The 115,343-nt window shown below is 71.6% G+C and carries 91 protein-coding genes, 1 tRNA gene, 2 pseudogenes and 2 riboswitches (2 of these 96 only partly in view); of the genes and pseudogenes, 44 read left to right on the plus strand and 50 right to left on the minus strand.

The window, feature by feature from the left end; all coding sequences use genetic code 11:
* Window positions 1–3,403, minus strand: the 5' end (the start) of a protein-coding gene (locus ACZ4AA_RS22140) for an SDR family NAD(P)-dependent oxidoreductase (RefSeq protein ID WP_467604883.1). 11,078 nt of this gene lie to the left of the window's left edge; 3,403 of the gene's 14,481 nt are visible here — the first part of the coding sequence; its start codon is at window positions 3,401–3,403; its stop codon lies beyond the left edge, outside the window.
* A gap of 400 nt (window positions 3,404–3,803) precedes the next feature.
* Entirely contained in the window at window positions 3,804–5,579 is a 1,776-nt protein-coding gene (locus ACZ4AA_RS22145; protein ID WP_467604886.1) for a fatty acyl-AMP ligase, read from the minus strand.
* Between the two features lie 656 nt (window positions 5,580–6,235).
* Here ACZ4AA_RS22145 and ACZ4AA_RS22150 point away from each other — a divergent pair.
* Both ACZ4AA_RS22150 and ACZ4AA_RS22155 read left to right on the plus strand, forming a co-directional pair.
* Window positions 6,236–8,848, plus strand: coding sequence for a glutaminase domain-containing protein (locus tag ACZ4AA_RS22150; RefSeq protein WP_467604890.1), 2,613 nt, complete (start codon window positions 6,236–6,238; stop codon window positions 8,846–8,848).
* A 118-nt stretch (window positions 8,849–8,966) separates the two neighbouring features.
* Window positions 8,967–10,838, plus strand: a complete 1,872-nt coding sequence (locus ACZ4AA_RS22155; RefSeq protein WP_467604896.1) for a glycoside hydrolase family 76 protein — start codon at window positions 8,967–8,969, stop codon at window positions 10,836–10,838.
* Between the two features lie 75 nt (window positions 10,839–10,913).
* Here the strand turns inward: ACZ4AA_RS22155 and ACZ4AA_RS22160 are convergent, their stop codons facing one another.
* Window positions 10,914–11,348 carry a hypothetical protein gene (locus ACZ4AA_RS22160; RefSeq protein WP_467604900.1) on the minus strand — a complete coding sequence of 145 codons (435 nt, stop codon included), beginning with the start codon at window positions 11,346–11,348 and terminating at the stop codon, window positions 10,914–10,916.
* 96 nt (window positions 11,349–11,444) lie between these two features.
* Here ACZ4AA_RS22160 and ACZ4AA_RS22165 point away from each other — a divergent pair, with 96 nt between their 5' ends.
* Complete coding sequence (locus ACZ4AA_RS22165; protein ID WP_467604905.1) at window positions 11,445–12,272, plus strand: class I SAM-dependent methyltransferase; 828 nt, start codon at window positions 11,445–11,447, stop codon at window positions 12,270–12,272.
* Between the two features lie 86 nt (window positions 12,273–12,358).
* Here the strand turns inward: ACZ4AA_RS22165 and ACZ4AA_RS22170 are convergent, their stop codons facing one another.
* A complete protein-coding gene (locus ACZ4AA_RS22170) occupies window positions 12,359–13,606 on the minus strand; it encodes a MalY/PatB family protein (RefSeq protein ID WP_467604910.1) in 1,248 nt (415 codons plus the stop codon).
* Between the two features lie 341 nt (window positions 13,607–13,947).
* On the opposite strand from ACZ4AA_RS22170, the gene ACZ4AA_RS22175 reads away from it, so the two are divergent.
* Window positions 13,948–14,022, plus strand: a tRNA-Met gene (locus tag ACZ4AA_RS22175).
* An 84-nt stretch (window positions 14,023–14,106) separates the two neighbouring features.
* On the opposite strand, the gene ACZ4AA_RS22180 is transcribed toward ACZ4AA_RS22175, so the two are convergent.
* Entirely contained in the window at window positions 14,107–15,357 is a 1,251-nt protein-coding gene (locus tag ACZ4AA_RS22180; RefSeq protein WP_467604914.1) for an MFS transporter, read from the minus strand.
* A gap of 90 nt (window positions 15,358–15,447) precedes the next feature.
* Here ACZ4AA_RS22180 and ACZ4AA_RS22185 point away from each other — a divergent pair, with 90 nt between their 5' ends.
* The gene (locus ACZ4AA_RS22185) at window positions 15,448–16,209 is read left to right on the plus strand and encodes a DeoR/GlpR family DNA-binding transcription regulator (protein ID WP_467604919.1); all 762 of its coding nucleotides are present in this window, start codon (window positions 15,448–15,450) and stop codon (window positions 16,207–16,209) included.
* A 78-nt stretch (window positions 16,210–16,287) separates the two neighbouring features.
* Here ACZ4AA_RS22185 and ACZ4AA_RS22190 read toward each other — a convergent pair whose 3' ends face one another.
* From ACZ4AA_RS22190 to ACZ4AA_RS22215, 6 genes and pseudogenes are all read right to left on the minus strand, one after another.
* Window positions 16,288–17,445, minus strand: a complete 1,158-nt coding sequence (locus ACZ4AA_RS22190) for a vWA domain-containing protein (protein ID WP_467604923.1) — start codon at window positions 17,443–17,445, stop codon at window positions 16,288–16,290.
* Window positions 17,446–17,486: 41 nt separating this feature from the next.
* Window positions 17,487–18,701 carry an AAA family ATPase gene (locus tag ACZ4AA_RS22195; RefSeq protein ID WP_467604926.1) on the minus strand — a complete coding sequence of 405 codons (1,215 nt, stop codon included), beginning with the start codon at window positions 18,699–18,701 and terminating at the stop codon, window positions 17,487–17,489.
* 170 nt (window positions 18,702–18,871) lie between these two features.
* Entirely contained in the window at window positions 18,872–20,662 is a 1,791-nt protein-coding gene (locus ACZ4AA_RS22200; RefSeq protein ID WP_467604928.1) for an ankyrin repeat domain-containing protein, read from the minus strand.
* Entirely contained in the window at window positions 20,659–21,792 is a 1,134-nt protein-coding gene (locus ACZ4AA_RS22205; protein WP_467604932.1) for a leucine-rich repeat domain-containing protein, read from the minus strand. The genes ACZ4AA_RS22200 and ACZ4AA_RS22205 overlap by 4 nt, the downstream gene beginning before the upstream one ends.
* Before the next feature lie 106 nt (window positions 21,793–21,898).
* Window positions 21,899–21,974: pseudogene (locus ACZ4AA_RS22210) on the minus strand.
* Between the two features lie 352 nt (window positions 21,975–22,326).
* The gene (locus tag ACZ4AA_RS22215) at window positions 22,327–22,782 is read right to left on the minus strand and encodes a VOC family protein (RefSeq protein ID WP_467604935.1); all 456 of its coding nucleotides are present in this window, start codon (window positions 22,780–22,782) and stop codon (window positions 22,327–22,329) included.
* Window positions 22,783–22,919: 137 nt separating this feature from the next.
* On the opposite strand from ACZ4AA_RS22215, the gene ACZ4AA_RS22220 reads away from it, so the two are divergent.
* The gene (locus ACZ4AA_RS22220; RefSeq protein WP_467604940.1) at window positions 22,920–23,945 is read left to right on the plus strand and encodes an AraC-like ligand-binding domain-containing protein; all 1,026 of its coding nucleotides are present in this window, start codon (window positions 22,920–22,922) and stop codon (window positions 23,943–23,945) included.
* Between the two features lie 2 nt (window positions 23,946–23,947).
* Here the strand turns inward: ACZ4AA_RS22220 and ACZ4AA_RS22225 are convergent, their stop codons facing one another.
* Both ACZ4AA_RS22225 and ACZ4AA_RS22230 read right to left on the minus strand, forming a co-directional pair.
* Window positions 23,948–24,385 (minus strand): hypothetical protein, encoded by a 438-nt coding sequence (locus ACZ4AA_RS22225; protein ID WP_467604945.1) that lies wholly within the window; start codon window positions 24,383–24,385, stop codon window positions 23,948–23,950.
* A 276-nt stretch (window positions 24,386–24,661) separates the two neighbouring features.
* On the minus strand, window positions 24,662–25,180 hold the full coding sequence (locus ACZ4AA_RS22230) for a P-loop NTPase family protein (protein ID WP_467604948.1): 519 nt from the start codon (window positions 25,178–25,180) through the stop codon (window positions 24,662–24,664).
* A gap of 63 nt (window positions 25,181–25,243) precedes the next feature.
* Here ACZ4AA_RS22230 and ACZ4AA_RS22235 point away from each other — a divergent pair, with 63 nt between their 5' ends.
* On the plus strand, window positions 25,244–25,711 hold the full coding sequence (locus ACZ4AA_RS22235) for an HIT family protein (RefSeq protein WP_467604952.1): 468 nt from the start codon (window positions 25,244–25,246) through the stop codon (window positions 25,709–25,711).
* 6 nt (window positions 25,712–25,717) lie between these two features.
* Here the strand turns inward: ACZ4AA_RS22235 and ACZ4AA_RS22240 are convergent, their stop codons facing one another.
* The 3 genes from ACZ4AA_RS22240 to ACZ4AA_RS22250 form a co-directional block, all read right to left on the minus strand.
* The gene (locus tag ACZ4AA_RS22240) at window positions 25,718–26,248 is read right to left on the minus strand and encodes a hypothetical protein (protein WP_467604956.1); all 531 of its coding nucleotides are present in this window, start codon (window positions 26,246–26,248) and stop codon (window positions 25,718–25,720) included.
* Window positions 26,249–26,388: 140 nt separating this feature from the next.
* On the minus strand, window positions 26,389–26,775 hold the full coding sequence (locus ACZ4AA_RS22245; RefSeq protein WP_467605247.1) for a (2Fe-2S) ferredoxin domain-containing protein: 387 nt from the start codon (window positions 26,773–26,775) through the stop codon (window positions 26,389–26,391).
* Between the two features lie 203 nt (window positions 26,776–26,978).
* Window positions 26,979–27,154: riboswitch (cobalamin riboswitch) on the minus strand.
* A 114-nt stretch (window positions 27,155–27,268) separates the two neighbouring features.
* Window positions 27,269–27,412, plus strand: a riboswitch (cobalamin riboswitch).
* Window positions 27,404–28,636, minus strand: coding sequence for an RNA-guided endonuclease InsQ/TnpB family protein (locus tag ACZ4AA_RS22250; protein ID WP_467604958.1), 1,233 nt, complete (start codon window positions 28,634–28,636; stop codon window positions 27,404–27,406). (Overlaps the previous riboswitch by 9 nt.)
* 10 nt (window positions 28,637–28,646) lie before the next feature.
* Here ACZ4AA_RS22250 and ACZ4AA_RS22255 point away from each other — a divergent pair.
* Both ACZ4AA_RS22255 and ACZ4AA_RS22260 read left to right on the plus strand, forming a co-directional pair.
* Window positions 28,647–28,902, plus strand: a pseudogene (locus ACZ4AA_RS22255) (IS200/IS605 family transposase); the annotation flags it as partial.
* Window positions 28,903–28,936: 34 nt separating this feature from the next.
* Window positions 28,937–29,542 (plus strand): 5-methyltetrahydropteroyltriglutamate--homocysteine methyltransferase, encoded by a 606-nt coding sequence (locus tag ACZ4AA_RS22260; protein ID WP_467605250.1) that lies wholly within the window; start codon window positions 28,937–28,939, stop codon window positions 29,540–29,542.
* Between the two features lie 131 nt (window positions 29,543–29,673).
* On the opposite strand, the gene ACZ4AA_RS22265 is transcribed toward ACZ4AA_RS22260, so the two are convergent.
* Window positions 29,674–29,970, minus strand: a complete 297-nt coding sequence (locus ACZ4AA_RS22265) for a hypothetical protein (RefSeq protein WP_467604961.1) — start codon at window positions 29,968–29,970, stop codon at window positions 29,674–29,676.
* Between the two features lie 148 nt (window positions 29,971–30,118).
* Between ACZ4AA_RS22265 and ACZ4AA_RS22270 the strand changes: the two genes are divergently transcribed.
* Window positions 30,119–31,228, plus strand: a complete 1,110-nt coding sequence (locus ACZ4AA_RS22270) for a S8 family peptidase (RefSeq protein ID WP_467604964.1) — start codon at window positions 30,119–30,121, stop codon at window positions 31,226–31,228.
* 74 nt (window positions 31,229–31,302) lie between these two features.
* Here ACZ4AA_RS22270 and ACZ4AA_RS22275 read toward each other — a convergent pair whose 3' ends face one another.
* The 4 genes from ACZ4AA_RS22275 to ACZ4AA_RS22290 all read right to left on the minus strand — a co-directional run bounded on the left by ACZ4AA_RS22275 (window position 31,303) and on the right by ACZ4AA_RS22290 (window position 33,864).
* Window positions 31,303–32,130: an SAM-dependent methyltransferase gene (locus tag ACZ4AA_RS22275; RefSeq protein WP_467604970.1), complete on the minus strand. Its 828-nt coding sequence runs from the start codon at window positions 32,128–32,130 to the stop codon at window positions 31,303–31,305.
* A gap of 140 nt (window positions 32,131–32,270) precedes the next feature.
* On the minus strand, window positions 32,271–32,714 hold the full coding sequence (locus tag ACZ4AA_RS22280) for a MarR family winged helix-turn-helix transcriptional regulator (RefSeq protein ID WP_467604974.1): 444 nt from the start codon (window positions 32,712–32,714) through the stop codon (window positions 32,271–32,273).
* A gap of 124 nt (window positions 32,715–32,838) precedes the next feature.
* Window positions 32,839–33,510 (minus strand): transcriptional repressor LexA, encoded by a 672-nt coding sequence (lexA, locus tag ACZ4AA_RS22285; RefSeq protein ID WP_467604978.1) that lies wholly within the window; start codon window positions 33,508–33,510, stop codon window positions 32,839–32,841.
* A 165-nt stretch (window positions 33,511–33,675) separates the two neighbouring features.
* The gene (locus ACZ4AA_RS22290; RefSeq protein ID WP_467604982.1) at window positions 33,676–33,864 is read right to left on the minus strand and encodes a hypothetical protein; all 189 of its coding nucleotides are present in this window, start codon (window positions 33,862–33,864) and stop codon (window positions 33,676–33,678) included.
* A 98-nt stretch (window positions 33,865–33,962) separates the two neighbouring features.
* Here ACZ4AA_RS22290 and ACZ4AA_RS22295 point away from each other — a divergent pair, with 98 nt between their 5' ends.
* A complete protein-coding gene (locus ACZ4AA_RS22295) occupies window positions 33,963–35,024 on the plus strand; it encodes a helix-turn-helix transcriptional regulator (RefSeq protein WP_467604986.1) in 1,062 nt (353 codons plus the stop codon).
* Window positions 35,025–35,138: 114 nt separating this feature from the next.
* Here ACZ4AA_RS22295 and ACZ4AA_RS22300 read toward each other — a convergent pair whose 3' ends face one another.
* Window positions 35,139–37,034 (minus strand): AfsR/SARP family transcriptional regulator, encoded by a 1,896-nt coding sequence (locus ACZ4AA_RS22300; protein WP_467604992.1) that lies wholly within the window; start codon window positions 37,032–37,034, stop codon window positions 35,139–35,141.
* A gap of 400 nt (window positions 37,035–37,434) precedes the next feature.
* Here ACZ4AA_RS22300 and ACZ4AA_RS22305 point away from each other — a divergent pair, with 400 nt between their 5' ends.
* From ACZ4AA_RS22305 to ACZ4AA_RS22330, 6 genes are all read left to right on the plus strand, one after another.
* Entirely contained in the window at window positions 37,435–38,502 is a 1,068-nt protein-coding gene (locus ACZ4AA_RS22305; RefSeq protein ID WP_467604996.1) for a radical SAM/SPASM domain-containing protein, read from the plus strand.
* A complete protein-coding gene (locus tag ACZ4AA_RS22310; protein WP_467604999.1) occupies window positions 38,499–39,191 on the plus strand; it encodes an iron-containing redox enzyme family protein in 693 nt (230 codons plus the stop codon). Before ACZ4AA_RS22305 ends, ACZ4AA_RS22310 begins: the two co-directional genes overlap by 4 nt.
* Entirely contained in the window at window positions 39,184–39,393 is a 210-nt protein-coding gene (locus ACZ4AA_RS22315; RefSeq protein WP_467605002.1) for an aroma-sacti cluster domain-containing protein, read from the plus strand. Before ACZ4AA_RS22310 ends, ACZ4AA_RS22315 begins: the two co-directional genes overlap by 8 nt.
* Before the next feature lie 89 nt (window positions 39,394–39,482).
* The gene (locus tag ACZ4AA_RS22320) at window positions 39,483–42,557 is read left to right on the plus strand and encodes an AAA family ATPase (RefSeq protein ID WP_467605005.1); all 3,075 of its coding nucleotides are present in this window, start codon (window positions 39,483–39,485) and stop codon (window positions 42,555–42,557) included.
* Entirely contained in the window at window positions 42,554–43,414 is an 861-nt protein-coding gene (locus ACZ4AA_RS22325; protein ID WP_467605008.1) for a S8 family peptidase, read from the plus strand. Before ACZ4AA_RS22320 ends, ACZ4AA_RS22325 begins: the two co-directional genes overlap by 4 nt.
* Window positions 43,411–44,022, plus strand: a complete 612-nt coding sequence (locus ACZ4AA_RS22330; protein ID WP_467605013.1) for a GAF domain-containing protein — start codon at window positions 43,411–43,413, stop codon at window positions 44,020–44,022. The genes ACZ4AA_RS22325 and ACZ4AA_RS22330 overlap by 4 nt, the downstream gene beginning before the upstream one ends.
* Before the next feature lie 118 nt (window positions 44,023–44,140).
* On the opposite strand, the gene ACZ4AA_RS22335 is transcribed toward ACZ4AA_RS22330, so the two are convergent.
* The 5 genes from ACZ4AA_RS22335 to ACZ4AA_RS22355 form a co-directional block, all read right to left on the minus strand.
* A complete protein-coding gene (locus ACZ4AA_RS22335) occupies window positions 44,141–45,325 on the minus strand; it encodes a glycosyltransferase (RefSeq protein WP_467605016.1) in 1,185 nt (394 codons plus the stop codon).
* Window positions 45,322–47,454 (minus strand): prolyl oligopeptidase family serine peptidase, encoded by a 2,133-nt coding sequence (locus ACZ4AA_RS22340; protein ID WP_467605023.1) that lies wholly within the window; start codon window positions 47,452–47,454, stop codon window positions 45,322–45,324. The genes ACZ4AA_RS22335 and ACZ4AA_RS22340 overlap by 4 nt, the downstream gene beginning before the upstream one ends.
* 52 nt (window positions 47,455–47,506) lie before the next feature.
* Window positions 47,507–49,111 (minus strand): MFS transporter, encoded by a 1,605-nt coding sequence (locus ACZ4AA_RS22345; RefSeq protein WP_467605028.1) that lies wholly within the window; start codon window positions 49,109–49,111, stop codon window positions 47,507–47,509.
* On the minus strand, window positions 49,108–50,304 hold the full coding sequence (locus ACZ4AA_RS22350) for a radical SAM protein (protein WP_467605034.1): 1,197 nt from the start codon (window positions 50,302–50,304) through the stop codon (window positions 49,108–49,110). Before ACZ4AA_RS22350 ends, ACZ4AA_RS22345 begins: the two co-directional genes overlap by 4 nt.
* Window positions 50,305–50,407: 103 nt before the next feature.
* A complete protein-coding gene (locus ACZ4AA_RS22355) occupies window positions 50,408–50,611 on the minus strand; it encodes a hypothetical protein (protein WP_467605039.1) in 204 nt (67 codons plus the stop codon).
* 275 nt (window positions 50,612–50,886) lie between these two features.
* On the opposite strand from ACZ4AA_RS22355, the gene ACZ4AA_RS22360 reads away from it, so the two are divergent.
* Both ACZ4AA_RS22360 and ACZ4AA_RS22365 read left to right on the plus strand, forming a co-directional pair.
* Window positions 50,887–52,134 carry a cytochrome P450 gene (locus ACZ4AA_RS22360; RefSeq protein ID WP_467605043.1) on the plus strand — a complete coding sequence of 416 codons (1,248 nt, stop codon included), beginning with the start codon at window positions 50,887–50,889 and terminating at the stop codon, window positions 52,132–52,134.
* Between the two features lie 160 nt (window positions 52,135–52,294).
* Window positions 52,295–53,731 (plus strand): HEAT repeat domain-containing protein, encoded by a 1,437-nt coding sequence (locus tag ACZ4AA_RS22365; protein ID WP_467605046.1) that lies wholly within the window; start codon window positions 52,295–52,297, stop codon window positions 53,729–53,731.
* A gap of 54 nt (window positions 53,732–53,785) precedes the next feature.
* On the opposite strand, the gene ACZ4AA_RS22370 is transcribed toward ACZ4AA_RS22365, so the two are convergent.
* The 3 genes from ACZ4AA_RS22370 to ACZ4AA_RS22380 all read right to left on the minus strand — a co-directional run bounded on the left by ACZ4AA_RS22370 (window position 53,786) and on the right by ACZ4AA_RS22380 (window position 55,361).
* Window positions 53,786–54,454 carry a methyltransferase domain-containing protein gene (locus ACZ4AA_RS22370; RefSeq protein ID WP_467605050.1) on the minus strand — a complete coding sequence of 223 codons (669 nt, stop codon included), beginning with the start codon at window positions 54,452–54,454 and terminating at the stop codon, window positions 53,786–53,788.
* 118 nt (window positions 54,455–54,572) lie between these two features.
* Window positions 54,573–55,022 (minus strand): hypothetical protein, encoded by a 450-nt coding sequence (locus tag ACZ4AA_RS22375; protein ID WP_467605053.1) that lies wholly within the window; start codon window positions 55,020–55,022, stop codon window positions 54,573–54,575.
* A 33-nt stretch (window positions 55,023–55,055) separates the two neighbouring features.
* The gene (locus tag ACZ4AA_RS22380) at window positions 55,056–55,361 is read right to left on the minus strand and encodes a hypothetical protein (protein ID WP_467605057.1); all 306 of its coding nucleotides are present in this window, start codon (window positions 55,359–55,361) and stop codon (window positions 55,056–55,058) included.
* A 757-nt stretch (window positions 55,362–56,118) separates the two neighbouring features.
* Here ACZ4AA_RS22380 and ACZ4AA_RS22385 point away from each other — a divergent pair.
* The 13 genes from ACZ4AA_RS22385 to ACZ4AA_RS22445 all read left to right on the plus strand — a co-directional run bounded on the left by ACZ4AA_RS22385 (window position 56,119) and on the right by ACZ4AA_RS22445 (window position 69,756).
* Window positions 56,119–56,289 (plus strand): hypothetical protein, encoded by a 171-nt coding sequence (locus tag ACZ4AA_RS22385; RefSeq protein ID WP_467605060.1) that lies wholly within the window; start codon window positions 56,119–56,121, stop codon window positions 56,287–56,289.
* 500 nt (window positions 56,290–56,789) lie between these two features.
* Window positions 56,790–58,127, plus strand: coding sequence for an acyl-CoA dehydrogenase family protein (locus ACZ4AA_RS22390; RefSeq protein WP_467605063.1), 1,338 nt, complete (start codon window positions 56,790–56,792; stop codon window positions 58,125–58,127).
* Window positions 58,128–58,173: 46 nt separating this feature from the next.
* Window positions 58,174–58,632: an RrF2 family transcriptional regulator gene (locus tag ACZ4AA_RS22395; protein ID WP_467605066.1), complete on the plus strand. Its 459-nt coding sequence runs from the start codon at window positions 58,174–58,176 to the stop codon at window positions 58,630–58,632.
* Between the two features lie 388 nt (window positions 58,633–59,020).
* Window positions 59,021–60,004, plus strand: coding sequence for an ABC transporter permease (locus ACZ4AA_RS22400; RefSeq protein WP_467605069.1), 984 nt, complete (start codon window positions 59,021–59,023; stop codon window positions 60,002–60,004).
* Between the two features lie 28 nt (window positions 60,005–60,032).
* Window positions 60,033–60,944, plus strand: coding sequence for an ABC transporter permease (locus ACZ4AA_RS22405; RefSeq protein WP_467605253.1), 912 nt, complete (start codon window positions 60,033–60,035; stop codon window positions 60,942–60,944).
* The gene (locus ACZ4AA_RS22410) at window positions 60,941–63,025 is read left to right on the plus strand and encodes a dipeptide ABC transporter ATP-binding protein (protein WP_467605074.1); all 2,085 of its coding nucleotides are present in this window, start codon (window positions 60,941–60,943) and stop codon (window positions 63,023–63,025) included. Before ACZ4AA_RS22405 ends, ACZ4AA_RS22410 begins: the two co-directional genes overlap by 4 nt.
* 110 nt (window positions 63,026–63,135) lie before the next feature.
* The gene (locus tag ACZ4AA_RS22415; protein ID WP_467605080.1) at window positions 63,136–64,818 is read left to right on the plus strand and encodes an ABC transporter family substrate-binding protein; all 1,683 of its coding nucleotides are present in this window, start codon (window positions 63,136–63,138) and stop codon (window positions 64,816–64,818) included.
* Between the two features lie 183 nt (window positions 64,819–65,001).
* Window positions 65,002–65,478 (plus strand): Asp23/Gls24 family envelope stress response protein, encoded by a 477-nt coding sequence (locus ACZ4AA_RS22420; protein ID WP_467605083.1) that lies wholly within the window; start codon window positions 65,002–65,004, stop codon window positions 65,476–65,478.
* A 133-nt stretch (window positions 65,479–65,611) separates the two neighbouring features.
* Window positions 65,612–65,929: a DUF3040 domain-containing protein gene (locus tag ACZ4AA_RS22425; protein ID WP_467605087.1), complete on the plus strand. Its 318-nt coding sequence runs from the start codon at window positions 65,612–65,614 to the stop codon at window positions 65,927–65,929.
* Window positions 65,930–66,068: 139 nt separating this feature from the next.
* Window positions 66,069–66,314 carry a hypothetical protein gene (locus ACZ4AA_RS22430; RefSeq protein ID WP_467605092.1) on the plus strand — a complete coding sequence of 82 codons (246 nt, stop codon included), beginning with the start codon at window positions 66,069–66,071 and terminating at the stop codon, window positions 66,312–66,314.
* Between the two features lie 63 nt (window positions 66,315–66,377).
* On the plus strand, window positions 66,378–67,004 hold the full coding sequence (locus ACZ4AA_RS22435) for a PadR family transcriptional regulator (RefSeq protein WP_467605097.1): 627 nt from the start codon (window positions 66,378–66,380) through the stop codon (window positions 67,002–67,004).
* 65 nt (window positions 67,005–67,069) lie between these two features.
* Entirely contained in the window at window positions 67,070–68,788 is a 1,719-nt protein-coding gene (locus ACZ4AA_RS22440; RefSeq protein WP_467605101.1) for an acyl-CoA dehydrogenase family protein, read from the plus strand.
* 137 nt (window positions 68,789–68,925) lie between these two features.
* Complete coding sequence (locus tag ACZ4AA_RS22445) at window positions 68,926–69,756, plus strand: transglutaminase-like domain-containing protein (RefSeq protein ID WP_467605104.1); 831 nt, start codon at window positions 68,926–68,928, stop codon at window positions 69,754–69,756.
* A 201-nt stretch (window positions 69,757–69,957) separates the two neighbouring features.
* Here ACZ4AA_RS22445 and ACZ4AA_RS22450 read toward each other — a convergent pair whose 3' ends face one another.
* Complete coding sequence (locus tag ACZ4AA_RS22450) at window positions 69,958–71,643, minus strand: tannase/feruloyl esterase family alpha/beta hydrolase (RefSeq protein WP_467605108.1); 1,686 nt, start codon at window positions 71,641–71,643, stop codon at window positions 69,958–69,960.
* Between the two features lie 101 nt (window positions 71,644–71,744).
* On the minus strand, window positions 71,745–73,136 hold the full coding sequence (locus tag ACZ4AA_RS22455) for an MFS transporter (protein ID WP_467605111.1): 1,392 nt from the start codon (window positions 73,134–73,136) through the stop codon (window positions 71,745–71,747).
* Between the two features lie 144 nt (window positions 73,137–73,280).
* Between ACZ4AA_RS22455 and ACZ4AA_RS22460 the strand changes: the two genes are divergently transcribed.
* The 3 genes from ACZ4AA_RS22460 to ACZ4AA_RS22470 are packed head-to-tail and all read left to right on the plus strand — an operon-like array spanning window position 73,281 to window position 78,776.
* Complete coding sequence (locus ACZ4AA_RS22460; protein ID WP_467605114.1) at window positions 73,281–75,071, plus strand: helix-turn-helix domain-containing protein; 1,791 nt, start codon at window positions 73,281–73,283, stop codon at window positions 75,069–75,071.
* A gap of 36 nt (window positions 75,072–75,107) precedes the next feature.
* The gene (locus ACZ4AA_RS22465) at window positions 75,108–77,210 is read left to right on the plus strand and encodes a DUF4139 domain-containing protein (protein ID WP_467605117.1); all 2,103 of its coding nucleotides are present in this window, start codon (window positions 75,108–75,110) and stop codon (window positions 77,208–77,210) included.
* Window positions 77,211–77,216: 6 nt separating this feature from the next.
* Window positions 77,217–78,776, plus strand: a complete 1,560-nt coding sequence (locus tag ACZ4AA_RS22470; protein ID WP_467605120.1) for a mucoidy inhibitor MuiA family protein — start codon at window positions 77,217–77,219, stop codon at window positions 78,774–78,776.
* Window positions 78,777–78,880: 104 nt separating this feature from the next.
* Here ACZ4AA_RS22470 and ACZ4AA_RS22475 read toward each other — a convergent pair whose 3' ends face one another.
* The 9 genes from ACZ4AA_RS22475 to ACZ4AA_RS22515 all read right to left on the minus strand — a co-directional run bounded on the left by ACZ4AA_RS22475 (window position 78,881) and on the right by ACZ4AA_RS22515 (window position 93,009).
* Window positions 78,881–83,155 (minus strand): discoidin domain-containing protein, encoded by a 4,275-nt coding sequence (locus ACZ4AA_RS22475; RefSeq protein WP_467605123.1) that lies wholly within the window; start codon window positions 83,153–83,155, stop codon window positions 78,881–78,883.
* Between the two features lie 427 nt (window positions 83,156–83,582).
* Complete coding sequence (locus tag ACZ4AA_RS22480) at window positions 83,583–84,620, minus strand: GNAT family N-acetyltransferase (protein WP_467605126.1); 1,038 nt, start codon at window positions 84,618–84,620, stop codon at window positions 83,583–83,585.
* Between the two features lie 11 nt (window positions 84,621–84,631).
* Window positions 84,632–86,485 carry a DUF4910 domain-containing protein gene (locus tag ACZ4AA_RS22485; RefSeq protein ID WP_467605130.1) on the minus strand — a complete coding sequence of 618 codons (1,854 nt, stop codon included), beginning with the start codon at window positions 86,483–86,485 and terminating at the stop codon, window positions 84,632–84,634.
* Window positions 86,475–88,325 (minus strand): aminotransferase class I/II-fold pyridoxal phosphate-dependent enzyme, encoded by a 1,851-nt coding sequence (locus ACZ4AA_RS22490; RefSeq protein ID WP_467605134.1) that lies wholly within the window; start codon window positions 88,323–88,325, stop codon window positions 86,475–86,477. The genes ACZ4AA_RS22485 and ACZ4AA_RS22490 overlap by 11 nt, the downstream gene beginning before the upstream one ends.
* Window positions 88,322–89,542 (minus strand): tRNA lysidine(34) synthetase, encoded by a 1,221-nt coding sequence (locus tag ACZ4AA_RS22495; RefSeq protein ID WP_467605137.1) that lies wholly within the window; start codon window positions 89,540–89,542, stop codon window positions 88,322–88,324. The genes ACZ4AA_RS22490 and ACZ4AA_RS22495 overlap by 4 nt, the downstream gene beginning before the upstream one ends.
* 36 nt (window positions 89,543–89,578) lie before the next feature.
* A complete protein-coding gene (locus tag ACZ4AA_RS22500; protein ID WP_467605141.1) occupies window positions 89,579–90,574 on the minus strand; it encodes an alkaline phosphatase family protein in 996 nt (331 codons plus the stop codon).
* Window positions 90,575–90,708: 134 nt separating this feature from the next.
* Entirely contained in the window at window positions 90,709–90,882 is a 174-nt protein-coding gene (locus ACZ4AA_RS22505; protein WP_467605144.1) for a hypothetical protein, read from the minus strand.
* 233 nt (window positions 90,883–91,115) lie between these two features.
* Window positions 91,116–91,928 carry a metallophosphoesterase family protein gene (locus ACZ4AA_RS22510; protein ID WP_467605146.1) on the minus strand — a complete coding sequence of 271 codons (813 nt, stop codon included), beginning with the start codon at window positions 91,926–91,928 and terminating at the stop codon, window positions 91,116–91,118.
* 94 nt (window positions 91,929–92,022) lie between these two features.
* A complete protein-coding gene (locus ACZ4AA_RS22515; protein ID WP_467605148.1) occupies window positions 92,023–93,009 on the minus strand; it encodes a nucleoside-diphosphate kinase in 987 nt (328 codons plus the stop codon).
* 348 nt (window positions 93,010–93,357) lie between these two features.
* Between ACZ4AA_RS22515 and ACZ4AA_RS22520 the strand changes: the two genes are divergently transcribed.
* From ACZ4AA_RS22520 to ACZ4AA_RS22540, 5 genes are all read left to right on the plus strand, one after another.
* Window positions 93,358–94,554 (plus strand): hypothetical protein, encoded by a 1,197-nt coding sequence (locus ACZ4AA_RS22520; RefSeq protein WP_467605151.1) that lies wholly within the window; start codon window positions 93,358–93,360, stop codon window positions 94,552–94,554.
* Window positions 94,555–94,639: 85 nt separating this feature from the next.
* Window positions 94,640–95,770: an ABC transporter ATP-binding protein gene (locus ACZ4AA_RS22525; RefSeq protein WP_467605155.1), complete on the plus strand. Its 1,131-nt coding sequence runs from the start codon at window positions 94,640–94,642 to the stop codon at window positions 95,768–95,770.
* Complete coding sequence (locus tag ACZ4AA_RS22530; protein WP_467605159.1) at window positions 95,767–96,534, plus strand: ABC transporter permease; 768 nt, start codon at window positions 95,767–95,769, stop codon at window positions 96,532–96,534. Before ACZ4AA_RS22525 ends, ACZ4AA_RS22530 begins: the two co-directional genes overlap by 4 nt.
* A complete protein-coding gene (locus ACZ4AA_RS22535) occupies window positions 96,531–97,349 on the plus strand; it encodes an ABC transporter permease (protein ID WP_467605162.1) in 819 nt (272 codons plus the stop codon). Before ACZ4AA_RS22530 ends, ACZ4AA_RS22535 begins: the two co-directional genes overlap by 4 nt.
* A gap of 115 nt (window positions 97,350–97,464) precedes the next feature.
* Window positions 97,465–98,961: an MFS transporter gene (locus ACZ4AA_RS22540; protein WP_467605167.1), complete on the plus strand. Its 1,497-nt coding sequence runs from the start codon at window positions 97,465–97,467 to the stop codon at window positions 98,959–98,961.
* Window positions 98,962–99,076: 115 nt separating this feature from the next.
* On the opposite strand, the gene ACZ4AA_RS22545 is transcribed toward ACZ4AA_RS22540, so the two are convergent.
* From ACZ4AA_RS22545 to ACZ4AA_RS22585, 9 genes are all read right to left on the minus strand, one after another.
* Window positions 99,077–101,677, minus strand: coding sequence for a type 1 periplasmic-binding domain-containing protein (locus ACZ4AA_RS22545; protein WP_467605170.1), 2,601 nt, complete (start codon window positions 101,675–101,677; stop codon window positions 99,077–99,079).
* Window positions 101,678–102,009: 332 nt separating this feature from the next.
* The gene (locus ACZ4AA_RS22550; RefSeq protein WP_467605173.1) at window positions 102,010–102,396 is read right to left on the minus strand and encodes a GntR family transcriptional regulator; all 387 of its coding nucleotides are present in this window, start codon (window positions 102,394–102,396) and stop codon (window positions 102,010–102,012) included.
* On the minus strand, window positions 102,389–103,180 hold the full coding sequence (locus ACZ4AA_RS22555) for a hypothetical protein (protein ID WP_467605176.1): 792 nt from the start codon (window positions 103,178–103,180) through the stop codon (window positions 102,389–102,391). Before ACZ4AA_RS22555 ends, ACZ4AA_RS22550 begins: the two co-directional genes overlap by 8 nt.
* A 223-nt stretch (window positions 103,181–103,403) precedes the next feature.
* Window positions 103,404–104,132: a response regulator transcription factor gene (locus ACZ4AA_RS22560; RefSeq protein WP_467605179.1), complete on the minus strand. Its 729-nt coding sequence runs from the start codon at window positions 104,130–104,132 to the stop codon at window positions 103,404–103,406.
* Between the two features lie 60 nt (window positions 104,133–104,192).
* Window positions 104,193–104,558, minus strand: a complete 366-nt coding sequence (locus ACZ4AA_RS22565; RefSeq protein ID WP_467605182.1) for an FtsX-like permease family protein — start codon at window positions 104,556–104,558, stop codon at window positions 104,193–104,195.
* Window positions 104,559–104,699: 141 nt separating this feature from the next.
* Entirely contained in the window at window positions 104,700–106,838 is a 2,139-nt protein-coding gene (locus ACZ4AA_RS22570) for an ABC transporter permease (protein ID WP_467605185.1), read from the minus strand.
* Window positions 106,835–107,497: an ABC transporter ATP-binding protein gene (locus ACZ4AA_RS22575; RefSeq protein ID WP_467605187.1), complete on the minus strand. Its 663-nt coding sequence runs from the start codon at window positions 107,495–107,497 to the stop codon at window positions 106,835–106,837. Before ACZ4AA_RS22575 ends, ACZ4AA_RS22570 begins: the two co-directional genes overlap by 4 nt.
* A complete protein-coding gene (locus ACZ4AA_RS22580) occupies window positions 107,484–108,266 on the minus strand; it encodes an ABC transporter ATP-binding protein (protein ID WP_467605190.1) in 783 nt (260 codons plus the stop codon). Before ACZ4AA_RS22580 ends, ACZ4AA_RS22575 begins: the two co-directional genes overlap by 14 nt.
* Before the next feature lie 5 nt (window positions 108,267–108,271).
* Window positions 108,272–108,901 carry a hypothetical protein gene (locus ACZ4AA_RS22585; RefSeq protein ID WP_467605192.1) on the minus strand — a complete coding sequence of 210 codons (630 nt, stop codon included), beginning with the start codon at window positions 108,899–108,901 and terminating at the stop codon, window positions 108,272–108,274.
* 152 nt (window positions 108,902–109,053) lie between these two features.
* On the opposite strand from ACZ4AA_RS22585, the gene ACZ4AA_RS22590 reads away from it, so the two are divergent.
* From ACZ4AA_RS22590 to ACZ4AA_RS22605, 4 genes are all read left to right on the plus strand, one after another.
* Complete coding sequence (locus tag ACZ4AA_RS22590; RefSeq protein ID WP_467605194.1) at window positions 109,054–110,379, plus strand: HAMP domain-containing sensor histidine kinase; 1,326 nt, start codon at window positions 109,054–109,056, stop codon at window positions 110,377–110,379.
* 175 nt (window positions 110,380–110,554) lie between these two features.
* A complete protein-coding gene (locus ACZ4AA_RS22595) occupies window positions 110,555–111,541 on the plus strand; it encodes a hypothetical protein (protein ID WP_467605198.1) in 987 nt (328 codons plus the stop codon).
* Window positions 111,542–111,638: 97 nt separating this feature from the next.
* Window positions 111,639–113,486 carry an HSP90 family protein gene (locus tag ACZ4AA_RS22600; RefSeq protein ID WP_467605201.1) on the plus strand — a complete coding sequence of 616 codons (1,848 nt, stop codon included), beginning with the start codon at window positions 111,639–111,641 and terminating at the stop codon, window positions 113,484–113,486.
* Between the two features lie 2 nt (window positions 113,487–113,488).
* Window positions 113,489–115,343: the 5' portion of a hypothetical protein gene (locus ACZ4AA_RS22605; protein WP_467605203.1), read on the plus strand. Its footprint extends 1,070 nt past the window's final position; only the first 1,855 of its 2,925 coding nucleotides appear in the window; it begins with the start codon at window positions 113,489–113,491; the stop codon falls past the right edge of the window.

Below are 115,343 nucleotides of genomic sequence, written 5' to 3' on the forward strand. Positions count from 1 at the left end.
TGACCACCTCGACCGACACCTCGACCGTGCCGGTCCGCGGCAGCACGAGGGGCGCGAGCAGGAGCAGTTCGGTCACGTCGCCCGACATGTCCGGACGGGCCACGGCGAGCGCGGCGCGACACAGCTCCATCACGGTCGTGCCCGACACCACGGTCCGCCCGAACACGGCGTGGTCGGACAGCCAGTCGGCGGTGGCCGGGGACCAGTCGTTGCGGAAGGTCCAGCGGGTCTCGTCCGGCGACTGCAACTGGACGCCCAGCAGCGGGTGCGCGGCGCGGTCGAAGGGGCCCAAGGTCACGGCACCGGACCCGGGTTCGGGATCGATCCAGTGGGACCGGGCGTCCCAGGCGTACGTGGGCAGGTCGGCCGTCCGCGTCCCGGGGACGAGGCGGCGCCAGTCGATCCGCCGTCCGTGGACGTGGAGTTCGGCGGCGGCCCGGTCCAGACAGGCGGGCCCGTCCTCGTCGCGGCGCAGCGATCCGACCGCGACCAGGTCCGTGTGACCGTGGTCCTCGGCGACGGTGCGGACGGCGGTGACGAGGGAGGGGTGGGGGCTGAGCTCCACGAAGTGGCGGTAGCCGTCGGCCACCATGCGTTCCACGGCGGGCGCGAAACGCACGGGTTCCCGCAGGTTCGTGTACCAGTAGTCGGCCTCCAACTCCTGCGTCACCGGCTCGCCGGTGACCGTGGAGTACCAGGTGACGGAGGTCAAGGAGGTGGTGACACCGTCGAGTTCGTCGAGGATCACCCCGCGCAACGGCTCGACGCGGGCGCTGTGGGAGGCGTAGTCGACGTCGAGCCGGCGGACGAACACCTGCTCCCGGGCGAGGTCGGCGAGCAGGGCGTCGAGCGGCTCCTCCTCACCGGCGATCACCGTGGAGCGGCCGCTGTTCACGGCCGCGACGGACACCCGGCCGCCGAGTCCGCGCAGGCGCGTCTCGACCTCGGTGTGCGGCAGGGCGACGACGGCCATGGTCCCGGTGCCGGACACCTCGGTCAGGGCCTGGCTGCGCAGGGCGACGACCGCCGCCGCGTCGTTGAGGCTCAGCGCCCCGGCGACGCAGGCCGCCGCCACCTCGCCCTGACTGTGCCCGATGACCGCGTCCGGCCGTACTCCGCGGGCCCGCCACACCGCGGCCAGGGAGACCATCACGGCGAAGAGGACCGGCTGGACGACATCCACCCGGTCCAGGGAAGGAGCGCCCTGGTCGCCGCGCAGCACGGCCGCCACCGACCAGTCGGTGAACGGCCGCAGAGCCGCGTCGCATCTGTCGAGTTCGTCCGCGAACACCGGTGAACTGTTCATGAGTTCACGGGCCATGCCGGGCCACTGAGAACCCTGACCGGGGAAGACGAACGCCAACTTGCCGTGCGGGAGCACCTGTTGCGGGCCGACGACCAGGTCGGGGTCCGGCTTCTCCTCGGTCAGACCGTGGAGCGCGGCGAGCAGTTCGTCGTGGTCGCCCGCACGGAGGACGGCGCGGTGCTCGAAGTGGGTGCGGTGGTGGGCCAGCGTCGCGGCCACGTACGCCAGTTCCGGGCGCGGTCGCGCGGTGAGCGCGTCGATCAGGCGGGCGGCCTGCCCCCGGAGGGCCGGGAGGGTGCGGGCGGACAGCGGGAAGAGGACCGGCTGTTCGGGACGCGGGCCCTCGGCGGGTATCGGGGTGGCGGGTGGAGCCGGAGTGACATCGCGTGCCGGAGTCGCGGCCGCCGCCGCCGACGTCGCGGCAGACTTCGGCGTCGGAGCCGGCTGCACGACCGGGCGTGTCAGGTCCTCCGGCGATTCCTCCAGCACCACATGGGCGTTGGTGCCGCTGATCCCGAACGCGCTCACCCCGGCCCGCCGGACCCGGTCATCGCGCCGTGGCCACGCCTCGGCGTCGCTGTGTACGCGCAGGCCGCCGTCCGCCCAGTCGACGTGCTCGGTCGGGGTCTCGGCGTGCAGGGACGCCGGGAGCCGTTCGTGGCCGAGGGACAGGACCGTCTTGATGACGCCACCGATGCCCGCCGCGGCCTGAGCGTGACCGATGTTGGACTTCAGGGAGCCGACGCCCAGGGGCCGGTCCTCAGGCCGTCCCGGTCCGAAGACCGACGCGAGCGCCCGGCCCTCGATGGGATCGCCGAGCGGCGTACCGGTGCCGTGCGCCTCGACGTAGTCCAGGTCGTCCGGGCACAGCCCGGCGTCGTCGAGGGCGGCGCGCAGCACCCGTTCCTGCGCGGGACCGCTCGGCGCGCTCAGGCCCTGGCTGCGGCCGTCCTGGTTGATCGCCGATCCCTTGACGACCGCGAGGACCCGGTCACCGTCCCGGCGCGCGTCCGCGAGCCGCTTGAGGAGCACGAGACCGCAGCCCTCGGCCCACACCACACCGTCCGCCTCGGTGGAGAACGGGCTGCACCGCCCGGACGGCGACAGCCCGCGCAGTCTGCTGAACTCGACGTGCCCGCGCGGTGTCACGAGGAGCGTCGCGCCGCCGGCCAGCGCCAGGTCGCACTCGCCCGCGGCCAGCGCGCGGGCGGCCAGGTGCAGGGCCACGAGGGAGGAGGAGCAGGCGGTGTCGACCGTGACGGCCGGTCCGTGCAGGCCGAGGGTGTAGGCGATGCGCCCGGACGCCACGCTGGACGCCGAGCCGGTACCCACGTGTCCGTCGAGCCGGTCCAGGGAGGCCGAGGCGAGGTATCCGCTGTCGTACAGGCCGACGTAGACGCCGGTTCGGCTGCCGTTCAGTGCCTCCGGGACGATCCCGGACCGCTCGATCGCCTCCCAGCCGGTCTCCAGCAGCACCCTCTGCTGCGGGTCCATGGCCGCGGCCTCGCGCGGCGAGATGCCGAAGAAGGCGGCGTCGAAGCGGTCGATGCCGGTCAGGAACCCGCCGCGCAGGGTGTACGCCTTGCCGGTGGCCTCCGGGTCGGGGTCGTACAGCCCCTCGGTGTCCCAGCGGCCCGCGGGCACCTCGCCGACGACGTCCTCGCCCTCGTCGAGCAGTCGCCAGAGAGCCTCCGGGTCGTCGGCGCCGCCGGGGAACCGGCAAGCCATGGAGATGATCGCGATGTCGTCCCCCGTCCGCACGGACGGGCCGGCCGGCGCGTCGCGCGAAGCCGGGGCCGGACCGGCCGCGCCCAGAGGTCGTTCATCGAGGACGGCCTCGGAGATCCCCGCGATGGTGGGGTGGTCGAAGACGACGGAGGGTTCGAGCGGCCGCCCGGTCCACGCGGACAGGCCCGCGACCAGCTTCACCAACTGGACCGATCCCAGACCGAATTCGGCGATCGGTCGCTCCGGTGCGACGGCCGAGGGGGCGAGCCCGGTCACCTCGGCGACGGCGGACGTCAACCAGGCCCGCACCCCCTCGGCGGTCGTCGGGGACATCTCGGGGAACTGCTTCGGGGACTCGTTCGCAGGCATCTGGGCTGGTGTCCTCGTGAACTCGGGCTCAGGTGGATTCCGTACGGCCGGTGCGGCGGGTGCACGGGCGTAGGACGGACGCCGCCGACGCCCGGCGGGCGACAGACGACAGACGGCAGACGGCAGACGGCAGACGGCAGGGACAGTGGGAGGGACAGTGGGAGGCAGCGGCGCATTCCGGTGGTGTGCGGTGGACTTCGGCGGATGCGGGCGCGGCACGGCCCCGTGGTGTCGCCCGACGACCGCCCCGCCGAGGGCCGACGGGCCGACCGCCGACCGCCGACCGCCGACCGCTCAACAGACTTCACGGAGGAAGACATTGAGCAGCTGACCGCACAACAGAGCTATCCCAGGCGGGTGTTGAGCCGCCGACGGCGCACGGGCACGCCGTCGGCGGGGCTCATGCCGACGCGGGTGCGCCGACCAGGGAGAGGGTTCCGTCGAGATAGGCCGCCCGGGAGGCACGGCGCTGGATCTTCCCGCTGGACGTCTTGGGGATGGTGCCCGGGTGGACGAGCACGACGTCACGCACCGGCAGGCCGTGTGCCTCACTGATCGCGCCGCGGATCAGATCGATGATCTTCTGGGACTCGCCCACCGCCTCGGGTGCCGTCTCGGCGACGACGACGGGCTGTTCGCCCTCCCCTCCGCCGTCCACGGAGAAGGCGGCGGTACAGCCGGGCCGCAGCGCCCAGTGGGACATCTCGGCGGACAGTTCCAGGTCCTGCGGATAGTGGTTGCGTCCCTCGATGACGATGAGATCCTTCAGACGGCCGGTGACGAAGAGTTCGCCGCCCCGGAGGAATCCGAGGTCGCCGGTGCGCAGGAAACGGCCCTCGCGACCCTCCAAGGTGGCACGGAAGGTCTGGCGGGTGGCCAGCGCGTTGCGCCAGTACCCCCTGGCGACGCTCGCGCCGGAGACCCAGATCTCACCGACCTCGCCCTCGGGCAGCTCTTCCTGCCGTTCCGGGTCGGCGATCACCACGGTGACGCCGCGGCCGGGCCGGCCGGAGCCGACCGCCGCCACGTCCATCGACCTGGCCCCCGCCCGACCGGGATGCGGCCCGGCCCCGTCGGCAGCGTTCAGGGTGACTTCCGCGTCCGTACCCGCGCCCGCGACCAGGGTCGGCGGCACCTCCACCGAACCGCCCGTGACGATCAGCGTTGCCTCGGCCAGGCCGTAGCACGGATAGTGGGCCTCACGGCGGAAACCGGCCGGACCGAAGGTCTCGGCGAAGCGGCGCAGGGTCGCGGCCCGCACCGGTTCGGCGCCGTTGAAGGCGACCTTCCACCGGCTCAGGTCGAGGCTGTCGAGCAGCTCCGGCGTGGCATGCCTCAGGCACAACTCGTAGGCGAAGTTGGGGCCGCCGCTGGTGTGCGGACGGTACCGGCTGATGGCGTTCAGCCAGCGCTCGGGCCGCTGGAGGAAGTGCAGCGGGGAGAAGAGAGTCGCGGTCACGCCGAGGTAGGCGGCGTTCAGGACCGGGCCGATGAGACCCATGTCGTGGTACACGGGCAGCCAGCTGACGAAGAGTTCGTGGTCGTACTCCTCGATCACGTCGGGAGTGTGACCCATCCGCTCCGTGATGACCCGCTCGTTGTCCATCAGGTTTCCGTGGGTCACCATCACCCCGCGCGGGGCGGAGGTGGACCCGGAGGTGTACTGGAGGAAGGCGACCGAGTCGGCGGTCAGGTCGGGTTCGCGCCAGGACGCGGCCGCCGCGTCGGGGATGTCCTCGGTGGCGACGCAGGTGATGTCGGCCAGTTCGGGCAGGTCTTCCGACATGCCGGCCAGGGCCGCGATCACCTCGCGGCCGCCCAGGATCACCTTGGCGTCCGCGTCGGCGATCAGGCGTTTCACCCGGAGCAGGGCGCGGTGGTTCTGCGATCGCCCGTGCGGGGGCAGGCCCGGCACGGCGACGACACCGGCCGAGAGGCAGCCGAGGTAGCCGCAGATGAACTCGAGGCCGGGCGGATACAGGAGCAGGACGCGGGCGCCGGCCAGGCCGCGCTCCTGGAGCCAGGCCGCGACGGCACGGGACCGTTCGGCGAGCCGTCCGTACGAGATGTCCTGGATCTCTCCGTCGACGTCACCCGTGAGGAGATACCGGTAGGCGGTGCGGTCAGGCTGTCTGGAGGCGTGCAGAGTTAAGAGATCGACCAGGGAACGAGCCATGGGAGGAGTCTCACCTGTTCGGATGATTGAGCGAAAAGAACGGAGTTCGAAGGCCGCGTCATGGGTGCGCGCAGATGCCGTGTCCGCCTGGCCCCCTTGCCAGAACGTCCGTCTCGACCAATCCGCCGGGAAGCGACGGCGTTGCTCGCGCCGGCTCCCCGTGGCCCCCTACGGATTGCTACCAACGAGTAACACGATAGCAAGCCAGACCTGCCCCTTCGATGTAACCCCGGGTACTAAATACGGAATTGGTCAGACTGACGATTCGTCAGCAGGCTTGAGCCGGGTGAAGCCGCTGGTACGCGAGGTGAACCGAGAGGGCGTGTGTACCGCGTCACGCACTCCGAACGACGTTCGAGCCACTCGGGCCCGCCCGGCGAAACACGACACCGCCGACTCGGCCGACGATTTCCGCCCCAGGCATGGACACGACGGGTCGCCGGTGGTGTCATGCCGTTCGGAGCACCTTTGCAACGTTAGAAAAGCAGCCCTCGGCACACCGCTCCGGGCTGCCTTCGTCACGCTGCCGTGTGGTGCCGTGGATCCCAGCGCTCACCGCACCTCGCCGCACGTTCACCGCAGATCGAGCGTCGCCCCCGCACCTGAACCTCTCCGAACGGCTGTCCGCCGTCCCCCACGCATCGGAGACCCACCCCATGGTGAATCCCGCAGACTCCAGCACCCCGAGCACCAGCCGCCGCGCGCTCTTACGGTGGACCGGCGCGCTGGCCGCCGCCACGGCCACCGACGGCGTGTTCACGGCGAAAGCCGCACAGGCCGCGGCACCTTCCGCCGCGGGTGAGGGTGCCTCCGCGCAGGCCCTCGCCGCCTCCACGTTCAGTCCGCTGCGCCCGCCCGCCGTTCCGCTGGCCGTACGGTCGCCCTACCTCTCCACCTGGGTGGCCGCGGACAACCTCGCCGGGACCTGGGCCACCTTCTGGAACGGTCACATCACCGCCCTGTGCGGCCTGGCCAGGATCGACGGCGCGGCCTACGTCTTCGCCGGATCACCCGCGCTGCCCGGCGGCCCCACCCTGACCACCATGCGGCAGCTCTCGCTCCAGCTCACGGCGACCCGCTCGATCTACACCCTCAGCGGCGGCGGGGTGACCCTCACCGTCACCTTCTTCTCCCCGGTGGACCTGGAGAACCTCCGACGCCAGTCGGTGCCGCTCAGCTATGTCACCGTCCAGGCGGCCTCCGACGACGGCCGGGCTCACAGCGTCGAGGTCCATGTCGACGTCTCCGGGGAATGGGTCCACGGCGACAACGGCACCCCCATCACCTGGGCGCAGCAGCAGTCCGGCGCGATGACCCTCCTCAGCGCCGAGCCCGCCTCCCCGGCGGTCCTCCAGGAGAACGGTGACCAGGCCGCGTGGGGACGGCTGGTGCTCGCCGCTCCGACGGGTGCGGGGACGAGCTGGCAGATCGGACAGGACACCGTGGTGCGGACCGCGTCGGTGAGCGGCGGCCACCTCGCCGGCACCGTGGACGGCGCGCAGCCGAGGGCCATCGACGACCGCTGGCCGGTACTCGGGTTCAACCGGGACTTCGGCATCGTCGGCCCCGGCGCTCCCTCACCCGCCTTCACCCTCACCCTCGGCCATGTCCGTACGCCCGCTGTGAGTTATCTCGGCACCCAGCTCCAGCCCTGGTGGACGCACTACTGGGATGCCTGGCCCGACATGGTCGTCTGGTTCGACGCCGATCATGCCGCCGCGCTGGACGCCGCGACCGCTCTCGACCAGCGTATCCACGACGACGCGGTCGCGGCCGCGGGCGGGGGCACCACGGGTGAGCACTACGCCGCGGTGTGCGCCCTGGCGTTGCGTCAGTCCGTGGGCAGTGCCGAGCTGGTGGACCGGGGCGGTGTCCCCTGGGCGTTCCAGAAGGAGATCTCCTCCAGCGGCAACATGTCGACCGTGGACGTCGTCTATCCGACGTTCCCCGTGTACCTCCACCTCTCCCCCGGCTATCTGCGGATGCTGCTGGAGCCGCTGCTGGACTACCCGGAGCACGGCGGCTGGCCCAACGCCTTCGCCGAGCACGACCTGGGCCGGCTCTATCCCAACGCGGACGGCCACGACGACGGCAACGAGGAGTCCATGCCGGTCGAGGAGTCGGCCAACATGCTCATCATGGCCGCCGCGGTCATCCAGCGGCTTCCCTCCGCCGACGCCGCCGCCTTCGCCCGTACCCACTACGCGATCCTGCGTCAGTGGGCCGAGTACCTGGCCGCCAACGCCCTGGACCCCGGCTATCAGAACCAGACCGACGACTTCACCGGGTTCATCGCCCACAGCTCCAATCTGGCGCTCAAGGGCATCATCGGCATCGGCGCGATGGGCGTCGTCGCCGGAGCCGTGGGCAACACCGGGGACGCGGCCCGCTACTCCACGCTGGCCCGCAGCTGCGTCAGCCGCTGGACGACCCTCTCCGAGGACTCCTCAGGCCGTCACCTCAAGCTCGCCTACGACCAGGACGGCACCTGGAGCCTGAAATACAACGGCTTCCCGGACCGGCTGCTCGGCCTGGACCTGATGCCGCTCGGCACCGCCGCACGTGAGGCGTCCTGGTACGCGGCGCACGCCGGGACCTACGGAGTGGTCCTCGACCCGCGCAACGACTACACGAAGGCCGACTGGGAGCTGTGGACCGCGGCCTGGCTCGCCGATCACACCGCGACCCGCGACACCCTGGTCGACGGCGTCTACGGCTTCGCCGACAGCACCGCGCAGCGGGCTCCCTTCACCGACTGGTACGTGGTCGCCACCGCCGCCCAGCGGGGCTTCGCCGACCGGGCCGTGGTCGGCGGGACGTTCGCGCTCCTGCTGCCCCCGGCCCCCTCCGCCACCGTCTGGCGCCGCGTCCAGAACCGCAACTCCGGGAAGGTGCTGGCCGTCTCCGGGATGTCCCTGGCCGACACCGCCGACGTCACCCAGTACGCCGACAACGGCAGTGCCGACCATCTGTGGACGCTGATCGACAACGGCGACGGCACCGTACGGATCGTCAACCGCAACAGCGGCAAGGTGCTCGCGGTGCACGACCAGAGCCTCGACAACGGCGCCCATGTGCAGCAGTACCAGGACAACGGCACCCCGGACCACATCTGGCGGACCGTCGACGACGGCGACGGCTGGCTGAAGATCGTGAACGTCCGCTCGGGAAAGCTGCTCGCCGTCGACGGGATGTCCGGCGCGGACGCGGCCCAGGTCACCCAGTGGGAGGACAACGGCACGTCCGACCACCTGTGGCGATTCCTGTAGGCCCTCCGTCCCGCCCTTCTTCATGCCGCCCCGTTCTGCTCCGGCTCGTTCCGCCCTGTTCGGCTCTGCCTCGCTCCGCCCCCCTCGGCCCTGTCCTGCCTCGTGAGGAGGACCAGTCATGTCCCTCCGTCCCCTGCTCCGCATCGTGCTGCCATTCGCCCTGCTTCCGGTGCTCCTCGTGCCCGGCGCGCCTCCTGCGCCGACTGCCGCAGCGCCGCAGCCGCTGGCGTCAGCGCCGGCGTCGGCCCCCGTCTGCTCCCTGTACTGCGACACGCTGGACCCGTCGAAGGCCGCTCAGGAGTCCTTCCCGGTGTCCGACCTGAACCTCAACGGCAGGCTGCTGCGACTGCACGTCGACGATGCCGACGGCATGGTCTGGGCGAGCATCGACCGCGCGATGCCGAACGACGCCGTCTGGCTGGACCGCTCCTGGGACGGCGGTGCGACCTGGGAGGGACTGCTGGGAAAGGCGGCCGTCCCGGCGACGTGGACCGGCACCCGAACCCTGATGTACAACCTCTACGACCCGGGGAATCACCGGCGCGGCCTGCTGCGTGCCTGCGGTGACGCCCAGGGCGTGACCTGTACGGGGTGGACGCACACCGTGGTCTGCGCGGCCGTGTGCGACGGCGGAGGCGGCGCGGCCGGTGACAACCGGCCGGTGGCCCCGACCACCCTCGCCGGACGCACCATCACCCTGCACACGGACAGCACGGGGATGGCCTGGGCGACCCTGGCCGACGGCCGGGCGGGAGACGAGGTGTGGCTGGACCGCTCCTGGAACGGCGGCGTGAGCCTGCCCGACGGATCCTCCCTCGGACGGCTTCCGGTCCCCGCCGGGGCTACCGGAACCGGCACCGCGCGGTACAACACCACCGATCCGCTGGGCCGCCTCTACGGTGGCGCGGTGCGGGCCTGCGGACGCGCGGTGGAGGGCCAGAACGGCTCGTGCACCGCCTGGGCCCGCCCGGTGACCGACAGCGCGTCCGCCGCGGCGGACGCGCTGATGTACGCGTACGACCCCACCACCGCCTACTGGCGGTCCAGTTGGTGGAACTCCGCGGTCGCGCTGACCACCGTCATCGACTATCTGCGGCAGAGCGGCGACACCCGGTACACCTGGATCGTCGAGCAGACCTTCAAGACCGACAAGGTGGCTTTCCCGGCAGGGGCGCGCAGCTCCGATCCCATCGAGGGGGACTTCATCAGCCGCTCCACCGACGACTCCGAATGGTGGGCGCTGGCTTGGATCGACGCCTACGACCTCACCCACGACCGGCGCTACCTCGACGAGGCCGTCACCATCGCGAGCTATGTCAACAGCCTCTGGGACACCGGTAGTTGTGGGGGTGGAGTGTGGTGGGACCGCGAACGGACGTACAAGAACGCCATCACCAGCACGCTGTACGTCCGTCTCACCGCGGCGCTGCACAACCGGCTGCCCGGCGACACCGTCTGGCTGGGCCGGGCCACCACCGCCTGGAGCTGGTTCCTGGGCAGCGGTCTGGTCAACTCCTCGGGCCTGGTCAACGACGGCCTCACCCGCGGCTGCGCGAACAACGGCCAGACCGTGTGGAGTTACAACCAGGGGCTGGCGATCGGTGCCGCGGTGGAGATCTGGCGGGCCACCGGCAGCGCGACCGCGCTGGCCACCGGCCGCCGGCTCGCGGACGCGGCGCTCGCCTCCCCCGTGCTGGTGGACGCGGGCATCCTCACGGAGTCCTGCGACGCGCTCACCTCTGACTGCGACGACAACGCGAAACAGTTCAAGGGGGTCTTCATGCGCTACCTCCAGGACCTGGACTCCGTGACCGGCAACAGCTATCTCGCCTTCGCCACCGCCCAGGCCGACCGTGTCTGGAGCGCCGATCGCGACAGCCTGAACCAACTCGGCCAGCGTTGGTCGGGCGGCGGATCCGCCGCCCATCCCAACGCCCGCGACTGGCGCACCCAGGCCTCGGCCCTGAGCGCGCTCCTGGCGGCAGGCTGACCGGCAGCAACCACGGCACCCGGCCCATGCGCCCGGTGCCCGCCGTCGCCCTCCGGGTCCTCCCGACCCGGGGGCTCACGACTCCGTGTGGTCCGGATGCCCCGCGGTGCGGCGTCGTTCCTTCATCTCGGCCTCGAAGACGTGGTCCACGCCTTCGGTCAGGGCGCCGCGGATCTCGGCCTCGACCTCCTTGAACGGCTCGTAGTAGGTGGAGTTGTACGACTCGACGATCTGGAAGGTCCAGTGCCCCGGGATGACGTTGCGCCCCAGGATCTCCCGCTCGACGCGGTCGGCCCATTCAGGCTGACCGGCATCGCGAAGGAGTCGCACGGCACGGTCCAGTTCGAGATCGGCTCCCCCGGTGAGCTGATGGAAGTCGTAGAGACTGCCCCGGGCGCGTTCCGTCGTCTCCAGAGCCTTCGAGAGGGCTCCGAGCGCCTCCACGGTGGTGTCCGACACTCCGCCGGGGCGCCGCCGTGCCGCAGCGGGGACATCATGGTGATCGTTCATGGACTCATGGGTTTCCCGTCCGGAGGAATCCTCACGCGCGCGCGTCCGATCGAGGGTGTCTCCCCGGGGCGGCCAGGCCTCGTACACTCGGCGTCCGTGGCTGATGACCCGATGACACGGCTGAATCCGCACGCCCTCGGACGGGTGTTCAACGAGGTGCCGGAGCTCTACGACCGGGTCCGTCCGGGATATCCCGACGAACTGTTCGCGGACCTTGTCGCCGTCACCGGTATCGACGCGGACTCGTCGGTGCTGGAGGTGGGCTGCGGCACGGGTCAGGCGACCGGCTCGTTGGCGGCGCCGGGATGCTCGGTGACCGCCGTCGAGCCCGGCCCGGAGATGGCCGCGCTGGCTCGCCGACGGTGCACCAGCTTGCGCAACGTCGGGATCGAGACGTCGACGTTCGAGGAGTGGGACGACCGCGGTCGGCGATTCGATGTTCTCGTGGCCGCCTCGTCGTGGCACTGGGTCGATCCGTCGGTCGGCTGGCGGCGTGCGCACGAGGTCCTGCGTCCCGGAGGCTGGACGGCGCTGCTCGGCAACGTCGTCGTCCGTCGGCCGGGCGAGCCGGAGGTGTACGCGGAAACGGCCGATCTCCATGAGCGGTTCTGTCCCGGAAACCCCGGCTGGGGCCATCCGCCGCTGGAGGCCGACGTGCGCACCACCGACGAGGGGTGGGGCCTGGTCGCCGGTCCCGGAGGGCTGTTCGGCCCGACGATCGTGCGCTGGTACCCGGCCGTTCAGTGGTTCGACGGGGCCGGTTTCGCGGATCTCCTGCGCTCGACGTCGTTGTACCGACGGCTCGCCCCCGAGGTCCGAGAACCCCTGCTCGACGCCGTCGCCGAGCGCATCCGCACACGGATGGGCGACCGGGTCGCACGCCGCTATCTGAGCGTCCTGCGGGTCGGACAGCGCGTGGCGTGAGCCAGGGGGCACGGAACGGACTGCCGGCCCTGTCCTGGAAGCGGCCGCGCGCCTGAAGACGGAGCAGGGGCGGAGCCGACGGGAGTTCACAGGTTCCCGACCGCCGCCAGCAGACGGCCCACGGCCTCGTCGACCGTCGAGCGCGGACAGCCCAGGTTCACCCGCATATAGCCGTGGCCCTCGATCCCGAACTTCTGCCCCTTGTCCAGCCATAGCCGGGCTCTGGTGAGCATGAACTTGTCCAGGGACTCGGCGTCCATTCCCAGTCCCCGGCAGTCCATCCACGCCAGATAGAGGGAGTCGGCCGGCAGGACCCGCACCTTGGAGGTGGCGGAATTGACCGCGTGCGCGAAGTGCGCGTGATTGTCGCGCAGATAGCTGAGCAACTCCTCCAGCCAGGGCTCGCCGTACGTGTAGGCCGCCTCGGCGGCGACCATGCCCAGCACGTTCACCAGGGGGAAGGCGTTGCGATCGTGCTGGCGGGCCAGTTCGGCCCGCAGCCTGGGATCAGGTACGAGGACGTTGGCGCTCTGGAGGCCGGCCAGGTTGAACGTCTTGCTCGGAGAGGTGCACGTGATGCTGTTCCGCGCGAACTCCGCGCCGAGCGAGGCGAAAGGGGTGTGCCTGCGGGCCGGGTTGATGATCAGGTCCTGATGGACCTCGTCGGAGACGACCAGGACGTCGTGCCGGGCGCAGATCTCCCCCATCGTCCGCAGCTCGTCCTCCGTCCAGACGTTCCCGGTCGGGTTGTGCGGGTGGCTGAGGATGAACAGCTTGGTGTCGGGACGGATGGCGGCCTCGAACGTCCGGGCGTCGAACCGGTAGCCGTCCTCGGTCCGTCGAAGCGGTGCGAACGCGAGGTGGCGGCCGTTCAGCAGGACGTCCTCGTGGAAGTGGACATAGACCGGGGGCTGGATCAGGACCGAGTCACCCGGCGCCGAGAACGCCTGAACGACCGTCTTGAGCGTGGTGATGATGCCCGCGGTCTGCATCACCCACTCCCTGGGCACTTCCCAGCCGAAGCGCCTGGCCTGCCATCCGGTCACGGCGTCGAGGTAGCTGTCGCGCGCGCCGGCGGGATACCCGAAGACGCCATGGTCCACCGCTTCGTGGAGCGCGTCCGTCACGGCCTGCGGCGCCTTGAAATCGGTGTCGGCGACCCACATCGGCAGCGGATCGGCCGCGACCTCGTCCGCCGTCAGGAACTCGTGGGCGGCGGCCCACTTCATGGAGTTGCTGTTCCTGCGGTCGACGACGGCGTCGAAGATCGATCCGGCCCCGGCCGCGGAGCCGCTCCGCCGCGCCCGGCCGTGTGGGGTGGTGTCGGTTGCCATGCCCGGATGCTAACCAGGACGGCCCCGGAAGCGGATCATGCTCACCGGACGGCGAAGAAGACCTGGGGGCGCCGCTCGGTCCCTGGGTCACTTCGTCAGCGGGCAGGAGCGGTTCGAAACTGTCGGCGTAGGGCCAGTCCGATGGCCGCCTCATCCAGCCGTACGAACGATAGGGGCGCCATGCCCGGTGCTGCTGCACCAAATAGCCTGCAACTCCCGTTTGTTCTACCGGAGTTCGACGACGTACCTCCGCCGCCCGCCTTCGCGGTCCCCCTTCCCGATCGGCCGACGCGAAATTCCCTGCGCGGCCACCCGGCATCCCGTAACCTCGTGGATGTCGACGCGGGGTGGAGCAGCTCGGTAGCTCGCTGGGCTCATAACCCAGAGGTCGCGTGGTTCGAATCCCGCCCCCGCTACGAAGTTCCGGCCCCATCGCCCCAGCGGCGGAGGGGCCGGAGCTGTTTCCGGCGTACCGGCGGCCGGGATCACCACGAGGCCGGTCAGTGCCCGACGCCTGCCGGCTCGCGGGTGCGGTCGGTGTCGCCGCGCAGGATCCCGGCGGCCGCGGCTGTGGTGACACAGAGCAGGGTCAGCAGGACGAAGGCGTGGTTGAGGGCGACGACGTGGGTCAGCCAGCCGATGACCGCCGGGCCGGCGAGCATGCCGACGTAGCCGAGCCCGGCGACGCGGGAGACGTTGGCACCCGCCGCCGCGGGGTCGGCGTGACCGGCCGCGCTGAACAACTGCGGGACGGTGCCGGACAGGCCCAGGCCGAACAGCGCCCAGCCCACGAAGGCGGCCCAGATCCAGGGGCCGAGTGCCACGAGCGTGATGCCGACGGCGGCCAGCGCCGCGCCGTGACGAAGGACGGCCAGTGAGCCGAACCGGGCGACGAGACGGTCGGCGAGCAGCCGGCCGACGGTCATTGCCGCCGCGAAGGTTCCGTAGGCGAAGGCCGCCGTTCCGGCGGGTGCGCCGAGGACATCCTTCAGATGCAGGGCGCTCCAGTCGTTCGCTGCGCCCTCGCAGAGCATGACCATCAGCGCCAGGACGGCGAGGAGCCAGACGCGGCTTCGGATGCCGGGCGATGCCTCCGGTCCCGCCTCGGAGCTGGAGTCGGCATCGGAGCCCGGGTCGACATGGGAGTCGGAGCCCGGGTCGGAACCGGATCCGGCCGTCTGAGCGGCGGCGGGGGCGGTCGGCAACAGGGCACGTGCCGTCGCCAGGGCGATCACGACGCCGACGGCACCCATGACGGCCATGCCCGCGACCGGGTCGAGGCCGCCGCTCGCCGCACCCGCCGCCACGAGCGCGGCAAGCACCCCGCCGACGGAGAACGTGGCGTGGAATCCCGACATGACAGGTCGCCCGTAGGCCTTCTCCACGTGCACGGCGTGGGCGTTCATGCTCACGTCCAGGCAGCCGTTGCAGAACCCGAAGACCAGCAGTGCGCCCGCCAGCGTCCAGGGGTCACGGGCAAGGCCGGGCAGTATCAGGGCCGCGCCGCACAGCACTCCGCCGGCGGGGACCACGACGCGTGCGCCGAAGCGGTCGGTCAGAGGACCGGCCACCCTCATCCCGAGGAAGGCTCCGAGCCCGAGCAGCACGAGCAGACCGCCCAGGGTCGCGTGGCTGACGCCCACACGTTCCTCGACGGCGGGAATCTGCACCACCCAGGCACCCATGAGGGTGCCGCACAGCACGAAGTAGACATAGGTCGCCACGCGGGCGGCTCGAAGCGATCGTTCCATGCCGACACCGTAACCGAACAGTCTTTATGTTCGAAAGTCCCATCATTGAACATGTTGATTGTTCATTGCGAGGTGGTGTTCAATCCGGGTATGAGCAACGCAGACCGGCACGGGCTGATCGCCAAGGCCGTCAGGGACTCCGGCGGCGCCACGGTCACGGAACTCGCGGAGCTGACCGGCGCCTCGGAGATGACCATCAGGCGCGACCTCGACGCGCTGGCCGCCCAGGGTGTCCTGGAGCGGGTCAGGGGCGGGGCACGCACCCTGCTGCTCAGGGGCGAGGAGCCCCCTTTCGCGCTGCGCACCAACGACTCGGTCGACGCCAAGCGCCGGATCGCCGCCGAAGTCTGCGCGATGATCTCCGACGGCGAGAGCGTCCTGCTGGACAGCGGGACGACCTGTCTGGAGGTCGCCCGCCTGCTGCGTGAACGGCCCGTCACCGTCCTTCCGCTGTCCCTCCAGGCCATCCACCTGCTGGGCGAGACACCGGGCCCGGCCACGCTGGTGGTGCCCGGCGGACAGCCCCGCGCCGCCGAGGGGGCCCTCACCGGCCCCCTGACCCTGGCCTCCCTGGCAGCCCTGCGCTTCGACACCGCGGTCATGGGCTGCTGCGGACTGAGCGCGGCCGACGGGCTGACCGCCTACGACCTGGCCGACGCCGCGGTGAAGAGAGCGGGCATCGCCTCGTCCCGTCGCGTGATCCTCGCGACGGACGGCAGCAAGCTCGGTCACACCGCCTTCGCCCACGTCGGCCCTTCGGCGCTCCTGCACACACTCGTCACCGACACCACCGCGCCGCCCGGGGAGGTGGCCGCGATCGAAGAAGCCGGAACCGTCGTCAGAGCCGTCTGACGGCCGCCCCGCTGTGCGGGGTCACCCCATCACGGCTTCGCGCCGGGTCCGCCGCACCCCGCGGGTTCACGGCCCGGGTCAGGCCGGAATACGTACCGTCTCCACCCAACTCGGCGGCTGCGGTGCGGTGGAGCCGATCAGCGCCGCGATGACGCGGCAGGGCGGACTCTCCTGGGGCCAGGGAGTGAGCCCGTCGGTCAGGACCACGACGATGTTCGGGCGGTCGGGTGTCGCGAGCGCCGCCTCGATGCCGACGCGCATGTCCGTGCCGCCACCGCCGCCCAGGGTGATCTGTTCGGTGGCCGTCACACGGGACACGGCATGCACGTCGGCGTCGCAGGCGAGCACGGTCACGCGGTTGCCCCGGATGCCCACCTCCCGCAGGACACCCGTCACCTCCCCCAGGGCGGCGGCCAGTTCGTCGTCCCCCATGGACCCGGAGGTGTCGATGACGACGGCGACGCGGGGCAACGGGCGGCGCAGGCTCGGCAGGACGACACCGCGCAGTGCGGGGGTCCGGCGCGAGGGACGGCGGTAGGTGTAGTCGACGGCCCCGCCGGCCCAGGCGGCTGCCTCCCGTACCGCGCCGGAGAGCGCCTGCCGCCAGTCCACGGTGGGTTCCAGGGTCTCCTCGGCCCAGCGCTGCCAGCCCCCGGGCAGGGAACCGCGTGAGCGCTGGTGGGCGCGCATCGCCTCCGCTGTCTGCCGGCGCAGGGCCTGCGCCTCGACGTCCCCGATCCGTGCGGGCCCGGCGGTCCCCGGCGACTCCCAGGCCTCGGGGCGGCCGTGAGCGCCCGATCCGCAGTTCGGTGTACGCACCTGCGGCGGCAGCCGGTCCAGGTACACCTCGAAGATCTGGCCCTCGGGCAGGCCGAACCGGCGGGGTTCCATGCGCCCTTCGGGCAGCCGCAGACCGTCGGCGAGCAGATCGTCGTTGATCTCGCAGTCCTGGGCGACGTTCACACGGTGCCAGTCGCGCTGGGCCTCGGCGGGAAGGCGGTCCGCCCGGCCGTGGTGGTCGCGCAGCAGATGCGCCACCTCGTGCACCCAGACACCGGCGAGCTCGGGCACCTCTGTCGCCTCGACGAAGGCAGGTGACACATAGCAGCGCCAGTGCCGGTCCACCCCCATCGTGGGCACGTCCGTACTCGGCACGACGGTCAGGGAGTACAGCGCGGCCGCCAGATACGGGCGGTCGCTCGCCGCCCGGTAGCGGGCGGCGAGCAGCTTGGTCATGTCCAGCGCGCCTCGGGCGTCCCCCGTGGTCCCCGAACGGCTCACCGGCCGCCGCCGGGCAGCGCCCCCGACATCTGGAGCAGATCCAGGAATCCGTCGATGCCGGGCGGTACGGGCCAGTCGAGGTGCCGCATCGCCGCGAGATCGGTGGCGGCCCGGGCGGCCACGTCCGGTACCCCCGCGTCCACGGCCTTCGCCAGGACCGCCCAGCCCGCCTCCCAGCGGGGCCGGGTGAGGTCGCTCTGGATGGCGGCGACCACCGCGATGAGGAAGGCCAGTTGCCGGTCGCCGCGTTCGGGCAGGGCGAAGGCTTCCGGGTCGGCGAGGACACGGTCGGGGTCGGGCAGGTCGAGGTGTTCGAGGTACGAGAGCAGTTCGAGGCCCGCGCCGTCCCCGACCGCTCCGGTCAGCGCGGCGGCCAGCGCCTCGCGGCCCGCGCCGGCCGCGTACGCGGTGGCGAGCAGTTTGAGCGCCATCTCCCAGGTGCGGGGGGACGGCCAGGAGCGGCCCCGGTTCTCGGCGTCCCCGGGAAGGTGGTGGACGAGGCCGGGCCGGGCGGTGAGGAATCCGGAGATCGCGCCCCGGGCCCGTGCGACCGCACCTGGCACCTTCGAGGCGCCGACCAGGGGGACGGTGACCTCCGGCCAGGTACCGGCCAGACCTCGGGCGACGATCCGGGGGTCGTGGGTCCACTGGAGATGGACGAACCGGTTGGCGAGCGGCGGGCTGAGATGCCAGCCGTCGGCCGCGCTGGAGGGCGGGTTGGCCGCGGCGACGATGCGTATCGACTCCGGCAGGACCAGACTGCCCACTCGCCGTTCCAGCACCACGCGCAGCAGGGCCGCCTGCACGGCGGGGGGCGCCGAGGAGAGCTCGTCGAAGAAGAGCAGTCCGTGTCCGGCTCGTGCGAGGCGGACCGCCCAGTCCGGCGGGGCCATCGGGACGCCGGTCGCGGCCGGGTCGTCACCGACGATGGGCAGTCCGGCGAAGTCGGAGGGTTCGTGCACGCTGGCGATGACCGTCTCCAGCGGCAGCCCGAGTCCGGCGGCCAACTGCTCCAGGGCGGCGGACTTGCCGATACCCGGCTCGCCCCACAGCAGCACGGGCTGATTGGCCGTCACCGCTAGTGCGAGTGCCTCCAGTTGCGGGTTGGCGGCCGTCTCCGTACGGCTCGTACGCAGCCGGCGGTTGAGGTCGTCCGCGGCGGCGAGCGGGCCGCCGGACGGCGCGCCGGGGGCGGTCCCGTTGGTGCTCAAAAGGGGAACCTCTCCTCGTCTTCGGGCTGGTCGTCGTCTCGGGGCGGGCCTTCGTGCCCGTGCCGGCTTTCGAGTCCGGGCTAGCCCTCATGTCTGGGCTAGCTCTCGTGTCCGGGCTGACCCTCGTGTCCGGGCTGACCCTCGTGTCCGGGCTGACCCTCGTGTCCGGGCTAGGCCTCGTCCTCGGACTCGTCAGGGTCGTCGGCCCAGTACTCCGCCTGTTCGTCCATCCACTCGTCCCACTCCTCCGAGCCGACGCCCGGGTGCTCCGCCTGGACGCGCTCTCGGAGGAATCCCAGGTCGGGCCGCTTGTAGCGGCGGACGATCTGGGCCAGCGACAGCTCGGACTGGTCGACCACGTCGAGGCGTGCGCCGGCGGCGACCAGCGCCTCCACCAGGGCCTTCGAACCGAGGTCGTTGACCGCCACGAACAGCGGTGTGCGGTCCCGCACGTCGCGCGCCTCGATGTCCAGTCCCTCGGCCAGCAGCCGCGGCAGGAGCGCCTCGTGGTCGAGAAGGTTCAGCGCGTGCAGCAGGCTGCGCCCGGTGGCGTCCCGTACGCGGGGGTCGACGCCCGCGTCGAGGAGTTCGAGCACGCCGGGGGTGTCACCGTGCTGGGCGCGCAGGAACAGTTCGTTGCGCTGGGCCCGCAGCGCCTTCGGCAGGCGGCCGTCCCCTGTGGTCCACGTCTGCTGCACGGCGAAGCATCCGGCGACGGCACCGCCGAAGGCGCGCAGGGCGCGTTCGCGCCGCTGTTCCTCGTCGGTGTGCGGCATGCGCAGCAGGCCGCCGGGGCGGAAGCCCACCTCGTGCCATTCCCCGCGGCATCTGACGCGCACCGGCCGGGGAGGTGTCGGTCCCGGTGGGCCGGCCGGGACCGTGGGGACGGGGAGTTCGGGGAACAGCGCCTCACGGACGAGGGGATGCAGATGCTCGGGCTCGACGCCCCCGAGGCGCATCAGGTCGAGGTCGGGAAGCCTGCGCCACAGTGCCTCGGCGAGGACCGGCTCCCCCTTGACCTCCTCGCGGTCGACGGTTCGAACCAGCAGGCCTCCCGCGTCCGCGGGCTCCAGCAGGATGTACGTCCGCCAGTGCGCGGCGATGACGAAGCGGGGGCCGGCGCCCTCGGCCATCTGCCGGCGGATCTCCGGCTCCAGGCTGGTGTGGGCGAGCGCGATCTGGGCCACGACGTCTGCCGGGTTCGCCTGGTACCGGCCCGTGGTCTGCGAGGCCGTCAGGTCCGCGTCGATGCCGGCGGAATCCAGGGCCGCCTGGATCTCGCCCTTCTGGTGCAGCAGCGTGGCCCACTCGGCCCGGGCCGCCGGGTCACCCGGGCCGGGATCGGCCGTGGGGAGTTCGTCCACGCCGAGCGGGGTGGCGTCGGCGTGGAAGAACGGCGGCCTGTCCGCGCCTCCGCCGGAGCGTTCGAGCAGTTCGGTGGTGTGCCGCGCGTCCCACAGATGCCGTGCGGAGCGCCAGTCGTCGGTGCTCGGTCCGAAGACCCCCGCCGCCCGCTCGTCCTCGACCGGGCCGAACCGCAGGGAGATCCGCTGGGGCCCGGCGAGCATCGCGGGTGTGGTGACGTGCAGGTAGCACGTGGTCAGGCGGTCCTCGTCGGCCGTCTTCGGGCGGTAGCGCGCTAGCACGATCGTCCGGTCCGTGGCGAGCGTGGTCTGGCCGCCCAGCGAGCGCGGCAGGTGCCAACGCAGCAGGTCGGGGACGAAGTGGCGCAGGTCGCGCTCCAGTGCCGTCGCGACATCGTCGCCACAGTGGCCCGCGACCTCGGACAGGTCGAAGGCGATGTCGACGTTCGCCGCCGCGCAGGCCCCGCGCCAGTCACCGGCCAGACGGCAGGCGGTCGCACGGTCGATCATCCAGCGGGGCACCGCGTACCTGCGGATCCGGCGCCGGCTCGACGCCTCGTCCGGGGGGAAGCAGCGGAGTTCGCCACGCGTGCTCAACGGTAGACACTCCTGATCGCGCACAGGTCGGCGTGCGCCCCGCCGGCGGGGCGCAGGCGCTGGGTGAAGGACCTCTTCACCTTCCGGGGCAGGCCAGGACCCAGACCGACGTACTCCAGGGCCGAGGTGTCGGGGACCGCGGCCAGCAGTGTCTTGGCGCCACGGCCGGTCAGGCCGGTGTGGCAGAGCTCCAGCCGCCGCAGCGGGCTGCCCGGCAGGGCCTCGGCCAGCGCGTGGGCCCCTTCGTCGCCGGTGGTGTTGGCGGGCGCGCCGAGGCTGCGTTCCGACAGCGGCCGGCCCAGGTCGAGTGCCTCGATCCCGTGGAGGGAGCGGGCGAGGGCCCTGGCACCGGCGGGGCCGATGCCGTTGCCGCCCAGGCCGAGGCGTACGGGCCGGGCGGGGTCGGCGGCGGTCGCGAGGATCGCCGCGCCCTCGTCTCCGAGGTGATTGGCGGCGAGGTAGAGCTCGCGCACACCCGCCTCACGGATCAGCGTCGCGAGGATCGGGGCCGCTTCCGCGGTCAGGCCGTTGCCGCCGAGGAAGAGGCGTTCCACCGGGCCGGTCCGGTTGACGAGGGTCTCGCACAGGGCGTGCAGACCCTCTGTGGTCAGGCCGGTGTTGACCAGGTCGAGGGTGCGCAGCGTGGTGTTGCGGCGGAGCATGACGGCGAGCGCGCGGGCACCGTGGTCGCCCACCGGGTTCCGCTTGAGCCACAGGGCGTGGACGGTGTCGTCCGTCGTCAGGGCGCCGGCGAGCGCGGTGACGCCCTCGGCTCCGATGCGGTTGCAGCCGAGGTAGAGGGTGCGCAGTCCGTGGTCCTGGGCGAGGGTGTCGGCGACCGTGCGGGCGCCCTCGTCGCCGATGGCGTTGGTGCCGAGCAGGACGTGCGTGGCGTGCGGGGAGGCGGCGGCCACGGGCATGAGCCGGGCGGCGCCGCCCGCGCCGAGGCCCTGCTTGCACAGGTCGACCCGTCCGTCCGCGCGTACGGTCCCGAGCGGGAAGGTCTCGTCGGCCTCGACCGGCGCGGCGGACCGCAGTCGGGCGAGCAACGGGTCCAGAGCGGCGGGTTCACTGATCGGAAGGTCGGGATGCTCGATCGCGGGGCAGCGTACGGGCGTCGGCTGCGTCATCACCACTCCACCGGTCCATCGCCGGTGCCCGACGTGCCCAGGGCGGCATCGCCCTCCGCCCGCCCCGGGTGAACCGACGCCAATCGACATTCCTTCACGACAAAGGTGGCAAGACCGGCCGGATTCGAACCGGCGTCCTCCAGCTCGTTGCTTGGGCGCGACGACCTCTGCGCTACAGCCTTGCCACGGTGATCATAGCGGCTGTCGCACCGGCGTTCGGACCCAGTTGGGCAGATCGGGGCCGGACGAACCCCGGAGCGACGGCGCCCCCTTTCGACGGCATACGTCCTGTCGGTGATCGCGTGGGAGGAGGCGGACAAGGACTGCTGAGTGAAGGTCGCCACACCCGGGCGCCCTCCTGCCCGACGCGGCGCATGCCGATGCCACCGAAGGTGAACTCCGCTCAGCGAAGCGTGTGTTGACCGACAAGGTCGTCCAAGACGGCGTCCGGGCCTGACCTGATGACCGTGTCGCGTCCGCGCGCCGGGTGGACGTGTCCGCGGCCGTCCTTGAGCGTGAGGCCGGACCCGCCTCCTAGACGACGTCGAATTCATTGCCTTCCGGGTCCTCCAGTGCGACGGCGTAGTGCCCCATCTCCGGCCTGTCCGCGATCCGAAGGACGCCGGCCCCGGCTTTGACGAGTCCTTCGACCGTGGCGGTGACCCGCTGCTTGCGGACCTCCAACGGGACGTCGCGCCCGCCGCCGACCTTCAGGTCCAAGTGCAGTCGGTTCTTGGTGACCTTGGACTCCGGCACCTTCTGGAACCACACCCGGGGTCCGTGCCCCGCGGGATCGACGATCGACTCAGGGGTGTCACCCGCACCGACCGGCAACTCCTCCTCGGGCACGCCCATGTCCGCCCAGTAGTCCCGCCAGGTGGCGTGACCGGCTGGCGGCGGTTCGGGCACGTATCCCAGAGCCTCGCTCCAGAACGCCACCATCCTTCGCGGGTCGGCGCAATCGATCGTCAGCTGCCAAGTTTTCTCCATGACCAGAGACTGCCAGACGGGTCTGACAACGGCCGGCGAGCGATCTGTCGGTCCGACCCGCCGGAACACCATGCGTCCGCGGCGATTCCCCTGATGCATCCTGGTTCTCGTCGAAAAGATCCAACGGGGGGCGCTGGATGTGGTCAGTGTTGTCGACGGTCGGGATACCGGCGGGGGAACGGTTCGACTGGTACTCCGACATCGTCTCGCGTGAGGTGATGCCCGCCGCCCTCAGCAGCGAGCGGCCCGCCGAATTCCACGGCGAGGCCGCGGTGCTGGACCTGGGGGAGATCCGTGTGTCGAGGTTCTCCCTGTCGCCGCTGCGCTCTCGGCGCACGGCCGCGATGATCCGGCGTGGCGACCCGGAGCAGTACCAGCTGGCCCTCTTGCGCCAGGGAGCCACATCGCTGTCGCAGTACCGGAACGAGTGCACCATCGGCACCGGTGACCTCATGCTCTGGGACACCTCGCGTCCCTCCGACAACCAGATGCCCGCCCAGGGCGGGCAGGTGCAGGCGACGATCCTGCTGCTGCCCCGGACCGTCGTGCCCCTGCGCACCCAACGCCTCGACCAGGTCCTGGCCCGCCGCATCCCGGGCGACCGGGGCATGGCCGCGGTCCTGTCGTCCTTCATGACCGCACTCGAGGACCACGGCGCCGAATGCGGTCCGGAGGAACTCCGCGGTCTCGGCACGGTCGCCGTCGACCTCGCGACGGCCTGCCTGGCCCAGCACCTGGACAGCGAGGACCAGCTTCCGGCGGAAGTCCGGACGCGGGCGCTCCTCCAGCGGATACGCGCCTTCATCGAGCACAACCTCGGCGACCCGGAGCTGGATCCGTCGGCGGTCGCGGCCCAGCACCACATCTCGGTGCGCACGCTGCACCAGCTCTTTCACGACCAGGGCGAGAGCGTCCGCGCCCGGATACGGCGACGCCGCCTCGAACAGTGCCGCAGCGAGCTCGCGGACCCCGGTCTCCGCGCCCGTCCGGTGGGAGCCATCGCCGCCCGCTGGGGCTTCAGTGGGCCGGTGGTCTTCAGCCGTTCCTTCCGCGAAGCGTACGGACTGAGCCCGACCGAGTTCCGAGCGCTGTGCGTCGCTCCTCCGCCGGCCGGCGCATCCGTCCGCGGGCTTGGGACCGCCCGCGGACGGATGTGCCGATGACGTCAGCAGCCCTTGTTGATGGCCCTGGTGCCGACGTAGAGGACGCCGTTCGCGTTCATGTCGACGGTCGAGCCTCCGCCCCCCTTGGTGTTCGAGGCCCAGACGACGCCGCCGCTGCTGTTGTAGACGACGAAGTTGCCATCGGTCTGGTAGACCGCCCAGTTGTTGTCCCCGGAGCCCCAACTGTTCGTCGCCCAGCACGCGTAGCGACTGCCGTCGTCGAACCGGAGGTACTCGACCAGGTTGCCATCGCTCTGAAGGACGAGCTGGATCTGCCATCCCTGCGGGGAGTACCGATAGATCATCTGCCCGACGTGCAGGGCTTCACCCCGGTACAGAAAGCTTTGGCCCGCGGCCGCCGATGCGGTTCCGGCGGAGCCGATGAAAGCCGATGCGGCCAGACCGGCCGCCGCGGCGGCCGTCGCAAGCCTGCGGGTCATGCTCATACTCACGGTCCTCCATTCGAGACGTTCCCTTGCGGTCCACCTGGGTGCGGACAACCGGCGGACGGACCCGTCCCGCGAGTGAGTCTTCCGGCTGCCGCGACCCCCTCGTAGAAGATGCCAAGGCCCGGGGCGACGGAGTTGACGTGGAGTGCGAGATCTCTTGATCGTGCGCGCATGCGGCCGAATGTGGAAAGCCCCGGCGTGGGCCCGGTGTCCAGGCGCCAGGACGAAGATCTCTCGTCCGGCAACCGACCGACGCGCCCTACGAGTTCAGAGTTCTGCCAGCCACGCCCGCGTGCTCTTGGGACCGCGGAAGCGGTGAACGTCGAGGGGCGCGAAGCGGTCGTCGACGACCCGTTGACCGATTTCGCGCCGACGGTTTCCGTGCTGGGACCAGGCCCACCACGCCGGATGTTCCCGGCTCAGCCAGCCCTTCCAGGTCTCCCTGTTGCCGCCGAAGAGGACTTCGCGGGTCGCTGAGCGTTTCAGTGATCGGCGCAGGACCCGGGGCATGACCACGCGTTGGGGATAGTCCAGCCAGACCACGGTGTCGGCCCGTTCCCACAGCAGTTCACGAACCTGCGGGTAGCCGAGCGAGTCGACGATCCATCGAGGCTCGGCGACGAGCGTTGCCACCTCGTCCGTCAGCTTTTCGTTGACGGACCAGTCGGGGCCGTCGAAGTAGAGCGCGTCCATCTCGTGGTAGGGCAGGCCGAGTCGGGTGCTCAGCGCTCGCGCGAGCGTGGACTTGCCCGCACCGGTAACACCCACCACCAAGATCCGTTCCACGGCCGCACCTTATCCCGGCGCCCTGAGGGCGAGGCGAGAGCGACCGCTGTACGATCCCGTTTCATGACGACGCCCGACTGCTACGCATGTGGCAGGGAAGCGGAGTTCGACGACCTTCCACCGCGTGAGCGCGTGGCATCCGACGAACACTGGCGCGTGGCCCACACGTTCAACACCGCCCTGCCCGGCTGGCTGGTGCTGCTGCCCCGGCGCCACGTGACCGCGGTTCATGAACTCACGGACGCCGAGGCGGCCACCCTGGGGATGTGGCAGGTCCGGCTCTCCCGGGCGCTGCGGAGCACGACGGGCTGCGCCAAGACCTACGTCATCCAGTTCGCGGAAGCGGAAGGCTTCGCGCACGTGCACTTCCACATCGTTCCGCGCGGGGCTGATCTGCGACCCGAGCATCGCGGACCGGGCGTCTTCGAGCTGCTCCGGCGACCCGGCCAGGAACACGTATCGGCCGCCGACGCGGACCGAATGGCCCACTCCCTGCGCGTTCGACTGGGTGAGGCCTCCAGAGCTCGGTGAGTGCCGTCACATGTCCCGACATGCCTTGGCCTTGAACTCCGTCGTGGAGGCGACTGTGGTGGATTCGTCGCCGTTGTCCGACACGGTGTCGTAGAGGATCGTGCCCGGCTTGAGCCGACTCCGGTCGCCCGAGGTGAAGGAAATGTCGCCGGACGACGACGAGTTGTCCTTCGTCCACCCGTAGAGCGTGTACGTGGTCCTGGCGGTGAGCGGTCCGAGGGGTTTGGTCGTGGTCCAGCCGGTGGCGGGGGCGTCGAGGGGCCAGGTGGCGAAGCCGTGTGTGAGGGGGTGCCGGGCGGTCCATGAACCGACCGTCACCGACTTGTCCGCGTCGGCGTCGTCCACGAACAGGGACGCGCCGTCGATCCGATGCCCGCAGACCATCATGACGCCGAGCAGATGGCCGTCCGCGGTCACGGACAGGCCGGCGACGGCGTCCACGGGAACGGAGCACCCGGAGGTCGTGGCCAGGGCCGCACCGACCGCGACGGCACCGACGGAGAGCCGGAACCCCGGACGTGAAGTGGTCGACCGCATGCCGGGCCCCTTCCCGGGGTGCGCGTACGGCCCCCTGTCCCGATGCTAGGGGCGAGCCGGGCCTGAACTGAGGCCCGCCACCCACTCGTTGTGCGGTCGTTGCCGCCTCGTACTCGCGCCGAGGACCACCCTCGAAAAGCTCATCGCGTCCTCCGGGGCGGGGTGAACACGTAGAGGTCGAGAATGTCGGGGCAGGGGGCGACTCCGGGGCCGCCTGCCCGTACCCAGGCGGCGATGTCCGCGGTGGCCTCGGCGTCGTTGACGAGACCGAGCCAGACGGGGCGGGCTCCGGCGGCCCGTGCGGCCGCGGACGGCTGGACGACGATCACGTTGGCGTGTTCGCACACATCGAGGCAGTCCGAGACCCGTACGGGAACCTCTTCGGACAGCCGCGCGAGCTGCCGGTCGTGATCCACGCCGGTGACCTTCGGGGTTCCGCAGCAGCAGTCCCGGCAGACGACGACACGGCACGGGGCGGGTTCGGCAAAGACGTGCTGCTCCGCGTGGCCGCGGTTGCCGGGCGTCACCTGGTCGCCGCCGGTCGCGGCGTCCTCCTCCGGCTTCGCGTCTTCGTGCGGGCGGGCGTCGGCGGCGGTGCGTGGCACGGCGGACGCCCGGACGCGAGCCGGGGTTCGGAGCGGAGCGGGGACATCGACGGGAACAGGGGTACGGAGCACGGGCATGCCTCAGGGGTCGGGGCTCGTACGCGGAGCCTGGCCTACAGGTCCTCCGGGGGCCGGAGGTGCCAGCAGGTCTTCGGACTCGGGTTCGTCCGGACGGGGCGCCTTCCCGGTCTCCCAGTGGCGCTGTGCCCCGCCCGTCCCCCTCACCGCTGCGCGTCAGCTCCGGATTCGCACCGGATTCCCTGACCACGGATGTGGTTCGACTGGCTCGCCGAGGCTATCAAGTCGCTTTCGCCGCCCGGATGACGGACGTTCTGCGCCCCTCGCCCGCGACGAACCCGTAGGCTGGCCGATGCAGCTGGTTCGCCCCGTCCGCCAGGCGGGATGCGTCGCAAGAGGGAACCCGGTGGGAATCCGGGACTGCCCCGCAGCGGTGAGCGGGAACGACCGCCGTCATACGCACTGGGTCCGACGTACAGGACCCAGCCGCGCCCCCGCGCGGGAAGCGACGGCCATTGACATCCTCCCGGGCTTAAGGGCCCGGGATTCCAATCTGCTCCTGCTGCGGTGACGCGGTGGGCAGCTTCTGGTGGGTTCCTGTTTCGCTGCGCTGTGCCGGCAGGGGTGCCGGTCTTACCTGCGCTCCACAGGCTGATGCCGCCAGTCCGGCGGCCTTGGCGACGTTGACCGCCGCGTTGACGTCTCGGTCGAGGACGGTCCCGCACGCCGAGCACGTCCACTCCCGGATGTTCAGCGGTTTGGGGCCGTCCTTGACGTCACATGCGGAGCACACCTGGGAGGTCGGTTCGAACCGGCCGATCTTCACGAGGGTGCGTCCGTACCGGGCGGCTTTGTATTCCAGCATGGCCACGAACGCGGACCATCCGGCGTCGTGGACGGACTTGGCCAGACGCGTGCGAGCGAGTCCTTTGACACACAGGCCCTCGACGGCGATCGCTTGGTTCTCGCGGATCAGCCGGGTGGAGAGCTGGTGGTGGAACTCGTGGCGTGCGTCGGTGACCCGTGCGTGAGCGTGGGCGACCTTCAGCCGGGCCTTGCCCCGGTTGTTGGAGCCCTTCTGTTTGCGGGAAAGGTCCCGCTGCAACTTCTTCAGGCGCTTCTCGGCCCGGCGCAGGAAGCGGGGGCTGTCGATCTTTTGGCCGTCGGACAGGACGGCGAAGTGCCCCAGGCCGAGGTCAATGCCGATCTCCGGTGCCGTCCCGGGCAGTACTGCGCAGGCGTCCGTCTCCACGATGAAGCTCGCGAAGTACCTGTCCGCCGCGTCCTTGACCACGGTCACGGTGGACGGGGCGGACGGCAGTGTCCGGGACCAGCGCACGGGAACGTCGCCGACCTTGGGCAGTCTCAGTTTCCCGCCCGGCGTGATCCGCCACGAGGCGTTGGCGGTGAAGCGGATCGACTGCCGGTTGTCCCGCTTCGACCTGAAACGCGGCGCACCCATCTTCGGGCGCTTGCCCTTGAGCCCGTCGAAGAAGTTCCGGTAAGCGGTGTCCAGGTCGCGCAGGGACTGCTGGAGGATCACCGCCGAGACCTCGCCGAGCCAGGCCCGTTCCGGTGTCTTCTTCGCGGCCGTCAGGTTCCTGGACAGTTGCGCCGAGGTGACGAACCCCAGTCCCGCCGCCCGGGCCTCCTCGCGCACACGCAGCGCGTCGTTGAAGACAACCCGCGCACACCCGAACGCCCTCGCCAACGCTATGCGCTGACCGGCACTCGGATACACGCGGAAGCTATACCGAAGCTGCACGGCAATCACCATACCGTCGGCCTATGTCACCACGACGGGAACCAGACCCCGAAGGGCCGTCCACTACCTGCACGGATATTTGATGTTCGTCACCAAGTATGGGCGTGGAGTCATGAACGACAAAATGCTGACGCGCTGCGAACAGATCATGCGCAAGGTGTGCGAGGACTTCGGCGCGAAACTGAAGGAGTTCAACGGCGAGACGGACCACGTCCACCCCTCGTGCACAACCCTCGAGGGTCACCCTGGCCAGCCTGGTCAACAGCTGGTCTAAAGCCCCACAGGCGTCTCCTGAGCCGCCTGCGCGCGGAGTGGTCCTTCGTCCGCGACGACCAGCCTCTCGCCGACACCGCGCGGCAGGTCGCCCTCGCCCTGCGTGACGAGGTCGACGACCTGGAGAGGAGCGGGACCTCGGTGATCCAGGTCGACGAACCCGGGCTGCGCGAGACACTGCCGTTGCGCGCCGCCGACCGGGCGGCCTACCTGGCCTGGGCCACCGAGGCCTTCCGCCTCACCACCGGCGGCGTACGTCCTGACACCCAGATCCACACGCACATGTGCTACGCCGAGTTCGGCGACATCGTCCAGGCCATCGACGACCTCGACGCCGATGTGATCAGCCTCGAAGCCGCCCGTTCGCGCATGCAGGTCGCCCGCGAACTCGCCGCTCACCGCTATCCGCGCGAAGCCGGACCCGGTGTGTACGACATCCACTCCCCGCGTGTCCCGAGCACCGAGGAGACCGCCGACCTGCTGCGCGTCGGGCTGCGGGCCCTCCCCGCCGAACGGCTCTGGGTCAATCCCGACTGCGGTCTGAAGACGCGCGGCTGGCCCGAGACACGAGCGGCTTTGGAGCACCTGGTCGCCGCGGCCCGCACGCTGCGTACGGAGCTCTCCCCGTCCTGACCGCATGCTCCGCGAGCCGGGGGAGGCCGCGCCTGCCGCCCTCCCCCGGCTCCGGCTCCGGCTCCGGCTCCGGCTCCGGCTCCGGCTCGCAACTGTGCCGTGAGGCCCCGAACCCATGCCAGGACAGACGGTCAGGGGGCATCGCCCGAGTAGTGGAAACGGCAGGTCACGCCGGGGCCAGGTATGCGGGGTTCCTCGGGGTGCGGGTCGTACAGCGCACGGCCGCCCGGCCACCGCGACAGCTCGGTGGGCAGGGCGGCGCCGTTCCCGGCTTCCTCCGGCTGCCGGTCGGTGATGTCCAGGAGCAGTCCGTCCAGCGGTCCACCGACAAGCGCGGCATACGTCCGGTCCGGCAGCGGGCCGGGGTCGGGGTCGTCATGGTCGCGGCCGTAGACCCGTCCGCGCAGCAGCTGCTCGTCACCGTTCATGGAACCAGGGTTCCAGGTGCCACTGACAATGCGGGTCCGTCCATGCGGGGGGCGCGCAGCCGTCGCCTCCCGCCCCCGCCGGAACCGCCCGCCCGCTGTGGTCGTCTTGTGCGCTGACTGTGTACAGGGCGGGGATACGGGGGATGCTGTGACACGGAACGCAACGAAGGCCGGATTCCTGATGGTGACCTTGGCGACGGTGCTCGGGGCCTCGGCCTGCGGCGGGAACGCGGGCGCGGCGGACGGGAAGTCTCCCGCTCACCGAAAGGGCGAGGCCGTGGCGCCCCTCGGGGAACGGGCGTCCGGCTGGACGCCGGCCCGCTCCGGCAGCGCGGGGACGTCGGCGAGGGCGGCGCAGGCCGCGGCGGCGCCCGTCACCCGGCACGTGCCGTGGAACCTCGACATTCTGGACCAGCGATCCCGGCCGCTGAACGGGAAGTTCACCACCACCGCCACCGGCAAGGGCGTGCACGTCTATGTGATCGACACCGGAATGGACATCGCTCACCGTGAGTTCGGTGGACGAGCCCACCTCGGCGCCGACTTCGTGGGCCCGAGGGACTCCGGTGACTGTTTCAACGAGGCGGGCGTGGGCCATGGCACGTTCGTCGCGGGCATCATCGGCGGGACCAAGTACGGGGTGGCGCCCAAGGCGGATCTCGTACGGGTCCAGGGCGTGCTGTGCGAGAGCGACGGCGGCGGTTCCCAGGCGGCGGCCGAGGCGGCCGTGGTGAAGTCGGTCAAATGGGTCACCGCGCACGCGCAGAAGCCCGCGGTGGTGAACATGTCGCTCAACTTCGATCACCGGTCCACGGCCGTGGAGTCCGCCGTGAAGCGGATGGTCGACGCGGGGATCCCGACGGTGGTGTCGGCGGGCAACTTCAACGACGACGCGTGCAAGCACTCACCGGCCGGAGTCCCGGGGACGATCGTCGTGGCGGCCTCCACCCCGGGCGACCGCCCGTGGAGCGACGGCGGCTCCTACGGGTCGGGGTACGGACGGTGCGTGGACCTGTACGCACCGGGCCAGAAGGTGACCGCGGCGCTCGCCGGGGGCGGTACGACCACGGAGACCGACGGTGCGACGTCCTGGGCCGCGCCGCACGCGACCGGCGTGATCGCGCTGTACCTGTCGGCGCACCCGCACGCCACGGCTCACGAGGTCCACGTCTGGCTCGACCACACGGCCACCCGGGGTGTCCTGCACGGCGTCCGCTCGGACACCCCCAACCGGCTGCTCAACACCGGGGGCCTCTGACCCGGCCGGGGCGTCGGCCGGCCGGGCCGCGTCAGGAACGGGCGAGGCCGGCCGCGCGCCGGGCGAACACGCGGTCAGGCCTTGCGGGCCATCCCCGCGGCGATGAGGTGTTCCCAGACGGTGAGTTCGCGCGGGCCGCCGCCGCCCCACGGCTTGCCGACCGGGGTGGGGCGCCACAGGGGGGCCGGGACGACTCCCGGGTCGAGAATGTCCAGACCGTCCATCAGGGACGCGATCTCCTCGTCGGTACGCCAGCGGCCACGGCCGAACGTCTGCTGGAGGACCTTCTCCGCCTCGGCCGTCTCCGGGTTGTTCCCGGAACGGAAGTGGCTGACGAAGAAGTAGCTTCCGGAGGGGACGCGCTCGCGCCAGTAGCGGACGATTCCGGCGGGGTCCTCCTCGTCGTTGACGTGGTGGAGGATGGCGCTGAACACGACGGCCACCGGGCGATCGAAGTCGATCAGTTCGCGGGTCTCGGGGTGGTCGTAGACGGCCTCGGGGTCGCGGACGTCGGCCTCGATGACCCTGGTCCGCTCGTTCTCCTCCAGCAAGGCCCGCCCGTGGACGAGCACTTGGGGGTCTATGTCGACGTACACCACCCGGGATTCCGGGGTATGGCGTTGCGCGACCTGGTGCACGTTGTCGGCGGTGGGCAGACCGCTGCCCAGGTCGATGAACTGCGTCACGTCCGTGGTCGTCGCGATCTCCGCGACCGCCCGGGTCAGCGCGGAGCGGTTGGCGAAAGCGATCGCCACCGAGCCGGGAAGATCGCGTTTGAACACATCGCCGATCTCCCGGTCCACGGCGTAGTTGTCCTTGCCGTTCAGCAGATAGTCGTAAACGCGCGCGATGCTGGGCTTGGTGGCGTCGATCGCGGTGCCTTCGCTCGTCATGGTGCCCATCCTCCCCTGCGGGAGAACCGCTGCCCAGCACTTTGGACCATCGAACTGCCAAGTCCCAGGCGGACGTTCAACCTGAACCCGGCGGCCCTCAAGCTCGCGGACCCGAGGACACGCGTGAGGCCCTTCTACACCAGTCCCTTCTACGCCTTGTGCACCCGGGCCAGCAGTTCCATCAGCTGCCGTGCCTCCGCGGGGCTGAGCGGTGCCAGCAGTTCGGCGTTGGCCCGCTCCGCCAACTCCGCGCAGCGTTCCAGGGTTCGTGTGCCGGACTGTGTCACCGTCACCGCGTTCTTGCGGCGGTCGCGCGGATCGGGCCGGCGCACCGCGAGCCCGGCGTCCTCCAGGTCGTTGAGCAGCAGGACGACGTCCTTGGCGTCGAAGCCCAGTCGGCGCACGAGGTCCGCCTGGGCCACCGGGCCGTGTTCGCAGACCGCGGCGAGGACGGCGTGCTGCGGCAGCCTGAGCCCCTCCTCGGCGATCGCGTCGGCGACCAGACTCCGGCCGTGCGCCGCGACCCGGCCGACCAGCCAGCTCGGCAGTGACTGGATGTGGGCCAGGGCCCCCGCGCCTTCGCTGCGACTCATGGAGGCAGGGTAGCGAGATCATTGGACTCCCCAACGATCTTGCTCTCGACGGCTTCGTGAAGAACGGGGGAACGCACGTCTTCGCCGCGTTCCCGCGTCACGCCTCGCCCCCTGGGGGCAGCCTTCACAGCACCCGCAGGACGCCGACGACCTTCCCGAGAATGCGCGCGTCGTCACCGGGGATCGGAGCGAAGGACGGATTCCGCGGCATCAGCCACACCTGCCCGTCCTGCCGGTGCAGGACCTTGACGGTGGCCTCGTCCTCCAGGAGGGCCGCGACGATGTCACCGTGCTCGGCACTGTCCTGCTTGCGGACGGTCACGATGTCGCCGTCGCAGATCGCCGCCTCGATCATGCTGTCGCCGGAGACGGTCAGGGCGAACAGTTCTCCCTCGCCGACCACCTGGCGGGGCAGGAAGTAGACGTCCTCGACCATCTCCTCGGCCAGCAGAGGCGCACCGGCGGCGATCCGTCCCACGAGGGGCACCTGGGCCGGTTCCGCGCTCCACGCGCCGAGGTCGGGGGCCCAGGAGGGACGTACGCGGTAGGCGCGGGGACGGTGGGGGTCGCGGTAGAGGACGCCCTTGTGCTCCAGTGCGCCGAGCTGGTGCGCGACCGAGCTGGTGCTGGAGAGATTCACGGCCTGGCCGATCTCCCGCATCGAGGGCGGGTAGCCCTGCCGGGCGACCGACTCGGTGATGTAGCGGACGATGGCCGCCTGGCGGGCCGTCAGCTCACCTTCGACGGTCTGTATGCCCGGGGGCCGTCCCCGGCGTACGGGCGCGCTCTGGTCCATCCCCGGACACCTCCGTGCAAGATCCTCGCTGAAGGTGACCTTATCCCGCCCTACCGCACCTACGAAACGCCTGTAGTCGACATCACGGACCTCCGGGGTACGTAACGGACCTCTCGGTACCGCACGCCCGCGTCCCGCTCGTCGCGAGGCCGCATCGTGGGGGCGTCACCAGTGCGGAGTCGGCACGGTCGGTGCGTCGTCGTCGCCGTCGCGTACCGGACGCGGAGGCTGGTCGAGGATCTCGCGGGCCGTGGCTCCGTCGCCGTCCGGTCGGCGCTGCCGGGCACGCGCCCAGTGACCGAGGACGGTGAAACGCTCGAAGAGCAGGACGAATGCGCCTTTGGCCGGTTTCACATCGGTTCCTTCCGGACGGGTCTGGGAAACTCCATCGCACATCTGAACAATGGACACGGCAGCGGCTGCCGGGGTCTTCTGGCTGTTGAGGGGGTCGGGTGGAAGGCATCGGTGAGGACGGCACGGTTCCGGACCTGCGTACGTCGACGGGGTGGCCGTCGCACGAGACGCAGTTGTCCGAGGACGCCGTCCGGGTGTTCCGGTGGGTGAGCGACCGGGGATCGTGCGACGCCGTGACGCTCGGCGCGACCCTGGGACTGGCCGAGAGCCGTACGGATTCGGCCGTGGCGGCGCTGACCGAACTTCTGCTGCTGCGCCGCCTGCCCGGGAACCCCGACCAGTTCGTGGCGGTGGCACCGGACGCGGCCCTCGCCGCACTGGTCGCGCCGAAGGAGGCGGGGCTGCGCCGCCAGCTCGCCGAGATCGACCGGCTGCGCGCAGAGCTTTCCCTCCTGGCGCCCTTCTATGCGGAGGGCCGAAGACAGTGGCAGGGACGGACTCCCCTGACGGAGATCACGGACCTGAAGACCGTCGTCGGCATGATCACCGAGGCGACCATGCGGTGCCGGAAGGAGGTCCGCACCTGCCATCCCGGGGGCGGACGCTCCCCCGCGCTGCTTGAGCAGGCGTTCATCCAGGACCGCGACATGCTGCGCCGCGGCATCCGGATGCGCACGCTGTATCAGCACACGGCCCGCTACCACCTGCCCACCCAGGAGTACGCGCGGCGGATGACCGACGAGGGCGCCGAGATCAGAACGCTCAGCGAACTGTTCGGCCGCATGGTCGCCTTCGACGGGGAGACGGTGTTCATCCCGCACCAGGACGACCTGGACGCCGCCATCGTCATCCAGGACCCGTCCACGGTCTCGTATCTCTGCGCGACCTTCGATCACGCCTGGTCGCTTGCCGAGCCCTATCACCCGGCCTGGACGGAGAGTTCGGCGCGGGACGAGGTCAAGCAGGCCATCGTGCGACTGCTGGCCGAGGGCATGAAGGACGAGATGGTGGCCCGCCGGCTGGGGATGTCGCTGCGCACCTGCCGCAAGCACATCGCCGAGATCATGGAGCAGTTGGGCGCGGCCAGCCGGTTCCAGGCCGGATATCTGGCCCGAGTGCAGTCCTCCGGTCCGGCCTCGGCGAGCGCGGGCGGAGCCTGATTCACCCGCTGCCGGGGTGAGCCTTCCATGACCGGAGGCCCGGCCGTCCGCCGAGCGGGTCATGGGCGGCCCTGCCTCCGCCGATGGCCCCACTGATGCCGTACGCCGCCGCACCTAGCACCGCTCTCCCCGCGAGGCGGCCTGTTCCCGGGCGAACAGCAGAGTCAGCCACGGCAGTTCGTAGCGCATCGCCTCCGGGGCGGTCGCCAGGTGTGCCGTCACCTCGGGCAGGGACGGCGGCGGCAGGACGCCCACGTCGATGAGTTCCTCCAGGGAGCGCTGCGCCTCCCGTCCGTCCTTGCCCAGGCACCGCGCGGCGGCGGGAAGGGTGAAGGAGGTGTCCGGCAGCGCGGCCAGCGCCTGGAGGGAGCCGCGGGCGGGTGCGGGCAGACGGGACCAGGCCGCGGCCAGACGCGTACGGACTCCGAGACCGCCGGACGCGAGCTCGTCCAGTGCCTCCACCGGATGTTCGAGACGGTCCGCGTACTCGCCGAGCGGCATGTGACGCAGCACGGACAGGCGATTTCCGGCCGCTCGCAGGGCGAACGGAAGGTGTCCCGTGGCGGCGACGATCCGCTCGGCGGCGGTGTGCTCGGCGGCCGGCCGGGGCCGCCCGATGATGCCGCCGAGCAGGTCCAAAGCCTCCTCGGCGGACAGCGGCGGGAGTTCCACCCGGTGCGCGGGCTCCAGCCAGGGCAGCCGCCCGCGGGAGGTGACCAGCGCGGCGGCGGTTCCCGACGGCGGGAGCAGCGGGGTGAGGGCGGCCGCGTCGGGGGCGTCGTCCAGGAGCAGCAGGATCCGGCGCCCGGACAGCCACGAGCGCCAGACGGTGGCGGCCTCCTCCCGGTCGGCGGGCAGCCGCTCGGTGCAGCCGAGGGCACGGGCCAGTTCCGCGAGCACGGACGCCCACGGCCGTGCGGAGCCGTCCTCGGCGCACAGCCGGGTGGCGACCACGCCGTCGGGGTAGCGCGCGGCGAGCCGGTGCGCGACATGGACGGCGAAGGCCGTCTTGCCGACGCCGACGGCTCCGGTGACGAGGACCGGTGGACCACCCTCGGACTCCAACCGCGCACGGACGAAGTCGAGTTCCCGGGTGCGCCCGGTGAAGTCGGCGAGGTCCGGCGGGAGCAGCCGTGACCCGGTGGGCGCGCCGCGCGGCCGGAGCGGGGCCAGGGCGTCCAGCAGGGAGCGGTAGGCGTTGTGCAGTGCCGCGCCCGGTTCGAGGCCCAGTTCCCGGGAAAGCCGCTGTCGGCAGTCGTCGTAGGCGGCGAGCGCCTCCGTCCTGCGGCCGACCTGGTGCAGCGCGGTGAGCTGGGCGGCGCGCAGGCGCTCGCGCAGGGGGTGGCGGCCGACCATCTCGTCCACGGTGTCCGCGACCGGTCCCGGATCCCCGATCTCCAACTGGGCTTCCGCCCATGCCTCGTAGACGGCCAGCCGTCGGGCGTGCCGGCGTTCGACGGCGGCGCGCAGCGCCTCGGCGCGCGGGGCCAGGTCGCTGAAGGGGTCGTGCCGCCACAGGTCGAGGGCCTGCCGGTAGGTCCGGGCCGCGCGACTCGGCGCGCCCGCGCGCACCTCGGTGTCGCCGCGTCTGGCCAGTTCCTCGAAGCGCAGGGAGTCGCACTCCTCCGCGGTCAGGCGCAGGACGTAGCCGCCGGGGACGTGGTGCAGCCGCCCGAGGTCGTCGGGGTCGAGCACCCGGCGCAGGGTCGAGACGTAGGCCTGAAGGTTCTTGCGGGCCGTGCGGGGCGGGTCGTCCGGCCAGACGGCGTCGGTCAGTTCCTCCACCGACACCGGTGTGTTCGGGCGGGTGAGCAGGACCGCCAGGACGAGCCGCTGCTTCAGCGGGCCGAGTGCGAGCGGCAGACCGCCTCGGAAGGCACGCAGCGGGCCGAGAAGATTCAGTCGCAGGGGAGTCCCGCTGGGGTTTTCCCTTCCGGTGTCGCCGGCGGACTCCCGCGGAATTCCGTGATCCGACGCCACACCGCGGCTTTCCGTCAGCGAGTCGGTCATCTCGCCCTCAGCCCTTTCCCCAGCCGGTGTCGTCGGAATTCTGACAGAGGGAAGGGATTCTGTACACGAAAGCCTCCGGGGAGCGGCGGGGTGAGGGAATCCGCGAGGAGCCGTGGACTTCGGGAATTCGGTGGAATTCCTTCGGTGTTCACAGCATGCGCACGGGCCGGTTCCGGGGCCATGGACTCAAGGATGGCTCAAGGTGCATGCAGCAACGCACCCGCCGGGATAAAGAGCGAACAAGCACATAAACCGTTGCCAATCGACCATCCCTGTCCCTTTTCGTCCGCAGGCTGGTCGGGTCCCCGCCGCGTACCGGCCTCGAACCGCCCGCCAACCGCAACCGAACCCGTGCCCCGCACGCTGAGGCCGCACGTCCTGGTGCTACGGAGGTGACGAGATGCGGCTGGCGGAGATCATCGAGCTACGTCCGGTGTCGGCGGCCGGGCTCCTCGCCACCCTCACCAGACGCTGTCCGCTGAGCTGTGCCCACTGCTCCACCTCGTCGGGACCGCGCGGCGAGGACACACCGGCCGAGGCGCTGCGCCGCTTCGTCGGCGGCTTCACCCCCGAGGACCGGCCCGAGGTCCTCATGCTCACCGGGGGTGAACCGCTGCTGCGGCCCGCGCTCGTGGCGGACCTCGCGGCCCTCGCCGAGGTGGCCGGAACGCGGACGTCGGTACTGAGCGGCATGTTCTTCGCGGCCGACGGCCGGGTGCCCGCCCGCATCATGGGCGCGCTGCGGCACGTCGCCCACTTCTCGGCGAGCCTCGACGTGTTCCACGAGCGAGAGATACCGCGCGCCGCGGTCTTTCGCGCGATGCACCGCATCCAGGAAAGCGGAATATCGGTGAGTTTCCACGTGACGGGCACCGCGGCGGACGACCCCTATCTCGCGGACACCACCGCCTCCATTCGTACCGAATTCCAGGACCAGGCGGCCGTCCTCGTCAATCACATCCGGCCCGTGGGACGCGCCGCGGGCTGGGCGTCCGCGCGGACCGTGCCCCTCCGGGACGCCGTGGACGAAGGTCTCGCCTCCGGGCTCGCGGCGCCGTGCGCGATGGCGGCCTGGCCGACGGTGGCGTTCGACGGCACCGTCACGGCCTGCTGCAACCAACGGGTGGTGGACGCCCGGCCCGTTCCCGAGCACCTGCGCCTGGGTCATGTCGCGGACGACGACTGGGCCGCGATACGCCGCCGGTGCCAGGAGTCACCCGTCCTGCGCGCCATCCGCACCGCAGGCGTCGGATCGTGCACGGACTGCCGCGCCCTGGCCCGGCGGCCCGCGGCCCTGGACGCGGCCCGGCGGTCCGGTGCACGGCCGGCCGCCGGCGCGATGGACGCGCTCGGCGCCCGGCTCCAGCGCGACGCGGGGGCCGCCACGCTGCTGCGACGGTACGGAAGCGGCCGGTACGCGCCCCTCGTGCTGCTCGGCGGTCCCGAGAACGGAGAGGTGCCCGAGTGAGCCCGTCGGCCGTCGTGCGTCTTCGGCTCCAACTGTCCCTCGTACAGCCTCTGTTACGGGCTTCCACCGCCCGCATGTGGCAGTCGGGGCCCGGACTTCCCGACCGCTACCGGAGCTATCTGCGCGCCATGCACCAGGTGATCCGTGCCTCCGTTCCCCTGATGGAGCGGGCCGCCGCGCATTGCGAGGCGCTGCCCCGGGACCCGGTGGCGGAGCCCCTCGCGCGCTACCTGCGGGCGCACGCCGAGGAGGAACGGGGCCACGACGCCTGGCTGCTCGCCGACGCGGCGGCGACCGGGACGGCACCGGGCGAGCTGACCGACGCCGTGCCCCCTGCGCACGTGGCCGCCCTGGTGGGGGCGCAGTACTACTGGCTCGATCACAGTCACCCGGCGGCCCTGCTCGGCTACATCGCCGTACTGGAGGGCAACGCCCCCGCGCCGGGCCTGGCCGGCCGGCTGGCCCGGGAGACCGGACTGCCGCCGGCCGCCTTCGAGACCGTACGCCTCCACGCCGACCTCGACGAGGGGCACAGCGCGGACCTGGACCTGCTGATCGACCGCCTGCCCCTGGACGCCGCGCAGCGCTCCCTGGTCGCCGTGAGCGCGCTGCACACGGTCGCCTCCCTCGCCGAGCTGTTCGACCGCATCACCCTGGCACCGACCACAAGGGAGAGCTTCCATGAATGACCCCGTGCCCGATCGCGACCGGCTCCGCGCGCTGGAGGACGCCGGGTTCCCGCTGCACAGCCTCTCCCCCGAGCAGCGAGAGGTGCTCCAGGACCTCAGCGCGCAGGAGTTGACCCTGCTGCTCGACCTCAAGGGCCGGCTGGACGCGGCCGAGCCGGAGGTGCAGGCGCACAGCGAGATCGCCGGCGGAGCGCTGTTCTGATGACCGGAGGCGCGCGCGTGAAGTGCCCTCGGTGCCCCGAACCCCCGCCGGACGGCGCGGCGTTCTGCCCCCGGTGCGGAACCGCCTGCGTGGCCGCGGGCGAGAGCGCCGCGGCCGAGGAACGCCGGGTGGTGACCGTCCTGTTCTGCGACCTCGTCGGCTCGACGGCCCTGTCCGTGCGGCTCGACCCGGAGACGCTGCGCACGGTCACCCTGCGGTACTTCGCGCTGATGCGGGCACGGATCGAGGAACACGGGGGAACGGTCGAGAAGTTCATCGGCGACGCCGTGATGGCGGTGTTCGGGGTGCCGGTGCGGCACGAGGACGACGCCCACCGGGCGCTGGCCGCCGCGCGCGGCATGGTCACCGGCCTCGACGGGCTCAACGCCGAACTGGACCGGGAGCACGGGGTACGGCTCGCCGTCCGCATCGGGGTGAACACCGGCGAGGTGGTCGTGAGCGTCGACCCCGCCGCCCGGCAGGCCCTGGTCTCCGGCGAGGTCGTCAACATCGGGGCCCGGCTCGAACAGCACGCCGGTGCGGGCGAGATCCTGATCGGCCCCGCCACCCTGCGCGCCGCCGGCGCCTCCGCGGTCACCGAATCCGCCGGATCGCTGTCCCTCAAGGGCGTCGGCGTCCCTGTACCCGCGCACCGGCTGACAGCCCTGCACGAGGACGAGCCGGAGCGCGTACGCCGCTTCGACACCCCCTTCATCGGCCGCGAGCACGAGCTCGCCGAACTCCGGCTGCTGCTGCGCAGGTTGGAGACGGATCCGCGTTCGCATCTGGTGACCGTCTACGGCGAGGCGGGCCTCGGCAAGACGCGTCTGCTGCGCGAATGGCTGCGGGACTGCCCGGCGTACGGCGAGGGCCGGTGCCGGCCCTACGGCGAGACCGGATCCCTGTCACCGCTCGCCGAGGCCGTACGCCAGGTGCTCGCCTCCGCCGGCGAGGACGCGGCGCTCGCCGAACTGCCGGACCCCGAGCGGACGGAGACACGGCAGGCGCTGAGCCTGCTGCGGGCCGGACTGCTCGCGGACGGCACCCCCAGCCCGTCCACGGACGACACGCTCATGGCACTGGCCTGCCTCCTGGACGCGCTGTCCCGGGAGCGGCCCGTCGTCCTCGTCCTCGACGACTGTCACTGGGCATCCGAGCCGCTGCTCGACCTGGCGGACCGGTTGCTCGACGAGCTCGACCGCTCCCCCGTGGCCCTGGTGTGCGTGGCCCGTCCGGAGCTCCTTGAGACGCGTCCCGGCTGGGGCAGCGGGCGGATGCGGTCCGCGTCGCTGCTGCTCACCCCGCTCACCCGGGAGGAGGCCGCCGCGCTCGCCGGCGAACTGGTCGAGGTGGCGGCCCATCGGCACGGAGTGCTGGAGGACGCGCTCGACCGCGCCGAGGGCAATCCGTTGTACCTGGAGCATCTGACGGCCGTGGCCGCCGAGTGCGACGACCTGCCGCTGACCGTCCACGCCCTGCTCGGCGCCCGCATCGACGCGCTCCCGCCCGAGGAACGGACCCTGCTCCAGGTGGCCGCCGTCCTGGGGCGCGAGTTCCGGCGCGCCGACCTGACGGAACTCGCCGGTACCGAGGAGCCCACGGACGCGGCGGACTCCCCCGGCGGCCTTCTGAGCGGCCTCGTCCGAAGGCGTCTCATCGAAACCGGTGGCCGCTCCCGCTCCACCGGATCGGTCCTCCGCTTCGGCAGCGCCCTGGTGCAGGAGACCGCGTACCGCGGCATGGCGAAGAAGGTGCGCGCCCGGCGTCACGAGCACGCCGCCGATGTCCTCGTCCGCCGTGCGGCCGGGGACGCGGCTGTCGGCTCCCACCTGGCCCGCGCCCACCGTCTGCTCACCGAACTGGGCATCCACGACGGCGACACCGACGCGCTGCGGGCGCGCGCCGCCGAGATGCTCACCCGCGCCGGAGCGGCAGCCCTGGCGCGCTCCGATCTGCCGTGGGCCGACGACCTGCTCACTCAGGCGCTCGACCTGGCCACGCCCGGCGAGCCCGTCGCCGGGGAGGCGGCGCGGCGGCTCGGCGAGACGAAGGTGGCCCGCGGGGAGCCCGAACGCGGCCGGGAACTGCTGGCGACCGCGCTCGACACGGCCGAACGGGCTGGCGATCCGCTGGGCGCCGCCCATGCCCGTCTCGCCCTCACCGCGCTCGACCCACGGCACGGGTCCGCCGCCGAGGTGGCCGAGTCCGCGCTCCCCCTGTTCACGCGGGCGGGCGACGACCAGGGCATCGCCCGTGCCTGTGTCCGGATCGCCCAGGACCGTCAGCGGCGCGGACGGCACGCCGAGGCCGAGGAACTGCTGCGCCGGGCGCTGGAGCACGCCGACCGGGCCGACGCCGAACCCGAGCGGGCACGGGCGCTCGGCGCCGTCGGCATCTCCCTGTGGCGCGGCCCCACTCCGGTCGCCGACGCCGTATCACGCTGCGAGGAACTGCTGACGGCCCACGGCGCCGGCCGGCCCACCGTCCGGGCCACCCTGGGATGCCCGCTGGCCGTTCTCCTGGCCCTTCAGGGCAGGCACGAGGAGGCTCAGGAGCGGCTGGCCGAGGCGGCACGCCTGGCCCGTGGCCTCGGCTACGCGGAGAGCGCGCTGTTCGTCCCGCTCTTCGCCGCCGAGGTCGAGGCCCTGACCGGGACGCCGGCCCGGGGTCTCCTGCTGCTGGAGGAGGCGGCCCGCGCGGGCCGCGAACTCGGCGCCCCGGGTGCCCTGCCGGGCATCGCCCGGGAGCGGGCACGGATCCTGCTGGACGGCGGCGAGCCCGCGGAGGCACTGGCGCTGCCGGACCCCGAGGGGTCCGCGCTGCCTCCGGCCGAGTCCGCCGACGCGTACGGGCTGCGGGCCCGCGCCCTCGCGCTCACCGGGGAGCCGGATCTCGCGCGCGCCTGTGCGGGCCGGGCCGTCATCGCGGCGGCCGAGACGGACTCCCCGCTCGTCCGGGGCACCGCGGCGCTCGACCTCGCGCACACGCTGCGCGCGCTCGGCGAGACGGCGGACGCGGCGCGCCAGGCGCGCATCGCACACGGTCATTTCGCCGCCAAGGGGCACCGGCCGGGCACGGACCGCGCGTCCGCGTTCACCGACGGGACGCCGGCGACGGCACGGGGCGAGCAACGCCCGGACGCAAGGGAAGGCAGGAGCGCATGACGACAGGAACGACGGGAGGGCTCACCTGGAGCCTGCGTGACCGCTCCCCCGAAGAGCTCACGATGCTCGCCGACACGGTGCCGGACCTGCCCGCCGACCCCTCGGCGTGGTCGGACGGCGGCGGGGTGCGCGTGTGCGTGGTCGACACCGGTGTGGAGTGCGGGCATCCCTCGGTGGGTGCCGTGCAGGGCTCGTACGAGGTGAAGCCCGGCCCCGACGGAACGCTGGGCGTCGTCGACAGCGGCGTACTGCCGGACGGCGCCGGCGATGCCTGTGGGCACGGAACAGCATGCGCCGGCATCGTCCGACGGGTGGCCCCGGACTGCGAGTTGTACAGCGTGCGGGTGCTGGGCGAGGGCTTCACCGGCAGCGGAGAGGCCCTGCTCACCGGGCTGCGGTGGGCCGTGGACCAGGGATTCGACGTGGTCAACCTCAGTCTGTCGACGACCCGTCCGAAGTTCCTTGAGACGCTGCGGGCCCTGGCCGACCAGGCCTTCTTCACCGGGACCACCCTGGTGGCGTCCGCCCACAACACGCCCGTGGAGAGCTTCCCTTGGCGCTTCTCCTCGGTCATCTCGGTCGGCACCCATCGCGAGGACGACTCCGGACTCTTCCTCTACAACCCGGCGCCCCCCGTGGAGTTCTTCGCACCGGGCCAGAACGTGCAGGTGGCCTGGACCGGCGGCAAGACCATCCGCACCACGGGCAACAGCTTCGCCACTCCCTTCATCAGCGGGACGTGCGCGCGACTGCTCGGCACCCGGCCGAAGTTGACACCGTTTCAGATCAAGAACGCGCTCTACCTCTCCGCCGCGAACGTGCGCATCGGCGAACCAGGAACCCGAGGTGAACTATGACCCAGCCCCCCGGCCTCGTCCCCGCCACCGGCGTGGACCCCGCCACACGCGCCGGCAGTGCGGAGCACGACCTGCTCCAGTCCGTCGTCGACACCGCGCGGGCCATCTTCGGCGCCGCGGCCAGCTCCGTCCTGCTGCACGACCGCGAGACCGACGAACTGGTCTTCCAGGCCGTGGCCGGAGAGGGGGAGGAGTCCCTCGTGGGCTCGCGGTTCCCCGCCGGCCGGGGGCTCGCGGGCTGGGTGCTCGTCTCGGGTGAACCGATGATCGCGGACGACCTCCGGGAACAGGGCATGTTCGCCAAGGACGTGGCCAAGGCGACGGGGTACGTGCCGGACGCGCTGATGGCGGCGCCCCTCGCCCATCACGACCGTGTGCTCGGCGTCCTCGAAGTGCTCGACCCCGCCGAGCAGTCCCGCTCCAGCCTCTCCGAACTCGACCTCCTCGCGCTCTTCGCCCGCCAGGCCGCTGCGGCCCTCGCGGTCATCGCGGACCGGCGCCACGAGGAGACTCCGTCGGCGGTCCGTGCGCGGGGTCTGGAACTGGTGGCCGCGCTGCGGGACATCCTGCTCGACGGTGTGCCACCGCAGGCGTCGCAGGAAGGGTGAAGCAGGGGTCAGGAGGGGTGAAACAGAGGTGAGGCCAGGGGGCTGCCGCAGCATTCGGGCAGCCCCCGCCGCTTTGCCGTGAGTTGCCGTCCTGATGTCGCGGGACAGCCGCCGGGATCTAGCGGGTCGCCGCTTCCACCGCGTCGGCGGCACGGCTCTCGCTCTTGCCGTCCGCGAGCAGGTCGCCGATCTCCTGCGCTCGGGACCGCAGTTGGGGGTCGCGCGCCGTGCGCTCGACGGCGGCGCGCAGGTCCGCGGCGGGAGCCCCGGGCTCCGGCAGTCTGCGGGCGACTCCGGCGCGCAGGCAGGCGGCGGCCAGGATCTGCTGTTCCGACCCGTTCGGGGCGACCAGGAGCGGTTTGCCGTGCAGGAGCGCGCCGAGCACGGGGGCGGATGTGGCGTTGGTCAGGACGAGTTCCGACCGGTCGACGAGCGGTCCCATCCAAGGACGGCGGCCGACGATCAGGTCGGCGTCCGGGGCGGCCTCGGGCGCGCCCGAGCGCCCCAGTTCCACGACCGCCCGGTGCGTACCGGCGGTGAAGGCCGCGTTGAGTCGCGGCCAGAGCGAGGTGCCGCCGAAGGTCCGGCCGAGGTGGACGTACGCCAGGGGCTTGGAGTCCGCCGAGGGCCCGGAGGTCGGCAGGGGTTCGGACGAGTGGAGGTCGGGCAACCGCGCCTCGGGTGAGGCGAGTTCGGACGACAAGGGTTCGGGCTCCCACCAGCAGGGGCCGACATGGCGTACGGCCGGGGGCAGTTCGGCGTCGGCCGGCTCCAGCAGGGGGTGACCGCGCAGCAGGAACGCGGTGCCGAGCAACGGGGCGTCGGGGAAACGGTCATGCCGTGGCGTCAGGCCGGCCGCCTCGCGTACCGCCTCGTAGTGCTTCAGGGTCTCCGTCAGCCGCCATGCGCGGTCGTGCGTGTCCGCGGGGCCGGCGCCCCCCTCGCGGTAGGGCCACAGGTGGGCGGTCAGTCCGAGCACCACGACCGGCAGGTCCGCGGCTTCGGCGGCCACGAGGGCGCCGTGACAGAGCACGGAGGTGACCAGGACGTCGGGCCGCAGCCGGCGGACGGCCCGTGCCACCGCGGTGTACTGCCCGGGTCCGCTGACCGCCCAGTGGGTCACCGACAGCGCGCGGGTGTCCGTGACGGCGGACGGGTCCAGGCCCGCCCCACTCGCCGTCGCGGCGGCTTCCGGTCCGGCGAGGACGTGCACCGTGTGGGCACGGCGGCGCAGTTCGCGGCCCACGGCGAGGGCGGGGTACAGATAGCCCGGGTCGTTGAGGGGGCACAGGAGCACGTTCATGTCGGCGTCTCCCCCGGCGGAAGAAGGCCCAGGTGGTGGGCGAGGAAGGCCATGACGTCGGCGTAGAGGCGGACGCTGCGCGAGGCGGCGCGCGCCGCGTGTCCGACGCCGCGCTCGGTACGCAGCACGACCGGCGCGTCACCCGTGCCCGCCCATTGCAGGGCGGCGCACATCTTGCGGGCGTGGGCGGGGTCGACGCGGGTGTCGCCGTCGAAGACGGCCAGCAGCACCGCCGGGTAGCGCGTGCCCTCGCGCACCTGGTGGTACGGCGAGTACGAGAGGAGGTGGGCGAACTGGGCGGGGTCCTCGGCGCTCCCGTACTCGTCGCGCCAGCTCGCGCCCATCCCCGACCGTTCGTAGCGCACCATGTCGAGCAGGGGTGCCACGGACACGACGGCCGCGTAGGTCTCGGGGCGGCGGGTGAGGGCGGCGGCGGCCAGCAGGCCCCCGTTGGAGCTGCCGAGGACGCCGAGCCGGCCCGGCGCTGCCCATCCGGCCCGCAGAAGGTGGTCCGCCACCGCGTCGAAGTCGTCGAAGGAGTTGTGCTTGCGCTCGCGTCGGCCGGCCCTGTGCCAGTCCTCGCCCTCCTCTCGCCCGCCCCGTACGCAGGCCACCGCGTACACCCCGCCCGCGCGCACCCAGGGCAGTGCCTGCGGGGTGAAGCCGGGGGTCATGGAGGCTCCGAAGCCGCCGTAACCGGTGATGACGGCGGGGCGGGGCCGGTCGGGGCGGCCCGTGGGCGACATGACGAACATCCGGACCTCGGTGCCGTCGCGGGAGCGGGCGACCTCCTGGGTGACGGTCACGCCCTCGACGGGAGCGGCCGTCGGCGGACCGGCGAGCCAGGGCCGCAGGTGTCCGGTGACGGCGTCGTAGTGCAGGACGACGGTGGGGGTGATGTGGTCGGTGTACGCGAACCAGATTTCGTGACCCGGCTCGTGACGTGTGGTCAGCTGTGTCACCGTTCCCCGTCCGGGCAGCGGTACGGTCCGGGTGTGGGCGCCGGTTCGGGCGTCGTGCAGGGTCAACTCACCGACGGCGTGCCGGGTTCGTACGACCGCCAGCAGCGGCCGGTCCAGTTTCGGGCCGTCCAGGACGGCGAAGTCCGCCAGCACGGTGCCGGGTTGCTCGGCGACGAGCGTGCGCCACCGGCCGGGTTCCGTGGCATCGCGAGGAGCCGCGGCGATCCGGCCGCGCGGGGCGCCGACGGTGGTTCTCAGCGGCAGGGGGCCCGCACCGGGCCTGAGGCGGACGACGGTGTGGCCGTCGGTGCCGTGCTGGAGGCGGCGCAGGTCGGGGCGGTCCGGTGCGCTGGTGGTGAGGTCGGCGGTCCACAGGTCGGTGTCCGGGGAGGTGCCTTCGCTCGCGCCGATGACCAGCGTCCGCCCGTCGGGGGCGGTGGCCACGGTGTAGTACTGGGTGTCCGACCGTCCGGCTCCGAAGATCTCCACGTCCTGGTCGGCGGGTGTGCCGAGGCGGTGCAGGCGGACGCGGCGGGGGCCCGCCCCGCCACCCTCGTGCGCGGGCCTGAGCCGGCGCACGTAGTAGAAGGCACGGCCACCGGGCAGCCAGGCCACGGGGGAACGGCGGACCCGGTCCACGGGCCCGTCGACCGTCTCGCCCGTCTCCGCGTCGATCACGCTCAGGACCGACTGCTCCGTACCGCCGGACGACAGCTGGACGGCCACGAGGCCGCCCTCCCAGGAAGGTTCCCAGGCGTCGAGGACCGTCCTGCCGGACGGGTCGGCGTGCAGCGGGTCAAGAAGGATCCGCGTCCGGCCGGCCTCGCGTACGGCCAGTGCGGCGAGTTCACGCCCCGGTTCCCTGCGCAGATGGAACTCCCGGTCACCGCGCGGCACCGGCGCCCGGGCACCGGCTCCGGAGAGCAGAGCGGTCATCCTCGCGAGGAACTTTTCCCGGGCGGGCCAACAGGCCTCTTCCTCGGCGTAGAGCACCTCCTGACCGGCGCACCACGCGGCGGTCGCGGGGTCCCCCGCGTCTTCCAGCCAGCGGTAGGGGTCGGCCACCCGCCGTCCGTGGAGGACCTCCTCCGGTCCGCTGCGCGGGGCCGGCGGGTAGGAGTACCGGGCGGGCGCCGGCCCGGCGTCGCGGGGCGGGGACTGGGTCATCGCGGCGCTCCAGGGGTGAACGGATCACGTCGGTCGTGTGCCGGGGCGGGGCTCAGACGCCCCCACCCGCGCCGGGACGCCGTACGGGAGGCTCCGGACGCGGCTCCGCCGTGGACACGGAATCATCCGGGGGCGCCGGATTCAGTTCCATGGAAAGGGAGTTGTCCGCAGGCGCCGGATGCGGATCCGTCGCGTGGGTCGGATACGGGTCCATGGTCCCGGAGTTGTCCGCGGGCGCCGGGTACGGGTCCGTCGCGCGGGTCGGATACGCATCCACGGTCCCGGAGTCGTCCGTGCGAACCGGCTCGCCGTGGGCCTCGACCGCCGGTCGGTCCTGGGCATGGCTCGCACCCGCTGGGGCCGGGACATCGGCGAGGCCGGCGGGAGCCGGGGTGTCCACGGGCCGGGGCTTGTCCGGTACGGCGGCGGGACCGGCCTTCTTCACGTCGTCGGTGACGGCGTCGAGGCTGGTCTCGCGCAGCAGCGGCACCGACGAGACCACCGTGACGACGGCCGCGGTTCCGGCGAGCGCGAGCCAGGTGCGGCCGGCCCCGAGGGAGTCCACGAAGGAACCCGCCAGGACCGGTCCGAGGGAGGCGAGACCGGCCATCACCAGACCGGTCGCGGTGCTGACCCTGCCGAGCAGGTCCCGGGGGGCGAGCACCAGCATCGCGCGGCCGACGACGATCCCGGCCGGCGGGGAGAAGAAGACGACCACGACCAGTACGGGCCCGATCGTCCAGGGCTGTGTGCTCGTGGAGAAGACGGCGAGGCCGATCGCCCAGACGGCGCCGATGAGCAGGAACAGGCGGGCGGCGGGGATGCGTTTGATCAGTCGCGGGGCCGCGGCGGCGCCCAGCATCCCGCCGATGCCCGCGCAGGCCATGACCGCTCCGATCGCGGTCCCGCCGGTGCCGCTCTGCCGCAGCGAGACGACCATGGTCGTCTGTGCCGCCGCCGAGACGACGTTGATGCCCGCGGCGAACAACAGCGCGGCCAGCAGGGCCCGTTGATGTGTCAGCCAGCGCAGCCCGGCCGTGAGCCGGTCGTCGCGCCCGGCTCCGGCGGCCCGGCGGCGGGGCCGGGTGGCGATCCGCAGCAGCAGTACGGCGGACACCCCGTAGGAAAGGGCGTCGGCGGCGAAGGGCAGGATCGGGTCCAGGGTGTAGAGCCAGCCGCCGAGGAAGGGGCCGATGAGTGAACTCGTCGCCATGGCGGCCTGGCTGCGGCTCAGCGCGTCGGTGAGATCCTTCTCCGGGACGACGTCGCGTACGGCGATCGTGGCGGCGGGCGCGAAGAGCGCGGTGGCCGCGCCCTCGACCACGGCGACGCCGAGAAGGTGTGTCTGCCCGAGGTCTCCGAGCGCCGACACCAGCGGGATGCTGGCCAGCGCCACGAGCCGCACCAGGTCGGCCCCGACCATGATCATCCGACGGTCGTGCCGGTCGGCGAGGTGGCCCGCGGGCAGGCGCAGCAGGGTGCGTGTCACCAGGGAGCAGGTCGCGACCGTACCGGCCTGTGCGGCGCTTCCGCCGATGGACAGGACGAGCAGGGGGAAGGCGAGCAACGACAGCTGCGATCCGAGGGTCGACAGGGTCGCGCTGATCCAATAGCGGCGGAAGTCGGCGTTGGTCCGCAGGACGCCGGCGCCTTTCATCCCAGCCGACCGACGGCGTTGAGGCAGTCCAGGACGCCGGCGTCGACGCGGTCCTGGAAGACGGCGCGGACGGCCGCCTCCTCGTCGTACTGGTAGTGGTCGTGACAGCTGACCCAACGGCCCTGCGTCCGCTCGGCGTCGAGATAGCCGTCGGCGATCGTGCCGACCTCCATGCCGGGCTTGCCCGCGGTCTCCCAGCAACTGGCGAGCACACCATCGGCGTTGACGACCGCGCCGTAGCGTCCGTCCGTGAAGGAGCAGGCCTGGCAGGGGACATGGGCGCGCGGCCGGGCCACCGTGAAGCCGAGCTCCAGCGCGCGGGCGTGCCAGCGGACGAAGTCGCCGACGAGGCCGTCCTCGTGGAGCAGGTTGTTCGCGTAGCCGACGCCGACGTCGCCGACGCGGGCGAAGTGGATGCCGCAGCGTGCCGGATCGAGGTGGGAGCCGAGCCGTTCGACGAGGTCGTCCACGCCGTTGCGGTTCAGATGCGAGACGTTGACCCGCAGCATCCAGCGCAGGGAGGTCTTCTCGATGGCGCGCGCGATGTTGGAGACGATGACGTCGAAGGTGCCGCCGCCGGAGCGCCGTACCCGGATGGCGTCGTGGTCGGCCCGGTCGCCGTCGAAGGTCACCTGTACGGAGCCGAGGCCGGCCGCGTTGAGTTCCTTGGCGATCAGCGGTGTGAGCAGGGTGCCGTTGGAGGTCATCGAGGCGGTGAGGGAGCCCAGTCGACCCGCCCTGGTGAGCAGGTCGCGGCAGCCGCGCGGGTTGAGCAGCGGTTCGCCGCCGAAGAGCAGCAGCGAGAGCTTGTCCATGCCGGCCACGGCCATGCGTTCGCGGGTGAAGTCCAGGACCTGTCCCACGGCTTCGGGGGTCAGGCGGGCGTGCCGGATGCGGGGCGGCCTGCTGCCGCCCTTGGGGTCCTGCGCGGTGTTCTGGAAGCAGTAGCCGCAGCCGAGGTTGCAGTCCGTGCTGGTCAGTACGGTCAGGGAGTACGAGGTGTACGGCTTGACCTCGTACAGTCCCGCCTCGCGGAGATAGCGTTCCGCCGAGGGCCGCAGGGTGCCGTCGGCCTGCACCTGACCGGGGCGCATCAGCGCGTATCCGCCCGCGCCCAGGAACCACCACCCCCTGTCGGCCTGGATCAGACGGGCCCCGGCGGCGGGGACGGCGACGGACTGCGTACCGGGCACGGCAACCTCCGGAGCGGGGCGGGAGACGGAAGGCGGGCGCGGCCCGGGCGCGGCGGCGTCAGGCGCCGCCGCGACCGGGAGGACCGCGCCGGTGGTGAGCCGATCAGGCGTTGTGCTCCTGGTGGACGACGCACCAGGGGGTGTCCTCGCCCTCTTCGGAGTGCGCGACCACCTCGGGCTCGTCGACGGCGGTCTCCTGGTGGACCCCGCACCAGGCGACGTTCGACGCGGCGTGCGCGACGACCTCGGGAGTCTCCTCCGCGGGGGTCTCCGTGGTCTCTTCGTTGGGCTCGACGTTCTCGGCCATGTTGGTCCTCCATACGACGGGCGTTTCGGGACGACTGACGGCAGCACTGCGCCGACCGGCAGGACGCTAGGAGGGCGGGGTTCGACAGCGGTTCAGCGCCGGTTGGTCTGCGGTGAATACGCAGGTGGGGGCGTCGGCACCGTGTGAGGTGCAAGGCTTGGAGTCGGCCGCGTACCGGGCGCATACCGGAATCGCACCGGACGTGAACCGGCGGGCAACCGGCCCTTCCTACGGTGTCCTTCGCACACCCCGCGACCGCGAGAGGACGCCTCCGTATGGACACCGAGCCCGTCGCCACGGCCGCCCCGCCCGCACCGGCAGGTCGCCGGCGGCTGCCGGAGCCGCTCGGTGCCGCGTTCCTGGCCCGGCCCGAGGAGACGCTGGCCGAGATCCGGGAGACGTGTCCCGTGGCCCGGATCAGGACGCCCGCCGGACGGACGGCCTGGCTGGTGACCCGCGCCGAGGACGTACGGGCCGGATTCCTGGACCCTCGCCTCTCCCTGAGCGGCGGCCGCGTTCCCGACCCCGCTGTGCGCCGTCGCGCCCTGGACGTGACGCTGGTCAACTACGACCCGCCGGACCACACACGCATCCGCCGCCTCGCGACACCCGCCCTCACCCCGGCACGCATGGCCGCCCACCGGGAACGCATCGAGCAGGGCGCCGAGGAACTCCTCGACGCCGCGGACGCGGCGCGCGGGCGGGGACCCGTTGAGCTGATGGAGGCCTTCGCGCGTCCGTTCGCCTTCCGGTCCCTGTGCGAGGTCTTCGAGGTACGGGCGGAGGAACGGGCCGCGCTGTACGAACCGGTGGCGCTCCTCGCGGACAAGACCGGCCGCTCCGCCCGTGCGGTCGAGGAGAGCGTGGCCCGCATCGACGCCTTCGTCAGGGGCGAGATGGCCCGCCGCGAGGCCGACCCGGGCGAGGACGTCGTGTCGCGTGTCCTCGCGACCTGGCATCAGCAGGGCGGCGCGGCCGAGGACGAAGTCGCCTCGCTCCTGGCGATGCTGCTGCTGGCCGGCTTCGACAGCACGGTGCAGGCGATCGGCATGAGCGTGGTGGCGCTCCTCGGTCACGGCGACGTACAGGATTCGCTGCGGGACGAGCCGTCGCGGATCCCGCGCGCGGTGGACGAGCTGCTGCGGTGGGACACCCCCGGTCCCTTCAGCACCAAGAGGGTGACGCTGGAGGACGTCCGGTTCGGGGACACGGTCATCCCGGCGGGCAGCGGTGTCCTGCTGTCCGTGGCCGCGGCCAACCACGACCCGCGGTGCCACGCCGACCCGGGCACCCTGGACCCGGACCGCGCCACGGCCGGCCGCCACCTCTCCTTCGGACTCGGCCCGCACTACTGCCCAGGATCGGCACTGGCCCGCCTGGAACTCACCGTGGCGCTGACCGCCGTACTCGGCCGCTGGCACCGGCTGAGCCCCGCGGTAGCGCTGGACGAACTGACCTGGGGCGGCGGCTATCTGCATCGCCGGCTGGCGGGGCTGCCGGTCCAGCCGTGCGGTTCGGCCTGAGGGGACCACCCGGCGGCACACAAGGCGGTACGTTCCCGGTGGAAAGCACCGCGGCTGGAATCGTCCCGCACAGGAACCTGGCGCCCGATGACGGTATTCCATGTGACCTGCGCGAACTCCGCATCCTACGATCACTCGATCGGCTGCCGGAGGAGTGGGGATGCTCAAGGACTTCGAGAGCGGGACGAGGGCTGTCGCACAGCTCGTGGGCGGGGCGTCGCTCCCGGAGACGATCGATGTCGCCGACCCCGGTGACTGGATCGCGCTGGACGCGGCGGTACGTGAAGTGGCCTGGCGTCAGCCGTCGTTGGTGCCCAAGTGGCAACCAGTCGGCCCGTGGCCCGTCGGCCCGCGTCGACTCCCCGAGTCCCGGCTCGCCCTCGCCCTCTGCCACCGCGACGGGCGGATCCGCCAGGAGGCGCTGGGCCGCGCCGCCCGCTACCCCGGGCTGCTGCCACTCGTCGTGATCCGCTGCGCCGACTGGGTCGGGCCCGTGCGCGAGTACGCCCGGCAGGTGCTGCGGGATTCCCTCCGTCCCGACCTGGTCGTCGGACTCGCCTCGCTCCTCCTGCGGGTCGGACGCCGGGAACGCGGCGACTTCGGTGCCGAGACCCTCGGTCAGATCCTGCGCGGCGCGCCCCGGGAGCTGTTCAATGTCCTGTTCGCCGACCCGGACCACGCCGTGCGGCGGTTCGCGTATCGGTGTGCCGTCGAGAGGGGACTGCTGAGTCCCGCCGAGTCGGCACGCGCGGCCGTCCGGGACACGGACCCCGTCGTCCAGAACCTCTGCGCCACAGCCGCGCTCGCCGCCCTGGGCGACGAGGAGGCCGCGTACGAGGAGGTGCTGCCGGTCCTCCTCTCCGCGCGCAACCCGCGTACGCGCTCGGCCGGGGTCACGGGGCTGCGGCGGGCGGGACAGCCGGAACGGGCGGAGTCGTTCCTCGCCGACAGGTCCGCGCTCGTGCGGGCCTGCGCCCGGTATGTCGTACGGCAGTACGGAGGTGATCCGACGGCCTGGTACCGGGAGCGGTGCACGACGGCGGACAGCCTCGGGCCGCCGCCCGGTGCCGTCATCGGGCTGGCCGAGTGCGGCGACCACGCGGACGTCGGACTGCTGCGGCCACTGCTCACGCATCCGGTGGCCGGGGTGCGGGCGCGGGCGGTGGCGGGGCTGCGGGCCCTGGACCGCGTGGATGTGCGGCGGACGCGGCCGCTTCTCGACGACCCCGCCGCCGATGTGGTCCGCGAGGCGGTCCTCGCCCTGCTGCCCGGGGCGAAGGACCTGCCCGCCGACTGGCTTCTGGAGCGCACCGGCTCCGAGCGCCCGCGGCATGTCCGCGTCGGCGCGTTCCGGCTGCTCGACGCGAGCGGCGGCATCGTGGCGCTGCGCGCGGCCGTCGGGCTGCTGCACGACCCGGACGTGAAGCTGCGCACCTGGGCGGCGCAGTCCGTGCAGCGCTGGCATCCGTCGCCGGACATGTGGCACCAGAACGCGGCGGAGGCAGCGGAGGCAGGGGAGCTGCTCGACCGGGGCCGACACCTCTTCAGCGACTACGTGCTGCGTCAGCGCAAGCGGGAAGCGGGGCTGGAAGGTTGAGGACCCCCGAGGCGCCGAGACCTCGGCGGCCCGGAAGACCTCGGGGGCCTGTCCTCAACCGGGTCGCTTGGCCATGACCACCAGACCCGGCCCGCTGTACTCCTCCGGGGGAAGCCGGAGTTCGGCGACCGGTTCGAGACCGGCCTGCTCGATCAGGTCCACGAGCTGTTCGGGCCGCCATTTGTGCGTCGTCCAGGAAACGGGTACGCCTCCGTAGGCCTCGGTGCGCACCACGTCCTCGTCGCCGACGTGCGTCCCGGTGATGAAGTGCCCGCCCGGTTTCAACGCGCGGGCGAACAGGGCGAGAACCTGGGGCAGGACGTCACGGGGAAGGTTGAACAGTGACCACCACCCGAGCACACCGCCGAGGGACGCTTCACCGAGGTCGAGGTCGGTGGCGGAGGCGACGCCGAAGCGGCACTGCGGATGAAGGCGGCGCGCGTTCTCGATCATGCGGGGAGAGAGATCCACCCCGGACACGTCGAGTCCGCGTTCGGCGAGGTAGGCGGTGACCGTTCCGGGTCCGCAGCCCACGTCGAGGACAGGCCCGAGTTCCCCCACGGTATCGGCGAAGGCGTCGATCGAGGCCTTGAGCCATGGATGGCGACGGATGTCGCCGATACCCGTCGTCACCACCATGTGGGCGTAGTTGTCGGCCACACGATCGTAGGACTCACGAACCACGTCGAGATCGGCCGGACGGTCGATGGGGTGTGCGCGCATGCGCCAACGATAGGACCGCACAGCGGACTTGGGACGGGAACGGCCCCTGACACCCTGTCGAGACGGTTGCCCGAGGCGTCGGGCGAGGCACTGTCGCGCAGCCGACGGAGCAGGGCGATCACGTGCCGTCGAGGCTGATCGCCGTGCTCAGGAGCTGCACGGCGTGATCGTATGGACGGCGGTCGAAGCGGAACGGCCCGAAGCCCGAGTAGTCGCGTGCCGTGCGGTGGGGTTGTTCGAAGGAATCCCAGACCACGTGGGCCGACGTCACGGTGATCCCGGCCATCAGCGGCCAGCAGCCACAGTCTCCACACGCACAGCCGAGCACAGGCGTCTTCGGCCCCATCGCCCCGATGGACCGTCCATGGAAATGGTCCTCCAGCCGGCCGAACGGGAAGAACTGCGGGAGCAGGCCCCCGTAGGCGCCTCCAGCCGGCCGCATCCGGGCGCCCGTCTCGAACTGGTCGATCAAGGTGGTGAGCGGTACTCCGTCGACGCATGGGACGACTTCGAGCACACCACGATCGGCGTGGCGTCCACAGTCGAACCGGATCTCCTGACTACTCATCTCCCGATTCTCGCAGCAGGCCGGCCGGCGCCGTCAGAATTCGGCGTCCATGCTCCCCGGTCCGTCCGCACGAGGAACCTCACCGGCATAGGCGCCGGCCGAATCATGGACTTGCGCGTCCACGGGCACGAGCGCGTCCGGCAGGGCTGCGTGCTCGCACGGTTCCCGGACTTCCAGGTCAACGCTCACGGAGCCGGACCCCCGGACGGCGATCACCTCGGTACGGTCCAGCCGGCTGCGCACTTGCGAGGCGCCAACGAACTCCGCCGACAGGATGTCCTCCAGCACCGCGCGCTCGTAGGCGTTCAGCGGGCGCGGGTCGATGGGGAGGGAGGGCATGCGGCCATTTGAGGTGCAGAGAGGGGAGCCGGCCCAACGCCCCCACTGGCTCATGAGGCGCGGCCTACGACGAGCCCGCCCATCAAGATCCGCTGTCTCGTGGCTGTGCCCAGCGTGTCGCCGTGTGACCGACCGAACAACTCCTAGCTGTCGCCGTGACCTTCATCCGCCGGGTAGTGACGTTCTACGCTGCGAGCGACGGAGGCCAGTCCTACGGGCATGATCACGACGTAGGTCAGGGCGGACCATGGTTGGGGTATCCGGTGTTCCAACACGACTTCCACGCCGGCCAGCGCCACTAGCCAGAGGATCAGCAAGGGGCGCCGAACCACGTAACCGAGGATGCCCGTGAAAGTAGTTGGCCGTTGCCCGCGGTCAGCGCTTGTTCTCCACATGACGGGACTGTATCGCTGTCGCTTCCCGCGCCCTTCGACTGATCGTCCCTTCCGGGCCTGTGGCCGCCATGTCCCAAGTAGGTTGCTCGGGTGGTCAATCGGCTTGAGGCCGAGGGCTTCGATTCGCGCTATCGGACGTACAGGGGCGCGTAGCGGACCCTGGTGGTGCGCGGGAGAACGGTCGCCTGGCGGTCCGGCGCATGTCCGTGCGGCGGTGGGCGCGCTCGGCACCTTGAACAGGTCACGTCGCACACGTTCTTGAAACCGCCGTGGCGCCAGTCATCACGGGAGCCGCCGGTGGCTGGCGGGTACCCTCAACTCCCCCGCGCGACGGCAGCTTTCGTCCGTCGACGCACAGGGCGATGATCCGGCCGGCCAGGCACCTGCCGCCAGACAAGAGTGACGACATCCTTCTGAGCGTCGCGGCCGATCCGGCGGCGTTGGGCGCCTTCTGCGCGGAGATCCGGGAGCGGAACCGGGTTCGCGAACAGGAGCGCAGGTTCCTCGACCGGGCCGCGGCCGACGTCTCCTGATGCCGCAGGCGCCCGGCCGGGGCCCGACGTTCACCCACCCCATTGAGCAGGGCATCTGTCGCCCCGTCAACTACGGTCCGCATGTCGGAACACCTGCTTTGGCCGGTATCCGACCGGCCGGCGCACACCCCTGGCATCGCCGCCTCGCTATTTCCTATCGATTTACTAGGAAACCATTGACCGGACGTCCGACGGCTGCGCAGGATGATGTACATGCCCCCCACGCAGCAGCGACTGGTTCGCCGTCGGCACGTCGACTTCGGTCGCGTCGCCAGCGCCGTCTGTTGCAGCGCATAGGGTGCGCGGCTCACGTATCGCGTGTGCCGCCGCCTCCGCTTCCATCCCAGGTGATCAGGCGCATCCGCCGCGGTCCCTGAGCCGGGCAGGACTCAGCGGCGCCCGGATCGTCACCGTACGGCGCATGGGCCACGAGCGCGTGTCCGACGGGCAGGAGACTCCCGACCCGGCACCTTGCCGCCGAACTTGAGGAAATCATGATCATGGGCGTTGCCACCGCGCCGTCCGGAGCCGGCCCCGCGGCCGACCGGACCGGACCCCACCCGGTCGCCGGACCTGACATCGTTGCCGGACACCACCCGGTCGCCGGACCCGACACCGCCGCCGGACCCCACCCGACCGCCGGCTCGACCACGGCCGCAGGGCCCGGCCACGCGCACTGGCTGCGAGCGGCCCGTGAGACGGCGGAGGATCTGGCCACCGACGCGGTCACCAGGGAGCAGGCGGGCAAGGCCCCCTTCGACGAGGTGTCCCGGCTGCGCGAGGCAGGGCTCCTGACGCTCCTGGTTCCGGCCGAGGCCGGAGGAGGCGGAGCGGACTGGACGACGGCCTACGCCGTCGTCCGGGAGATCTCGGCCGCCGACGGCGCGATCGGCCAACTGCTGGGCTGTCACTACTTCTTGTCGTGGAGCGCGGTGTCCTTCGCCGACTCCGCCCGCGCCACCGAGACCGTGCACCGCTCCACCAGGAAGCCCCTCCTCTGGGGTGGCGGCCTCGCCCTCCAGGACCCCCCGCTGAGGCTGACCAGGAAGGCCGGCGGCCATGTCCTGGAGGGGCGGCAGAGCTACGCCACCGGAGTGCTGGTCGCCGACCGTCTCGCCGTACGGGGCGAGCGGGCCGATACCGGCGAGCCCTTCGCCGTCCTCGTCGACGCGGCCCATCCCGGTGTGCGGATCGACAGCGGATCGGACGCCTTCGGCCAGCGGCTCGCGGCCGGCGGCAGCGTGGAGTTCGACGCCGTACCGGTGGCGGCCGGCAACGTCCTGGGGTCCCTGTCCGCTGACGAGGACGTCCTGTCGCCCAAGACCGCCTTCACCTCCCCGGTCGGACGTCTGCTCTCCGCCCATCTCCTCCTCGGCATTGCCGAGGGAGTGCTGACCGAGGTACGCGAGTACAGCAGGGCGGGCCACTCGCTCTGGCACCCCGCCTGGCCGGTCGGCTCCCCCTCGGACCCCCGGATCCTGACCCTGCACGGAGAACTCACCGTTCTGACCCGCTCCGCCTCGGCCCTCACCGAGCAGGCGGTGCGAGCCGTGCACGACGGACTGGCACGCGGCGAGGACCTGGGCTTCGACGAGTACGCGGAGATCTCCGTCCTCGTGGCCATGGCCGAAGCCGCCGTGTCCCGGGCCGCGCAGGAGTCCACCACGCGCGCCCTCGAAGTCATCGGAGCCCGGTCCACCTCCGCACGGCTGGGCTTCGACCGTTTCTGGCGCAACGTACGGACCCACACCCTCTACGAGCCCGTCGGGCACCGGCTCCGTGACGTCGGGGACTATTACCTGAACGGCGCGCACCCCCCGTTCGTCCTCCCCGTGTGAACGAGAGAACATGGAACGGGCGCGAGCCGTACGGAATACTGCGCACATGCGGATTTCAGCCAGGGCGGACTACGCGGTACGTGCCGCGCTACAGCTCGCCGCGTCACGGGACGAGGGGCCGGTGAAGGCCGAGGCGATCGCCGAAGCCCAGGACATTCCGCACAAGTTCCTCGAAGGCATCCTGAACGACATGCGCCGGGGCGGTCTCGTGCTCAGCCAGCGCGGCGGCAACGGCGGCTACCGCCTGGCCAGACCCGCCGCGTCCATCACGATCGCCGACGTCATCCGCACCGTGGACGGACCGCTCGTCTCGGTGCGCGGCGTCCGTCCCCCGGACCTTTCCTACACGGGCCCGGCCCAGTCACTCCTCCCTCTGTGGATCGCACTGCGGTCCAATGTGCGGGAGATCCTCGAAGGCGTCTCGCTCGCGGACGTGGCATCGGCACAACTCCCCCCTGACGTCTACGCCTTGACCGACGCCCCGGGAGCCTGGGCCAACCCCTGAGGTCGCGGTAACCGGCAGGGCGGTCCGGCGCCCGAGCGTCCACGGATGACGTCCCGGGCCGGGCCCGCTCGTCGCGACCGGCAAGCTCGAAGAGGTCCTCTGACTCACGAAGACCCTGCGTCAACTCGGCCTCATTGAGAGGGCGTTCAATCCGCCCCACGTCACGATCATCCGAATTGAGCCGTATTCCGGATCCTCTGCTACGGCAACATGTCGGCCTCGTGGCGAGACCGCCAAAAGCCTGGTGCCCGGCGCAAAGCACGGACCAAGCTGACGCTCGTCCGTTCGCCGCCGCCTCCCACCGGAAAGTCCCCCCACGCATGTCTTCGTCCCGTCCCCCGCGCTCTCCCGGGGCCTGCCTCTCCCGTGCGGTGAGGAGGTGCCGCACATGGTGCGCCATGTGACGCGCAAGGCGGCCGGCTGGCTGCTGATGATCGTCGTCGCGACCAACGCGACGTATTTCCTCGCCAGTTGGTTCCTCGACCCGCGATCGAACTTCAAGGAGCTGCGGCCCGTCCGCAGCGAGACCCAGATCGACCGGGCCCTGGCTCCCTACAACCTCGACCCGCGGGTGCCGCTGGCGCACCGATGGTGGGACTGGTTCACCTCGGTGACCCTGCGCTTCGACTGGGGCAGGTCCCCCACCGGCGTCTCCGTGAACGGCGAAGTGAGCTACCGGTCCCTGGTCAGCGCGGAGTTGGTCGTCATCGCGACCGTCCTGTCCGTGGTGATCGGCGTCGCCCTCGGTGTCCACACCGCGGCACGGCAGTACGGTTGGGCCGACAGGATCTCGCAGGCCGTGTCCATCGCGGTCTTCAACGTACCGACGTCCGTCGCCGCGCTCGCCGTGGTCTTCGTCGCCATCTGGCTGAACCAGCACGCGGGGCTGCACTTCCTCTACGTCGCCGGGGAGAACTCCCCCGATGTCGAAGGACTGTTACCCACGATCGGAGACCGCCTCCTGCATCTGATCCTGCCGACCCTGACACTGACGCTGATGGGTTACGTGGGCTATCACCTCACCCAGCGCTCGCTGCTCCTGGACACGATCAACGCCGACTTCGTCCGCACCGCCCAGGCCACCGGACTCACCCGCGCCCAGGCGATCCGCAGACACGCGCTGAGAGCCTCGCTCATCCCGACGGCGGCCTCCGTGGCCTTCAGCATCCCCGCCGTCTTCACCGGCGCCGTCATCACCGAGACGATCTTCGGCTGGAACGGCATGGGCCGCTACTTCATCCAGACCATCAGCAAGAACGACGTACACGGAACCGTCGCGACGGCCGCCTTCGCCGCGACCCTGACCGCCCTCGGCGCGATTCTCGCGGACATCGCCACGGTCTTCCTCGACCCGCGCGTGAGGGTGAACTGACGTGGCCACCGACACGACGGCCGAAGCCATGTCCGCTGCCGCGCCGGAGCAGGCCCGGCAAGCGGCCCGCCCCAGGAACCTGGGCCCCGGCCGGCTCTATCTGCGCCGGTTCCTGCGCAACCGCCTCGCCGTCGCCGGCGTGGCGATCTTCGTGCTGCTGGTGCTGTTCGCGGCCCTCGGCGGCCTGTTCACCTCCTACGCCTACACCGACGCCGACTTCACCGCGCTCACCCAGCCCCCCAGCGCCCTGCACTGGTTCGGCACCAACCAGGGCGGCAACGACATCTACGCCAGTGCGGTGCACGGCCTCCAGCGCTCCCTGGTGATCGCCGTGAGCGTGTCCGTGCTGACCGTCGTCGTCGCCGCCGTCGTCGGCTCCGGCGCCGCGTACTTCGGGGGCCGGGTCGAGAGGGTGACTCTCGCCGTCATCCACTTCCTGCTGATCGTCCCCTCCTTCCTCATCCTCGCCCTGGTCTCCCACCGCCTCGCCGGCGACTGGCGCGTCCTGATCGTCGTCCTGACCTTGTTCGGCTGGATGTCCACGGCCCGGGTCATCTGGTCCGTGTCGACCTCACTGCGCGAGCGGGACTACGTGACCGCGGCCGAGTTCATGGGCGTCGGGCCGCTGCGGGTCATCGCCCGCCACATCATCCCCAACCTCGGTTCGCTGCTCATCGTCAACCTCACCCTCGGTGTCGTCGCGACCGTGCTCAGCGAAACCGCCCTGTCGTTCCTCGGGTTCGGCGTCCAGCCGCCGGACGTCTCGCTGGGCACGATGCTCGCGGACGGGGCGGGCACCGTCACCAGCGCGCCCTGGCTCTTCGCCTTCCCCGCGGGCCTCGTCGTCCTGCTCACGGTGTCGATGACCTTCATCGGCGACGGGCTGCGCGACGCCCTCGACCCCACGTCGGTGACCGGCTCGGCAGGAGGCCGACGATGACCCTCGCGACCCCCCTGCTCGACCCGGTGCCCCCCGCCGGCGCCACCCCCGTGCTCTCCGTACGGGACCTGCGGATCTCCTTCCCCTCCGAGGCGGGAACCGTCGAAGCGGTGCGCGGCGTGAGCTTCGACCTGCTGCCCGGACGGACCCTCGGCATCGTCGGCGAGTCCGGTTCGGGCAAGTCCGCCACCGCCATGGGGATCATGGGACTGCTGCCGCCCTCCGCGAGTCTCCACGGTGAAGTGCTGCTGGGCGGGCAGAACCTGATCGGCCTCGGCGACCGGGCGCTCTCACGGATCCGGGGCAAGTCCATCGGCATGGTCTTCCAGGACCCGCTGTCCGCGCTCACCCCGATCTTCTCCGTGGGCAGACTGCTCTCCGACGCCCTGCGGGTCCACCAGGACCTGACGAAGCGGGCGGCCTGGGAGCAGGCCGTCGAACTGCTCGACCTCGTCGGCATCCCCGACGCTCGGGGCCGGGCCACGTCCTTCCCCCACGAGTTCTCCGGCGGCATGCGCCAGCGCGTGGTCATCGCCCTGGCGATCGCCAACAGACCGTCCGTGCTCGTGGCCGACGAACCCACCACCGCGCTCGACGTCACCGTGCAGGCCCAGATCCTCGACGTCCTGCGGGTGGCGCAGAAGGAGACCGGCGCCGGACTCGTCCTGATCACCCACGACCTGGGGGTCGTGGCCGGGCACGCGGACGAGGTCGCCGTCATGTACGCGGGCCGCTTCGTGGAACGGGCGGGCGTCGAGGAACTCTTCCGACGGCCGACGATGCCGTACACCGCGCGGCTGCTCGCCGCGGTCCCGACCGTCGACAGCGGGGTCCGCCGGCCGCTGCTCCCGATCGGCGGGGAACCGCCCGCACTGGTGGGTCTCACCGAGGGCTGTCCCTTCGCGCGCCGCTGCGCCGTGGCCCTCGACGCCTGCCGGTCCGAGGAACCCGGGCTGCGCCGGGTCACCGGCCATGGCGAGGTGGCCTGCCTGCGTGCCGCGGAGATCGCCGACGGGTCGCTCGACCCCCGGGGCGACGCCGTGCCGGCCCGCGGGCAGACGCCTTCCGTCCGTGCCGAGGCCGGCGAGACGGTGCTCCGCGTCGAGGAGCTCGTCAGGACCTTTCCGGTCACCAAGGGCGCGCTTCTCAAACGCCGGACCGGCACGCTGCACGCCGTCAACGGGGTCAGCTTCGAACTGCGCGCCGGGGAGACCCTGGGCCTGGTGGGCGAGTCCGGCAGCGGCAAGACCACGACCCTGCTGGAGATCCTGCGGCTCAGGCGGCCCGAGAGCGGCCGGATCGAGATCGCGGGCACCGATGTGGGAACCGTCGGTTCCGCGGCGCGTATAAGGGAGTTGAGGCGGGACGTACAGATCGTCATGCAAGACCCGATGGGGGCCCTCGACCCGCGGCTGCCCGTCTTCCAGCTGCTCGCCGAACCCCTGCGGGCCATCGGACGCGACCGCGAGTCGATCCGCTCCCGCGTGCACGAACTGCTCGCGCTCGTCGGTCTTGACGACTCCGTGAGCGACCGCTTCCCGGCCGCGCTCTCCGGCGGTCAGCGCCAACGGGTCGGCATCGCCCGGGCCCTGGCCACGGAGCCGAAGCTCCTGGCGCTCGACGAGCCGCTGTCCGCCCTGGACGTGTCGGTCCAGGCCGGGGTGATCAACCTGCTGGCGCGGCTCAAGCACGAACTCGGGCTCGCCTATCTCGTGGTCGCCCACGATCTGGCCGTGGTCCGCTACATCTCCGACCGCATCGCCGTGATGTATCTGGGGCACATCGTCGAATCCGGCGACACCGAGCGGATCTTCAACGATCCGAAGCACCCGTACACCCGGGCCCTGCTGTCGGCCGTCCCGAGACCCGATCCCCGGGAAGAACGCACCCGTGAGCGCGTCGTGTTGGAGGGCGAGCAGCCGAACGCCGCGCACCTGCCCGCGGGTTGTGTCTTCGTGGACCGCTGCCCGCTGTACCGCCTCTCCGACGAGCGGGTGCGCGGGCGCTGTCGCGAGGAACGGCCCGCGCCCACTCCCGTCGCCGGGCAGCCCGGACATCAGTACGCCTGCCACGGCGTCTGAGGGCCCGTCCCGGCCGCACCGAGAACCACCGGCACCCCCGAACCCGCGTCCGCCCCCGGCCGCCGGGTTCCTGTCCGCACCCTCCACCGACCCGGAAGGACCCACCCCCCATGCGCTCAAGACTGGCCCCGTCCATCGCTCTCCTGGCCGCCGTGTCCGTCGCCGCCACGGCCTGCCAGTCCTCGTCCGGGAAGGATGCCGCGGGCCCGAACGCGAAGGACGCCCCCTCCGCCGCGTCGGCAGCCGCCGACTACAACCCCACCCCGTACGACCGGATCAAGGACGGCGGCACCTACACGACGGTCGGGACCTTCGACGACCAGGGCAACCCGTTCAACGTCAATGCCACGCTGACCGCGTCCCGCGTCTGGGCCTGGTACAACGCCGACGCGATCACCTACGCGCCGACCGGTGAGGTGCAGTACAACCCGGACTACTACAGCGATGTGAAGGTGGCCGTCGAGGGCGGCAACCAGAAGGTCACGCTGACGATCAACCCGAAGGCGGTCTTCAACGACGGGACGCCGATCGACTGGACCGCGATCAGGGCGACGTGGAAGGCGAACAACGGATCGGACAAGGCCTACGCGGCTTCGTCGACGGACGGCTACGACCGCATCACCTCGGTCGAGAAGGGCACGAACGCCAAGCAGGCCGTCATCACCTTCAAGGGCGTCAACGCCTCCTGGTCGAGCCTGTTCACCACGTTCCTGCATCCCAAGGCCGCCACGGTCGCCAACTTCGACAAGGCGTACGTCAAGAAGGCCCACCCGGAATGGGGCGCGGGCCCGTACACGGTCGGCAAGTGGGACACCCACTCCGGCGACATCACCTTCGTCCGCAACCCGAAGTGGTGGGGCAAGAAAGGCAAACTCGACCGGCGTGTCTATGTGAACCTGGAATCGACCGCGGCGGTCAACGCCTTCAGGAACGGTCAGCTCGACTATGTCTCGGCCGTCGACGCGGAGAGCCTCAAGCAGGTCAAGGGGTTCAAGGGCACGGAGATCCGCAGCGGAGGAAGCCCGTTCGAGTACGCGCTGTACTTCAACACGAAGTCCCCCGTCCTCGCCGACAAGGGCGTCCGTAAGGCCGTCGAGGAGAGCATCGACCGCTCGCAGATCGCGAAGATCCAGTTCCAGGGCCTCGACTACAAGGAGCCGCTGCCCGGTTCGGCGGTGCTGTACAGCTTCCAGAAGGGCTACGAGGACAATGTCTCGGCCGTGCTGAAGTACGCCCCCGAGGAGGCCGAGAAGGCGCTCGACGCGGCGGGCTGGAAGCCCGGGAGCGACGGCGTCCGGGTCAAGAACGGCAAGAGGCTCGACGTCGGCTACACCCTCCTCGGTGACGACCCGCTGGACAAGGCCACCGCGGGCGCCTTCGCCGCGATGCTGAAGCCGGTCGGCATCCACCTGGTCATGAAGAAGGCCGACGAGGCGGACTTCTCCAGCATCCTCAGTGAGCGCAAGTTCGATCTGTTCCTGTCGGGGAACCGCTCCATGGACCCGTTCGGCGCCCGCTACCTGTGCGACTTCTACTGCTCGGACCGCAGCTCCAACATCACCGGCGCCGGTTCGCCCGCGCTGGACAAGGAGATCCGCGCCACCACCGGGATCGCCGACATCGACCGGCAGGCCGCGGCCGCCAACGAGGTCGAGCGGAAGGCGCTCCAGCAGTACGCGTTCCTCCCGCTGTTCAGCGGCCCGTCGACCTACGGGGTGAAGAAGGGCCTCGCCAACGTAGGCGCGACCATCTTCTACAACCCGCTCCCCGAAACGGTCGGCTGGCAGAAGTGACGTCCTCGCGGAGGTACGGGGCCGGGGCGGCGCGCGTGCTGTGACGACCCCGGTCCGGACGGTGGTCCGTTCGCCCCGGATCGCACGAATTGAGCCATTCGTGTGACGATGGCTGAGGGGAAAGGGAGCCCTCCCCCTTGACCGTCAGGCGAGGTGTCCGCACGGAAGACCGAGGAGGTCCTGATGACGGACCTGACCACCCGCTCCGCGACCACCAAGAACGAGACAGGCAGCACCACCGGGAGCCGGCGCTCCGGCACCGGTGATCCGGGCGGCAAAGGACGCACCACCATCGCCGACGGCGTGGTGGCCAAGATCGCGGCGGCCGCCGCTCGCGAGGTGCCCGGAGTCCATGGCCTCGGCACCGGCATGACCCGGGCCCTCGGGTCCGTCCGCGACCGGGTCCCCGCCGGGCGGCCCGGTCAGACCCGCGGTGTGAGCGTCGAGGTCGGCGAACGGCAGACCGCGGTGGATCTCGACGTCGTCGTCGAGTACGGGTACCCCATCACGGACGTGACCGCGGACATGCGCACCTCCGTGGTCACCGCCGTGGAGCGCATGACCGGCCTGGAGGTCGTCGAGGTGAACGTCGCCGTCGGGGACGTTCACCTGCCGGACGAACCGGACGAGGAGTCGCCGGACGGCCCGCGTGTGACCTGACCCGGCAGCTCGGCAGCTCGGCAGCTCGGCAGCTCGGCAGCTCGGCAGCTCGGCAGCTCGGCAGCTCGGCAGCTCGGCAGCGGACGCTCGCATGTGCCGGCTGCCGGGCGAAGGCCCAAGGAGGTGTGTGGCCGTGGACGACAGGGACCACACCGACGGTGTCCGTCTCACGGCGCGCGAACGCGCCGCCCTCGCGGAGATGGAGGAGGAACTGCGGGAGAACCACGACCCCGCACCGACGCCGCGCCGCGCGTCGGGCAGGCGCCGGCTGCCCCTCGCGGTCGCCTTGATGCTGATGAGCTCGGTGGCACTCGCGGTGATCGGCATCCGCACGTCGAACGCCGCGCTCCTCTGGATCTTCGCGGTCCTGTGGCCGCTCACCGTCGTCCAGACCGTCAGGCTGCTGGGCCGCTGGATCAAAGCCACGGGCCCCTTCACTCCCTGGTTCTGACGAGCCCGCGCCCCCTGGGCAGGACGGGGAGCACGAGCGCCTCGGACCGGACGGGCCGGGGGCGCCTCAGGCCGGACGGGCCGAGGTGGAGGGGCCGCGCATCCCTGGGCCCGGGTTGTCTGCACGACACGGTATGGGAGTGGTGGCGGCCGTTTCGGTCTGCGGCTGCGGAGTCGGCGCGGCGCTGGGCGCCCTGCCCACCGTCACCGTGGAGGCCACGGAGCCGGAGCGCACCGGCGCCGCCTCGGCGCTCTGCAACAACGTCGAGACCGTCGGCGGTGCGGTCTCCGGCGGGGTCGTCGTCTCCGTCCTGGCGTCACACACGAGGGCCCTCACGTCCATCGCCCGCAGGACACCGCGCCCCGCAACGCCGTCGTCCGGGTGAGCCGTGTCTCACCGGGGCGGCGGCGCTTGTCTATGCAACGAGTTGCATAGAAAGCTGTGCGGTATGGCGCTCGAACACGCGATCCTCGTCTCCCTGCTGGAGCAGCCGGGTTCCGGCTATGAGCTGGCCCGGCGGTTCGAGCGGTCCATCGGCTACTTCTGGACCGCCACGCACCAGCAGATCTACCGCGTTCTCAAGCGCATGGAGAGCGAGGGCGTCCTCGCCGTCCGCGAAGTGCCGCAGCAGGGGCGGCCGGACAAGAAGGTGTACTCGGTCGCCGACCCCGGCCGCGGCGCCCTCTCGCGCTGGCTGCACGAGCCGATCGAGCCGGAGAGCCTCCGGCACGATCTCGCGGTGAAGATCCGCGGTGCCGCCTTCGACGATCCGGCGGCGCTCGTCGACGAGGTCGAACGCCACCACCGGGCCCACAGCGACCGGCTGGCGCGCTATCTCGCCGGGGAGCGGCGCGACTTCACCGGTCCAGGCGCCCCGGCACCGCTCGACGCCGGCCAGCAGTTGCAGCACGTCGTCCTGCGCGGTGGCATCGCGTACGAGCGGATGACGATCGCCTGGCTGGACGACGTCCTCGGCACACTCCGCACCCTGGCCGCGACGACCTGCGCCGCAGACCCCGAGCAGGACCCCACGAAGGGCGTCACGCAGGGCGTCCCGGCCGGGCCGCCGGCCTGAGTCGGCCCCCTTCTTCCCTTCCTTCGCCCAACCCTCGATCCCGATCCCTCGGAAGGCGGACCCCCATGACCACCCCCTTGCTGTTCAATCCGAACACCTACGACCCGACGCACTTCGACCCCGAGACGCGCAGGCTGCTGCGCGCCACCGTCGACTGGTTCGAGGAGCGCGGCAAGCGCCGCATCATCGAGGACTACCGCACCCGCGCCTGGCTCGGCGACTTCCTCGCCTTCGCCGCCAAGGAGCGTCTGTTCGCCACGTTCCTCACGCCGGCCTCGGCCGCCACGGACGAGGACCAGCGCTGGGACACGGCCCGGATCGCGGCCCTGAACGAGATCCTCGGGTTCTACGGCCTCGACTACTGGTACGCCTGGCAGGTGACCATCCTCGGTCTCGGCCCGGTCTGGCAGAGCGAGAACGCCACCGCCCGCTCGCGTGCCGCCGACCTCCTGAACCAGGGCGAGGTGTTCGCCTTCGGCCTGTCGGAGAAGGCCCACGGCGCCGACATCTACTCGACCGACATGCTGCTGGAGCCCGAGGGCGACGGCGGTTTCCGGGCGAGCGGTTCCAAGTACTACATCGGCAACGGCAACGCGGCCGGCCTGGTCTCGGTGTTCGGCCGCCGCACCGACGTCGAGGGCCCGGACGGCTACGTCTTCTTCGCGGCCGACAGCCGCCACCCGGCGTACCACCTGGTGAAGAACGTCGTCGACTCCTCCAAGTTCGTCAGCGAGTTCCGGCTGGAGGACTATCCGGTCGCGCCCGAGGACGTCCTGCACACCGGCCGTGCCGCCTTCGACGCGGCCCTCAACACCGTCAACGTCGGCAAGTTCAACCTCTGCACGGCCTCGATCGGCATCTGCGAGCACGCGATGTACGAGGCCGTCACCCACGCGAGCAACCGCATCCTCTACGGGCGTCCCGTCACCGCCTTCCCGCATGTGCGCCGGGAGTTGGCGGAGGCGTACGTCCGTCTCGTCGGCATGAAGCTGTTCAGCGACCGTGCCGTCGACTACTTCCGTACCGCCGGTCCCGAGGACCGCCGCTACCTTCTTTTCAACCCGATGACGAAGATGAAGGTGACCACGGAGGGCGAGAAGGTCATCGACCTGATGTGGGACGTCATCGCCGCCAAGGGCTTCGAGAAGGACAACTACTTCTCCCAGGCCGCCGTCGAGATCCGTGGCCTGCCCAAGCTGGAAGGCACGGTCCACGTCAACCTCGCGCTGATCCTCAAGTTCATGCGCAACCACCTGCTGGACCCGATCGACGTTGCCGCCGTTCCGACCCGACTGGAGGCGGCCGACGACGACTTCCTCTTCCGGCAGGGACCGGCGCGCGGCCTGGGCTCCGTCCGCTTCCACGACTGGCGCGCCGCCTACGACGCCTACGCCGAGGTCCCGAACGTCGCCCGTTTCCGCGAACAGGCCGACGCCCTCTGCGAGTTCGTCACCACGACGGCCCCCGACGAGACACAGAGCCGCGACCTCGACTTCCTGCTGTCCGTGGGCCAGTTGTTCGCGCTGGTGGTGCACGGACAGCTGATCCTGGAACAGGCGAAGCTGACGGACCTGGACGAGTCCGTGCTGGACGAGCTGTTCTCCGTACTGGTCCGTGACTTCTCCGGCCACTGCGTCGAACTGCACGGCAAGGACTCCGCGACCGAGCGGCAGCAGGCCTGGGCGCTCGGCGCGATCCGGCGCCCCGTCGTGGACGAGGCGCGTTCGGCGCGGATCTGGGAGCGGGTCGAGGCGCTGTCCGGGGCGTACGAGATGGCGCTTTGACCGGTTCCTCGCCCTGACGGGCGAGGATTCCGGCCTTCTCGACCGGAGACCGTGCCGCTACGCGGCACGGTCTCCGGTCCCGGTGGTACTGAGCAGCGCGAGCCCCGTGTCAGACCGGCCCTCTACTATCCCCGGTCATGACCGATGACGCGCTCGACTACGCCCTACCCGGTCCGCTCACACGCTTCGCCTCCGGCCAGTCCGGGCTCATCAAGGGCCTGCCGGACGACCCGGTCGGCATCTGTGCTGCCGTACAGGGCCTGGTCGTCCAGCCGACCGACGCCGCCGCGCTCGGTGTTCCCCACGAGCGGCTCGCGGAGAAGGACATCCGGCCTGTGTACGCGTTGATCGCCGCGCTGACCGCGCTGGACCCCGCTCCCCTGCATCACGCCCGGACACCCGAGACAAGGGTGGTGGGCACGTGCCGCCACTTCGCCACCATCGCCTGCGCGATCCTGCGAGCACGGGGCATTCCCTCCAGGGCCAGGTGCGGCTTCGGCACCTGCTTCCTGGAGGGGCGCGGCGTCGACCACTGGATCACCGAGTTCTGGAACGCCGACGAACGGCGCTGGGTACGCGTCGACACGGAACATCTCGGCCACGGCTACGTCGAGCGCCCGGAGGACCTCGCACCGGGCGAGTTCCTCACCGGCGGGGAGGCGTGGATACAGCACCGCAAGGGGCTGATCGATCCGCAGTTGTTCGGGGTGTTCGGCACCGATCACGCCTGGGGACCGGCCGAGATCAGTGGCAACGCCGTCCGCGACCTCGCGGCGCTCCGCAAGCGGGAGATGCTGCCCTGGGACGAGTGGGGCCGGATGACCGAGGCCTACGAGGGAAAGACCGGCCCCGACTACGACCGGCTCATCGACAGGGTCGCCGAGGCCTGCCTTGGAGAGGATCCGGGCGCCCTGGCCGGTCTGTTCGCCCACGACGACCTCACGGTTCCACGCCACATGACCAGCTGACGGCGAAGGCGTTGGCCGCCTTCCTCGATACGCACTCACTGGAGCCGCTGCACCGCTACCTGCGTGACAGCGGCCTGGACGACGCGGACGCCTACAGCCGAGCCGCGGCGATCGATGCCTTCGTGCTCGGCGTCTCGACCCGCCGTCGGGTCCTGCGGTCCGCCCGGGCAACGGGACGTCTCCGGGCCGTCCTGGAGTTCGTCAGGGTGCACAGACGAAACTGGCGGCGTCGTCCGGGGCGCCGGAGCGGTACCGGGGCCAGCTCGGGTACGCGCACAGGGGGCGGGTGCGCTGGTGGAGCGCGTCCGACACGACCGGGTTCGCGGGCGCCTGTCCGCGCTCGGCCCAATCCTCCAGCGCGGAGAGCGAGTCCCAGGCCGCCGCGAACGCCGGGGTGCCGAAGTTCGCGTGGTTCGCCCCGGGCACGACGTAGTAGCGCAGGAACGTGCCGGTCGCCCCGGGACCCATGAGGCCGCGTACCCGCTCGTAGTACTCGCTGGTCGAGCGCGGCGAGACCAGTTCGTCGGCGGCGCCGTGGAGCAGGATCAGCTTGCCGCCCGAGCGGGCGAACGGGCCGAGGTCGGCGTCGTTGCGATCCTCGACCGTGGACAAGTGGCTGATCCGGTCGAGCCACTTGCCGGGGTGCCGAAGATCCACGTCGAGCGGATCGTGGTGCGGGTCCCGTGTCAGGAAGTACGCGACCCACTGGGCCCAGTACTGGAACCCGTAGCCGCTCGTCACCGGCATGAGGTCGGCCGGCGCGGTGGTGCCGAAGCCGAGGAACGGGGTCCGCATGTCCGCCCCCGAGAGGAACGGGAAGCCGGGGTAGTGGGTCTCGCCACTGGCGATCCGGTACGGCCACCTGAACGCGGAGGACATGGCGGTCACGGCGCCGATCTGGGGGTCCGACAGACAGCCGGGACCGGTGTCGGCGCCGCCCGGGCAGCGCAGGGCGTGCGGGTCGAAGTGACAGCCGGACGGGTTCGACACCACCCCGTCCTGGACACCGTCCAGACGGTCACACGCGGCGATGACGCCGTCGTACAGGAGTGTCTGTTTCTCCGGTCCGGGGAAGGCGCCCGGCCGGGACAGCACCTGTGCCAGATACCCCAGGTCCAGGCCCTCGCTGAGGTTGTTCCAGGCGGGGAAGGCCGAGATCACTCCGTCGAACGCCCGCGGCCACCGCTGCGCGACGACCAGACCTTCACGACCGCCCGTGGAGCCTCCCGAGAAGTAGACCTCGGCAGGGCTGGTCCCGTAGGCGTGCCGGATGAGGAACAGGCTCGCGTCCCGTGTCTTCTTGAGCGCGTCACCGGCGGCGAAGTTGTTCAACGCCTCGTCGTTCGCGCCGAACGAGCCGTCCAGGGACGGAGGGGCGGCCGGGTCCTGCCGATGGCCCGAGTCACTGGCGAAGGTGGCGTAGCGCCGGGCCAGCGGCACCGGTCGCTCCGTGGGGCCGAACGGCACGTTCTGCGCCAGGTCGGGGATGGTGCCGTCGAAGCCGCCGCCACCGAACATCATCGCCTTGCGGTTCCAGTCGTACGGCAGGTCGACGCGCATCCTGATGGCGGGCGCGGCCGGATCGACGGGGAACAGCTCGGCGTCGACCTGGCAGTACGTGATCGCCTGACCGCTGACCTGGCCGGTCATGACCGAGACCGACTCGACGCGGCCGCCGGTCGTCGGCAGGCTCATGACCGATGCCGGGATCGGCGTCCCGTCCAGAGCGGCACACCGCGGCACGGTGGCCGAGTGGCCGGGCGGGGACGGGGTGGGCGCGGCCGCGGGTCCGGCCCCGAGGACGGGCAGCGCGCCCGCCAGCAGGAGCAGGGCGCTCGGCACGATGGACCGGCGCGTCCGTGCGCCCTTTTCCTGTGATCCGCTCACGATGGCTCCTCGTCCGAGGCTCGTAGGCAGGGAGCACCGGCGCGTTCGCGGTCTCCTCGGGGGCGTCGTGGCCCTGGTTCTGCGGGAACTCCCGTACGGAGTCAGTGGTAGAGGTGCGTGCCCGGGAGGGCGTTCGGATCGGCACGGACCTCGGCGGTGTTCGTCTCGGGCAGGAACCACGCGCTGACGGTGGTGATCAACCCCATGGCCATGATGTAGCCGGCGACCGGCAGGGTGCTCCCGGTCTTCGCGATGAGGGCTGTCATGAGGAACGGCGTGCTGCCGCTGACGGCGATCGCGGAGAGCTGGTAGGCGAGCGACGCGCCCGAGTAGCGCACGCCCGGCGGGAAGAGCTCGCCGAGGAAGCTCGCGATGGGGCCGTAGGTGAGGCACTGGAAGAGGAAACCCACCGTCACGGCGACGAAGATGAGCGGCAGCGACGCGGTGTCGATGAGCCCGAAATACGGGAAGGCCCAGACCGCGACTCCCAGACCGCCGATCAGGATCAGGGGCCGCCGGCCCAGCTTGTCCGACAGGTGGCCGGACCACGGGAGGACGACGAGCATCGCCACGGAACTGGTCAGCACGACCGCGAGCAGCGGGTTGCGGGCGAGTCCGAGCGTGTGGGTGCCGTAGCTGAGGAGCCCGGAGATGCTCACGTAGAACAGGCTGTTGGTGGCCGAGAGGAGTCCGCAGCCGAGCAGGATGGTCCGCCACCGGTCGCGGACCACCTGTGCCAGCGGGGCCCGGGCCACGGTCTTCTCCGGCCGGGCCGCCTCGCGCCGCAGCTCGCGGAACTCCGGGGTGTCCTCCACCGTGGTCTGGATGTGGAGAACCACCACGAACATCACGACGCTGACCAGGAAGGGGATGCGCCAGCCCCAGCTGAGGAAGGCGTCGTCCGGCATCAGACCGCTGGCGGCGACGAAGATCAGGTTCGAGACGATCACGGCGACGGGGACGCTGGTCTGGCCGAACGTTCCGGCGAAGCCGCGGCGCTTGGGGCCGGCGGACTCGGTGAGCAGGAGCATGATGCCGCCCCACTGGCCGCCCGCCGCGAGCCCCTGCACGAAGCGCAGGACGACCAGCAGCGTCGGGGCCAGCGCACCGGCGGTCCCCGCGCTGGGAAGGCAGCCGATCAGGAACGTGGCGGCACCCATGAGCGCCAGGCAGGTGACGACGACCGGCTTGCGTCCGTGGAGGTCACCGAGGTGTCCGGCCAGCACTCCGCCGATGGGACGCGCCACGAAGCCCGCCCAGAACGTGCTGAAGGCGAGCAGGGTTCCCGTCAGAGCCGAGGAGTGGGGAAAGAACACGTGAGGGAACACCAGCGCGGCCGCGGTGCCGTAGAGGAAGAAGTCGTACCACTCCAGCGAGCTGGCGATGAGGCCGGCGGCCAGCAGCCTGCGGGAGGCTCGGCGGTGGGGCGCGGGCGGAGCGGCGCTGGGGCGGCTGCCGGACTGTCCTTCGGGTTGGGCGAGCGGAGTTGCCATAGGTGCCGCCTTCGTCCATAGCGCAGGGGGGTGATGGCCGTTACATTAGGCGGCTGTTGAGCTGCGGTTGAGGTGTGCTTCACCCACACCTCCTGCCGATTCGGTGGGTGTTTTTTCCACCTCATGACGAGGAGGGACGGCGCTGTGGTCAGCGACCCCGGTGGCGGAGCAGGATGGTGTGCGCTCGCGCGTCGGCAGCGCGAACTGGCGTCGTTGTACGAGACGGCCAAGTCGCTGACGGCGCTGGGCGAACTCGACGAGGTGCTCCGGTCGATCGTCCATCACGCCCACGATCTGATCCGTACCGACTTCACCTATCTCTCGCTGGTCGGAGCGGACGGCAGGCTGTCCGTCAGAGCGTCGGACGGCGCCGTGTCCGCCGCCTTCCTGGCGGCCTGCATACCCGCCGATGTCGGTCTGGGCGGCAGGGTGCTGGCCTCCCTGAGCCCACAGTGGGTGCGCCACTACGCCGCCACGACCCGTATCGACCACGATCCGGACTTCGACCGCCTGGTCACCACCGAGGGACTCGTCGCACTACTCGGCGTGCCCCTGGTCGTCCGGGGGAGGGCGATGGGCGCCCTGTTCGCCGCGGACCGCTCCGAACGCGCCTTCCACGCCGACGAGATCGCGCTGCTGCGCGCGTTCGCCGATCACGCCGCGGTCGCCCTCGACAACGCCCGTCTCTACGAGGCGAGCCGCAGCGCGCTGGAGGAACTGCGGCTCGCGTACGGGAGGATCGAGGAACACATGGCCGTCGTGGAGCGGGCGCAGGCCATCCACGAAGCCCTGACCGGAGTGGTGCTGCGCGGCGGGACACCGGACGATGTGACGCAGCTCCTCGCCGATCAACTGGGCGGCGGCGTCACGCTCCTGGACCGGGCCGGTGAGGTGCTGGTCTGCCGCGAGTCGGTGTCGAGCCCGTGCGGGACACCCTCGGACTCCGGCCTCGCCGACGCCGTCGAGAGCGCACGCCGTACGGGCCGCTGCGCGACCTCGCTCGACGCCGCCGGAGTCGTCCGCAGCGTCGCGTCGATCCGGGCGGGCGACAGCTACCTCGGCGCGCTGGTGTGGAGCCGGAAGGCGGTCGCCGGTCACGGCGCCCCGGACGACACGGATCCGCGCACCCTGGAGCGGGCCACCCACATCCTGGGGCTGCTCATCCTCAAGGAGCGGGCCGTCGCCGAGGCGGGCGAGCGGCTGAGCGGAGAGCTGCTGACCGAACTCATGGTCGGCAGCCCCGGGATCAGCCCCGCCCAGCGCACCCGCGCACGGGCCCGCGGCATCGACACCGACCGGCTGGACCTGGTGCTCGTCGCGGACTCGGCAGCGTTGTCATCGACCGAACTCTCGCGCCATCTGCACGACGTGGCCCGGGACCGGTCCGGTCTGGCGGGCGAACATCTGGGCAGGGCGACGATGATCCTGCCGAGCGCCGACGACGACCGCACCGTCGAGGAGGTCCACCGTCGGCTGCGCCGCACCCTCGGTGGTCCCGTGGCCGTCGTCGCGGAACGCGTGGTCCATCACGACTGGGCACGGGCCTTCTCCCTGGCCGGCCGCTGCGGTGCCGTGATGCGGGCGATCGGACACACCGACCTGGGCGCCACGACACGCCGGTACGCCCTCTACGCCCTGATCTTCGACGGCGAGCGGGCGTGTGAGCTCGACCGTTTCCTCTCCGACTCCATCGGCCCGCTGCTCGACTACGACCGCCGGCGGGGCACCGATCTCGTGGACACCCTCAGCGCCTACTACGTCCATCGCGCCAATCTGGCGGCGACCGCCCGGGCGTTGTACGTGCACGTCAACACGCTGCTCAAGCGGCTGGACCGGGCCGACATCGTCCTCGGCCTCGACTGGCGCCGCGAGAACGACCTGGAACTGCAACTCGGTCTGCGGTTGCACCAACTCCGGGCGATCGCGACCGCGTAGGCTTCGCCGGGCACGAACAGGACGGGGGCGGAGCGCATGGAGTCCGAGGTATCCGAGGGAACACGGCGGTGGGCGTCGGCTCTCGACGCGGTCGTCGTGTACGCGCAGGGTGCGCTGTGCACCCGGCTGGCCCAGGGAACCGTACCGCCGGACGGCAGGGTGCGGGTGGCGGGACTGCCCCGGTCGATGGACCCGGACTCGCTGCGCGCCAAGGTCACCGGCGGTGGCGGTGTCCGTGTCACCGAGGTACGCGTGGAGGTGGACGCCGAACCGTCCGCGACCGGCACGGCCGACGCCCTGCGCCGCGAGGTGGAGCGGCTGCGCGACGTCTCCGCGGCCGCCCAGGCCCGCCGCGACCGGCACGAGGGGCTGATCTCCGAGGTGGCCGCGCTGCGCCCGGTCCCGCCGCCCCGCAGACGCGACGACCCGCACCGCTCCACCCCCGTGGACGCGTGGCTGCGGCTCGTGGACTTCGTCGACGAACGTCTCACGAACCTGCATCGGAGGCTGGCCGAGCTGGAGGAGGAACTGCGCCTGGCCGAGCACGAGTTCGCGATCGCCCTGGACCGCTGGACCCATGCCTCCACCGACGCGCGGCCGGCCCACGTCGACACCACGGTCTGCGCGGTCCTGACCCTGGAGGGATCCGGTGACGTCGAACTGGCGCTGGAGTACGGGGTGCCGGGCGCCGTCTGGGTGCCCGCCTACCGCCTGAGCCACCGTCAGGGCGACGACTCCGGGACCCTGGTGCTGCGCGCCTCGGTCGCCCAGCGCACCGGAGAGGACTGGACCGGGGTGCGCGTCGCCCTGGCCACGGCCGATCTCCGGCGCCGCACCGATCTGCCCCGGCTGCGCTCCCTGCGCGTCGGACGGCGGCAGACGGCCCCGGCGCCCTCGGGCTGGCGCGAGCCGCCGGCGGGACTCGCCGACCTGTTCGCCGGGTACGACGGGGCGGGGCCCCGCCCGGCCGTGACCGGCGGACCCATGGCCGCCGGGGCCGCCGTCGCCGGGCCCGCCGCCGCCGTGGCCTCCGCGGGAGGATTCGCCCAAGGCCCCGTCCCACCGCCGCAGGTGCCACCGGCGTACGGCATGCCGCCGGCCGCACCCATGGCGGCGCCCGGCTCCCTGGGGGGTGCGGCGGAAGCCTTCGGCGCCATGCCCGACGCCTCGCAGCCACTGGGAGCGGGACCCGTCGGCAGGCCCGCGGCCCGCGCCCGGCGCGCCGGAGCGCCCGCCGCCCTGGCTCCCTCCCGGTCGGCCGCGCCGCCCCCGCCGCCCGGCGCCGCGCCGTTGACGGCCGGCCCGCCGCGCCCGAGCGACGCGGAGCTCGACTACGCCGCTCTCGTCCTGTCCGGGCCAGAGGTGCGCACCGAGAGCAGGGGCAGGCTGTTCCCGCACGCCCCCTTCGACCCCGTGGCGACCGAGTACCGGCGGCGCGCCGAGACGGTGTCGGCGCTGCCCCTGCCCGGACACGCCGTACGCCCCCGCGAGTCGGCGGGTTCCTTCGACCACCGCTTCGACGCCGCCGCCCGCACCGACATCCCCTCGGACGGCACCTGGCACACGGTGACCGTCACCGAGATCCCCGTCGGCCTGCGCACCGAGTATCTGTGCGTCCCGGCCGTGGAACAGACGACGTACGCCACGCTGGTGCTCTCCAACGCCACCGACCAGGCCCTGCTGGCCGGCCCGGTGGAGGTCACCGTGGACGACGAGTTCCTGCTGACCGCGGCGTTGCCCACGCTCGCCCCCGGCGGTGTCCGCCGGATGGGCCTCGGACCGGCCGAGGGCATCCAGGTCACCCGGCGGACGAACCTGCGCGAGTCGGTGTCGGGGCTGCGCGGCAACACCACGGTGCTCGACCATCAGGTGCACGTCGAACTGGCCAACCGGCTGGCGCGGCCCGTCACCGTCGAGGTCCAGGAACAGGTGCCGGTCACCTCGCACACGGACGTCCGGATCGAGGAACGGGCCGACTGGACGGCACCCGGGCAGGACTCCGGACCCGACAGCCTCGCGCCGGGCACCCGCGTCTGGCGGGTGGACCTGCCCGCCGGAGGCACCGCCTCCCTCGACGGCGGCTACGAGATCCGTGTCCCGGCCGCCAAGGCCATCGTCGGCGGCAACCGCAGGAGCTGACCCACCATGCCCACGCACCCCCAGCCGATCCCCCTGCCGGTCACCGCCGTCGTCTGCCTGGAGGACCGCGCCCAGATCGAGCGCACCACCGATCTCGAACTGAGCGCCGGCATCCAGCAGCTGCGCCTCGGGCCGATCAGCGCGCTCGCGGTCGACCGCACCCTGCACGCCGAACTGACCGGCGATCACCGGGCGACGGTCCACGATGTACGGATCGTCCGCGCCTGGACACCGCACGGGCCGCTGCCGGGCGCCGACGACTCCGCCCTGAGGCTGCGCCTGCACGCACTCGAAGGCGAGCAACTCGCGCTCGGCAGGCGGCGCGACCGGCTGCAAGCCCGCCTCGAAGGCCTCGGCCGCCTCGCCACCGATCTGTTGCGTGACATCTCCGAGGGAACCGGCTTCGGCGAGACGGACGAGAGCCGCTGGACCCGCGAACTGGACCGCGTCGACAGCGAGCGCGACCGGCACACCGAGGAACTGCGTTCCGTGGAAGCCGAGTCGGAGAGCGTGTCCACCGAGATCGCGGACACGTACAGGGCGCTCGACCTCGCCGAGGAGCAGCCCGCCGAACTCCTCGGGCATGTCGAGCTGACCGTGGAGGCGGCGGAGGAGGGTCCGGCCCGGCTGCGCCTGACCCATCTCACACCCTGCGCGCTGTGGCGTCCCGCCTACCGGGCCGTGCTCGACGGGGACTCGCTGGCCCTGGAGACCGACGCGATGGTCTGGCAGCGCACCGGCGAGGACTGGTCGGACGTGCGTCTGACCCTGTCCACGGCCCGCTCGGCGCGGGCCGGCGAACCGCCCCGGCTCACCGAGGACCGTCTCACGCTGACGGACCGCACCGCCGCCGAACGCCGCACGGTGGACGTGGAGTTCCGGGAGGAGGAGATCGCGGAGATCGGCCCCGCGCCGGTCCTCGGACTGCCGGGGGTGGACGACGGCGGTCAGGCCCGTGTGCTCCACTCCCCCGTGCCCGTCTCCGTGCCCACGGACGGCCGCGCGCACCGGGTCCCGCTCTCCGCCGTCACCTGCGCCGCGAGGAGCGAGTACGCCTCCTCCCCCGAGCTGTCACCGCTGGTCACCAGGGTCGTACGGTTCGACAACACGTCCGGCCACGCGCTGCTGGCCGGGCCGGTGGACCTCGTACGCGACAGCGGGTTCACCGGTCGCGGCACGCTGGCCTTCACCGCCCCCGGCGCGCCCGTGGAGCTCGCGTTCGGCAGCCACGACGACTACCGGGTGGTCCGGCGGACCGAGGAGAGCCGGGACACCACCTCCCTGACCGGGCGGACCGTCGTCACGCGCACGGTTCAGCTCCATCTGTCCCGTTTCTCGGCGCCCGGGGAGCAGGGCGAGCAGATCGTCTCGCTGCGGGAGCGGATCCCGGTCTCCGAGGTCTCGGCGGTGGAGGTACGGCTGCGCAAGGAGGCGTGCGCTCCGGAGCCCGACGGGGTCGACGCCGACGGCATCGCCCGCTGGGACGTGGCCCTGGAACCGGGCGGGCGCCGCACGGTGACCCTGGTCTACGAGGTCTCGGGAAGCGGCAAGGTCACCGGACTCTGAGCGGCCGCGTCCGGTCGCCCGACGGCGCGAGGCCGCCTCCGTGGTCCATGGAGGCGGCCTCTTGCCTTGCCCTTCCGTTCGGTTCCCGTCCTGCCGTGGGGCGACTACTGGATGTTGATCTTGAAGGTGCTGGTCGTGTTGCGGATGTCCTGGGCGTTGCCGCTCATCCGCAGGTTGCGGAAGGTGACTTCACCGACGGCGGGGCCTTGGCCGGGTTCGGGCAGCTCGTTGGCCCAGATCCCGAATCCGGACTTGGCGTCGAAGGCGTCCCCGCTCTTCTTGGAGTTGGTGATGGAGATGTCGGTGAAGATGGTGTCCTTCACTGGGAACTGGGGCTGTCCTCCTACGTAGTTGGTCTGGAACATGACGCCTCCGTAGGTGGAGTTGTCGATGTCGACGTCGTTGACCCGGATGCCCTGGAACACCTTCGAGGCGGAGAAGGCCCAGATGGCGGGGAAGACCTGGGAGCCCCAGAAGTGGCCTCCGGTGCGGTCGAGGGAGACGTTCTCGATGGTCGTCGGATCGGTGCCGAAGCCGTTCATCGGGTAGCCGAAGTCCAGCGAGGAGATGGTGATGCCGGAGTAGACCAGGGTGTCGGCGACGCGGATGTTGCGGAAGGTGTTGTTGTAGCCGCCGTAGACGGCGATGCCGGCCGCGCGCCAGGTGAGGGTCGAGGTGAGGTTCTCGTACAGGTTGTTCTTCTCGTCGGCGCCTCCGGCGTCGATCGCGGAGAAGAGGGCGAAGCTGTCGTCGCCGGTGGCGCGGGCTTCGTTGTTGGTGACGTGGTTGTCCGTGGAGCCGTTCGTCATGTTGATGCCGTCGGCGAACGTGTCACGGATCCGGGAGTTCTCGATGGTCATGCTGTCGGTGTTGGCGCCCCAGTAGAGGCACACCATGTGCTCGGCCCAGATGTCGTCGATGGTGATGTTCGCGACGCCCGCGAAGTCGAACACCTTGCCCGGCCCGTCGATGCGGGACGTGTAGTTGCCGAAGTAGGCGAAGCCGGCGAACGTCGAGCCGTTGGCCGTGGAGTCGGCGCGGAAGCCGATGTCGGTGTTGTCCTGCGAGGAAGGTGCGTGGAAGCGGGTGAACCACGGGCCCGCTCCGACGACCTTCACCGCCTTGCCGTAGACCTGGAACTTGCTGGAGGTCTCGTAGTCACCGGTGGGCAGGTAGACGCCGACGAGCTTGCCGGTGGTGTCCATGCGGACCTTGTCGAGGGCGTTCTGCACGTCCTGCTGGGTGAAGCCGGCCGGGACCGTGTAGGCGGCCGGGTCGGGATTCGGGTCCGCTGTCGCCTGTTCGGTGTTGATGAAGTCGATGGCGTAGGTGGAGGAGTTGGCCGCGTCCTTCTGGAGTCGGATCTTGGATCCCGCCGGAACGGTCTTGCCGAGCAGCAGGTTCGCCTCGTCGTAGATGTGGCGCGGGGCACCGGATCCCGGCGAGTTGCCGGGCGCGGTCTCGTCGCCGTACAGCCAGGCGTACTTCGAGGTGAGGTCGATCGCCTTGAGGAACTGGCCGTCCACGTAGACGTCGAGGGTGGTGGTGGTTCCGTCGGGGATGGAGAAGCGGGTGACCAGGGTGTCGGTGTCGGCACGGGTGGTCCACTCGACGTACTGTCCCGTGGCGTTGAGGGTCACGGCCTTGCGGCCGCTGGCCTCGCCCGCGATGTCGCCGATGGTGCGGTTGGGGCCGACGACCTTGGCGCCGCCGCCGAGCGTGCCGTCCTCGGCCTCGTACATGTCGTAGGGCATGTCGGCGCCGCGGCCGACGAACAGGGGTTGTGCGGTGGTGTTGTTGTCCCGCTTGACCGGCAGTTCGTTGTCGTCCGGGGCGATGACGGTCTTGACGGTGTACTTGCCGTTGACCGCGGTCCAGGAGCCGAGGCCGACCGGTGCGGTGGTCTGGCCGGAGGCGATGGCGCCGCTGTAGGAGCCGGTGAGTGTCTTGACGGTGGCGCCGTTCGCGTCCTGGATCGTCAGCGTGACGCCGTGCGAGCCGGAGGCGGAGGCGACGGAGCCCTGGTTCTTGATGGCGACGGAGAAGGCGACGTTGTCACCGGCGGAGGCGCTGGACGGGGTCCAGGAGACCGGGGCGGCGATCAGGTCGGAGCTGGAGACGGGCTTGACGACCAGGGCGTCGGAGCGGGTGAAGGTGTTGTTCCCCTCGTTCTGCTCGATCACCTTGTTCGAGGGGTCCACCTCGGCGCCGAGCGGGTAACTGCCCGCGTCCCGGGTGCCGATGCTCGCGGTGACCGTCGCCGACTGGCCGGCCGCGAGGGCCGGGACGTCGGCCGTGGCCGCCTTGGTGCCGCCGAGCGTGAAGTTCAGGTCGGTGGCCTTGGCCGCCTTGGTGCCGCTGTTGGTGACGGTCGCGGAGAGGCTGATGGCGTCCGACTCGACCGGGGCCGTCGGGGTGTTGGTGATGCCGGTGACCTTGAGGTCGGGGTTGGCGGCCGGTGTGCCGATCACCTGGAGCTCGGCGACCTGTCCGCCGGGGGCACCGGAGTTGGACGTGAACTTGAGCTGGATGTCGGCGGCGGCGCCGGTGACCGGGATGGTCACGGTGTTTCCGCTCGACGGGTTGAACGTGTAGTCCTTGGCCGCGACGAGGCTGGTGAAGGCCGTCGCGTCCTGGTCACGCCCGAGCACCTGGATGTTCTGGGTGCGGGTCGCCCAGGCGGGGTCCGGGTTGAGTTTGACGACGACCTGGCCGAGATCGGCGTTCGCGCCCAGCTTGGTGGTGAGGGTGGCCGGGTAGGCGCCGCCCCCGCTCTCCCAATAGGTGCCGATCTGGCCGTCGTTGGCGTTGGCGGCGACATAGGTGAAGGTGGAGGAGGACGCCTCGATGGGCTTGCCCTGGGCGAGGTCGGTGCCCGAACCGGTCGAGCCGATGCGGGTGACGCTGTTGCTCGCCACCGACACGTTCCCTGCCGCGTCCTTCGCCGTCACGTAGTAGGTGACGGTGGCGGTCGCCGCCGGGGTGTCGGTGTACGTCGTGACGTCACCCGCGACGGACTTGAGGAGCTGGCCGCCCGCGTAGACGTCGTAGCCGGTGACCTTGACGTTGTCGCTCGACGCCTGCCAGGTGAGCTTCACGTCGCTGCCGGACTGCGTGTAGGCGAGGTTGCCGGGCGCGGTCGGGGCCTGGGTGTCGCCGCCCGATCCCTGCCGGGTGACGCTGTTGCTGTTGGAGGAGACGTTGCCCGCCGCGTCCTTGGCCCGCACGAAGTACGTGATGGCCGTGCCGGTCGGCTGGGTGTCGGTGTACGTCAGCACGTTCCCGGCGACGCTCGCGCGCAGTTGGCCGTTGGCGTAGACGTCGTAGCCGGTGACGGCCGTGTCGTCGCTCGCCGCGCTCCAGGTCAGTTTGATCTGGCCGGTGGCCGGTTCGGTGAAGGCCAGGTTCGACGGCGCGGTCGGTGCCTGGGTGTCGCCGGTGGCGGGTCCGTAGACCTCCAGCTCGGAGGCCTGACCGGCGGGCCAGGCGGTGTTGGCGGTGAACAGGACCCGCACATACCGGGTCGTGACGGTGTCGAGGGCGATCGTCGTCGACTGATCGTTCGAGCTGTCGAAGGTGTACGCCTTGGAGGCCGTCAGGTCGGTGAAGTTCTGGTTGTCCGTCGAGCCCTGGACCTTGAAGGTCTGGCTGCGGCTCGGCCATCCGCTGGGCAGCCGCAACGTCACCTGGTTGATCTTGACCGACGATCCGAGGTCGACCTGGAGCCACTGCGGGAAGGCGTTGTTCGTGCTCTCCCAGTAGGTGTTGCGGTTGCCGTCACCGGCGTTGGCCGCGCCGTACACGTCGGCGTGCCCACTCTCGGTGAAGGGCTTGCCCTGGGCGAGGTTGGGGGTCGAGGCGGCGGCCGTGAGGACCTGCATCTCGGCGAGTTGTGCCGTGGCGGCGACCGAGTTGGCGCTGAAGTCGGCCCGGACGTAGCGGGCGAGGGTCGCGGGGAAGGAGACCTTGACCGTGTTGCCGTTGCCGGGACTGAAGACGTACTGGGCCCGCGACTTGAGCGTGGCGAAGCTCCTTCCGTCGGCGCTGCCCTGTAAGGCAAGCGTCTGCTTGCGGGTCTGCCACTGCGCGGGCAGCCGCAGCACCACCTCACGGACGCGCTTGGTGCGCCCGAGGTCGGTCTGGACCCACTGGGCCGACTTCTTCCCGGCCTGCCAGTAGGTGTCGGCGTCACCGTCGGTGACGTTGGGGGCGGTGTGGGCGCCTCGGGCGCTGCCGGCCTTGGTGGCGGTGTCCGCGGCGGCGTCGGGTCCGCCGGCCGCGTGGGCACCGACGGCGGGCAGGCCCAGAACCATGACGATGGAGGCGAGCGCGGCGGTTGCTGCGCGGTGCCGCCAGGATCTCGGCTGGTATGGAGTCATGCGGGGTTCACTCCCTGCGGAGGTTCGCGCGCCGGAGGGGCGGCGGGGTCGGCTCGTTCCTGGGCAGAGCGGTGGCGCGGTATGACCGAGCGGCAAGAAGTGCTTGTGGCGGTGTGCAAGATCACCAGCAACGGCTCATGCGCAGCTTCTTGCGTTGTTTCATCGCAATATTGCAGAGAGATGTGGACACGTCTACGGTCAGGACGCGACAAGTTTCACCATCAAATCCCGTGCGTCGACGGCGAGTACAGAATCGGCGCGACTCTCGGACGGTCGGGGCTGTCGATGCGCGCACCACACAACACCTGGCCCCCCGCACACCCATGGAAGCCTTGCGTCCGACCGGGTGCAAGGACACGCAAACGGTGCAAGATTTTGCGTCGCGGTTACGGCGCGCGAAGTCGCATCACAACGCCGGAACGACCGGTCAGGCGCCGGACGGGGCGACGCAGGCGAACAGGCGCAGGGGTCTCATGCCGTGGCGGGTCTTCATGGACTCGTTGCTGCGTCCGCCCTCCACCCAGCGCTTGCGCCCTTCGATGGCCGCACGGATCTCCGTGGCCCACAGAAGGTAGTTGGGGCTGAAACCGTCGAGGGTGGCGTGGCTGGTGCCGCCCGCCCACATGTGCAGCCGCTCCTCGTCGAGGAGGACGACCGCGGCGGCCAGTGTCCGCTCGTCGCGGTCGACGCGCACGACCCGGGCGTGGTCGCCGAGCGCCATCACGAAGTCGCCGAAGGCGTGCTCGGGATACATGCCGGCGCTGTCGTACTTGGCCGCGGTGCGGCGGGTGAGGTCGCCGACCGTCCGCAGGAAGTCGGGGCTCGGAGCTTCGACGGCGGTGGTGACGCCCGCGTCCGCCGCGCGCCGAAGGTACTGGCGGATCGTACGCCGGGTGCGGGCCCCCAGCGTGGCGAGATAGTCGTCGTGGGAGGCCCAGGCGGCTCCCGAGCCACCGTGCAGCGGGAGTTGGAAGCGGGTGACGATCGGTGCCACCCGCCAGCCCTTGCTCCGGGCGACGTCGAGGACCGGGTCGCCCTCGGCGACGCTGACCAGTCCGGCGGTCCGGGCGCCGTCGGCGGCGGCCAACTCGCGCACGGCGTCCAGTACGGCATCGAGGACGCGGGCCCGGTGCGCGGGGCCGGTCACCCGCACGGGTACGCGGGTGTCGTAGCAGTACCAGTTGTGTCCGAGGAGCGCCGGGCCGTCGTCCGTCTCGATACCGGCGGCCCGCAGGAAGCCGTACGGGTCGCCCTGCTTCTGGAGGTAGCACGGGAGGACGGCCAGGATGCCGCCCGCGTCGGAGACGGTCACATAGCGGGCGGCGATGAACGGGCTCAACGGGCTTGCCGCATAGGCCCGTAGATACGCGGGGGTGTAGTGGACAGGTGCGGTGCTCGCCGTGGCGACCCGCTCCCACTCGACGGTGTCGACCTCGTCGAGGGAGTCCGTGACGGTGACGGTCATGCGCGGCATGCTCAACTCCGATCCCCCTCCGCTTCCTTCACCCAGCCCGCTTTCGCCATCGCGGCCAGGACGCGTTCCCCGAACCCCGCCTCCCACCGGATTCCCGCGTCCAGCTGGGCGGTTCGGACCACGTCCGCGGTGCCGGACACTCCGTCGACGCTCTGCGCCAGTGCCATGGCGGAGGCGTAGAACCGGCCCCGGTCCTCGGCGAGCAGACGTCCGAACCACTGCCGGTCCTCCTCGTCCACGGCTGCCATCAGGGCACGCAGATTGAAGGGGCCCGGCCACGCCCGGTGCAGACTCGGCCCCTCGCGCCTCACCATGGGGACGGTGTCCCAGGCCGTCGCCAGGGTGTGGTGAAGACCGGCGAGGAGGCGTGCCTGCGTGTCGAGTTGGCCGGGGTCGGCGCCCAGGGTCCGCAACGTGTCCAGCGCGTCGCGCCCGTACCGCCATCGGCGGGTCAACAGGTCCGCCGCGAACGGGTCGTCGTCGGGCGGCAGGCAGGCGGTCATCCTGCGGGCAGTCCAGCGGCTGAGGAGCTGGGCGAGACGGTCGGCGTCCCGGGCACCGGCCGTCGCCACGACAGCCGCGGCGGAGGCGGCGACCGCGGCGGCTCTTCGCAGTTCCCGCGGATCGACTTTGTCGAGGGTGTCCCCGCCCGAATGGTTGAACCGGTCGGGCCAGTGGCCCAGTTGGACGGAGGGACAACCGATCGCGCGGTCGGCGAGGACCGCGTGGTCGGAGGCCCCGACGAACGGCGTCGTACGCCACGCCCACACGTCACAGCCGACGGCTCCGCTGTAGGAGCGCGCGGCGGGCGGCAGAGCACGCACGCAGGCCTCGACCAGGGCGCTCACGAAGTGCGGGAGGTACTCCGGGCCGTGCTCGACGATCAGCGGGCCTCCGCAGCGGCGCTGGTCCTGGCCGACCATGTCGAGATCGATCGCCATCATGGGCAGCGGTCCCCCGCCCTCCTCCACCAGCCGGTGGACGTAGGCGGCCAGTCCCACGAACTCGGGTGCCCAGAGGAAGTGCACGGGCCGGCGCAGCTCGCGGGCCGCCAGGACCCGCCCGGCGGCGAGGGCCGCCGCGACGCCGGAGGCGTTGTCGTTGGCGCCGGGGGCCGGGTGGCAGAGATGGGCGGTGATCAGACAGGCGTCGGGTTCCGTCGACGGCGGGAGGGCATGGCCCGTCGGTGTGCGCGCGAGGACCACCGGCATCCGGGCGGGGGCGGTGTCGACATCGACGACCACGGTGGCACGTTCGCCCCGGCCGCGGGCGCGGAGCAGTGCCTCCATCTGGCCGTGGACCACGCTGAACCCGAACAGCGCGCTTCCGCCCGGCAGTTCGACACGGCCCGCTCCGTCGTGCCGGTCGGCGCCGGTCGTCACGCAGAAGCCGCTCGCCCGCTCCTCGCGCATGCGGGTGAACAGTTTCCCGTCGAGTCCCTCCGCCGACGGGACGAGGACCACAGCGCCGGGCGGCCACCCGTCGTCCTGCGCGCGGACGAGGGGCGCCTCCGTGTGCGCGGCGGCCGCATGGGCGGCGAGGGCGTACGCCTGGGCGGGATAGTCGACCAGCGCGGACCGGCCCGGTACCGACAGACGCGCGGAGCGCGGGGTCCATGAGGAGGGTGCGGTGAACGTCCACCACCGGGTGAGGCCGTCCGCGGGGAAGGTCAGGATCTCCACCCCGGTCAGCCCGGCGCGTTCGGCCTCGGCCGCCACGAAGTCGGCCGCCGCCGCGATGCCCGCCGAACCCTGGTGGCGGTCCCACTCGGTGAGCCGGGCGACCCAGCGCATCGCCTCGTCGGCGTCGACACCGTGATGGACGGCGGCGACGAGGTCGCTGAGGCTATCCGGCACCGGCGAACGCCTCGTGGAAGGCGGCGAGTCGGGCTTCGGAGAGCGGTACGGCGATCTTGTACAGCGAGCCGTCACGCCGATCCGGGCCGCCGGGCCCCTCGCCCGGACCGCCGACCTCTTTGACCCGCACCCCGCGTGCCGCCCATACCGCGTCCGCCTCGCGCTCCCCCTCGACCGTCACCCAGGGCAGACAGCCCGCCCCCTCCGTCACCTTCAACCCGGCCCGCCGCAGCGTCGCGGCCACGACCGGCTTCACGTCGGCGATCCTGGTCCGCAGCGGTGCGAAGACGTCGCCCAGCGCGAGCAACCGCAGGGCTACGGCGAGACCCGCGCCGCCGACGCCGAGCGGCGGTGCGACCTCACGCAGTCGCCGGGTCAACTCGGGCCCGGCCAGCGCGAATCCGGCTCGGAGGCCGCCGCAGCAGTACCCCTTCGACATGCTGCGCAGCACCACCAGGTTGGGGTGCTCGGCGACCGCCGGGACACAACTCTCACCGGGCCCGGCGTAGACCGCGTACGCCTCGTCGAGGACGACGGTCGTGCCGCACGCGCGCGCGGCGTCGGCGATCTCGTGGAGCCAGGCCCTTCCGAAGAGGTCTCCGGTGATCGTGGGCCGTTCCAGGACGAGGACCGAGGGGGCGTACCGGTCGAGGTCGTCGACCAGGTCCTCGAACCGGGTGGTGATCGTCCTCGCGCCGAGGCGGGCGGCCCAGCGGGGCAGATCCGGGTGCCCTCCGACAGGCCGCAGCACCGGTCCGGGTACGGCCAGCGCCGCGCACGCGTGCAGCAGACCGGTGGCGCCCGCCCCGGCCGTCACCGTCTCGGGCGCGAGGTCCACTCCGAAGTGCGCGGACAGCACGGGCGCCGCCGCGTCAGCGGCGTAGGGGTCGGACAGGGCGTAGGCGCGGGCGAGTTCGACGAGATCACCGTCGTCGTACGCGCTCCGGAACGCGTCCTCGACCGACGGGCGTACGAACGCGAACTCGTCCGGCGACCAGCGCAGGTCCAGCGCGGGAGCGGGGGTCTCCCGCTGGCGGTCCCACGCGGTGATCGCCGCCCGTGGGCTCTCCTGGTTCCGGGCGAGGAGCTGGACGTAGCGCGTCGTCGGGGCGGGCTCCCGGCCGACGGAGAAGTCCGCGTCGACGCGCTCGACGAGGAACCCGGCGCGGGTCAGCAGGTCGTTCACCTCGGCCGGCTGGTACATCCGGACGTCGTCGTGGAGGAGCGCCGGGTCCGCCTCGTCCCGGCGTACCTCGATCTCGCCCGTGCTGCGGCCGGGAGCCACACGGTAGGTACGACGGAAGTCGGCGCGGAGCCCCTCGGTCTCGAACGTGGCCTCGGGCACGTAGTTCCCGGCGATGGCCAGCACGTTCGAGTGGTCCAGGACCAGCAGTCCGCCGGGGACGAGCACGCGCCGGGTCTCCTGGAGCAGCCTCAGTTGCTGCTCGTCGCTCCCCCAGCCGAAGGACTGGACACAGACGACGGCGTCGAAGTCCCCCATGGGCCAGGGCAGTTCACGCAACAGGTCGAGGCCCACCCAGTCGACCCGGACTCCCGTCGCGGCGGCGGCCGCCCCGGCCCGCTCCAGTGCCCACGCGCCGGCGTCGACGCCGGTGACTCTGAATCCCCGTGCGGCGAGCGCGACGGCGTGGCGGCCCTTGCCACAGCCCAGGTCGAGGACACGGCGGCCTGGGGCCGAGGCGTCGAGGACGGCGGCGAGGTAGTCGGCCTCCGCGGCGGTGCGTTCCGGCGTGTACTCGTGGTCCGCGACGGCCCAGAAGTCCTCCCCGAAGAAGCCGAGATACCAGGGAGGACCGTCCGGGCGGCGCGAACCGCTCACAGGGCGTCCGCCCTCAACGCCTCCTGGCGGTGCAGGAATCCGCACACGTCGCACAGGCCCGCGGGGTTGGCCACACCTTCCTGGAGCACGTACCGCCCGCCGCAGACGCGGCACAGGTCGTCGATCAGGGGCAGCAGCGTGCGCTGGACGTTCTCGAAGGCGTTGAAGAGGTAGTAGTCGATGCCCGGCCACAGGTCGTAGAGGTGGTCGGCGACGGCGTAGGCGAGGGAGCGTTCGTCGGAGCCGGTGGTGAAGCGGCCCGGCGCTCCCTGCCGGTTGAGGCCGGGGGCGACGAGCTCCAGGTAGAGGGTGAGTTCCTTCTTGGTGATGCGGTACAGCGGGAACACGTAGCGCAGGGAGCCGAGTTCACGGACCGGGATGCCGCCCATCCGGTAGCCGGTGGTGAACCAGGTGACCATGCTGGCGACCAGGTCGTCGGCGTTGAAGCCGAACGCGACGACGGGAGCGCCCCTGCGTTCGGCTTCCCGTTCGAGCATGCGGCGCAGCACCTGGTGGCCGATGACCATGTTCATGTTGCGGTGCTCACCGGCGACGACCTTGTTCATGACGTCCACGAAGGGCTCGCGCAGCCGGAACACCTCGGCCACGTCGTCGGCGGTGACGACGACGTGGTCCACGCCGAGTCCGGCGCAGGCGTCCAGGGCGGTGCGGAAGGTGGCGGGCTCGTCCCAGTCGGGCAGTCCGGTGATGGTCACGGCGGTCATCTCGACCTCGGGCCAACGGCCGCGGGTGCGTTCGAGGAGTTTGAGGTAGGCGACGCTGTCACGGCCGCCGGACAGCCCGATGACGACCCGGTCGCCGGCCCGCATGGTGGCGCCGGAGGCGATGCTCTGGACGAACGTCTCCTCGACGTACGTCACGAAGGTCTCGGCGGTGAACTGCTCGGTGCGCCGCTCCAGGGTGCCGCCGTGGTCGAAGAGGACGGACTTGGTGTAGACGGGGTCCGGCGCGGCGTAGACGTGCTCCTTGGGTCGGCGCAGCACGTCGAGGTCGTAGTGGCGCACCTGGCGCACCTCGATGACGTCGTCCGTTCCGACGACGGCCGTCGCCTCGGGGATCACCTGGCCGTCGCGGTGGACGAGCACGGCGTTCGCCGGGATTCCGTGGAGGCGCAGCACGTCCAGGAGGCTCTGTCCCGGGGTCGCGTGCAGGGTCTCCGAACCACCGGTCTTGTTGCGGAACACGACCGTGCTCACGGGTTCTCCCATCGTGTCGTGAGGTTCCGGGGGGGGTCAGGGCAGAGCGGGATCGGGTGCTGTGTTCCAGCCGGCCAGCGGTACGAGCGTCTCGCCGTCGGAGATGGAGCCGTGCTCCCAGGCCGCGGTGGGGTCGGGGACGGGAAAGTGCGGGGAGGTGGCCAGCGCGACGACCTCCCCGATGCGTTCGCGGACGACGGGGGTCACGGAAAGGAGCCCGCGTTCGTGCAGGTCGTCGGGGGTGAGGACGAGCGCGTGGTCCCCGAGCGCGTCACGCAGCGCCTCGGCCACGCTCGCCTCGCGGCCGGGCAGCGGATGGAGCCAGCGGACGCGGCCGGCACCGCCTGCGGGCATACGGCAGTGGGCGGGTGCGTCGAGGCGGGCCCACGCCGCGGCGAGGGCTTCGCCGCGGGTCACCTCCACCTGGCCGTGGTCGGCGTGGGCGAGGACGCTCCAGCCGGCGTCGGCCCAGCGGGCGGCGGCCGCATCGAGCAGCAGCAGCGCCTCGCGCAGCCGGGCGTCGTAGCCGTAGCCGTGGATGTGGTCGTCCAGGTTCACATACGCCCACACCAGGGGCGGGGCGTCGAAGGCGCGGGTGAGGACGGCTTGGATCTCGCGTACGGTCCGCTCGGCCACGCTCACCGGATCGGTGGTGAGGGGCGCGGCGGCGGCCGGTGACGGCACGATCCGCGCGCCGTGCAGCACCGCTTCGACCCAGGGGCCGGTCAGCCGCTCCAGTTCCGCTCCGATCGCGAGGGCGGGCCTGCCCGACCCGGCCGCGTGGTCGAAGAGGGTCGGTCCCGTGCGCAGCAGCGCGCTCCCGGGCGTGCGCCGCGAGCCGAAGGCGTACGTCTCGCCGGTGACGAGGTGGGTGACGTGGCCGGCGCCGGGTGCCCGTTGGACCATGCCGACGGCGCCGTGGACACCGACGTCCGTGCCGGTGACCGCGGTGAGCCAGGCCGTGGTCGAGGTGCTCGGGAAGGTGGAGCGCAGTGGCCTGATGTGCGCGTGCGGGAACGCGGACTCGGCCACTTCGAGCGACAGGCCGTCGACCGCCAGGACGCACAGTCCCCGGGAGGCGGCGCGCAGGGCGCTCGCGACGACTCCGGTGACGCTGCGCAGGTCGGCGGACGCTGTCGACTGTCCGCCGACGCGCGACGCCGTGCTCAGAAGTTCGGTACGCAGTCGGTGCAGGTGGTGCGGAACTTGACGATGTGCGCTGCCTGCCGGTCCGTGATCATGCGCTCGACCAGGCGGGGCAACAGCATGACGGGCGCCGGGGTCGAGGTCTGCGCGACCTCGGTGGGCGTCTGCGCACGGGGAAGTGGAGCTGTTCGCATGGATTCCTCCTGCCGGGAACGGTGCAGAGAAACGTGCCAAACAACTTGCCAATTTCGCATGCACAGGTCAGCACACCGCGCGCTCGCGTGTCAACGTCGGAGTTCGTGGATCAGTGACAGGGGCCAGGGATCAGGGGCGGGATCGAAGACCGTGGATCAGAGGTCGGGGATCTGAGGTCGGGGATCTGAGGTCTGGGATCAGAGGTCTGGGATCAGAGGCAGGGGATCAGGCGTCAGTTGACGAAGATCAGCTTCTCCGCCTCGACGACGATCTCCTGCGGATCGGGCGCGTTCGACAGGGTGTCCGCGTAGCGGTCCGCTTCCGGGTCGGCGGCCCGGTGGGCGCGCGCGACCGCGTCCTCGAGGTCGTAGCGCGTGGTCCTGAGCCGGACGTCGGGGCCCAGCAGCGCCCAGTACGCGGTGCCCGGATCGCCTGTGTGGTACGGCAGTCCGACGCTTCCGGGGTTCACACTGCGCAGGCCCGCCACGGTGCGCTCGAACTGGAGATGCGAGTGTCCGGTGACCAGAGTCTGCGTGTCGATGGCCGCGGACAGCTCGGCGAACCGCTCCGACGGCGTGCCCGGTGTGACCAGTTCGTGGTCGCTGCGCGGTGAACCGTGGCAGAAGTGCACCGGCCCGAGTCCCTCGATCTCGACGACGAGCCCGAAGGGCAGACGGTCGAGGAACGCGATGGCCTCGGGCGAGTGCTGTGCCGCGATCCACGCCTGCCGTGGGGTGTCGGCGACGCGCGTGGCCGTGCCGATCTCGGCGGCGTAGCGGTCGGCGTTGCCGCGTACGCACAGGGCGCGTTCGCCCAGCCCGAGGATCCGTTCGTACGTCTCCTGGGGCTGCGGACCCCAGGTCAGATCGCCGCAGAGGACGACGAAGTCGGCCGCGACGACGTCCGGTTCGGCGAGCACGGCCTCGAAGGCGGGGATGTTGGCGTGCACATCGGAGAGCACCGCGACCCGGGCCACAGGACCGTACCGGCGGGGCGGCCCCTCTCCTTCCGCGGGACCGTGCAGTTCGACGTCGGTGTCGGTCATCGGTGCCTTTCCTTCCGGTGGTCGGGGGTTCACTCGATCCTGCGGGGCGAGGTGCGCGGCGCGTTCGGCGATCCGCCGCGACGGCGGCCGGTGGTCAGGCGGGGCGGGCTCTCGGCGGCCCGGCGGGACGGGGCGCGCCGGGGTGGGTGAGGCGCTTGCCGGGCGGCGGGCCGATCAGCGGCCGGCCCTCGGAGGGCAGGCCCTCGACCGCCTCCGCGGCGATCACTATGCGATCCCAGAGCGGAAGTCCACCCGCGCCCGCCGCCAGTTCCTCGACCCGCGCCAGGAGCGACCCCGGACCGGCGGGGCGGGACGACGTCCCCGAAGCCGCGGGCCGTGCGGCGGTGTTCACAGGCGCCCTACCGGCCGAGGTGCCCGAAGGGGCTGCACGGGTGAGGGAGTGAGCCGGATGAGCGTCGTACAACGTGCGTGCCAGGGCCACCGGTTCGGCCGCGCCACGCGGCGACAGGTCGGCGGCCAGCAGGGCCAGCGCCCGCTCCCGCCGTCCGGGGAGCAGGACCCCCACCTCACGGATCAGGTCGGCGGGATCGTCCGGGGCGTGCAGGAAGTTGAGGCACATGAGCTCGCATCCGAGCGCCTCGCGCAGTGAACCTCTCTGCGCCGAACGGTTCTTGGAGGAGCCCTTCAGCTCGGCGAGCCGTTCCGGAGCGGTCGTCCCGGTCTGTTCGGGACCCCGGGTGTCACGGAGTGCGACGAAGATGCAGGGCGGTCCCGACTCCAGGATCATGTCGACGGCCCGGATCACCGCCAGCGGCGCCGCGTTGATCTGATAGCGCCACAGCTCGCGGCACACCCGCGCGTCGACCCGCACGGCCAGGGCGCCCAGAGGCTCGAATCCGTGTCCGGAGAGGAAGGCGAGGGCGGGCTCGACACGGCGCCCGACGACAGCGTCCGGCTTGAACATCACGAAGGTCGACCGCAGGAACGCCTGTCCGGCCCGGTCCGGCTCCCAGCCGTCCAGCAAGGCGGCCATTTCCCGGAAATAGACGTCGTCGGGATAGGTGCGGCGCCTCGCCGGATCACGTGTCAGAGGAGCCGTCAACCACTCGTGGACCGTCATGCTCCTCCGGTGTCCCACGTGTCCGCCGGGCCCGGCCGAGCACCCGCACGACACGTCAAGTCGGCTGTACGCAAAGCGAGTTGCGTCATTGTCATGTGCTGTTCGAGGGCAATACGCTGAGGCTACTTTCCATGACCGACCACATCAAGGAGGGTCCCATGAGTGTCGCCTTCAAGCAGGTCAAGGTCCGCCCCAAGCCGGGTAGGTAAAACGTCCGCCGGATGCGATCGGGATCCGGATCCGGGCCTCGTCGCCCTCCAGCGGTCCTGATCGCATTCCGCACGGGCCACCACGGAGTCTCCGGACCGGGGGTTCCATCCACCTTCGTGCACCGGGGCGGAGCCGGCGTTGACAGACGCACCGACCGGAACGACGACGGACGTGACGGTTTCCGCGGCCACGGTGGCCGCCCTCCTCGGCGCCGGGCCCACGGCCTCGCGCGAGGCCCTGTTACGAGACGCCCGCGACGGCCGCCACAAGCTCGCCGCGACCCTGCTCAGCCTGTGGGCCCAGGACGGCGGAACGGCCCTCACCGAGGCCGAGAACGCCGAACTGCTTCTGCACCGGGAGCGTATCGAGCACTACCGCCGGGTCTGGTCGCGCTTACGGACCGTGGCACCCGGCGCCTTCCTGCTCAAGGGCATGACCATCGCCGGTCTCTACCCGCCCGGAGTGCTCCGCGCGGCCGGTGACCTCGACGTCGTCTGCCCCGGCCACGCGGACCTGTGGAACTGCGCTGGCCAACTGGCCTCGGACGGGTGGGAGTTGGCCGCGTTCACCGTGAGCCCCGCCAGGACCGGCGACTCCGTGCCCCTGCACCTGGGAGCCGAGTTCCGCAGCCCGGCCCCCGAACCCTCCCCCGATCCCTACGCCGTCGGACTGTTCACCGCGGAGATCGTGACCGAGGTGCGCGCCCCGGCATGGCAGCTGACCCCACCCGCCCACTCCCCGTCGGCCGCCTGCGCCGTCGCCCTGGTGGCGGAGCGCTGGGAACGCCCCTTCCGCAGCCGCGACCTGCTCGACCTGGCACTCCTGCTCCAGCACCTCGACGACACCGGTGTACGGCACCTGCGCACCGACCTCGCCCGGATCGGTCTGTGGCCGGAGTGGCGGGAAGCCCTGCGCGCCATGGCCCGGCTGGGCTGGCGGCCCGCCGTGACGTTCCCGCGCACCCGCACGGCCGCGGCACGCGCACGGCTGCTGAGGTCCGCCCGCGCGACGGCGCGCTGGAGCAGCCCGGTCCTGGCGCCCGCGCTGATCGCGCAGTCGGGCATCGAGGGCGAGGGCGGCCGTCTCGCGGAACGCGCCTCCGACCTCGCCCACCGCGCCATCGGGGCCCGGCGACTGCTCGGCGCGGGGCTGCCGCTGTTCGGCGTACCCCTCGACGACGAGCCCGCGGACCGGTTGCGCCTGGACGACGTGGGGCGCCACCTCGTCGCGCGGACCCCGCTGGGCTCGTTCCTGCTGGTGTCCGGCGCCGCCCGGCGGGAGTGGCTCGACGAAGCGGCCCGCGGTGGCCGGGCCGCCGTGGAGTCCGCCGGGTGACCCTCCCGCGCCACCCGGCGGACAGGACCGCGCCGCCCGCGGCACAAGAGCCCGACGACCCCGCCCCTACGGCGACAGGAGCGTGATGACGGACAGCGGAAACGGCAGAGGCGACGGGACGCGTCCGCACGACGGCACACCGACCGTCGCGCCGAGCGCCACCCGTCCGCACGACGGCACACCCGCCGTCGCGACCGGCCTCACCCCTCCGCGCAGCGGCGAACCGGCCCTCGCACCGGGGGTCAGCCGTCCACGCGGCGGCGAACCGGCCGTCGAGACAAGCGGGTTGCGGCGGGAGTACCGCACCCGGCGCGGCCCGGCGGTCGTCGCGCTCGACGACGTCTCGGTCACCGTCGAGCAGGGCGAGGTGCACGGCCTGCTCGGCCCCAACGGAGCGGGCAAGAGCACCCTGATGAGGATCCTCTCCACGGTCCTGCTGCCGACCTCGGGAACCGGCCGGGTCCTCGGCCACGACCTGGCGACCGAACACCGGCGGATCCGGCCCCTGCTCGGCATCGTCTTCGGCGGCGAACGCGGTCTCTACCCCCGCCTGACAGCACGTCAGAATCTGCGTTACTGGGCCGCCTTGTACGGCCTGACGACCCGCGACGGTGCCGCCCGCGCCGACACGCTGCTCGACGAACTCGGGCTCGCCGAGCGCGCCGACGACCGGGTGGAGACCTTCTCCGTGGGCATGCGCCAGCGCCTCCACCTCGCCCGCGGCATCATCGGCGACCCCCGGGTCCTGCTGCTGGACGAACCGACCAACGGCCTGGACCCGCTCGCCGCGCGGCAGTTGCGCGACCTGATACGCCGACTCGCCGGTGAGGGTCGTACCGTGCTCCTCGCCACCCACGACCTGGCCGAGGCCGAGGTGCTCTGCGACCGCGTCACCATGATCAATCACGGGCGGGTGGTCGCCGCGGAGGCCCCCAAGACGCTCGCCCGGCTCGTCTCCCGCCAGGAACGCGTCCGTGTCCGCGCCGAGGAACCCCTGCTCGCCCTCGTACGCGCACTTGCAGGCGTCCTCGGCGTGGAACCCGCCGACGACGGAACCACGGTCGTCACCGTCGACAGCAAGGAAGCCGTGGGCCGCGTACTCGCCTTCGTCGTCGAACGGGGCGTGACCGAGGTCCGTACCGAGCTGCCCGGCCTCGAAGAGGTCTACCTGCGACTCGTGCACCGCAACGAGACACGCAGTGTAGTGAACCGGTGAGCCTGCTCGCCGCCGCCGGCCGGTTCCAGGGACGCCTGGTGCTCACCCACCGCGACTACCTCATCGACCTGGTGCGCACACCACTGCTCGCCGCCGTCTTCCTGCTCCTCATCCGCCACAACGACCGTCCCGACCTCCTCGCCAACGGACTCCTCGCCCCCGTGCTGATGGGGGTGTGGAGCATGGCCATGCTGATCTCCGGCGAGGTCGTGGACAACGACCGCTGGCTCGGCACCCTGGAACTCCAGATCGCCGCGCCGGTCGACTTCGCCCGCGTCGTCCTCAGCCGGGTCTGGGTGACCACCGCGATCAGCCTGCTCACGGTCCTGGAGGTCGCCGGCGTCGCGGTCCTCGGCTTCGGCACCGTTCCCCGCGTACCGCACCCCGGTGTCTTCGCCCTGGCGCTCCTGGCCACGGCCCTCGCCACCGCGGGCACCGCGACCCTGATGGCCGCCCTGTTCGTCGCGACCCGCACGGCCCGTACGTTCCAGAACTCCCTGAGCTACCCCGTCCTGCTGCTCGGCGGGGTGTTCACCCCCCTCGACCGGCTGCCGGAGTGGACCCATCCCTTCGGCCGTCTCATCTATCTCTCCTGGAGCTCCGACCTGCTGCGCGACTCCCTCTCCCCGGGGACGGTGGACTCCGTCCCGTGGCGCACCGGCGTCGTTCTCGGTCTCGGGCTCGTCACCGGTGCGGGCGGACGCCTCCTGCTCGGCAGGGTCGTCCGGCTCGTCCGCGCGAACGGGACGGTGGGGCTGCGATGACCCGCACGGCGTACGCCCTCAGGACCGGCCGCCGTACACGGGTCATGGGCTGGGCCGCGCGCGCCGGGGCCGCCGACTACGGCACAGTGTTCACCTGGAAGACCTGGCTGCTCGGCTGGTTCGTCCGCATGCTCGCCCAGGTGCTCTTCTTCGCCACCATCGGCGATCTGCTCGGGCCGGGCCAGGCCCGCTACCTCCTGGTCGGCAACGCGGTGGCACTCGTGGCGCTGCACGGCGTGTTCGCGACCGCGTCCACCACCTGGGAGCTCCAGAACGGCACGCTTCCCCTGCTGGTCGCCTCGCCCAGCAGTCCCGCGCTCGTCCTCGTCGGACGCAGTCTCTTCTGGCTGCCGGACGGGGTCGCCTGCGGTCTCGGCGCGGTCCTCATCCTCGGGCCGACGGCCGGACTGCGGCTGACGGTGGCCTCGGTGGCCCTGCTCACCGCTCTGCTGATCCTGGTCGCGGTGACGAGTTACTGCCTCGGCCTCTTCCTCGGATCCCTGGTGCTGACCGCTGTGGACCTGCGCAACGTCGTGTCCAACGCTGCGTTCACGGTGATGCTGATCGTCTGTGGACCGGAGGTACCGTCGGACGCGATCAGCCCCGCCCTCGCCGGATTCGGCCACGTGCTGCCCCTCACCCACGGGTTGCTGGCGATCCGCCGGGTTCTGGCGGGTGGGGCGGACGCGCACACGGCGGCGCTGGCCGGCTGGGAGACCCTGATCGGCGCGTGCTGGCTGGCCGCGGCGCTCGCCGTGCTCGCTCTGCGGGCCCGCAGAAGCCGGCGCGACGGGGCGGCGCTCTTCCTGGGGTGAAGGGTCGGCGGCGAGCGGTGTTCGGCCAGGCCGGCGTAGCCGGTGCCACCGGCTACGACGCGCGCGGAACGGCTCCTTCCCAATGTTGGGCGGGGTGGCTGCTTAGCGTGACCCCATGACCACTGTCCAAGCCCCGCCCGCCCCCGACCAGCGACGGTGGAAGGCACTCGCCGTCTGTCTGACGGCGGGCTTCATCTCGCTGCTCGACACCTCGATCGTGAACGTGGCACTGCCCTCGATGGAGCACGGGCTGGCCGCCTCCGAGGCCGCACAGTCCTGGGTGGTCTCCGGGTACGCCCTGGCCTTCGGTCTTGTCCTCGTCCCGGCGGGCCGGCTGGGCGACATGCGCGGGCGGCGTCAGGCGTTCCTGGTGGGGCTGGCGTTGTTCACGCTGGCCTCGGGGGCGTGCGGCCTCGCTCCCAGCGCCTCGTGGCTGGTGCTCTTCCGGCTGATCCAGGGCACGGCGGCGGGCCTGGTCGCCCCGCAGACCTCGGGGCTGATCCAGCAGATGTTCCAGGGTGCGGAACGGGCCAAGGCGTTCGGTCTGCTGGGCAGTGTCATCGGGGTCTCGACGGCGGCCGGCCCGCTCGTGGGAGGTGTCCTGATCGACGCCGTGGGCACCGACGACGGCTGGCGCTGGGTGTTCTTCGTCAACCTGCCCATCGGGGTGGCCGCGTTCGCCGCGGGACTGCGGCTGCTGCCCCGCTTCCCGTCGACGGGCAGACGGGAGGAGTTCGACCCGTTCGGTGTCCTGCTCCTCGGCGCCGCCGTGCTCGCGCTCATGCTTCCGCTGGTCCAGGAGCAGCAGTGGACCGGCCGGCTGAAGTGGGCCCTGCTGCCGGTGGCCGCGCTGCTGCTGATCGCGTTCTGGGCCTGGGAGGGGCGTCAGAAGCTGCGCGGGCGGGCCCCGCTGGTCGATCTGGACCTGTTCTCCCTGCGTTCCTTCACGCTGGGCTCCCTGATCAGCCTGACCTACTTCGCGGGCTTCACGACGGTCTTCTTCGTCTACTCCCTGTTCCTCCAGAACACGGCCGGATACAGCGCGCTGGCGGCCGGTGTCTCGGTGCTGCCGTTCGCGGCCGCGTCCGCGGTCGGTGCCGCCCTCGGGGGCCGGCTGGTGATGCGCCACGGCCGCAAGCTGGTCGTGTTCGGTCTGCTCGCGGTGGTGGTGGGGCTGCTCGGGGTGGTCGTGGCGGTGCAGTTGGTTCCGCTGTCGAGCGTCGGGTGGGCCACGGCGCTGCCCATGCTGGTCGGCGGGATCGGATCGGGCCTCACGGTCTCCCCCAATACGACGCTCACCCTGACGCGGGTTCCCGTGCAGCGCGCCGGTGCGGCGGGCGGGGTGCTCCAGACGGGGCAGCGCATCGGCTCGGCCGCCGGCATCGCCGTGGTCGGCGCGGTGTACTTCGCCCATCAGTCCCACGAAGGCAGCTCCGTGACGGCCATTCAGCTCGGCCTGCTCACCGCCGTCGGCATGAGTGTCGTCGCCCTGCTGCTGGCCGTCGCCGACCTGCGTGTACGCCAGGCGCACCCCGAGCCGGAACGCGCTCCGGCGGCGGTCCGGCGGGGTGACGAGGAGGGCGACGCGAAGGAAGCGGTTCGGCGCGGCTGACCACCCGCGCCGTCCCCGCCTCGGTGGTCCCGCTCCGGTACAACTGGGCACCGGGGCCCACCCCTTGCGGTTCGCTGCCACCGCCGCCCGGCAGCCCGGGCGGCTCTCACACCCTCTAACGGGAGATGGCGGAGCAGGGCTCGCCCTGGTCCACGCTGGACTGATCCTGGTCGTACGCTCCGCAGGCCGCCGCGGCCACCGGCTTCTGGCCGACCTGCCGCAGCAGGACCAGCGTCTTGTCGGCGGGCGGCTGATTCACGCCGGGTGCGTACCGCACGTAGCCGGTGGCTCCGTTGAAGGTGACACCGCTGTTCCTGAAGTTGATCTCCATCTGGCTGGGCGGGGCGTCCGGTTGCTGGTTGTACGTCATGTTGGCCACCAGCGAGAAGGTGTGGAACGCGTCGTAGGCGACCGCGGAGTGACCGTCCTGTGCCCAGGGGTCGTCGCCGGTGGTCGTGGCCTTGACGAAGTTCTCGTAGTCGTCGACGAAGTTGCGGGTGACCGCGCTCGTCCGCTTGTCGTCGTCGGGCAGGCGGTGCGCGGAGTAGTAGAGGCGCAGCCAGTCCTTGTTGCTGAAGGCGCCGGTCTGGGACACGTTGGTGAGCTCGTTGCCGCCCAGCACGGTGAGGTCGTGCTGGAGGCAGGTGCCGTCCGTGTTGAACGCGTTGATGAAAGCGGTGAAGTCCCGCGCCCGGGCCGACCAGTAGATGACGGAGTCCGGCTGTGTCCTGACCTCGGAGCAGACCCTGGCCGCGAGATTCGTGGCGGTGGTGTAGGCGGGCACGCCCGCGGGCGGCGCGGCGGACGTCTTGTCCTGGGTGAAGTTGAGCACCTGTCTGCTGCCCGTGAAGTCCTTCACGAACTGGTCGGCGAGGCTCCGGCTGTACAGGTCGCCGTAGGTCTCGATGACGACGGCGTGCTTGGCCGGTACGCAACCGCCCTCGGGGCGGGCCACGATGTCGGAGGTGGCGACGAAGTCCGCCTCGATCGCGGCTTCGCGGCTGTTGAGCGGGGTCATCGGCCAGTAGTTCGCGCCGCCGAGCATCTCATCGGCGGTGGCGGTGGTGTCGACGACGAGGATCTTCGCCTTGTCGAGGACCGTGAGGGCAGCCTTGGTCTCGTCCCTGCTCTGCGCGTAGCCGAGCACACCGACGACCCGCTCATAGGCCGGGATCCCCTTGCTGTACCCGATCTCCTTCACCAGGTTCTTCGCGGCCTGTTCGGCGCCCGCGAAGGCCACGCCGGTCTCGCGGACGTCGACACGCAGCGGCACCTCCGAACTGTCGGAGTTCGCGTCGTCGTTGAGCTTCTTCTGCCACATCGCGATGCCGCGCAGCTCCGGGATGACACCGTCGAACACGGTGTCCCGGGAACTCGTGGGCCGGTTGGACACGAACACCACGACAGTACGCACGGTCCGGCCGGCCGTGGCGAAGCCCACCGCCCGCGCGTTCTGCGTGTCGATCTCCTTCACCGCGGCGTCGTACCACTCGGCGGGGTGGACCTCGACGGGCTGGGTGCGCGCGGACTTGTCGACCGTGTCGTCGCCGCCGACGCAGGGCGACACCTGCGGGGAGGGGAACCAGACGACGATCCCGGCCGCGACGACCGCGGCCATCGCGGTCACCAAGGCGGTCGCCAGCCGCCAGTTCGTGCGGAAGGAGGCCAGGGTCTTCGCCTTGGCGACCTGGTGTCCCGCCCGTTCAAGGCCCTGCGTGGTGAACCGCACCCGGATCGGCCGGTCCTGGCCGCGCCCGAGGCAGTTCGCCGCCGTGGCGAAGTTCTTCTCCTCGGGATCGAGTTGGGCGAGCAACTCCCTCGAAGGCTGCCCCACCGCGACGACGAGGGGGCCCGGCGCCTGCGCGGCATGGGCCACGGTGGCTGATCGGGCCGTGTGGAAGGCCTTCAGGAAACGTTCGGCCGCCACCCTGTGCGCGCTGTCGTGCGGCAGGGCCAGTAGCAGGACCGGCCGTACGGTCCTGCGCCGCCGCTTGGGCAGAAGGCCGCCCACGGCCGGCACCGCCAGGTCCTCCAGCAGAGCCCGTACGAGCAGGTTCTCCCACGCCTGCGACGCCTCCTCGCCCAAGGGCGTCCCGGCGAACAGGCCCGACGTCCACATCCAGTGGTAGACCGCCCCGAACAGGTCCTCGCCACGCTCCGCGCCCAGATCCGTTCCCAGCGAACGACGACGTCGATTGCGCGGCGACAGGCTGAGGGGCCGGATCAGTCGATGGGTCTTCCAGCGCGCCCACAGCCAGCGGGGCAGATTCTGGAACGCGGGCGCCCAGACGGTGCCGATCAGCCAGCCGACCGCCCCCTGAGCGGTGTCGGCCCGCTCCCCGCCCCCGATCCGCCACAACAGGGCGGGCAGGCCCGCCGCTTCGGCCCTGAGGGCGTACACGCTGTTGCGGATCGCCCTGGCGGCGGCATCCGTCCGATGACTTCCTCCCAGCTTCAAGGCCTCCGCCAGCACGTCCCTCAGGAGCGCGAAGGAGGGAAGCCGGTCCGGTGTCATGGTGGCGGGAATGCCGCGCAGGAGTTCATCGGCCGCCGCGCGGGCCCACGACGCCCCCGGGTCGGTACCGGCGCGGAGCACCGCGTACGGAACGAGCTTGCCTCTGTCCTCGATCGCCCCCCGCAGCGCCTCGACGACCCTGTTCACCTGCCTGTCGTACTCCGGATCGGTGCCGGGCACGGACAGCAGGAAGAGTGGCAACGGATTCTTGAGTTTGTCCCGGGCCCCGGGGGCCACAGCCGTCGAGAACTCGTTGGTGAAGGTTTCCGAACCCGTGTCGTACGGAAACCCCTGAGGTGCTCCTACCGGGACGCCCAACTTCAGTTCCCCCCGCCGTCAAGCCGCCGTTCCGGTGAACGGCAGTGACGAGTTAGTGTCCTCGGCGCGAGCCACCAAAACGCCAGGATGCGCGGGATGCTGCGTGAGTTGGTGAAACGGGAGTGCCGCCCGAGCTCATGGGTCGAAGTTCGCCTGGCTTTGATCACTTCGCTCCACGAGGAGCTCCGATTCCCGGCCGCCGCCGCTCACCAGGGTCAGGGATGGTCCGGTCCGATGGCGTCGCGGACCGCGGCCAGGATCGCTTCGGAGTCGGCCCCGAGGGCGCGGGCGGCCGAGGTGAAGTCGCGTGCGAGGGTGGCGAGTTGGGAAGCGTGCGGGCGGGCGGGGGCGACAGGGCCCGCGGCGACCCGGGAGCCCGCCCCGCGGCGGGTGCGGATCAGCTCGGCGGCCTCCAGCTCACGGTAGGCGCGGGCCACGGTGCCCGGCGCGAGGCCGAGGTCGGTGGCCAACTGGCGGACGGTGGGCAGCCGGTCGCCCTCGACCAGTTGCCCGGTGAGGATCAGCGCGCCGAGTTGAGCGCGGATCTGCGCGTACGGAGGGACCTGACTGGTGGTGTCGACGCGGACGGCGGGTTCATGCATGGCCAGGACCTTCCTCCGCCGCGTCGTCGTTCACGGACCGGGGGACCACCAAGGTGACCAGCGACCAGACGAGGGTGAACAGGTTCAGCAGGGCCAGAGGGTAGAACACCCAGAAGGTCAGCGCGCCCACGACGCCCGCGCAGCCCGTGTCCGTCAGCGAGACGGAGAGCATCAGCACGGCGTACAGCTGCTGGCTCGACACGAGCAGGCCCCAGGCGCCGGTCACCGCCCACGCGCGGTCGCGGCGCTGCTGCTCCCCGCCCGGTCCGTGGGCGATGCGGCGCAGGGCCCACACGCAGGTAGGAGTGGCTATGGCGAGCGCGGCGAACATCGGGAGGCTGTAGTACAGGCCGGGCCAGGGTCCCAGGGACGTCCGCATGCCGTTGCAGGTGACGGCGACGACCTTCCCCGTACTGAGGATGTGCTCGGGGTCGACGGAGGCGGTGGCCGCCGCGATCACCAGGAGCACGGTGAGCGAGACGCCCTGAAGGACGATCAGAGGGCTCATGCGCGGTGGCACATGGTCTCTGACCAGGCGTGGGGCGAGACTCGCGGTGCGTACGACATCCTGCGGGACCAGGGTCAGCGCGTCGGCGAGAAGGACGCCCGCCATGGCGCACAGGCCGAAGGCGGTGATGCCGAACACGACGCGCTGCTCGAACTCGACGTGGCCCAGCGTGGACACCGCCTGAGCCGCGATGACGCCGATGGCCAGGCCGGACCAGCGGGCGTAGTGATCGGCGTGCTCGAGGAAGCGGCGCTGGAACGGGGCGGCGTCGAGCATGGAGAGGTCCCCTCAGATCATCTTGTACCAAGCAGGAAGTACAAGATGCCGTAGGCGGAATCTTGTGTCAAACAATCGATACAAGACGCTGTCGGGAGAGACGGGTTCCGGCGTGCGGGGGTTCCCTGTCGTCTGTCGCGGCCAGTTGAACGCCCGGCGCGCGCCGGGTCGGACGCCCGGCGGAACGGTGCCGGCTCCATGGGCGGACCCAGGGTTGCCGTCGTCAGACTTCCAGCCTGTAGCCGTGCCCCCTGAGCGTGACGATGCGCGGCAGTCGGCACGGGCGGCTCGCCGTGTCGGCCGCCCGGGCCAGCCGGCGGCGCAGGCTCGCCATCGTGACGTCCAGCGTCTTGGTGGGACCGAACCAGTTCTCGTCCCAGACCTCGGCCATCAGGGTTTCGCGTGCGACCGCCTCTCCCGGGTGCCGGGCCAGCGTGGCCAGCAGTTCGAACTCCTTGGGCCTCAGCGTGATCTCCTCGCCATGGACGGTGCACCGGCGGGCTTTCGCGTCGATGACGAGGTCGTCCAGCCGTACCGGAGTCCGCTCGGCGGGCGCGATTGTTCGCCGGCGCAGATGGGCGCGCAGACGGGCGAGCAGCACGGTCAAGGAGAACGGCTTGACCAGGTAGTCGTCGGCGCCGGCCTCCAGACCGGCGATGATGTCGATGTCGTCGGTGCGTGCGGTGAGGATGACGATGAGCAGGTCGGGGAAGCGGGTGCGTAGATCCCGTGCGACGTCCAGTCCGTCGATGTCGGGCAGCCCGAGGTCGAGCAGGACGGCGTCGTAGGAGGAGGTGCCCGCCTCGGTGAGCGCCGCGACTCCGGTGCGGATCCAGGCAGCGGCGTAACCGTTGCCGCACAGGCCGGTCTTGAGGTGGTGGCCGATCGTCTCGTCGTCCTCGACGACGAGGACGCGCAGCCGGTTTCGGTCCGGTGCCGTGGACGTGCCCATGGTCGACAGCCTAGGTCCTTGGTGATCTCTCACGGATGTTGCGGCCTTTCGGCGCGTGGTTCACATGTCGCGCAGCTCCTCTACGGCGGGGCGGCGGGAGGTGCGGATGCCGTTGAGGGCCGCGGCCAGCACGGCGGTCACGGCGGCGATCGCGGTGAGGGTGAGGTAGGTGCCCGGGACGGCGAGAGGGGCCGGCGGGGGGTCGAACACACCGGTGAGGACCTTGACGAGCATCTGCGACAGGGCCCAGCCCATGAGTGCCCCGGTGGCCAGGCCGGTCGCGGCCAGCAGGAGTGCCTCGGTGAGGACCATCCCGCGCAGCTGACGCTTCGTCGCGCCGAGGACGGTGGCGATGGCGAACGTGCGGCGCCGCTCAGCGAGTCCGAGGGCGAGGACCAGTCCTCCGGCTCCGGCGGCCAGCAGCACCGCGAAGACGAGTTCGATGCGCGTGAGCCCGGCCAGGTCGACGGAGGTCAGGCTGGTGCCGACCGTGCCCCGGGTCTGGGTCAGGTCGGTGACCGTGGCGCTGCTGCCCAGCCGTTCGCGCAGGTGAGCGGCGATCCGGTGCTATCCGCTGCCGCCCGTGTCGACGAGGAAGGCACCCACCGCGTCGCTGCCGGTGGTCCTGGTGATGTAGGAGGCGTTGGCGACGAAGAAGCTGTCCTTGGGGGCTGTCGGGAATTCCTTGACCACTCCGGCGTAGTGGAAGGGCACCGTGCGCAGGGCCTTCGTCCGGGCGTCCTGGATGCGGAGGTTGAGGGTGTCGCCGGGCCGGAGCTGGAAGTCGTGCACGGTCTCCTCGCTGACCAGGAGATTGTCCGGGCGCTGGGCAAGACTGTGCATGAGCTGTCTCGCGGTCCCGCCGGCGAAGTAGGCGTCTTGCAGCGAGGTGGCCCGGGTGACAGTGCCGGGGCGGACACCGTAGAGGTCCTGGAGGTCGGGCCCGACGTAGGCGAACCGGTGCTGGAGGGGCTCGACCTGCCGTACGCCGCCGACGCGCAGGGCCGTTGCCGCGCTCGGCGGTGTGTGAGCGCCCGGAGGTTCGGTGACGGTGACGTCGGCGCCGTTGGTCAACCGGGCATCGGCCTCCGCCTGTTGCCGGTAGGTGGCGTTGAAGACCGCGGTGGACACGGCGAAGGACAGGGCGAGGGCGATCAGGACGACCGACCGGGCGAGCGTGCGGCTTCGGCGCGCGAGGGTCGCGGCGGTGGTACCGGCCAGGTTCCCGGTCAGGGGGCGGGCGAGCATGGTCAGCGCGCGGCGGCCGTGGCCGAGGGCCAGCAGGGTGAGGCGCCATACGAGCAGGGCGGTGCCGATCCACAGCAGGACGGGGCCGAGGAAGGCCCAGTAGGACACGGAGACGGCGGGTACGCCCTCGGGCGCGAGGACCAGCGCGTACTGGTTGCCCGAGGAGGCGCGGAAGACCAGCCACGAGCCGATCAGCAGGACGAGGTCGAGGCCGTAGCGCATCCACCACGGGGTGCGCCGGGGGCTGTTCTCCTTACGGGTGTCCGTGACGGTCACGGTGCGCAGATCACGCAGGGCGGGGACGAGGACGGCTCCGGCGGCCACCGCGGTCCCGAGGGCGAAGGCGACGCCGTACCAGATCGCCCAGGTGGCGGTCCCCGCGCCGAACGATGCGGCGCCGAAGGCGAGGTGTCCGGTCAGGGCGGCCGTGGCCAGTCCGGCGAGGCCGCCGAACAGGCCGATCACGGCGGCTTCCAGGGCCGCGAGCCCGGTGATCTGCCCGGGGCGTAGTCCTCGCAGGCGCAGCAGTCCCTGTTCCTGGCGGCGGCGGTCACCGCCGGCCGAGGCGACGGCGACGGTCAGCGCGGCGGCGAGGACGGCGCCGGGGGCGCCGAGGAAGAGGAAGAGGACCTGCGCGTACAGGGCGTCCTGGCGGGCGGAGTCCAGGGCGGCGCCGACGTTGTCACCGACGAGTGCGGTGCCCGCGGAGTGGGCCTCCAGGTTGTGGGCGGCACCCGTGACGGTGGTGAAGGCTGCCGCGGGGTCGGTGGGCAGGTGGGTGTGGTCGCGGGCGACGTGGATCTGCGTCGTCGTCGCGGTGGCGCCGTGGGTGATGGCGGCGAACTGTGCGGCGGGCAGGAGGACGACGTTGTCCGGTGGTGCGGTGGGCTGGGACTGAGCGGGGGCGCCGACGGTCTGGAAGAGGGAGTCGGCCTGGGGCAGGTCGACCACTCCGTTCACGGTGACCTGGCGGCGGCCGACGCCGGGGAGCTCGATGGTGATGGTGTCGCCCGGGGCCGCGTGCAGGTTGGACGCGGTCTGCTGGGCCAGCAGGACGCCGGTCGGGGAGCCGGTGAGGGTGCGGATCTCGTCGGGGAACCGGTTCCGGTAGCCGTCGGGCAGGCCGAGTGCGATTCCGGGACCCGTGGTCTGGGTGCTGCCGTGCGCGTCGGCGCTGAAGCCGGTGGTGTGGGTGGAGGCGACCGGCAGTGCCGTCCGTGTGCCGGGAGTCCCGCGGACGAGGGACAGGACGGTGTTCCGGTCGGCGCCCGGCTGTACCTGGACCTGCCAGTCGACGGCCACCGACCGCAGGGCACGCTGGGTCATGGTCGCCTGCGACGCGGTGAGGAAGGAGCCGAGTGCCGCGATCAGGGCGACGGCCAGGGCGACGCCGGCCAGGGAGGCCAGCAGCCGTCCGGTCCGGTGGCGGGTCAGGCCTTTCGCCCATGCGGTGATCATGACGTCTCCTCGGGTGCGAGCAGTCGGCCGTCGCGCATGGTGCGGCGCTGTGCGAGCCGGGCGGCGACGGACGGGTCGTGGGTCGTGACGACGAGGGCGGCCCGCGCGAGGTCCGCGGCGGCCAGCAGGGCGTCCAGGACGCGGGCGCCGCTGGCGTGGTCCAGGCGGCCGGTGGGTTCGTCGGCGAGGATCAGGCGGGGGACCTGGGACAGTACGCGGGCGACGGCCACGCGTTGGGCCTGGCCTCCGGAGATCTCCTCGGGAAGCCGGTCGGCAAGGTGCCGGACGCCGACCTGGGCGAGTGCCGCGAGAGCGGTCTGCCGGGCCTCGTTCTCGGGGCGGTCGGCGAGGATCAGTGGGAGGGCGGCGTTCTCGGCCACGTTCAGCGCGGGAATGAGGCTGTCGTTCTGGAACACCAGCCCGATGTCGCGCGGCTCAAGGCCCGGGGCTCGGGTGACGGTTCCCGTGGTGGCTCGTTCGAGTCCGGCGATCAGGTGGAGCAGGGAGCTCTTGCCCGAGCCGGAGGATCCGACGATCGCGAGCCGTTCGCCGGGACGGATCGTCAGGTTCGCTCCGTGCACCGCCACCACCGCACGCGCGTCCCGGCCGAAGGTGAGGGCTGTCTCCGTGCAGGTCACCAGTGCGTCAGCGGTCGGCATCGTGGGCTCCCCCCGGGGCAGCGACGTCGGTCCCTTCCGGGACGGCGAGGGGTGCGGCGAGCGACCCGTCGGTGGCCTTGCCGTCGTCCAGGGCGATGACCCGGTCGGCGACCCGGACGGCTTCGGCGCTGTGCGTCACGATCAGCACCGCACAGCCCTCCGCCGCCCGCTGCCGCAGCATCGCGAGGACGAGTTGTTCGGTCTCGCCGTCGAGTTCACCGGTGGGTTCGTCCGCGAGGAGGACGGAGGGAGAGTTCGCCAGGGCGACAGCGAGTCCGGCCCGCGCGAGTTCCCCTCCGGACAGATGCCGGGGCAGTGCGCGGGCCCGCCCGGTGATCCCCGCCTGCGCCAGGAGGTCGTCGGCCGTGACGGTCGGCTTGCGGCCACTGGCCCGCTGCGGCAGCCGGATGTTGTCGCGCACGCTCAGATGCGGCAGCAGGTTGCGGGTCTGGAGCAGGACACCGATGTGGCGGGCCCGGAGTCGGGCCCGTTCCGTCTCGGGCCGGTGGCTGACGCGGACGCCGTCGACACGGACTTCGCCTCCGGAGGGCTCGTCGAGGCCCGCGAGACAGGCCAGCAGTGTGGACTTGCCCGCCCCCGAGGGCCCGACCACCGCGACCGTCTCACCGCGCCGCACGGTCAGCGACACCCCGCGCAGCGCGAGCGTCTCCTCCTCGCCCGCGCGGTAGAAGCGGTACAGCTCGCGGGCGGTGAGGACCTCGTCGTCCGGGGGACGTGGGCGGGTGCCGTCGCGCGGGGTTGCGGTCACGCGTCTCACCGCCAGGTGACGGAGTCGCTGACGATGCGCCACGGGTCGACGTTGTCGGCGTTCACCGGGCCGGTCAGGGTCAGGTTCACTTCGTGGCCCGCCCGGTAGTAGGCGTAGCGCTCGAACGCGTCCCGCACCACTTTGCCGGTGACCGGGTCCCTGGCCGAGTCGCCGCGGTAGGTCAGCAGGACGACGTGTCCGGCGTGCCGGGTCACCTCGGAGACCTTCGGGGCGGCGAACTTCGGAGTCCGTGCGCGCAGTTCCGGGACGACCGTGGCGTTGACCGAGGCTGTCGTCGGAGCGGCGGAGGCGGGCGCGGACGTGACGGTGACGGTGTTCAGCTTGTCCGTGAACGTCGTGGTGTCGCCCCTGACCGTACGTGCCCAGCCTTCGGGGACCTTCACCGTGAAGCCGTCGAAAGAGCCGCCCGCCGGCCGGTAGGGGACGTAGACCTGGTTGTCGGGGATGTCACCGGGCGGATTGGACTCGGTGGGCGCGGCCTGGGCCTGTCCGGCCCTGTTCGCCGTGGAGGTCGTCGGCGGCGAGCTGTGCGTGCCGGAGCCGGAACAGCCGGCGATCGCCGCTCCGGCCATCGTCACCGCGACAGCCGCGGCCGCCCGTGTGTTTCGTCCCATGGTTGCTGCCCCTCTCCTGCGTGCCGTGTCCGCCGGCCATGACAGCGACGCTAGGGGCCGACGGGTTAACGTTCCGACCGGCGAGGGTTAGACGCAGGCAAAAGCCGCGCCGCATCGCGTCGGGCCGGGAGGCGGGCCCGCATGATGACGTCATGAGACAGCGAGTGGTGCGCGTGGCCCTTACCGCCGCGCTGGTCGCCGTGGTTCTCCTCGCCACCCCGCTGGCCCTGGTCATCCGGTCCTCGCTGTACACGGCACAGCGGGACTCGCTGGAGCGGGCGGCACTGGCGGGCGCGGTGCGCGTGAGCCCCGACTACACCACCGGCGACCCCGTCGAGCTGCCCGCTCCCCCGCGCGGCGGGCGTCTGGGCCTGTACGACCCGCGGGCGCGGCTGCGCGCGGGCAGCGGTCCGACGACGGGTGACGCTCCGGTGCGCGGTGCGCTGGGCGGAGCGTTGGTCCGCCGTGGAGCGGGCGGGCAGGTCGTCGTCACCGTGCCGGTCTCCCACGCCGAGCGGGTGATCGGCGTCGTCCGGGCGTCCTCACCGGCCGATGCCGTGCGGCGCCGCGTGCTCGTGGCGTGGGCCGTGCTGTCGGGCGTGGCGCTGGTGGCGCTCTTCGTCGCCGTACTCGTCGCCCGTCGCCAGGCACGCGTGCTGGCCGCGCCGCTCGAAGGCCTCTCGCGCCACTGCGAGGCCGTCGCCGAGGGGAATCTGTCCCAGCGGGCCGACGGAAGCAGCGTCCCCGAGATCGACCAGGTCGCGCGCACCCACAACGAGATGCTCGACAGCCTGTCCGAACTCCTGCGTCACGAAAGCGATTTCACCGCCAACGCCTCCCATCAGCTGCGCACCCCGCTCGCGGGGCTGCAACTCGCCCTTGAGGCGGGACTCGGCCAGGACGAGGCGACACGACTACGGCCGGTCGTGTCCGAGGCTCTGGCGACGACCCAGCGCCTGCATCGGACGGTCGAGGAGCTTCTGCGCCTGTCTCGCTCTCACGGCTGGGCCCCTTCGTCCACGGCCTACGTCCCGGCGCAACAGCTGGTCGAGGAGACCGTCGAGCGATGGCACGGGCTCTTCGCCCGGGAGGGGCGACGTCTGGTGAGCTCCGCCGATGCCCTGCCCGCGGATGTACGGGTCCCCGGTGGGCCCGTGTCCGAGGTACTCGGCATCCTCCTCGACAATGCCAGGGTCCACGGGCGCGGCACCGTCCGGATCCGCACGCGTGATCTGGGAAGTGCCCTGGCCTTCGACGTGGCCGATGAAGGGAGCATCGACGGGGACCCGGCGCGGGTGTTCGACCGCGGGCACTCCGGCGGCGGCTCCGGAACGGGGATCGGCCTGGCCCTTGCCCGCGACCTGACCGTCTCCTTCGGCGGGCGGCTCTCGGTGACGAGCGGCGACCCGACCACGTTCCTGCTCCTCCTGCCCGTCGACCAGGACGGCCTGCAAGCTCAGGAGGACCCGGCCCGCTAAAAACCGCCCATGTTCCGCGACGGGCACGACCACGGCGCTCGCCGCGGGCGGCGTCCCTGCGGTCGTGGTCGACGCCGGCGCAGGGGCCGGTGGTGGGAAAACTCTGTGGCAACGGTGTCAGTAGTGCCCTTTATGCTGCACGCAACGATCATGCGGGACCAGGGGAGGGCGCGGCATGTGGGGCAAGCTGTTCGGCGGAAACGCGGAGAGACCGGCGACGGATCCGTACGCGCTCCCGGCGCAGCGCAGGGGCAGGAACGGGATGCACACCCTGCGCACGCTCGGGGACGTACGGGTGTGCGCGCTGGTGGGGGCGGCCGAGGACGGTGACTGGGACGCGGTCAAGGCGGCGCTGACCCCGTTCGATCTCGGCCGTGACCATCGAGTCCTGGCCGAGCTGGCCGGCTTGGACGGCGTGCAGAACTGGATCGGGAAGGTCGTCGAGGAGGACAAGGAGCACCGGGCGACGGCGCTGCTGATATCCGGGACGCGCCACGTCAATTGGGGCTGGGAGGCGCGCACGAGCGCGCTCGCCGTGAACGTCACGAAGGATCAGTGGCGCGTCTTCCACGACCGTCTCCTCATCGGGGAGGAACATCTGCTGGAGGCCGCCGAGCTGCGCCCGGAGTGGATCACCCCCTGGCGCCGTCTCCTGACCTCGGCCCGGGGCATGTCCCTGGAATCCGCAGTGAAGGAGACCCGGCTCGACGCCGCGCTGCGCCGCGATCCGCTGGACCTGGAGACCCACATCGAGTGGGTGTCGCAGTTGCAGCCCCGTTGGGGCGGCGATCCCGGACAGGCGCTGGCGTTCGCCCGCGACGCGATCAGCCGCGCCCCGCAGGGGCACCGTCTCGGCTGTGTGATCGCCATGGCCCACATCGAGGACTGGGTCGAGTCGGAGCGTCAGGACTGCCTCGAAACCCCCGCGATCCAGGACGAGTTGCGCAAGGCGGTCGACCACAGCATCCTCCACCCCGCCTACGTCCGGCGCCCAGGCTGGCAGCAGGACTTCAACCTCTTCGCCATGGCCCTGTCGCTGGCCGGTGAGCAGCACACGGTGCGCCGCGTCTTCCAGGCGCTCGACGGCGCCTACACCCCCTGGCCGTGGACCTACTTCAACGACCCCGAGAAGCAGTTCGCACTCGGTCTCCGCCGCGCCTGAGTCACACCGACCGCGCCGCTCACCGCACGGCGACCCGCCGTGCACCCGAGGCGCGCGCCGATCCCGCCACCCGCCTCCTCTCCCACCGGACTCTCCGATGACACTGCCCGACGCCTCCGCGCTCCCGGCCGGCGACGACCGCACCTTCCAAGTGGATCTGCGCGGCCTCGTCGACCTCCTCTCCCACCACCTCTACTCCAGCCCCCGCGTCTATCTGCGTGAACTCCTCCAGAACGCGGTGGACGCGCTGACCGCCCGGCACTCCCTCGAACCGGGCGCCCCGTCGGACGCGTTCGGCATCCGTCTGTACGCCGACGGCTCGGTGGTCCGGGTCGAGGACGACGGCGTCGGTCTCACCGAGGCCGACGTCCACACCTTCCTCGCCACGATCGGCCGCAGCAGCAAGCGAGCCGAGAAGATCGCCGAGCAACGCGCCGACTTCATCGGCCAGTTCGGCATCGGCCTGCTGTCGTGCTTCCTGGTCGCCGACGAGATCCACGTCCTGAGCCGCTCCGCCCGTACCCCCGACGCGCCCACCGTGGAGTGGCGCGGACGCGGCGACGGCAGCTACACCGTCCGCACCCTGCCCGCGTCCGCCCGCCCGCACCCCGGCACGACCGTCACACTGACACCGCGCGCCGATGCGGGCGAATGGACCCGGCCGGTCCAAGTCCAGTCACTGGCACGGCACTTCGGCTCACTGCTGCGCCATCCGGTGACCTTCACGGACGGTACGGGCGGCACGGGCACGCCGGTCAACCCCGAACCCGCGCCCTGGGCAGGCTCGTATCCCACACCGGGCTCCCGCGCGCGTGCCCTGGCCGCCTACGGCGAGGACGTCTTCGGCTTCAAGCCGCTGGACACGATCGAGCTGGACCTCCCGGCCGTGGGCCTCAAAGGCATCGCCTGCGTGCTGCCCGAGACCGTTCCGGCCGGCCGCCGCCACGGACACCGAGTGCACGTCAAGGGCATGCTGCTGTCGGAGACGGCCGAGGAGATCCTGCCCGAGTGGGCGTTCTTCGTCCGCTGTGTCGTCGACGCGGAGAGCCTGCGCCCGACGGCGTCCCGCGAGTCGCTGTACGAGGACGACACCCTCGCCGCCGTCCGTGACGCCCTCGCCGACCGGCTGCGGGACTGGATCGCCCGGGCCGCCGCCAGCGACCCCGACCTGCTCGCCCGCTTCCTCCAGGTGCACCATCTGGCCGTCAAGTCGCTCGCGGTGCACGACGACGAGATCCTGCGGATGCTGCTGCCGTGGCTGCCGTTCGAGACCACCGACGGCCACGCCACGCTCGACGAGTTCGCGCGCACGCACCGGACCGTGCTCGTGACGTCGAGCGTGGAGGAGTTCCGGCAGGTCGCGGCGATCGCCTCGGCCGCCGGTCTCGGCGTCGTCAACGGCGGATACACATACGACCGTGAACTGGTCCACCGGCTGCCGGAGATCAGGCCCGAGACGAGCGTCGCGGACCTCGACCCGGCGACCCTGACCGCCCACCTCGACCCCGTCGACCGGGAGACCGAACTGGCCGCGGCGGCCTATCTCACCCGGGCCCGTGACGCCCTCGCCGTCTTCGACTGCGACGTCGCCCTGCGCGCCTTCCAGCCCGCCTCCGCCCCCGCCCTCCTGGTCGACAGCCGTGAGGCACGGCACGAGCGCACCCGCTCCCAGCTCGCCCGCGAGCAGGAAGGCGGCGTGTGGGGAGACATCCTCGGCGCGCTCCGGCAGGAGGCCCCACGGGCCCAGCTGATCCTCAACCAGCTGAATCCGCTGGTCCGCACCGCCGTCACCATCACCGAGCCCGAGCTGGCCCGCACCAGCGCCGAAGCCCTCTACGGCCAGGCCGCGATGCTGTCCCGGCGGCCGCTCAGGCCCGCCGAGTCGAGTCTCATCAACCGCTCCTTCCTCGACCTCCTCGCCCACGCCCTCCGCAAGGACAGCTGACGATGCCGACCGCACCCCAGACCACCGACGAGCTGCTCCAGGCGCTCCAGGACAACGACCGGCGCCCCTACGGCCGCACCCGCACCGTCACCGCCGAGGAACTCGTCGAGGCAGCCGAGCAGTTCGCGGAACCCGTGCCCCTGATCTACGCCCTCCTCGAACTCCAGGAGGCGTACACCTACGGCTCCGAACCCCGGAAGTCGCCCGTCGTCTTCGCCCGGCTGCTCAATCTGTTCGACGAGCAGCCCGACGTGTTCGACGAGCGCCTGCGTCACATGCTGTTCTGGCGGTTCAAGTGGGTGGCCAACGCCCTGCGCGCGCTTCCCGAGATCCCGCTGGCCGGCCTGCGCCAGTGGCAGTCGGAGATGCGCGACCGGTACGAGAAGGCCGACCTCGGCCTCCAGCCCTACTACGGACAGGCGTACCAACTCGCCGCCCACATCGGCGAGGACACCGCCCTCGCCTTCGAACTGTGGGCAGGCCGCCCTCGCACCCGGCTCAGCGACTGCGAGGCCTGCGAGATCTGCGAGCGCGCCCTGTACCACCTCCGCGCGGGCGACGACGAACGGGCTCTGAGCGTCTGGGAGCCCGTCCTGGCCGGGAAGGACTCCTGCCAGGAGGAACCCGCCCGTTCCATCGCGCACGCCCTGCTGCCCCTGCTGCGCACGGGTGACGTCGAGCGGGCCGTCGAGCTGCACCTCGTCGGCTACCGCGCCGGCCGCCGCAACCCCTCGATGGCCGGGGAGGTCGGCCGTCACCTGGAGTTCTGCGCGCTGACCGGCAACGAGGCCCGCGGCCTCGAACTGCTCGCCGAGAACCGGGGGTTGTTCGAGGAGGTCGACTCCCCACGGGACACGCTCGACTTCCTCACCGGCGTGGAGGTTCTCCTGCGGCGGGTCGAGCACCTCGGCCACGGCGAACTGCCCGCCGCCGGATACGCCGGCCGTGCCTGGACGGTGGCCGGACTGCGCGCCGAGGTGGGGAACCGCGCCGACGACCTCGCCACCCGTTTCGACACCCGCAACGGAACCACCGCGCACACCGACCGCCGCACGGCCCGCGTCGAGGCCGCCCCGCTCCTGGACACCCTGGAGCTGACCCTGCGCACCCGCAGCCTCGACGACATCGCCACGGCCGCCCCTGCCGCCGCACCCGTCACCCGAACGACCACCGCGATACCCGAGTCGCTCACCGAACTGATCCTCCAGGCACGCGCGTTGGACGACCAGGGACACCCCGACGCACCGGCCGTCTGGGCCCAACTCCGAAAGCTCACCGCCGCCGACGACTACGTCCACCCCGACGACCCGCGGGTGGGCCCGCTCGTACTGCTCCGCGCGGACCTGCTGGACGAACAGGCCAACAGGGCAAGCGACAAGGACGAGTTCGCCGTCGCCGAGAGCCTCTACCAGGAGGCGGCGGGCCTGTACGACGACGCCGAGGCTCCGAGTCACGCGGCACTCGCCCGCGCCTGCGCCCTGCTCGCGGCCGCGGAGGGTGTCGACGACGAGGCCGAGGCGAAGGCCGCCGCGCTGACCGCCGCGCACGCGTCCATGGCCGCCCTGCACGAGGAGACGCCCGGCCTCGCGCCGGTCCACGAGGCCCGCCTCCTGCGCCTGCGGGCGACAGCCCTGGGCCTGCGCCTCCAGGCGTCGGGCCGCGAGGAGTACGCGGCGCCCGTCTTCCCCGAGGTGGACCGGCTGATCGCGTTCGCCACCCGGCACGGCATCGACGGGCAGGTCGCGGGCGGGCTCCTGCTCCGGGCCGGGACGCACGCCCTGTCCGGCGATCTGCCCACCGCCGTGACCTCCGTCGACGAGCTGATCGAGCGGCTCAAGGAGCAGGGCCCCGCCTGGC

This window comes from Streptomyces sp. NPDC024698 (assembly GCF_055559015.1).

Excerpts from the sequence above, each read along its gene's own strand:
- ACZ4AA_RS22145 (WP_467604886.1), bottom strand. The coding sequence starts at position 5,579 with ATGGCTCGTTCCCTGGTCGATCTCTTAACTCTGCACGCCTCCAGACAG.
- ACZ4AA_RS22150 (WP_467604890.1), top strand. The coding sequence starts at position 6,236 with ATGGTGAATCCCGCAGACTCCAGCACCCCGAGCACCAGCCGCCGCGCG.
- ACZ4AA_RS22155 (WP_467604896.1), top strand. The coding sequence starts at position 8,967 with ATGTCCCTCCGTCCCCTGCTCCGCATCGTGCTGCCATTCGCCCTGCTT.
- ACZ4AA_RS22160 (WP_467604900.1), bottom strand. The coding sequence starts at position 11,348 with ATGAACGATCACCATGATGTCCCCGCTGCGGCACGGCGGCGCCCCGGC.
- ACZ4AA_RS22170 (WP_467604910.1), bottom strand. The coding sequence starts at position 13,606 with ATGGCAACCGACACCACCCCACACGGCCGGGCGCGGCGGAGCGGCTCC.
- ACZ4AA_RS22180 (WP_467604914.1), bottom strand. The coding sequence starts at position 15,357 with ATGGAACGATCGCTTCGAGCCGCCCGCGTGGCGACCTATGTCTACTTC.
- ACZ4AA_RS22185 (WP_467604919.1), top strand. The coding sequence starts at position 15,448 with ATGAGCAACGCAGACCGGCACGGGCTGATCGCCAAGGCCGTCAGGGAC.
- ACZ4AA_RS22190 (WP_467604923.1), bottom strand. The coding sequence starts at position 17,445 with ATGACCAAGCTGCTCGCCGCCCGCTACCGGGCGGCGAGCGACCGCCCG.
- ACZ4AA_RS22205 (WP_467604932.1), bottom strand. The coding sequence starts at position 21,792 with ATGACGCAGCCGACGCCCGTACGCTGCCCCGCGATCGAGCATCCCGAC.
- ACZ4AA_RS22215 (WP_467604935.1), bottom strand. The coding sequence starts at position 22,782 with ATGGAGAAAACTTGGCAGCTGACGATCGATTGCGCCGACCCGCGAAGG.
- ACZ4AA_RS22220 (WP_467604940.1), top strand. The coding sequence starts at position 22,920 with ATGTGGTCAGTGTTGTCGACGGTCGGGATACCGGCGGGGGAACGGTTC.
- ACZ4AA_RS22225 (WP_467604945.1), bottom strand. The coding sequence starts at position 24,385 with ATGACCCGCAGGCTTGCGACGGCCGCCGCGGCGGCCGGTCTGGCCGCA.
- ACZ4AA_RS22235 (WP_467604952.1), top strand. The coding sequence starts at position 25,244 with ATGACGACGCCCGACTGCTACGCATGTGGCAGGGAAGCGGAGTTCGAC.
- ACZ4AA_RS22240 (WP_467604956.1), bottom strand. The coding sequence starts at position 26,248 with ATGCGGTCGACCACTTCACGTCCGGGGTTCCGGCTCTCCGTCGGTGCC.
- ACZ4AA_RS22265 (WP_467604961.1), bottom strand. The coding sequence starts at position 29,970 with ATGAACGGTGACGAGCAGCTGCTGCGCGGACGGGTCTACGGCCGCGAC.
- ACZ4AA_RS22275 (WP_467604970.1), bottom strand. The coding sequence starts at position 32,130 with ATGGGCACCATGACGAGCGAAGGCACCGCGATCGACGCCACCAAGCCC.
- ACZ4AA_RS22280 (WP_467604974.1), bottom strand. The coding sequence starts at position 32,714 with ATGAGTCGCAGCGAAGGCGCGGGGGCCCTGGCCCACATCCAGTCACTG.
- lexA (WP_467604978.1), bottom strand. The coding sequence starts at position 33,510 with ATGGACCAGAGCGCGCCCGTACGCCGGGGACGGCCCCCGGGCATACAG.
- ACZ4AA_RS22300 (WP_467604992.1), bottom strand. The coding sequence starts at position 37,034 with ATGACCGACTCGCTGACGGAAAGCCGCGGTGTGGCGTCGGATCACGGA.
- ACZ4AA_RS22305 (WP_467604996.1), top strand. The coding sequence starts at position 37,435 with ATGCGGCTGGCGGAGATCATCGAGCTACGTCCGGTGTCGGCGGCCGGG.
- ACZ4AA_RS22315 (WP_467605002.1), top strand. The coding sequence starts at position 39,184 with ATGAATGACCCCGTGCCCGATCGCGACCGGCTCCGCGCGCTGGAGGAC.
- ACZ4AA_RS22325 (WP_467605008.1), top strand. The coding sequence starts at position 42,554 with ATGACGACAGGAACGACGGGAGGGCTCACCTGGAGCCTGCGTGACCGC.
- ACZ4AA_RS22330 (WP_467605013.1), top strand. The coding sequence starts at position 43,411 with ATGACCCAGCCCCCCGGCCTCGTCCCCGCCACCGGCGTGGACCCCGCC.
- ACZ4AA_RS22335 (WP_467605016.1), bottom strand. The coding sequence starts at position 45,325 with ATGAACGTGCTCCTGTGCCCCCTCAACGACCCGGGCTATCTGTACCCC.
- ACZ4AA_RS22340 (WP_467605023.1), bottom strand. The coding sequence starts at position 47,454 with ATGACCCAGTCCCCGCCCCGCGACGCCGGGCCGGCGCCCGCCCGGTAC.
- ACZ4AA_RS22345 (WP_467605028.1), bottom strand. The coding sequence starts at position 49,111 with ATGAAAGGCGCCGGCGTCCTGCGGACCAACGCCGACTTCCGCCGCTAT.
- ACZ4AA_RS22355 (WP_467605039.1), bottom strand. The coding sequence starts at position 50,611 with ATGGCCGAGAACGTCGAGCCCAACGAAGAGACCACGGAGACCCCCGCG.
- ACZ4AA_RS22360 (WP_467605043.1), top strand. The coding sequence starts at position 50,887 with ATGGACACCGAGCCCGTCGCCACGGCCGCCCCGCCCGCACCGGCAGGT.
- ACZ4AA_RS22365 (WP_467605046.1), top strand. The coding sequence starts at position 52,295 with ATGCTCAAGGACTTCGAGAGCGGGACGAGGGCTGTCGCACAGCTCGTG.
- ACZ4AA_RS22370 (WP_467605050.1), bottom strand. The coding sequence starts at position 54,454 with ATGCGCGCACACCCCATCGACCGTCCGGCCGATCTCGACGTGGTTCGT.
- ACZ4AA_RS22375 (WP_467605053.1), bottom strand. The coding sequence starts at position 55,022 with ATGAGTAGTCAGGAGATCCGGTTCGACTGTGGACGCCACGCCGATCGT.
- ACZ4AA_RS22380 (WP_467605057.1), bottom strand. The coding sequence starts at position 55,361 with ATGCCCTCCCTCCCCATCGACCCGCGCCCGCTGAACGCCTACGAGCGC.
- ACZ4AA_RS22385 (WP_467605060.1), top strand. The coding sequence starts at position 56,119 with ATGATCCGGCCGGCCAGGCACCTGCCGCCAGACAAGAGTGACGACATC.
- ACZ4AA_RS22390 (WP_467605063.1), top strand. The coding sequence starts at position 56,790 with ATGGGCGTTGCCACCGCGCCGTCCGGAGCCGGCCCCGCGGCCGACCGG.
- ACZ4AA_RS22395 (WP_467605066.1), top strand. The coding sequence starts at position 58,174 with ATGCGGATTTCAGCCAGGGCGGACTACGCGGTACGTGCCGCGCTACAG.
- ACZ4AA_RS22400 (WP_467605069.1), top strand. The coding sequence starts at position 59,021 with ATGGTGCGCCATGTGACGCGCAAGGCGGCCGGCTGGCTGCTGATGATC.
- ACZ4AA_RS22405 (WP_467605253.1), top strand. The coding sequence starts at position 60,033 with ATGTCCGCTGCCGCGCCGGAGCAGGCCCGGCAAGCGGCCCGCCCCAGG.
- ACZ4AA_RS22410 (WP_467605074.1), top strand. The coding sequence starts at position 60,941 with ATGACCCTCGCGACCCCCCTGCTCGACCCGGTGCCCCCCGCCGGCGCC.
- ACZ4AA_RS22415 (WP_467605080.1), top strand. The coding sequence starts at position 63,136 with ATGCGCTCAAGACTGGCCCCGTCCATCGCTCTCCTGGCCGCCGTGTCC.
- ACZ4AA_RS22420 (WP_467605083.1), top strand. The coding sequence starts at position 65,002 with ATGACGGACCTGACCACCCGCTCCGCGACCACCAAGAACGAGACAGGC.
- ACZ4AA_RS22435 (WP_467605097.1), top strand. The coding sequence starts at position 66,378 with ATGGCGCTCGAACACGCGATCCTCGTCTCCCTGCTGGAGCAGCCGGGT.
- ACZ4AA_RS22440 (WP_467605101.1), top strand. The coding sequence starts at position 67,070 with ATGACCACCCCCTTGCTGTTCAATCCGAACACCTACGACCCGACGCAC.
- ACZ4AA_RS22445 (WP_467605104.1), top strand. The coding sequence starts at position 68,926 with ATGACCGATGACGCGCTCGACTACGCCCTACCCGGTCCGCTCACACGC.
- ACZ4AA_RS22455 (WP_467605111.1), bottom strand. The coding sequence starts at position 73,136 with ATGGCAACTCCGCTCGCCCAACCCGAAGGACAGTCCGGCAGCCGCCCC.
- ACZ4AA_RS22465 (WP_467605117.1), top strand. The coding sequence starts at position 75,108 with ATGGAGTCCGAGGTATCCGAGGGAACACGGCGGTGGGCGTCGGCTCTC.
- ACZ4AA_RS22470 (WP_467605120.1), top strand. The coding sequence starts at position 77,217 with ATGCCCACGCACCCCCAGCCGATCCCCCTGCCGGTCACCGCCGTCGTC.
- ACZ4AA_RS22475 (WP_467605123.1), bottom strand. The coding sequence starts at position 83,155 with ATGACTCCATACCAGCCGAGATCCTGGCGGCACCGCGCAGCAACCGCC.
- ACZ4AA_RS22480 (WP_467605126.1), bottom strand. The coding sequence starts at position 84,620 with ATGACCGTCACCGTCACGGACTCCCTCGACGAGGTCGACACCGTCGAG.
- ACZ4AA_RS22505 (WP_467605144.1), bottom strand. The coding sequence starts at position 90,882 with ATGCGAACAGCTCCACTTCCCCGTGCGCAGACGCCCACCGAGGTCGCG.
- ACZ4AA_RS22510 (WP_467605146.1), bottom strand. The coding sequence starts at position 91,928 with ATGACCGACACCGACGTCGAACTGCACGGTCCCGCGGAAGGAGAGGGG.
- ACZ4AA_RS22515 (WP_467605148.1), bottom strand. The coding sequence starts at position 93,009 with ATGACGGTCCACGAGTGGTTGACGGCTCCTCTGACACGTGATCCGGCG.
- ACZ4AA_RS22525 (WP_467605155.1), top strand. The coding sequence starts at position 94,640 with ATGACGGACAGCGGAAACGGCAGAGGCGACGGGACGCGTCCGCACGAC.
- ACZ4AA_RS22535 (WP_467605162.1), top strand. The coding sequence starts at position 96,531 with ATGACCCGCACGGCGTACGCCCTCAGGACCGGCCGCCGTACACGGGTC.
- ACZ4AA_RS22540 (WP_467605167.1), top strand. The coding sequence starts at position 97,465 with ATGACCACTGTCCAAGCCCCGCCCGCCCCCGACCAGCGACGGTGGAAG.
- ACZ4AA_RS22550 (WP_467605173.1), bottom strand. The coding sequence starts at position 102,396 with ATGCATGAACCCGCCGTCCGCGTCGACACCACCAGTCAGGTCCCTCCG.
- ACZ4AA_RS22555 (WP_467605176.1), bottom strand. The coding sequence starts at position 103,180 with ATGCTCGACGCCGCCCCGTTCCAGCGCCGCTTCCTCGAGCACGCCGAT.
- ACZ4AA_RS22560 (WP_467605179.1), bottom strand. The coding sequence starts at position 104,132 with ATGGGCACGTCCACGGCACCGGACCGAAACCGGCTGCGCGTCCTCGTC.
- ACZ4AA_RS22570 (WP_467605185.1), bottom strand. The coding sequence starts at position 106,838 with ATGATCACCGCATGGGCGAAAGGCCTGACCCGCCACCGGACCGGACGG.
- ACZ4AA_RS22575 (WP_467605187.1), bottom strand. The coding sequence starts at position 107,497 with ATGCCGACCGCTGACGCACTGGTGACCTGCACGGAGACAGCCCTCACC.
- ACZ4AA_RS22585 (WP_467605192.1), bottom strand. The coding sequence starts at position 108,901 with ATGGGACGAAACACACGGGCGGCCGCGGCTGTCGCGGTGACGATGGCC.
- ACZ4AA_RS22590 (WP_467605194.1), top strand. The coding sequence starts at position 109,054 with ATGAGACAGCGAGTGGTGCGCGTGGCCCTTACCGCCGCGCTGGTCGCC.
- ACZ4AA_RS22595 (WP_467605198.1), top strand. The coding sequence starts at position 110,555 with ATGTGGGGCAAGCTGTTCGGCGGAAACGCGGAGAGACCGGCGACGGAT.
- ACZ4AA_RS22600 (WP_467605201.1), top strand. The coding sequence starts at position 111,639 with ATGACACTGCCCGACGCCTCCGCGCTCCCGGCCGGCGACGACCGCACC.